The sequence below is a fragment of the Pseudomonas sp. NPDC087690 genome (assembly GCF_044743175.1).
In the GTDB taxonomy this organism is placed as follows: domain Bacteria; phylum Pseudomonadota; class Gammaproteobacteria; order Pseudomonadales; family Pseudomonadaceae; genus Aquipseudomonas.
In genome coordinates this window covers 57,466-170,988 of sequence record NZ_JBIUVX010000007.1, presented here as the reverse complement: position 1 = coordinate 170,988, position 113,523 = coordinate 57,466, and the positions used below count along the sequence as shown (strand labels likewise).

At 59.9% G+C, this 113,523-nt stretch carries 104 protein-coding genes (2 of these 104 cut by a window edge); 60 read left to right on the top strand and 44 right to left on the bottom strand.

Annotation, left to right across the window (positions count from 1 at the left end; translation table 11 throughout):
• Positions 1–592 carry the 3' portion of an SDR family oxidoreductase gene (locus ACIPIZ_RS11675; RefSeq protein ID WP_105705179.1) on the top strand. 137 nt of this gene lie to the left of the window's left edge, so 592 of the gene's 729 nt are visible here — the last part of the coding sequence; its start codon lies beyond the left edge, outside the window; the stop codon is at positions 590–592.
• Between the two features lie 36 nt (positions 593–628).
• Entirely contained in the window at positions 629–1,219 is a 591-nt protein-coding gene (locus ACIPIZ_RS11670) for a 2-hydroxychromene-2-carboxylate isomerase (RefSeq protein WP_064391317.1), read from the top strand.
• A 65-nt stretch (positions 1,220–1,284) separates the two neighbouring features.
• Here ACIPIZ_RS11670 and ACIPIZ_RS11665 read toward each other — a convergent pair whose 3' ends face one another.
• The 4 genes from ACIPIZ_RS11665 to ACIPIZ_RS11650 form a co-directional block, all read right to left on the bottom strand.
• Positions 1,285–3,093 carry an aminopeptidase P family protein gene (locus tag ACIPIZ_RS11665; RefSeq protein WP_401165399.1) on the bottom strand — a complete coding sequence of 603 codons (1,809 nt, stop codon included), beginning with the start codon at positions 3,091–3,093 and terminating at the stop codon, positions 1,285–1,287.
• Between the two features lie 56 nt (positions 3,094–3,149).
• Positions 3,150–4,316: an aminotransferase class V-fold PLP-dependent enzyme gene (locus ACIPIZ_RS11660; protein WP_064391319.1), complete on the bottom strand. Its 1,167-nt coding sequence runs from the start codon at positions 4,314–4,316 to the stop codon at positions 3,150–3,152.
• Between the two features lie 205 nt (positions 4,317–4,521).
• Positions 4,522–5,136: a LysE family translocator gene (locus tag ACIPIZ_RS11655; RefSeq protein ID WP_401165396.1), complete on the bottom strand. Its 615-nt coding sequence runs from the start codon at positions 5,134–5,136 to the stop codon at positions 4,522–4,524.
• A gap of 102 nt (positions 5,137–5,238) precedes the next feature.
• A complete protein-coding gene (locus tag ACIPIZ_RS11650; RefSeq protein WP_064391321.1) occupies positions 5,239–5,508 on the bottom strand; it encodes a hypothetical protein in 270 nt (89 codons plus the stop codon).
• A gap of 389 nt (positions 5,509–5,897) precedes the next feature.
• Here ACIPIZ_RS11650 and msuE point away from each other — a divergent pair, with 389 nt between their 5' ends.
• The 4 genes from msuE to ACIPIZ_RS11630 are packed head-to-tail and all read left to right on the top strand — an operon-like array spanning position 5,898 to position 9,970.
• On the top strand, positions 5,898–6,461 hold the full coding sequence (gene msuE / locus ACIPIZ_RS11645; protein ID WP_064391322.1) for an FMN reductase: 564 nt from the start codon (positions 5,898–5,900) through the stop codon (positions 6,459–6,461).
• Between the two features lie 10 nt (positions 6,462–6,471).
• The gene (ssuD, locus tag ACIPIZ_RS11640; protein WP_064391323.1) at positions 6,472–7,617 is read left to right on the top strand and encodes an FMNH2-dependent alkanesulfonate monooxygenase; all 1,146 of its coding nucleotides are present in this window, start codon (positions 6,472–6,474) and stop codon (positions 7,615–7,617) included.
• 41 nt (positions 7,618–7,658) lie between these two features.
• Positions 7,659–8,846, top strand: a complete 1,188-nt coding sequence (locus tag ACIPIZ_RS11635) for an acyl-CoA dehydrogenase family protein (protein ID WP_401165393.1) — start codon at positions 7,659–7,661, stop codon at positions 8,844–8,846.
• Between the two features lie 23 nt (positions 8,847–8,869).
• Complete coding sequence (locus ACIPIZ_RS11630) at positions 8,870–9,970, top strand: sigma-54-dependent Fis family transcriptional regulator (RefSeq protein WP_064391325.1); 1,101 nt, start codon at positions 8,870–8,872, stop codon at positions 9,968–9,970.
• Here the strand turns inward: ACIPIZ_RS11630 and ACIPIZ_RS11625 are convergent.
• A complete protein-coding gene (locus ACIPIZ_RS11625; RefSeq protein WP_401165390.1) occupies positions 9,967–10,320 on the bottom strand; it encodes an antibiotic biosynthesis monooxygenase in 354 nt (117 codons plus the stop codon). The two genes, ACIPIZ_RS11630 and ACIPIZ_RS11625, sit on opposite strands and share 4 nt — an antisense overlap.
• A 92-nt stretch (positions 10,321–10,412) precedes the next feature.
• Between ACIPIZ_RS11625 and soxR the strand changes: the two genes are divergently transcribed.
• The 4 genes from soxR (at position 10,413) to ACIPIZ_RS11605 (ending at position 13,527) form a co-directional block, all read left to right on the top strand.
• On the top strand, positions 10,413–10,865 hold the full coding sequence (gene soxR / locus ACIPIZ_RS11620; protein WP_064391327.1) for a redox-sensitive transcriptional activator SoxR: 453 nt from the start codon (positions 10,413–10,415) through the stop codon (positions 10,863–10,865).
• A 140-nt stretch (positions 10,866–11,005) separates the two neighbouring features.
• Positions 11,006–11,464 carry a VOC family protein gene (locus tag ACIPIZ_RS11615; RefSeq protein WP_064391328.1) on the top strand — a complete coding sequence of 153 codons (459 nt, stop codon included), beginning with the start codon at positions 11,006–11,008 and terminating at the stop codon, positions 11,462–11,464.
• A gap of 213 nt (positions 11,465–11,677) precedes the next feature.
• On the top strand, positions 11,678–12,553 hold the full coding sequence (locus tag ACIPIZ_RS11610; protein WP_105705184.1) for an alpha/beta fold hydrolase: 876 nt from the start codon (positions 11,678–11,680) through the stop codon (positions 12,551–12,553).
• A 23-nt stretch (positions 12,554–12,576) separates the two neighbouring features.
• A complete protein-coding gene (locus tag ACIPIZ_RS11605) occupies positions 12,577–13,527 on the top strand; it encodes a LysR substrate-binding domain-containing protein (RefSeq protein ID WP_401165388.1) in 951 nt (316 codons plus the stop codon).
• A gap of 125 nt (positions 13,528–13,652) precedes the next feature.
• On the opposite strand, the gene leuD is transcribed toward ACIPIZ_RS11605, so the two are convergent.
• A complete protein-coding gene (leuD, locus tag ACIPIZ_RS11600) occupies positions 13,653–14,267 on the bottom strand; it encodes a 3-isopropylmalate dehydratase small subunit (RefSeq protein WP_122661618.1) in 615 nt (204 codons plus the stop codon).
• On the bottom strand, positions 14,264–15,682 hold the full coding sequence (leuC, locus tag ACIPIZ_RS11595; protein WP_105705186.1) for a 3-isopropylmalate dehydratase large subunit: 1,419 nt from the start codon (positions 15,680–15,682) through the stop codon (positions 14,264–14,266). Before leuC ends, leuD begins: the two co-directional genes overlap by 4 nt.
• Positions 15,683–16,072: 390 nt before the next feature.
• Here leuC and ACIPIZ_RS11590 point away from each other — a divergent pair, with 390 nt between their 5' ends.
• The 8 genes from ACIPIZ_RS11590 to ACIPIZ_RS11555 are packed head-to-tail and all read left to right on the top strand — an operon-like array spanning position 16,073 to position 22,342.
• Positions 16,073–17,275: a PepSY domain-containing protein gene (locus tag ACIPIZ_RS11590; protein WP_064391333.1), complete on the top strand. Its 1,203-nt coding sequence runs from the start codon at positions 16,073–16,075 to the stop codon at positions 17,273–17,275.
• Positions 17,272–17,811 carry a thiamine pyrophosphate-binding protein gene (locus ACIPIZ_RS11585; RefSeq protein WP_401165385.1) on the top strand — a complete coding sequence of 180 codons (540 nt, stop codon included), beginning with the start codon at positions 17,272–17,274 and terminating at the stop codon, positions 17,809–17,811. Before ACIPIZ_RS11590 ends, ACIPIZ_RS11585 begins: the two co-directional genes overlap by 4 nt.
• Positions 17,808–18,149 carry a hypothetical protein gene (locus ACIPIZ_RS11580; protein ID WP_105705188.1) on the top strand — a complete coding sequence of 114 codons (342 nt, stop codon included), beginning with the start codon at positions 17,808–17,810 and terminating at the stop codon, positions 18,147–18,149. The genes ACIPIZ_RS11585 and ACIPIZ_RS11580 overlap by 4 nt, the downstream gene beginning before the upstream one ends.
• Entirely contained in the window at positions 18,146–18,721 is a 576-nt protein-coding gene (locus ACIPIZ_RS11575) for a DUF6162 family protein (protein ID WP_064391336.1), read from the top strand. Before ACIPIZ_RS11580 ends, ACIPIZ_RS11575 begins: the two co-directional genes overlap by 4 nt.
• Before the next feature lie 35 nt (positions 18,722–18,756).
• Complete coding sequence (locus tag ACIPIZ_RS11570) at positions 18,757–19,686, top strand: metal ABC transporter substrate-binding protein (protein ID WP_105705189.1); 930 nt, start codon at positions 18,757–18,759, stop codon at positions 19,684–19,686.
• The gene (locus tag ACIPIZ_RS11565; RefSeq protein ID WP_401165383.1) at positions 19,683–20,537 is read left to right on the top strand and encodes a metal ABC transporter ATP-binding protein; all 855 of its coding nucleotides are present in this window, start codon (positions 19,683–19,685) and stop codon (positions 20,535–20,537) included. The genes ACIPIZ_RS11570 and ACIPIZ_RS11565 overlap by 4 nt, the downstream gene beginning before the upstream one ends.
• Complete coding sequence (locus ACIPIZ_RS11560; protein ID WP_007917717.1) at positions 20,537–21,436, top strand: metal ABC transporter permease; 900 nt, start codon at positions 20,537–20,539, stop codon at positions 21,434–21,436. Before ACIPIZ_RS11565 ends, ACIPIZ_RS11560 begins: the two co-directional genes overlap by 1 nt.
• Positions 21,437–22,342, top strand: a complete 906-nt coding sequence (locus tag ACIPIZ_RS11555; protein WP_401165381.1) for a metal ABC transporter substrate-binding protein — start codon at positions 21,437–21,439, stop codon at positions 22,340–22,342. It begins immediately after the preceding gene.
• Between the two features lie 178 nt (positions 22,343–22,520).
• Here ACIPIZ_RS11555 and ACIPIZ_RS11550 read toward each other — a convergent pair whose 3' ends face one another.
• From ACIPIZ_RS11550 to ACIPIZ_RS11530, 5 genes are all read right to left on the bottom strand, one after another.
• Positions 22,521–22,745 carry an MbtH family protein gene (locus tag ACIPIZ_RS11550; RefSeq protein ID WP_064391340.1) on the bottom strand — a complete coding sequence of 75 codons (225 nt, stop codon included), beginning with the start codon at positions 22,743–22,745 and terminating at the stop codon, positions 22,521–22,523.
• Positions 22,746–22,828: 83 nt separating this feature from the next.
• On the bottom strand, positions 22,829–24,241 hold the full coding sequence (locus ACIPIZ_RS11545; protein WP_105705192.1) for an aspartate aminotransferase family protein: 1,413 nt from the start codon (positions 24,239–24,241) through the stop codon (positions 22,829–22,831).
• Positions 24,242–24,384: 143 nt separating this feature from the next.
• Positions 24,385–24,870, bottom strand: coding sequence for a GNAT family N-acetyltransferase (locus ACIPIZ_RS11540; protein ID WP_064391342.1), 486 nt, complete (start codon positions 24,868–24,870; stop codon positions 24,385–24,387).
• A gap of 114 nt (positions 24,871–24,984) precedes the next feature.
• Entirely contained in the window at positions 24,985–26,307 is a 1,323-nt protein-coding gene (locus ACIPIZ_RS11535; RefSeq protein WP_064391343.1) for an ATP-binding protein, read from the bottom strand.
• A complete protein-coding gene (locus ACIPIZ_RS11530; RefSeq protein ID WP_007908710.1) occupies positions 26,307–26,987 on the bottom strand; it encodes a response regulator in 681 nt (226 codons plus the stop codon). Before ACIPIZ_RS11530 ends, ACIPIZ_RS11535 begins: the two co-directional genes overlap by 1 nt.
• 153 nt (positions 26,988–27,140) lie before the next feature.
• On the opposite strand from ACIPIZ_RS11530, the gene dsbD reads away from it, so the two are divergent.
• From dsbD to dsbG, 3 genes are read left to right on the top strand one after another with little or no spacing between them, the layout of a single operon-like run.
• The gene (dsbD, locus tag ACIPIZ_RS11525; RefSeq protein ID WP_401165378.1) at positions 27,141–28,874 is read left to right on the top strand and encodes a protein-disulfide reductase DsbD; all 1,734 of its coding nucleotides are present in this window, start codon (positions 27,141–27,143) and stop codon (positions 28,872–28,874) included.
• A complete protein-coding gene (locus ACIPIZ_RS11520) occupies positions 28,874–29,755 on the top strand; it encodes a TlpA disulfide reductase family protein (protein ID WP_122661623.1) in 882 nt (293 codons plus the stop codon). Before dsbD ends, ACIPIZ_RS11520 begins: the two co-directional genes overlap by 1 nt.
• Positions 29,731–30,501 carry a thiol:disulfide interchange protein DsbG gene (gene dsbG, locus ACIPIZ_RS11515; protein WP_401165375.1) on the top strand — a complete coding sequence of 257 codons (771 nt, stop codon included), beginning with the start codon at positions 29,731–29,733 and terminating at the stop codon, positions 30,499–30,501. Before ACIPIZ_RS11520 ends, dsbG begins: the two co-directional genes overlap by 25 nt.
• 103 nt (positions 30,502–30,604) lie before the next feature.
• Here the strand turns inward: dsbG and ACIPIZ_RS11510 are convergent, their stop codons facing one another.
• Entirely contained in the window at positions 30,605–31,420 is an 816-nt protein-coding gene (locus tag ACIPIZ_RS11510; RefSeq protein WP_401165374.1) for an alpha/beta fold hydrolase, read from the bottom strand.
• 180 nt (positions 31,421–31,600) lie between these two features.
• Positions 31,601–44,599 carry a non-ribosomal peptide synthetase gene (locus ACIPIZ_RS11505; protein WP_401165372.1) on the bottom strand — a complete coding sequence of 4,333 codons (12,999 nt, stop codon included), beginning with the start codon at positions 44,597–44,599 and terminating at the stop codon, positions 31,601–31,603.
• 370 nt (positions 44,600–44,969) lie between these two features.
• Here ACIPIZ_RS11505 and ACIPIZ_RS11500 point away from each other — a divergent pair, with 370 nt between their 5' ends.
• The gene (locus ACIPIZ_RS11500; protein WP_008088195.1) at positions 44,970–45,524 is read left to right on the top strand and encodes an RNA polymerase factor sigma-70; all 555 of its coding nucleotides are present in this window, start codon (positions 44,970–44,972) and stop codon (positions 45,522–45,524) included.
• Positions 45,525–45,633: 109 nt separating this feature from the next.
• Here the strand turns inward: ACIPIZ_RS11500 and ACIPIZ_RS11495 are convergent, their stop codons facing one another.
• The 3 genes from ACIPIZ_RS11495 to ACIPIZ_RS11485 form a co-directional block, all read right to left on the bottom strand.
• The gene (locus tag ACIPIZ_RS11495; protein ID WP_401165370.1) at positions 45,634–46,647 is read right to left on the bottom strand and encodes a GNAT family N-acetyltransferase; all 1,014 of its coding nucleotides are present in this window, start codon (positions 46,645–46,647) and stop codon (positions 45,634–45,636) included.
• An 87-nt stretch (positions 46,648–46,734) separates the two neighbouring features.
• A complete protein-coding gene (locus ACIPIZ_RS11490) occupies positions 46,735–47,532 on the bottom strand; it encodes a substrate-binding periplasmic protein (protein WP_401165368.1) in 798 nt (265 codons plus the stop codon).
• 92 nt (positions 47,533–47,624) lie between these two features.
• Positions 47,625–48,248, bottom strand: coding sequence for a TetR/AcrR family transcriptional regulator (locus ACIPIZ_RS11485; RefSeq protein ID WP_064391351.1), 624 nt, complete (start codon positions 48,246–48,248; stop codon positions 47,625–47,627).
• 184 nt (positions 48,249–48,432) lie between these two features.
• Here ACIPIZ_RS11485 and ACIPIZ_RS11480 point away from each other — a divergent pair, with 184 nt between their 5' ends.
• The 8 genes from ACIPIZ_RS11480 to ACIPIZ_RS11445 all read left to right on the top strand — a co-directional run bounded on the left by ACIPIZ_RS11480 (position 48,433) and on the right by ACIPIZ_RS11445 (position 57,776).
• Positions 48,433–50,217, top strand: coding sequence for an acyclic terpene utilization AtuA family protein (locus ACIPIZ_RS11480; RefSeq protein ID WP_253482467.1), 1,785 nt, complete (start codon positions 48,433–48,435; stop codon positions 50,215–50,217).
• A gap of 12 nt (positions 50,218–50,229) precedes the next feature.
• A complete protein-coding gene (locus ACIPIZ_RS11475) occupies positions 50,230–51,099 on the top strand; it encodes an SDR family oxidoreductase (RefSeq protein WP_401165365.1) in 870 nt (289 codons plus the stop codon).
• 3 nt (positions 51,100–51,102) lie between these two features.
• The gene (gene atuC, locus ACIPIZ_RS11470; protein ID WP_253482464.1) at positions 51,103–52,719 is read left to right on the top strand and encodes a geranyl-CoA carboxylase subunit beta; all 1,617 of its coding nucleotides are present in this window, start codon (positions 51,103–51,105) and stop codon (positions 52,717–52,719) included.
• Positions 52,720–52,749: 30 nt separating this feature from the next.
• A complete protein-coding gene (atuD, locus tag ACIPIZ_RS11465) occupies positions 52,750–53,907 on the top strand; it encodes a citronellyl-CoA dehydrogenase (protein WP_401165363.1) in 1,158 nt (385 codons plus the stop codon).
• The gene (locus ACIPIZ_RS11460; RefSeq protein ID WP_122661630.1) at positions 53,904–54,701 is read left to right on the top strand and encodes an enoyl-CoA hydratase/isomerase family protein; all 798 of its coding nucleotides are present in this window, start codon (positions 53,904–53,906) and stop codon (positions 54,699–54,701) included. Before atuD ends, ACIPIZ_RS11460 begins: the two co-directional genes overlap by 4 nt.
• A gap of 110 nt (positions 54,702–54,811) precedes the next feature.
• Positions 54,812–56,773 carry an acetyl/propionyl/methylcrotonyl-CoA carboxylase subunit alpha gene (locus ACIPIZ_RS11455; RefSeq protein ID WP_401165362.1) on the top strand — a complete coding sequence of 654 codons (1,962 nt, stop codon included), beginning with the start codon at positions 54,812–54,814 and terminating at the stop codon, positions 56,771–56,773.
• Between the two features lie 70 nt (positions 56,774–56,843).
• The gene (locus tag ACIPIZ_RS11450; RefSeq protein ID WP_064391358.1) at positions 56,844–57,386 is read left to right on the top strand and encodes an exonuclease domain-containing protein; all 543 of its coding nucleotides are present in this window, start codon (positions 56,844–56,846) and stop codon (positions 57,384–57,386) included.
• 105 nt (positions 57,387–57,491) lie between these two features.
• Positions 57,492–57,776: a pyrimidine/purine nucleoside phosphorylase gene (locus tag ACIPIZ_RS11445; protein ID WP_064391359.1), complete on the top strand. Its 285-nt coding sequence runs from the start codon at positions 57,492–57,494 to the stop codon at positions 57,774–57,776.
• An 86-nt stretch (positions 57,777–57,862) separates the two neighbouring features.
• Here the strand turns inward: ACIPIZ_RS11445 and ACIPIZ_RS11440 are convergent, their stop codons facing one another.
• Together ACIPIZ_RS11440 and ACIPIZ_RS11435 are read right to left on the bottom strand one after the other, a co-directional pair.
• Positions 57,863–58,669: an MOSC domain-containing protein gene (locus ACIPIZ_RS11440; protein ID WP_064391360.1), complete on the bottom strand. Its 807-nt coding sequence runs from the start codon at positions 58,667–58,669 to the stop codon at positions 57,863–57,865.
• A 167-nt stretch (positions 58,670–58,836) separates the two neighbouring features.
• Positions 58,837–59,772, bottom strand: coding sequence for a chemotaxis protein CheV (locus tag ACIPIZ_RS11435; protein WP_064391361.1), 936 nt, complete (start codon positions 59,770–59,772; stop codon positions 58,837–58,839).
• Positions 59,773–60,225: 453 nt separating this feature from the next.
• Here ACIPIZ_RS11435 and ACIPIZ_RS11430 point away from each other — a divergent pair, with 453 nt between their 5' ends.
• From ACIPIZ_RS11430 to ACIPIZ_RS11420, 3 genes are all read left to right on the top strand, one after another.
• A complete protein-coding gene (locus ACIPIZ_RS11430; protein WP_064391362.1) occupies positions 60,226–60,696 on the top strand; it encodes a hypothetical protein in 471 nt (156 codons plus the stop codon).
• 454 nt (positions 60,697–61,150) lie between these two features.
• On the top strand, positions 61,151–62,044 hold the full coding sequence (locus ACIPIZ_RS11425; protein WP_064391363.1) for a sensor histidine kinase: 894 nt from the start codon (positions 61,151–61,153) through the stop codon (positions 62,042–62,044).
• A complete protein-coding gene (locus ACIPIZ_RS11420) occupies positions 62,041–62,700 on the top strand; it encodes a response regulator transcription factor (protein WP_064391364.1) in 660 nt (219 codons plus the stop codon). The genes ACIPIZ_RS11425 and ACIPIZ_RS11420 overlap by 4 nt, the downstream gene beginning before the upstream one ends.
• Here the strand turns inward: ACIPIZ_RS11420 and yegS are convergent.
• The gene (yegS, locus tag ACIPIZ_RS11415; RefSeq protein WP_064391365.1) at positions 62,684–63,601 is read right to left on the bottom strand and encodes a lipid kinase YegS; all 918 of its coding nucleotides are present in this window, start codon (positions 63,599–63,601) and stop codon (positions 62,684–62,686) included. The genes ACIPIZ_RS11420 and yegS overlap by 17 nt on opposite strands.
• Positions 63,602–63,920: 319 nt before the next feature.
• On the opposite strand from yegS, the gene ACIPIZ_RS11410 reads away from it, so the two are divergent.
• A complete protein-coding gene (locus ACIPIZ_RS11410; protein WP_401165358.1) occupies positions 63,921–64,226 on the top strand; it encodes a hypothetical protein in 306 nt (101 codons plus the stop codon).
• Positions 64,227–64,285: 59 nt separating this feature from the next.
• Here the strand turns inward: ACIPIZ_RS11410 and glp are convergent, their stop codons facing one another.
• Complete coding sequence (glp, locus tag ACIPIZ_RS11405; RefSeq protein ID WP_401165356.1) at positions 64,286–65,512, bottom strand: gephyrin-like molybdotransferase Glp; 1,227 nt, start codon at positions 65,510–65,512, stop codon at positions 64,286–64,288.
• Positions 65,496–66,035, bottom strand: a complete 540-nt coding sequence (moaB, locus tag ACIPIZ_RS11400; RefSeq protein ID WP_401165354.1) for a molybdenum cofactor biosynthesis protein B — start codon at positions 66,033–66,035, stop codon at positions 65,496–65,498. The genes glp and moaB overlap by 17 nt, the downstream gene beginning before the upstream one ends.
• 81 nt (positions 66,036–66,116) lie before the next feature.
• Between moaB and mobA the strand changes: the two genes are divergently transcribed.
• Together mobA and ACIPIZ_RS11390 are read left to right on the top strand one after the other, a co-directional pair.
• On the top strand, positions 66,117–66,719 hold the full coding sequence (mobA, locus tag ACIPIZ_RS11395; protein WP_401165353.1) for a molybdenum cofactor guanylyltransferase MobA: 603 nt from the start codon (positions 66,117–66,119) through the stop codon (positions 66,717–66,719).
• 78 nt (positions 66,720–66,797) lie between these two features.
• Complete coding sequence (locus ACIPIZ_RS11390; RefSeq protein ID WP_016770600.1) at positions 66,798–67,019, top strand: YgdI/YgdR family lipoprotein; 222 nt, start codon at positions 66,798–66,800, stop codon at positions 67,017–67,019.
• Positions 67,020–67,097: 78 nt separating this feature from the next.
• On the opposite strand, the gene ACIPIZ_RS11385 is transcribed toward ACIPIZ_RS11390, so the two are convergent.
• The 3 genes from ACIPIZ_RS11385 to ACIPIZ_RS11375 all read right to left on the bottom strand — a co-directional run bounded on the left by ACIPIZ_RS11385 (position 67,098) and on the right by ACIPIZ_RS11375 (position 68,726).
• Complete coding sequence (locus ACIPIZ_RS11385) at positions 67,098–67,988, bottom strand: pseudouridine synthase (protein ID WP_401165351.1); 891 nt, start codon at positions 67,986–67,988, stop codon at positions 67,098–67,100.
• A gap of 70 nt (positions 67,989–68,058) precedes the next feature.
• The gene (locus tag ACIPIZ_RS11380) at positions 68,059–68,376 is read right to left on the bottom strand and encodes a transcriptional regulator (RefSeq protein ID WP_095189592.1); all 318 of its coding nucleotides are present in this window, start codon (positions 68,374–68,376) and stop codon (positions 68,059–68,061) included.
• A 113-nt stretch (positions 68,377–68,489) separates the two neighbouring features.
• The gene (locus tag ACIPIZ_RS11375) at positions 68,490–68,726 is read right to left on the bottom strand and encodes a glutaredoxin family protein (protein ID WP_064391370.1); all 237 of its coding nucleotides are present in this window, start codon (positions 68,724–68,726) and stop codon (positions 68,490–68,492) included.
• A gap of 188 nt (positions 68,727–68,914) precedes the next feature.
• Between ACIPIZ_RS11375 and ACIPIZ_RS11370 the strand changes: the two genes are divergently transcribed.
• Entirely contained in the window at positions 68,915–70,627 is a 1,713-nt protein-coding gene (locus tag ACIPIZ_RS11370; RefSeq protein WP_401165349.1) for a cation:proton antiporter, read from the top strand.
• Here ACIPIZ_RS11370 and ACIPIZ_RS11365 read toward each other — a convergent pair.
• Positions 70,624–71,832, bottom strand: coding sequence for an ammonium transporter (locus ACIPIZ_RS11365; protein WP_253482449.1), 1,209 nt, complete (start codon positions 71,830–71,832; stop codon positions 70,624–70,626). The genes ACIPIZ_RS11370 and ACIPIZ_RS11365 overlap by 4 nt on opposite strands.
• Before the next feature lie 304 nt (positions 71,833–72,136).
• On the opposite strand from ACIPIZ_RS11365, the gene ACIPIZ_RS11360 reads away from it, so the two are divergent.
• From ACIPIZ_RS11360 to ACIPIZ_RS11325, 8 genes are all read left to right on the top strand, one after another.
• Complete coding sequence (locus ACIPIZ_RS11360; protein WP_064391373.1) at positions 72,137–72,451, top strand: YqjD family protein; 315 nt, start codon at positions 72,137–72,139, stop codon at positions 72,449–72,451.
• 3 nt (positions 72,452–72,454) lie between these two features.
• The gene (locus ACIPIZ_RS11355; RefSeq protein ID WP_008079909.1) at positions 72,455–72,841 is read left to right on the top strand and encodes a phage holin family protein; all 387 of its coding nucleotides are present in this window, start codon (positions 72,455–72,457) and stop codon (positions 72,839–72,841) included.
• Positions 72,838–73,176 (top strand): hypothetical protein, encoded by a 339-nt coding sequence (locus ACIPIZ_RS11350; RefSeq protein ID WP_064391374.1) that lies wholly within the window; start codon positions 72,838–72,840, stop codon positions 73,174–73,176. Before ACIPIZ_RS11355 ends, ACIPIZ_RS11350 begins: the two co-directional genes overlap by 4 nt.
• A 124-nt stretch (positions 73,177–73,300) precedes the next feature.
• A complete protein-coding gene (locus ACIPIZ_RS11345) occupies positions 73,301–74,464 on the top strand; it encodes an EAL domain-containing protein (RefSeq protein ID WP_105705209.1) in 1,164 nt (387 codons plus the stop codon).
• A gap of 69 nt (positions 74,465–74,533) precedes the next feature.
• Positions 74,534–75,862, top strand: coding sequence for a deoxyguanosinetriphosphate triphosphohydrolase (locus ACIPIZ_RS11340; RefSeq protein WP_064391376.1), 1,329 nt, complete (start codon positions 74,534–74,536; stop codon positions 75,860–75,862).
• A gap of 326 nt (positions 75,863–76,188) precedes the next feature.
• The gene (locus tag ACIPIZ_RS11335) at positions 76,189–76,815 is read left to right on the top strand and encodes a response regulator transcription factor (protein WP_064391377.1); all 627 of its coding nucleotides are present in this window, start codon (positions 76,189–76,191) and stop codon (positions 76,813–76,815) included.
• A gap of 8 nt (positions 76,816–76,823) precedes the next feature.
• Positions 76,824–80,465 carry a transporter substrate-binding domain-containing protein gene (locus ACIPIZ_RS11330; RefSeq protein WP_401165346.1) on the top strand — a complete coding sequence of 1,214 codons (3,642 nt, stop codon included), beginning with the start codon at positions 76,824–76,826 and terminating at the stop codon, positions 80,463–80,465.
• A gap of 49 nt (positions 80,466–80,514) precedes the next feature.
• Positions 80,515–83,460, top strand: coding sequence for an HD domain-containing phosphohydrolase (locus ACIPIZ_RS11325; protein ID WP_150648275.1), 2,946 nt, complete (start codon positions 80,515–80,517; stop codon positions 83,458–83,460).
• Here the strand turns inward: ACIPIZ_RS11325 and ACIPIZ_RS11320 are convergent, their stop codons facing one another.
• Together ACIPIZ_RS11320 and ACIPIZ_RS11315 are read right to left on the bottom strand one after the other, a co-directional pair.
• Positions 83,461–83,943, bottom strand: coding sequence for a GAF domain-containing protein (locus ACIPIZ_RS11320; RefSeq protein WP_064391380.1), 483 nt, complete (start codon positions 83,941–83,943; stop codon positions 83,461–83,463).
• Positions 83,940–84,830, bottom strand: a complete 891-nt coding sequence (locus ACIPIZ_RS11315; protein ID WP_401165344.1) for an ATP-binding protein — start codon at positions 84,828–84,830, stop codon at positions 83,940–83,942. Before ACIPIZ_RS11315 ends, ACIPIZ_RS11320 begins: the two co-directional genes overlap by 4 nt.
• Before the next feature lie 166 nt (positions 84,831–84,996).
• On the opposite strand from ACIPIZ_RS11315, the gene ACIPIZ_RS11310 reads away from it, so the two are divergent.
• Positions 84,997–87,318: a response regulator gene (locus ACIPIZ_RS11310; protein WP_401165343.1), complete on the top strand. Its 2,322-nt coding sequence runs from the start codon at positions 84,997–84,999 to the stop codon at positions 87,316–87,318.
• Here ACIPIZ_RS11310 and ACIPIZ_RS11305 read toward each other — a convergent pair.
• The 3 genes from ACIPIZ_RS11305 to msrB all read right to left on the bottom strand — a co-directional run bounded on the left by ACIPIZ_RS11305 (position 87,302) and on the right by msrB (position 88,826).
• Positions 87,302–87,763: a MarR family winged helix-turn-helix transcriptional regulator gene (locus ACIPIZ_RS11305; protein WP_401165341.1), complete on the bottom strand. Its 462-nt coding sequence runs from the start codon at positions 87,761–87,763 to the stop codon at positions 87,302–87,304. The two genes, ACIPIZ_RS11310 and ACIPIZ_RS11305, sit on opposite strands and share 17 nt — an antisense overlap.
• Positions 87,760–88,245: a glutathione peroxidase gene (locus tag ACIPIZ_RS11300; RefSeq protein ID WP_064391384.1), complete on the bottom strand. Its 486-nt coding sequence runs from the start codon at positions 88,243–88,245 to the stop codon at positions 87,760–87,762. Before ACIPIZ_RS11300 ends, ACIPIZ_RS11305 begins: the two co-directional genes overlap by 4 nt.
• 185 nt (positions 88,246–88,430) lie before the next feature.
• Positions 88,431–88,826 carry a peptide-methionine (R)-S-oxide reductase MsrB gene (gene msrB, locus ACIPIZ_RS11295; RefSeq protein ID WP_122853890.1) on the bottom strand — a complete coding sequence of 132 codons (396 nt, stop codon included), beginning with the start codon at positions 88,824–88,826 and terminating at the stop codon, positions 88,431–88,433.
• A gap of 227 nt (positions 88,827–89,053) precedes the next feature.
• Here msrB and ACIPIZ_RS11290 point away from each other — a divergent pair, with 227 nt between their 5' ends.
• Positions 89,054–90,265 carry a pyridoxal phosphate-dependent aminotransferase gene (locus ACIPIZ_RS11290; protein WP_003226761.1) on the top strand — a complete coding sequence of 404 codons (1,212 nt, stop codon included), beginning with the start codon at positions 89,054–89,056 and terminating at the stop codon, positions 90,263–90,265.
• A gap of 304 nt (positions 90,266–90,569) precedes the next feature.
• Complete coding sequence (gene htpX / locus ACIPIZ_RS11285) at positions 90,570–91,457, top strand: protease HtpX (RefSeq protein ID WP_007908619.1); 888 nt, start codon at positions 90,570–90,572, stop codon at positions 91,455–91,457.
• A gap of 196 nt (positions 91,458–91,653) precedes the next feature.
• Here the strand turns inward: htpX and ACIPIZ_RS11280 are convergent, their stop codons facing one another.
• On the bottom strand, positions 91,654–92,301 hold the full coding sequence (locus tag ACIPIZ_RS11280) for a thiopurine S-methyltransferase (RefSeq protein ID WP_401165339.1): 648 nt from the start codon (positions 92,299–92,301) through the stop codon (positions 91,654–91,656).
• 103 nt (positions 92,302–92,404) lie between these two features.
• Here ACIPIZ_RS11280 and ACIPIZ_RS11275 point away from each other — a divergent pair, with 103 nt between their 5' ends.
• A complete protein-coding gene (locus ACIPIZ_RS11275) occupies positions 92,405–93,172 on the top strand; it encodes a DODA-type extradiol aromatic ring-opening family dioxygenase (protein WP_401165338.1) in 768 nt (255 codons plus the stop codon).
• A gap of 166 nt (positions 93,173–93,338) precedes the next feature.
• Here ACIPIZ_RS11275 and ACIPIZ_RS11270 read toward each other — a convergent pair whose 3' ends face one another.
• Positions 93,339–95,012: a DEAD/DEAH box helicase gene (locus tag ACIPIZ_RS11270; protein WP_008088238.1), complete on the bottom strand. Its 1,674-nt coding sequence runs from the start codon at positions 95,010–95,012 to the stop codon at positions 93,339–93,341.
• Between the two features lie 423 nt (positions 95,013–95,435).
• Here ACIPIZ_RS11270 and ACIPIZ_RS11265 point away from each other — a divergent pair, with 423 nt between their 5' ends.
• Positions 95,436–96,227 carry a crotonase/enoyl-CoA hydratase family protein gene (locus ACIPIZ_RS11265; RefSeq protein WP_064391388.1) on the top strand — a complete coding sequence of 264 codons (792 nt, stop codon included), beginning with the start codon at positions 95,436–95,438 and terminating at the stop codon, positions 96,225–96,227.
• 110 nt (positions 96,228–96,337) lie between these two features.
• On the opposite strand, the gene ACIPIZ_RS11260 is transcribed toward ACIPIZ_RS11265, so the two are convergent.
• A complete protein-coding gene (locus ACIPIZ_RS11260) occupies positions 96,338–97,093 on the bottom strand; it encodes a spermidine synthase (protein WP_064391389.1) in 756 nt (251 codons plus the stop codon).
• Between the two features lie 150 nt (positions 97,094–97,243).
• On the opposite strand from ACIPIZ_RS11260, the gene ACIPIZ_RS11255 reads away from it, so the two are divergent.
• Positions 97,244–98,590, top strand: a complete 1,347-nt coding sequence (locus ACIPIZ_RS11255; RefSeq protein WP_401165336.1) for a class II 3-deoxy-7-phosphoheptulonate synthase — start codon at positions 97,244–97,246, stop codon at positions 98,588–98,590.
• 108 nt (positions 98,591–98,698) lie between these two features.
• Here the strand turns inward: ACIPIZ_RS11255 and ACIPIZ_RS11250 are convergent, their stop codons facing one another.
• Together ACIPIZ_RS11250 and ACIPIZ_RS11245 are read right to left on the bottom strand one after the other, a co-directional pair.
• A complete protein-coding gene (locus ACIPIZ_RS11250) occupies positions 98,699–99,919 on the bottom strand; it encodes a winged helix-turn-helix domain-containing protein (RefSeq protein WP_401165334.1) in 1,221 nt (406 codons plus the stop codon).
• An 80-nt stretch (positions 99,920–99,999) separates the two neighbouring features.
• The gene (locus tag ACIPIZ_RS11245) at positions 100,000–100,221 is read right to left on the bottom strand and encodes a DUF1127 domain-containing protein (protein WP_016985493.1); all 222 of its coding nucleotides are present in this window, start codon (positions 100,219–100,221) and stop codon (positions 100,000–100,002) included.
• Between the two features lie 96 nt (positions 100,222–100,317).
• Between ACIPIZ_RS11245 and ACIPIZ_RS11240 the strand changes: the two genes are divergently transcribed.
• Complete coding sequence (locus ACIPIZ_RS11240) at positions 100,318–101,172, top strand: LysR substrate-binding domain-containing protein (RefSeq protein WP_177330971.1); 855 nt, start codon at positions 100,318–100,320, stop codon at positions 101,170–101,172.
• On the opposite strand, the gene ACIPIZ_RS11235 is transcribed toward ACIPIZ_RS11240, so the two are convergent.
• A complete protein-coding gene (locus ACIPIZ_RS11235; RefSeq protein ID WP_177431006.1) occupies positions 101,162–101,911 on the bottom strand; it encodes a sulfite exporter TauE/SafE family protein in 750 nt (249 codons plus the stop codon). The two genes, ACIPIZ_RS11240 and ACIPIZ_RS11235, sit on opposite strands and share 11 nt — an antisense overlap.
• Before the next feature lie 110 nt (positions 101,912–102,021).
• On the opposite strand from ACIPIZ_RS11235, the gene ACIPIZ_RS11230 reads away from it, so the two are divergent.
• The 4 genes from ACIPIZ_RS11230 to ACIPIZ_RS11215 all read left to right on the top strand — a co-directional run bounded on the left by ACIPIZ_RS11230 (position 102,022) and on the right by ACIPIZ_RS11215 (position 105,306).
• The gene (locus tag ACIPIZ_RS11230; RefSeq protein WP_064391671.1) at positions 102,022–102,978 is read left to right on the top strand and encodes a LysR family transcriptional regulator; all 957 of its coding nucleotides are present in this window, start codon (positions 102,022–102,024) and stop codon (positions 102,976–102,978) included.
• 72 nt (positions 102,979–103,050) lie between these two features.
• The gene (locus ACIPIZ_RS11225; protein WP_401165407.1) at positions 103,051–103,515 is read left to right on the top strand and encodes a MarR family winged helix-turn-helix transcriptional regulator; all 465 of its coding nucleotides are present in this window, start codon (positions 103,051–103,053) and stop codon (positions 103,513–103,515) included.
• A 326-nt stretch (positions 103,516–103,841) separates the two neighbouring features.
• Positions 103,842–104,261: an organic hydroperoxide resistance protein gene (locus ACIPIZ_RS11220; RefSeq protein WP_064391394.1), complete on the top strand. Its 420-nt coding sequence runs from the start codon at positions 103,842–103,844 to the stop codon at positions 104,259–104,261.
• A 34-nt stretch (positions 104,262–104,295) separates the two neighbouring features.
• Positions 104,296–105,306 (top strand): alpha/beta hydrolase fold domain-containing protein, encoded by a 1,011-nt coding sequence (locus ACIPIZ_RS11215; RefSeq protein WP_401165331.1) that lies wholly within the window; start codon positions 104,296–104,298, stop codon positions 105,304–105,306.
• A gap of 184 nt (positions 105,307–105,490) precedes the next feature.
• On the opposite strand, the gene ACIPIZ_RS11210 is transcribed toward ACIPIZ_RS11215, so the two are convergent.
• Complete coding sequence (locus ACIPIZ_RS11210) at positions 105,491–106,060, bottom strand: elongation factor P (RefSeq protein WP_007908599.1); 570 nt, start codon at positions 106,058–106,060, stop codon at positions 105,491–105,493.
• Between the two features lie 48 nt (positions 106,061–106,108).
• Positions 106,109–107,251 (bottom strand): elongation factor P maturation arginine rhamnosyltransferase EarP, encoded by a 1,143-nt coding sequence (gene earP / locus ACIPIZ_RS11205; protein WP_064391396.1) that lies wholly within the window; start codon positions 107,249–107,251, stop codon positions 106,109–106,111.
• A 124-nt stretch (positions 107,252–107,375) separates the two neighbouring features.
• Here earP and ACIPIZ_RS11200 point away from each other — a divergent pair, with 124 nt between their 5' ends.
• Together ACIPIZ_RS11200 and ACIPIZ_RS11195 are read left to right on the top strand one after the other, a co-directional pair.
• Positions 107,376–107,786, top strand: a complete 411-nt coding sequence (locus ACIPIZ_RS11200) for a hypothetical protein (protein WP_105705220.1) — start codon at positions 107,376–107,378, stop codon at positions 107,784–107,786.
• Positions 107,787–107,788: 2 nt separating this feature from the next.
• On the top strand, positions 107,789–108,271 hold the full coding sequence (locus ACIPIZ_RS11195; protein WP_105705221.1) for a GreA/GreB family elongation factor: 483 nt from the start codon (positions 107,789–107,791) through the stop codon (positions 108,269–108,271).
• 9 nt (positions 108,272–108,280) lie between these two features.
• On the opposite strand, the gene cysB is transcribed toward ACIPIZ_RS11195, so the two are convergent.
• From cysB to ACIPIZ_RS11170, 5 genes are all read right to left on the bottom strand, one after another.
• Entirely contained in the window at positions 108,281–109,255 is a 975-nt protein-coding gene (gene cysB, locus ACIPIZ_RS11190; protein WP_007908591.1) for an HTH-type transcriptional regulator CysB, read from the bottom strand.
• 113 nt (positions 109,256–109,368) lie between these two features.
• Positions 109,369–109,872: a universal stress protein gene (locus tag ACIPIZ_RS11185; RefSeq protein ID WP_064391399.1), complete on the bottom strand. Its 504-nt coding sequence runs from the start codon at positions 109,870–109,872 to the stop codon at positions 109,369–109,371.
• Between the two features lie 97 nt (positions 109,873–109,969).
• Complete coding sequence (locus ACIPIZ_RS11180) at positions 109,970–110,875, bottom strand: 5'-nucleotidase (protein ID WP_064391400.1); 906 nt, start codon at positions 110,873–110,875, stop codon at positions 109,970–109,972.
• Between the two features lie 22 nt (positions 110,876–110,897).
• Positions 110,898–111,869 carry a putative 2-dehydropantoate 2-reductase gene (locus ACIPIZ_RS11175; protein ID WP_401165328.1) on the bottom strand — a complete coding sequence of 324 codons (972 nt, stop codon included), beginning with the start codon at positions 111,867–111,869 and terminating at the stop codon, positions 110,898–110,900.
• Complete coding sequence (locus tag ACIPIZ_RS11170; protein WP_105705223.1) at positions 111,866–112,252, bottom strand: co-chaperone YbbN; 387 nt, start codon at positions 112,250–112,252, stop codon at positions 111,866–111,868. Before ACIPIZ_RS11170 ends, ACIPIZ_RS11175 begins: the two co-directional genes overlap by 4 nt.
• On the opposite strand from ACIPIZ_RS11170, the gene ACIPIZ_RS11165 reads away from it, so the two are divergent.
• Together ACIPIZ_RS11165 and ACIPIZ_RS11160 are read left to right on the top strand one after the other, a co-directional pair.
• On the top strand, positions 112,251–112,694 hold the full coding sequence (locus ACIPIZ_RS11165) for a PilZ domain-containing protein (RefSeq protein WP_007908584.1): 444 nt from the start codon (positions 112,251–112,253) through the stop codon (positions 112,692–112,694). The two genes, ACIPIZ_RS11170 and ACIPIZ_RS11165, sit on opposite strands and share 2 nt — an antisense overlap.
• Positions 112,695–112,824: 130 nt before the next feature.
• Positions 112,825–113,523, top strand: partial view of a 3-deoxy-7-phosphoheptulonate synthase gene (locus tag ACIPIZ_RS11160; RefSeq protein WP_003226802.1) — the 5' portion only. 378 nt of this gene lie beyond the right edge of the window; 699 of the gene's 1,077 nt are visible here — the first part of the coding sequence; the start codon lies at positions 112,825–112,827; its stop codon lies off the right edge, out of view.

Genomic DNA, 113,523 nt, shown 5'->3' with positions numbered 1-113,523 from the left:
CGCGATCAAGGCCGAAGGCGGCGAGGCTTATGGCTTTGCCTGCGATGCGCGCAAGGAAGAGGACGTCATTGCCCTGATCGAGGATATCGAAACCCGCCTCGGCCCGATTGAGGCATTTGTTTTCAATATCGGCGCCAATGTGCCCTGCAGTATTCTCGAAGAGACCGCGCGCAAATACTTCAAGATTTGGGAGATGGCCTGCTTCTCCGGTTTTCTCAATGCCCGCGAAGTAGCCAAACGCATGGTCACTCGCCAGCGCGGCACGATATTGTTCACTGGCGCCACTGCCGGTCTACGCGGCGCGTCAGGATTTGCGGCATTCGCCGGGGCCAAACACGGTATCCGCGCGCTGGCGCAAAGCATGGCTCGGGAATTGGGGCCCATGAATATCCACGTCGTTCATGTGGTAGTCGATGGCGCAATCGACACTGACTTCATCCGTGACAGCTTTCCCGACAAATACGCCACCAAGGATCAGGACGGTATTCTCAACCCCGAGCATATCGCCGAAAACTACTGGTATCTGCACAGCCAGCCAAGGGACGCGTGGACATTTGAGCTGGATCTGCGCCCATGGAATGAACGCTGGTAAGCCCGTTCCCATAACAATAAACAGAGAGCCGCGAGCATGAGCAAAACCGTTGAGTTCTACTTTGATCTGGGCAGCCCCGCGACATATCTGGCTTATACCCAACTGCCAGGTATCTGCGCTGAAAACGACAGCGAGCTGATCTACATCCCGATGCTGCTCGGTGGTGTTTTCAAAGCCACGGGCAACGCTTCACCCGCGATGATTCCGGCCAAGGGCCGCTACATGTTTGAGGATCTGGACCGCTACGCCAAACGCTACGGCGTCCCGCTGAAATTCAACCCGCACTTCCCGATCAATACACTGATGCTGATGCGCGCCGTGACTGGCATGCAACTGCGCCATCCGCAACGTTTCCCGGCATTTATCGATTGCCTGTTCAAGGCACTTTGGGTCGACGGTCGCAGCCTCGATGAACCGGCAACCGTTGCGGCGGTGCTGACTGAACACGGTTTTGATCCAGATGCTGTGCTGGCATTGACCAACGACGATGCTGTCAAAGCCGCACTCAAGGACAACACCGAAGCCGCCATTAAACGCGGCGTTTTCGGCGCACCGAGCATGTTTGTTGCCGGGCAATTGTTCTTCGGTCAGGATCGGCTCGATTTTATCGAGGAAGCCTTGCGCTAAACCTCGAATCACTGGCTGCCAGGGTGACGCTCGAAAGAGTCGCCCTGGCATTGCACAACAACAGATCAGATTGCTGCAGTGCGGGTTTCGAGCCAGTCCAGCGCGGCGCCATCAAGCAGCGGGCTCAAGCGTTCGCGTACTTCGGCGTGATAGGCGTTGAACCACTGCTTCTCTTCCTGACTCAGCAGTGACGGCAGCAGACAACGCGTGTCGATCGGGCACAGCGTCAGGGTTTCGAACTTGAGGAACTCGCCAAATTCGCTGCTGCCTGCCTCGCGGTTCATCGCCAGGTTTTCGATACGTACGCCCCAACGGCCCGGACGGTAAGTGCCCGGTTCGATCGAGGTGATCATCCCCGGCTGCATTGCAGTCTGCGGCGCCGGCGCAGCCTGATAGGCAATCACCTGCGGGCCCTCGTGCACGTTAAGGAAATACCCGACGCCATGGCCGGTGCCGTGACCGTAATCAACGCTATCTGCCCAGATTGGCGCACGGGCAATAGAATCCAGCAGCGGCGACAGAATGCCTTTCGGGAAGTGCGCCCGGGACAGCGCAATCACACCCTTGAGCACGCGCGTGCAGTCGCGCTTCTGCTCTTCAGTCGGCGTCCCCACCGGGACCATCCGCGTGATGTCGGTTGTGCCGCCGAGGTATTGACCACCCGAGTCGATCAGCAACAAACCGTCGCCCTCGATCACCGCGTGTTCTTCTTCGGTAGCGTGATAGTGCGGCATCGCGCCATTGGCGTTGAACGCGGCAATGGTGTTGAAGCTCAGCGATACATAATCCGGGCGACGCTCACGGGCAGCTGTGAGTTTTTCATCGATGGTCAGTTCGGTGATGCGTTCGCGCCCCCAGGCCGATTCCAGCCAGGCGAAGAATTCGCACAACGCTGCGCCGTCCTGTTCCATCGCTTTGCGGATGTGTTGCGCATCAGCCGCGCTTTTTTGCGACTTGGCCAACGTGGTCGGGTTCAAGCCCTCGAGCAGTTTCACAGCACCATCGAGGTTATCCAGCAAACCGCTGGTGACCCGTGCTGGATCCACCAGCAAGCTCGCGCCACCCGGCACGGCACGCAGCGCCTCAGCCACTTCACTGTAATCGCGCAGCGTCACGCCATCCTGTTCGAGCACAGCACGCAAATCAGCATCAACCTTGCTCAGTGCGACGAACAGCGTGGCCTGCTGTTGATTGATCAAGGCAAACGAAACAAACACCGGGTTGAACGACACGTCACCGCCACGCAGGTTGAACAACCAGGCGATGTCGTCGAGGGTGGCGATGAAGTGCCAGTCGGCGCCGCGCTCCTGCAGGGTTTCGCGCAGTTTGGCGAGTTTCTCGCCACGGCTGACGGTCGCTTGCGGCGGCAGATGTTGATAGATCGCTGCGTTCGGCAGGCACGGGCGATCGCTCCAGACTTCCTGCAACAGATCGATGTCGGTCCGCAGACGTGCACCGCGCGCCTCAAGCTTGCTGCTTAACGTGCGTGCCGAAGCCACCGCCATCACCGCGCCATCGACGGCGACGACACCACCTTGCGGGGTCTGCTCGGCCAGCCAGTCGAGCGGATTCGGCTGACCCGGCTGCAATTTGACCAGCTCGATGCCGCTGCCCTTGAGTTCCTTGCTCGCCTGCTCCCAGTAACGACTGTCGGCCCAGACACCGGCGAAATCAGCGGTGACAATCAAAGTACCGACGGAGCCATGGAACCCCGACAGCCATTGCCGCCCCTGCCAGTAACCCGGCAGATATTCTGACAAATGCGGGTCGGCGGACGGCACCAGCAAGGCATGAATGCCTTCGCGGCGCATCAGTTCTCGGGTGTGCGCCAGGCGCTGGGGCACCGATCCTTCGGTCGAGGTCTGGGTACTCATCATGTCTCCTGCTAATCACTTCTTCGTTATTGTTCGTAGCCGTAGATTCGGCTCGTTTAAAGCCCGGTCGCCCAGAATGCCGGAGCACTGGCGCAGGCGGTCTTGATCAGTTCGACAGCCTTGTCGACGTCTTCGGCGGTGGTAAAGCGGCCGAGACTCAAACGGATGGTGCGGCTGGCCAGATGCGCATCGTGCCCGAGCGCCAACAGCACATGGGACGGCGTGTTGCTGGCGGAATTACAGGCCGACGTCGCGGAGAAGGCAATTGAATGACTGAGCGCGGTACTGTTGAATTCGCCCTCGCTGAACGTCAGGCTCAGGGTATGCGCAATGCGTTGCGCTGCGCTGCCATTCAGACGCACGCCCGGCAGGCTCAACAGTTGCTCAAGCAAGCGCTCGCGCAGGGCCGCGATGGACTTTTTCTCCTCCTCGAACGCGGCCGCCGCCAAGGCAAACGCCGCCCCCATGCCGGCAATCTGGTGAGTCGCCAATGTCCCCGAGCGCAAGCCACCTTCGTGACCGCCACCGTGAATCTGCGCCTGCAGACGCTGATGCGCGCGCGGACCGACGTACAACGCGCCGATGCCCTTGGGACCGTAGAGTTTGTGTGCCGAGAAAGACATCAGATCGACCGGCAACTGCGCAAGGTCGATCGCTACTTTGCCGGCGCCCTGAGCCGCATCGACATGGAACAGTGCTTCGCGCCCGCGCACCAGGGCGCCAATGGCCTGAATATCGTTGACCGTGCCCAACTCATTGTTGACCAGCATCAGCGACACCAGAAAGGTGTCGTCGCGCATTGCGGCGCTGACCGCTTGCGGGGTGATCAAGCCATCGGCGTCCGGAACCAGATAGGTCACGGCAATACCCGCGTCCTGCAATTGGCGAGCGGTATCGAGGATGGCTTTGTGTTCGATCTGACTGGTGATGATGTGGCCGCCAGAGACAGCGCGTGCCTGGGCGACGCCCTTGAGGGCGAGGTTGTTGGACTCGGTTGCACCGGAAGTCCAGACAATCTGTTCGGCCTGAGCACCCACCAGTTCGGCAACCTGTCGACGGGCCTGCTCGACCGTGTGCCGGGCCTGCTGGCCGAAGGCGTGGGAGCTGGAAGCCGGGTTACCGAAGTTACCGTGAAACCCCAGACATTCGATCATCACCTGGATGACCCGCTCGTCCACCGGGGTAGTGGCGGCGTAATCGAAATACAACGGACGTGTGTTCATAAAAGACTCGCAGAGCGTGTTCCGGGATCAGGAGGCTCGTGTCTGCAAACGGCTCGGCGCTGCCTCGTGAGCAGCGCGTCGGTTCGAGAGCGTCATCAATACCTGATCGGATGCCGTTAAAGAAGAACAACTTCATTTAAAAGTGCGTAGGAACGCTCCTGAAGTCGAGCTTAACAGGCATCGGGCCGGTGGTTGAAGCTATGCGTCAGCTAAAGCTTTCGAGAAGTAACGGGTACAGCGAAATCACCAGCAGCGCCGCCATGCCCCAGTTGAATACGCGCAACCAGCGGGGCGCCTTCAACACATTACGCAACAGCGTGCCGCAAGCGGCCCAGACGCCAACGCTCGGCAGGTTGATGATGGCGAACACCGCAGCGATCACCACGACGTTGGTGAAATAGCCCTGCATCGGCGTGTACGTGCTGATGGCACCGATGGCCATGATCCAGGCTTTCGGATTGACCCACTGAAACGCCGCCGCGCCGAGGTAACTGATCGGCTTGGCTTCGCCCTCAACGCTGTCACCGACAGGGCCCGAGTGAGCGATTTTCCACGCCAGGTACAGCAGATAAGCAGCGCCGACGTAGCGCAGGACCGTATACAGCAGCGGATACGTCTGGAACAACGCGCCCAGGCCGAAACCCACCGCCACCACAAGCACGAAGAAACCGCAGGTGATGCCGAGCATGTGCGGGATGGTGCGGTTAAAACCGAAGTTGACCCCCGAGGCCAACAGCATGGTGTTGTTCGGCCCCGGTGTAATGGAGGTGACAAGCGCAAACAGGGCAAAGCCCAGCAGCAGATCAAGCGATAGGTTCATGGTGCGGCAGTCCGTCAGGGTCATCCAGGTGTTGACCCTATCCCACGCAGCCCGGCAAACCCACGGACAGTTGAGCAAAACTTCAAGCGGTACAGTTGGTTTTCAGCTGGAGCGACCGTGCAGCTGTACGGCACGCTCGGCACTCATCTCACCCTGCTTGTCGAAACCGTAAGTCTGCTGTGGCTGACCGAGCAGTTGAGCTTTTTTCGAGTGGTATTCATCGAAGGACAAACCGCTGCGGTTCAGCGCTTCCATCGCCAGCTCGCGAGATTCCTCTGCGCTGTAAGGACGCAATTCCGGAGCAACGTGGCTGGCGCATCCGGCCAGTACAGAGACAGCGAGCAGCAGCGAAACAGTCAGTAGATGGTTCATGGGAGCGTCCTGGCGAGCAATGTGAGGGTCGATGGAGAAAGGCTACGCCCGGCCACGCTCATGCAGAAATCAACGCTCTCAATAGTGGCTATCAGGAATTCGACACGACAGCTTTATATCTCTTAAAGATCTATAAATATCAATTTACGTTCTTTTGCGGAATAACAAACAACCTATATAAATCCCTTCATGCACTCATCGCTGTGGCTCCAGCAACTGTTGCTCAGCCAACAGCGGTTCAGCAAACAGCGTCGATATTCACACAGCCGGTCGCCAGCGGAACGCTCAATGCCACGTAAAACGGGCTCTGCGGGAATTGGTACAGCACTTGCTCCAGTCCAGTGACTTACTCACTGCTCGCTGAGCAACTGTTGAAAAAGGAACTGATCATGTCGCGTCCCCTGAAAGTCGTCGCCCTCTCCGGTGGCACCTGGCGTCCCTCCCGCACCTTGGTGCTGACTCAAGCCTTGCTGGCTGAGCTGGCCGGGCATCTGCCGATCGAGAGTCACCTGATCGAACTCGGTGACATCGCCCGTCCGCTCGGCGGCGCGCTCTCGCGTCAGGAACTGAGCGCTGAAGTCGAAGCCGAGTTGCGAGCCATCGAACAGGCCGACCTGCTGATCGTTGCCGCGCCGGTCTATCGCGGCTCCTACCCGGGGTTGCTCAAGCATCTGTTCGACCTGATCGATCTCAACGCACTGATCGATACGCCGGTATTGCTGGCCGCCACCGGTGGCAGCGAACGCCATGCGTTGGTGCTCGATCATCAGTTGCGACCGCTGTTCAGCTTCTTTCAGGCCGTCACTTTACCGATCGGCGTATACGCCACCGAGGCTGATTTCGCCAACTACCAGATCACCAGCGAAACCCTGAAAGCACGTATCCGTCTGGCTGCAGAACGCGCTGCGCCGCTATTCGCCACGCAAATCAAACCGTTGCTGAAAATCGCCTGAGGAGCTGTTCATGGATGTTTTCTGGTTTCTGCCGACCCATGGCGACGGGCACTATCTGGGCACCACTCAAGGCGCGCGCCCGGTCACGCTCAACTATTTGAAACAAGTCGCGCAGGCGGCCGACAGCCTCGGTTACCACGGTGTGCTGATTCCCACCGGGCGATCTTGCGAGGACTCGTGGGTGATTGCTTCGGCGCTGGTGCCGTTGACCGAACGCCTGCGCTATCTGGTGGCGATCCGTCCGGGGATCATTTCACCGACAGTGTCGGCGCGCATGGCCGCGACACTCGACCGTCTGTCCAACGGCCGCCTGTTGATCAACGTTGTGACGGGCGGCGACCCGGACGAAAACCGGGGCGACGGCAGCTTCCTCAGCCATAGTGAACGCTACGAAGTCACTGATGAGTTTCTGAAAATCTGGCGCCGGGTGCTGCAAGGCGAGGCCGTGGACTTCGACGGCAAACACCTGAAGGTGCAGAACGCCAAAGCGCTTTACCCACCCGTACAGAAACCTTATCCACCGTTGTACTTCGGCGGCTCCTCCGACGCTGCGCATGATCTCGCCGCCGAGCAGGTCGACGTCTATCTGACCTGGGGCGAACCACCGGCCGCCGTCGCCGAGAAACTGGCCGATGTGCGCGAACGCGCGGCACGGCATGGGCGCAAGGTGAAGTTCGGTATTCGCCTGCATGTGATCGTGCGCGAGACCGCCGAAGAGGCGTGGAAAGCCGCAGACAAACTGATCGAACACATCAGCGACGAAACCATCGAAGCGGCGCAGAAATCCTTTTCCCGCTTCGACTCCGAAGGTCAGCGGCGCATGGCCGCGCTCCACGATGGCCGGCGCGACAACCTGCAAATCGCCCCCAATCTGTGGGCCGGCGTCGGCCTGGTGCGCGGCGGTGCCGGCACGGCATTGGTCGGCGATCCGCAGCAAGTGGCGGCGCGGATCAAGGAGTACGCCGATCTCGGGATCGAGAGTTTCATCTTCTCCGGCTACCCGCATCTGGAAGAGGCTTACCGCTTTGCCGAGCTGGTTTTTCCGCTGCTGCCCGAGCCTTACGCGAGCCTGGCCGGGCGCGGCTTGACCAACCTCACCGGACCGTTCGGCGAAATGATCGCCAACGACGTCCTGCCGACAAAAGCCACGGCATAACCCACCCCGCGCAGGGGCAGATTGAATTCAGGAGTGTTGGTGTGACTGCCAAACCGCAAAGTACCCTTTTATCGCCATTGCAGAGCGCCCGCCAACTGGCTGCCGAGTTTGCCCTGACCGCCATTGAGCGCGACGAACGCGGCGGCACGCCCAAGGCCGAACGCGATGCCCTGCGCGACAGCGGCTTGCTGGCCCTGAGCATCCCCAGCCGTTACGGCGGCCTCGGCGCGAGCTGGAGAGAAACCCTGCAAGTGGTGCGCGAGTTCGCCAAGGTCGACAGCTCGATCGCCCACGTTTTCGGTTTTCATCACCTGATGCTGGCCACCGTGCGCCTGTTCTCCCGCCCGGAACAATGGCAGCCGTGGTTCGAACAGACCGCACGGCAAAACTGGTTCTGGGGCAACGCGCTCAACCCGCTCGACACCCGCACGGTGGTCAAGGATCTCGGTGGCTGGCGCGAATTTTCCGGGAAGAAGAGTTTCTGCTCCGGCGCCAGCGACTCACAAATGCTGATCGCCTCGGCGGTCGATGAAAGCGCCGGCGGCAAGCTCTTGATCGCGGCGATCCCCAGTGGCCGCAGCGGTATTACCCTGCATAACGACTGGAACAACATCGGTCAGCGCCAGACCGACAGTGGCAGCGCCACGTTCGAGCGGGTGCGGGTTGAAGAATCGGAATTGCTCCTCGATCCGGGCCCACTGAGCACGCCATTCGCCTGCTTGCGCCCGCTGATCGCGCAACTGACGTTCACGCATATGTTCCTCGGGATTGCCGAAGGTGCATTCGAGGAAGCGCGGCAATACACCCTCAATGAAACCCGTCTCTGGCACAAATCCACAGCCCGTACTGTGCAGGAGGATCCGTATGTGCTCGCGCATTTCGGCGAATTCTGGGTCGCCCTTGAAGGCATTCGCCTACTGGTCGAACGTGCGGCGGCTTTGCTTGATGAAGCGTGGGCCAAAGGCCCGAACCTCAGCGCGGAAGAACGCGGTCATGTCGCCACGGCGATTGCCACGGCAAAAGTCGCGGCCAGCCGTCAGGGCCTGGACATTTGCAGCCGTTTGTTCGAAGTCACCGGGGCGCGCGCCACTCACGCCTCACTGCGCCTGGATCGCCACTGGCGCAACCTGCGCACGCAAACCTTGCACGACCCACTGGATTACAAACTCCACGAGCTGGGCGACTGGGCGCTGAATCAGGCTCTGCCGGTGCCGACGTTCTATTCCTGATTGCTCCTTGAAAGGACGAGCCCATGCAATTGCTGACCTTACCGCCCTCACCCGCGCTCGCGACGTCGATCCGCGCCACCGCGCAAGTGTTCGAAGACCCGAAATCTCAAGCGCTGCTCGCGCATTTGCAACAGGTCGCGCCGAGCGAAGCCAGTGTGCTGGTCATCGGCGAGACCGGCACTGGCAAGGAACTCGTCGCACGACATATTCACAACCTGAGCAATCGCCGCCACCGGCCGTTTATCGCGGTCAACTGCGGCGCGTTTTCCGAATCGCTGGTGGAGGCGGAATTGTTCGGCCATGAAAAAGGCGCGTTCACCGGTGCGCTGAGCGCCAAGGCTGGCTGGTTCGAGGAGGCAGATGGCGGCACGCTATTTCTCGATGAGATCGGTGATCTGCCGATCGCGATTCAGGTGAAGCTGTTGCGGGTCTTGCAGGAGCGTGAAGTGGTGCGGCTCGGTTCGCGCAAAAGCATCCCCATCGATGTGCGGGTGCTGGCGGCGACCAACGTACAACTGGAAAAAGCCATCAATGCCGGACATTTTCGCGAGGATCTGTATTACCGCCTGAACGTGGTCAATCTGGAACTGAGCCCGTTGCGTGAACGCCCCGGCGACATTCTGCCGCTGACCCGCCACTTCATCGAGGCTTACAGCCAGCGCCTGGGCTATGGCCGCGTCAGCATCAGTCCGGGCGCCGAGCAGAAACTGCGCGCCTACAGTTGGCCAGGCAATATTCGCGAGCTGGAAAACGTCATCCATCACACCCTGCTGATCTGCCGCAATGGCGTGATCGAGCGTGATGATCTGCGCCTGTCGAACATGCGCATCGAGCGCCCCGACGATCATGCCGGCGCCGATGATTCACCGGAAGCCTTGCTGGAACAGGCCTTTCAAAAACTGTTCGCGCAACAGGCCGGAGCACTACACGAAAAAGTTGAAGACGCCTTGCTGCGCGCCGCTTACCGCTTCTGCCATTACAACCAGGTGCACACCGCCGCGCTGCTTGGCCTGAGCCGCAATGTCACACGTACGCGGCTGATCAAGATCGGCGAACTGGCGGTGAACAAGCGGCGACTGAGCGAAAACCTGCACGGCGAGCGGCTTATCCAGCTATCGATCTAACCGATCAGATTGCAGTGCAAGGCATCGTCGTGACTGCGGGCGATGCTGCTCAGCACCTGGAAGGAATTGAAGGTGACGGTTTTCGCCCGATGAATGTGGATCAGTTGCCAGAAATCCTGTTCGCCACTTTCAAAACTGCGAAAAGCTGCCTCCCCCGCCTCGCGGGTTTGCCATTGCAGAAAACTCAACACCCGCCGACCATCATCGCTGGCCTGCACGCTGGCGCTGAGGAAACCGTCGTAGCGCTGGGCCAGACGTTCGCTTTGCACTGAAAGAGCAGTGACCAGGGCCGGTTGCTGACGCGGTTCGATTTCAAATTCGATCAATTGGGTGAAACTACGGTTGTTCATGGAACGCCCCCACTCATCGTAAGACGAGTCTTGCGACTCGAAGGCCTGCAGGGTAAAACCTCTAGTTAAGTCAAGGTCAAGAGTCTTTTCCAATGATCACCCGAGAAAACCTGCACAAGCAGCTTACGGTCGGTGAAGTCGCGGCGCGCAGCGGTGTGGCGGTGACGGCGCTGCATTTTTATGAAGCCAAAGGTTTGATCAAGAGCCAGCGCAATGCCGGCAATCAGCGCCGCTATGCGCGCGCAGTGCTGCGCCGGGTGGCGTTGATCAAAGTCGCGCAGCGCTTGGGGATTCCACTGGCGGAGATTGGCGAGGCGCTGAAAATTCTGCCGGATGATCGCGCACCGACAGCGGCGGACTGGAAGGTGCTATCCGAGCAATGGCGACGCGAACTGGATGAGCGGATCGAGCAATTGACGCTGTTGCGTGACCGACTCAATGGCTGTATCGGCTGTGGCTGTCTGTCGATGGAAGCGTGCCCGTTGCGCAATCAGGGCGACGTGCTCGGCGAACAGGGGCCGGGGCCACACTTCACCAAGGACTAATGAAGGCCCCGTGGCGAGGGCATTTATCCCCTTACCACAGGAGAGATGCGCCCCTGCTGCTCGTCGGGCAAAAATCTGCACTGCGTGGACAGTTCTATAGTGTTTCTTCACCTCGCAAAACAACAATCAGGGAGAACGTCATGAGCGTCAAACCCATTCCCGAGGGGTATCACAGCATTACCCCGTATCTCGGCATTCACAAGGCCGCCGAGGCCATCGACTTCTATAAGAAAGCGTTTGGTGCCACCGAAGTCATGCGCCTGGCGATGCCCGACGGCGGTATCGGCCACGCCGAACTGCGCATTGGTGATAGCGCAATCATGCTCGGCTCGCCGTGCGACCAAGGGCCGTTGAGCAATCCGGACAACGCGGTGTCGGTCGGTTTGCATCTGTACGTGACCGATGTCGACAAATCCTTTCAGCGGGCGCTGGATGCCGGGGCGACCACCGTGTCCGAGGTCAAGGATCAGTTTTACGGTGATCGCAGCGGCACGTTGAAAGATCCCTATGGACATCTGTGGTTTCTGGCCTCACGTAAAGAGGATCTGACCCAAGAGCAGATCAGGCAGCGGGCTATGGAGATGTTTCAGCAGGGTTAGGTTTTGTAATGTTTGTAAAGGCGCTATCGCGAGCAGGCTCACTCCTACGGGGGAATGCATTTCAATTGTAGGAGTGAGCCTGCTCGCGATAGCGCCTTTACAAACATACACATCACACTTCATGAAGCGGCCCATCACGCTTTGCGCCTTGCCCCGAACGCCAGACAATTTCAGGATGCATCCAACAAGAACCCTGAAAAAAGGATCAGTCTGATGTTTGCCGGATTCCTCAAAGACCAGCGTCACGTCAACGGCGTCGACATTGCCTATCGCCTCGGCGGCAGCGGCCCGGGCCTGCTGTTGCTGCATGGCCACCCGCAGACCCACGTGATCTGGCACAAGATTGCCGAACAACTGGCCGAGCACTTCACGGTGGTCGCCGCCGACTTGCGCGGCTACGGTGACAGCGGTCGCCCTGACGCCGATGACCAGCATCGCAATTATTCAAAACGTGAAATGGCTCGTGATGGCGTCGAGCTGATGCAGTCGCTGGGCTTCGCGCAGTTCTCGATCCTCGCCCACGATCGTGGCGCACGGGTGGCGCATCGCCTTGCGCTCGATCACCCGGCCGCCGTGCAGCGCATGATGTTGCTCGACATCGCGCCGACCCTGTCGATGTACACGCAAACCAACGAAGCCTTCGCCCGCGCCTACTGGCACTGGTTCTTCCTGATTCGTCCGGCGCCGCTGCCGGAAACCCTGATCGAGGCCAATCCCGATGCCTATCTGCGCAGCGTGATGGGCAGTCGAAGCGCCGGGCTCAAACCATTTACCGAGCAAGCCTTCGACGAATACCGGCGCTGCCTGCAACAGCCGGGCAGCGCGCGCGGTATCTGCGAAGACTACCGGGCCAGCGCCGGCATCGATCTGGAGCACGACCGCACCGACATCGCCGCCCAGCATCATCTGAATCTGCCGCTGCGGGTCTTGTGGGGCGCGGAAGGCACGGTTGGGCGCTGTTTCGATCCGCTGAAAGAATGGCAGCAGGTGGCGAAGAACGTCAGCGGGCAAGCCCTGCCCGCCGGCCACTATATTGCCGAAGAAGTCCCTGAATTGTTGCTTGCCGAAGCACTGGCCTTTCTGCGCTGACCAGGGCTGCGGGTCCCGATGCTATGCTGGCGGCTTCTGCCGCCAGTGCTCGTTTCGACATGCCCCAGAAGAAAGACACCTTGCCTCTGCCCGAAGACCTGCGGGTGCTGCTCACCGTGATCCGCAAGAACGGCTTTGCTGCCGCCGCGGATGAACTGGGCCTGTCCCCGGCGTACGTCAGCAAACGCATTCAGATTCTCGAAACCACCCTCGGCACACGCCTGCTGCACCGAACCAGCCGCCGCGTCTCGCTGACCGAGGATGGCGAGCGGGTACAGCGCTGGGCGTTGCGCATTCTCGATGATTTCCAGCAACTGCACGACGAACTCTCCGACGCCCACGACAGCCCGCGTGGGCGTTTGCACATCTGCAGCAGTTTCGGGTTTGGCCGCAATCACGTCGCCCCAGCCGTGTCGTTGCTGGCCGAACGTTATCCGCAACTGGAGATTCGCCTCGACCTGTTTGACCGCGTCGTGGACATCATCAACGAAGGCTTCGACCTGGAGATACGCGTTGGCGATGACATTCCCGGCCAGCACATCGGCCGGCGTCTGGTCAGCAATCGGCGCGTGCTGTGCGCGGCGCCAAGTTATCTGCAACGTCGCGGCACGCCGAAAACGCTGGACGACCTGCAGCAGCACGATTGCCTGGTGATCAAGGAGCGCGACAATGCCTTCGGCATCTGGAATCTGGATCGCGATGGCGGCCAAGAGAACGTGCGGGTCAGCGGGCCGTTGTCGTCCAACAACGGCGAGATTGTTTTGCAATGGGCGCTGGATGGTCGTGGGGTATTGCTGCGCTCATTGTGGGATGTGAAGCCGTTGCTCGAGCAAGGCCGTTTGGTGCAAGTGCTGGAAGATTACAGCCAGAGCGCGAATGTCTGGGCGGTGTACCCGACACGGCTGGCGCATTCGGGGAAGTTGCGCGCATGTGTGGAGTTTTTTCAGGCGCATTTCAAAAGCCTGTCGCTGTAACCAGAACACCGCAACCCCCTGTAGGAGTGAGCCTGCTCGCGATAGCGGTGTGTCAGACACAGCAACTCTGACTGATCCACCGCCATCGCGAGCAGGCTCACTCCTACAAGGAGGCCAGCGGTGGGTCAGGAGAGCCAGGGGTTGTTGACCAGGTGCTGGCGTTCGAAATCCTTGATTTGTTCGCGGCGTTGCAAGGTGCTGCCAATTGCATCAAGTCCCAGCAGCAGCGAAGTTTTGCGCAGACCATCAATCTGGAAATCGATCACGCTGCCATCCGCCAAACCAATCTGCTGCGTCTCCAGATCAATACTGATCCGCGCCGTTTCAGGCTGACCGACAAGCCGTCCGATGCGCTGCACCTGCGCCTCCTCCAGCGTGATCAACAACACCCCGTTGCGCTGGCAGTTGTCGAAAAAGATCCCGGCGAAGCTGCTACCGATCAGCGCGCGAATGCCCAACTGCTGCAACCCCCACACCGCGTGCTCGCGGCTGGAGCCGCAGCCGAAATTCGGCCCGACCACAAGAAAACCAGCCCTCTGCCACGCAGGCTGATTCAGCACAAACTGAGGATTCGGCGTGCCGTCCGGCAAAAATCGCAGATCGAAAAACAAACCGCGATCCAGGCCTTTCCTGTCGATGCCCTTGAGAAACTGCTTGGGCATGATCACGTCGGTATCGACGTTGGCGGCCAACAATGGCGCGGCCTGCCCGCTGACCTGAGTGAAGGGTTGCAGGCTCATGGGCGTACTCCAAAGTGGCGGATGTCGGTGAGGCGGCCGCTGATCGCAGCAGCGGCGACCATCGCCGGGCTCATCAGATGGGTGCGTGCGCCAGCGCCCTGACGCCCCTCGAAATTACGGTTGGTGCTGGACGCGCAGCGGTCGCCGGGGGCCAGCACGTCGTCGTTCATCGCCAGACACATCGAACAGCCGGACTGACGCCATTCAAAACCGGCCTCGATAAAAATCCGCGCCAATCCTTCCGCTTCGGCTTGGGCGCGCACTTCGCTGGAACCGGGGACGATCATCGCCCGCACATGCTCGGCGACTTGCTGCCCGCGCACGACACGGGCGGCATCGCGCAAGTCCTCGATCCGTGCGTTGGTGCAGGAACCGATAAAGGCATGGCTGATGACGATCTCGCTGAGCGGCATGCCGGCTTCGAGGCCCATGTAGTTGAGGGCGCGGCGCATGTCCTGACGCAGGATCGGGTCGTTGATCGCTTGCGGGTCGGGCACCCGAGCGCCAATCGGTGCAGCCTGATCCGGGCTGGTGCCCCAGGTGACCATCGGTTCCAGCAGATGGGCGTCGAGATGAATCTCGCGGTCGAACAAGGCGCCGGGATCGCTGCGCAGGTCGCACCATTGTTGCAGTCCGCGCTCCCACAAGTCACCGGTGGGCGCGCGGGGTTTGCCTTTGAGATAGGCGAACACCTTGTCGTCCGGCGCCATGAACGCGCCACGCGCACCGGCCTCGACCGCCATGTTGCAGATGGTCATGCGCGCCTCGACGCTCAGGGCATCAATGGTCGAACCGCAGAACTCGATGGCATAACCGGTGGCCCCGGACGCGCCAATCTGGCCGATCAGCGCCATGATCAGGTCTTTCGACGTCAGCCCCGCTGCCAACTCGCCGTCAACCGTCACGCGCATGCTTTTCAGACGTTTGTAGACCAGGGTCTGCGAGGCCAGCAGGTGTTCGATTTCCGAGGTGCCGATGCCGAAACCGAAAGCGCCGAGCGCGCCATACGTCGTGGTGTGGCTGTCGCCGGCAGCAATGACCATGCCCGGCAATATAAAACCCTGCTCCGGCGCGATCACATGTTCGATGCCTTGGCGTTTGTCGAGGATATCCAGCAACTCGATACCGAAGTCCCGGCAATTCTCTGCCAGATACGACACCTGTCGCGCGCCACCGGCATCCGGCATCGCGGCCACCCGCAGCGGTGTGGTTGGATTGACGTGGTCAACCACCGCCAACGCTGTTTCCGGACGCCAGACACCCCGCCCGGCCTCGCGCAAACCGCTGAATGCCTGGGGACTGGTGTATTCGTTGATCACCTGACGATCGATATAGAGCAGGACATGGCCCTGATCGTCGAGGCGGCACACCGTGTGCGAATCGATGTGTTTGTCGTAGAGGGTTCTGGCGGTCATCAAGGTGCTCACTCAGGCATTCATCGTGAGCTCCATGATAGGGAGCGCCGGCGGGCCATCAATTGCCTGACAGTGATGGCGTCATGCATGAATCGTGTTTGATCCTCAAAACACGACAAAACCCTGTGGGAGCGAGCTTGCTCGCGAAAGCGGTGTGTCAGTCACGTCCGCGTTAACTGATCGTCCGCGTTCTTGAGCAAGGGGACGTGTGGTGATCGGGGAATTGCGAAACATTTGCTTTCATATCCCCTTTCGGGATTTGCAGCGCTCATTCGTCTTATATAGATGCAGGCCGTTCGCGTAGGCAAAAGCCACGAGCGGCTTTTCGGGGATCCCGTGCTGCGAAGCCCGTAGCCACGCGCCCTTTCACCGAATACAAGACGCGCAATCATGTCGAAGAAATCCCGCTCCAAACTGTGGTTCCTCGTTCATAGCTGGCTGGCGTTACCGATCTGGTTTTTCGTGCTGATCGTCTGTGTCACCGGCACATTGGCGGTGGTCAGTCAGGAAATCGTCTGGCTGGCCAACCCGCAGATGCGCGCCAGCCAGCCGTCGGACGATGCACCCCGTCTCGGTTATGAACAGATCATCACAGCGATCAAGACCGCTGAACCGCAGGCACTGGTACAACGCATCAGCCGCCCCGACGAATCGCATTTCGCGCTGGATGTCACCCTCAGCTATCCCGACGGGCGCTCGCTGGTCACCTACGTCAACCCGTATACGGGCGTGATCCAGGGCACGGCGCCGGAATTCAATTTCCAGGCCTTTACCCGTGCCTTGCATGGCTGGTGGCTGGTGCCGTTCACCAATGGTTACAGCTGGGGCTGGTATCTGGTGTCAGCGCTGAGCTTGCCGCTGCTGGCGTCGTTGATCACCGGTCTGGTGGTGTACAAGCGTTTCTGGAAAGGTTTTTTCAGTCCGACCCTGCGCATTCGCCACGGTGCGCGAATTTTCTGGGGGGACTTCCATCGTCTGAGCGGCATCTGGTCAATCTGGTTCATTGCGGTCATCTCCGTCACCAGCACCTGGTTCCTGATTGAAGCGGTGCTGTCCGATAACCACATATCGATTTCCAGCGAGGCGATCATTCCGGCCATGTCGCGCGACAGCGTGCCGTTGACCGCCGATGGCCTGCCACCGGCCCGGCTCAGTCTTGATCGCGCGATCGAAATCGCCCAGCAAAAGATTCCCGGGCTCGAGGCCAGCGTCATCAACATGCCTTTCAATGCCTACAGTCACCTCGATATTCGTGGCCGAGGCTGGTATCCACTGATGTTCCAGAGCGCGACGCTCAACCCGTTCAACGGCGAGCTGGCATCCTCCCGCGTGCTGTCGGATCGCACGTCACTGGAGTTCGTCACCGAATCCATGCGCCCGCTACATACCGGTGACTTCGGTGGTCTGTGGATCAAGCTGATCTGGTTCTTCTTCGGCCTGTTGCTGAGCATGATGGTGCTCAGCGGTTTGTTGATCTGGACCAAGCGCACCGCGCTGGCGACCGCCAACGCCCTTAAACGCGAAAGCAAGAAAGCCCGCACCGCCGCCGTGCAGCCCGCGACCACCCGCGAGACTTCGGAGGCCAGCCTGTGAGCCAGACGACGAGCATTGCCCAACCTTCACGCCTGAGCCGCTTCTGGCATAAATGGCGCTTCCATATCAATGTACTGCTGCTGCTGATTCCGCTGGGTTTCATGCCGAAATACTTTGCCGATGTGGCGTTGTTCCGTGGCGACAGCGGCCTTGGCGAGCGCGAGATCGGTGACGTCCAGGTCGGCCCTTGGAGCCTGCGCCTTGCCGAGTTGCGCAACGAAGCGCCGCTCAATGGTCCCGCCGGTTACTCGAAGGACTTCAACGCTGCGTTGTGTGACGCCTGTATCGAACAGGTCAAGGCCACTTACCTGCGCATCGGCAAACCCCGCAGCCTGCGCGCCGCCGGGGTTATCTTCTTCGGCACACCGTACCGCATGGGCACACAATTGCTGATCCCGGAAAAAACCAAACCCGACGCCGAACTGTGGATCACCATGGAAGGCTGGGACGGCAGCATGCACCAAGCCTCTATTCCCCTGAGCCAGGCCTCTCCCGCCACGATTGCATGGCTGAACAAACAAGGAGCCAAACCATGAGCCACGCTCGCCGCCCTTCCCGTCTGCGCCTGAGCGCCGCGCTGCTGGTGCTGAGCGCCGGCTTCAGTGCCAGCGCCCTCGCCCACAACCCGATGTGCGAATGCAAGGCCATCGATGCCGAACAGATCAAATGCACCGGCGGTTTCTCCGACGGCAGCGGCGCACCGGGGGTGACCCTCGATGTGATCGGCTACGACGAAACCATTCTGGTGCCGGGCAAGCTCGGTGCCGACTCGACACTGACATTCAAGAAGCCTGGCGCCGAGTTTTATGTGCTGTTCGACGCAGGTCCAGGCCATGTGGTCGAAATCGACCAAGCGGATATCGAGACCCCATGAGTACACCAACCAGCCAAGTTGTGCGCCCGGCGGGTGCCGGCCATGAAACCCTCAATGTGCTGCTGTTGTGTCTGTTGATTCTGGCGATTGCCGGTTCGGTCGTCGCATGGCGCGGGGTTTCCCATGAGCCGGAGCCGGTCGCGACAAATCAACTCGACGCACGCCGCGACCTCAGTGCTTCGGAGCAAGGCATCTACGCCGACCTGCGGGTGACCCTCGACGAAATCCGCTTGCTGCGCGAAGAGCAGCAAGCCCTGCCGACGCCGCAGAACCTCGCGGACGAAGGGTTTGCGCCGTTTGCTCAGGACGCCAGCTCGGTCAGCCGCGGCGGTCATGCCTGGCAGTTGTTGGCGGACGCCGCGTATTTCGGCCAAAGCCAGACCCCTGCCGTCGCGGGTTCGTTCGTGATGCTGCTCAGTGCCGACGACAAGGCGGCGCCGGACATCTGGCTCAACCGTGATGCAGCCGTTCAAGCCCCCGCACAACTCACCGCCGACGCTCTGTCCGCTGCCGGCTGGAAACAGATCGTCGCGCAATACGATGCCGGGGTTACCCGCGAACATCGCCATTGATTCCTCGCCCCTATCCGAGAGAAGACCGCTTGCCCATGTCTATTTCATCGCCGCGCCGCCCTTTGTTACGCCTGTTTCTGGTCGGCCTCTGCGCCTGCCTGCTGAGCCCGCTGGCCAGTGCCGATAGCGCCAAACGCCTGCGTATCGGCATTACCCTGCACCCCTATTACAGCTATGTGGCAAACATCGTCGGCGACAAGGCCGAGGTGGTGCCGCTGATTCCTGCCGGTTTCAACCCGCACGCCTACGAGCCGCGCGCCGAGGACATCAAACGCATCAGCGGGCTGGATGTGATCGTGCTCAACGGTGTCGGCCATGACGATTTCGCCGACCGCATGATTGCCGCCAGCGAAACACCGAACATCAAAACCATCGAAGCCAATGAAAACGTGCCGCTGCTGGCCGCCACCGGGGTTGCCGCACGCGGCGCCGGCAAAGTGGTCAACCCGCACACGTTCCTGTCGATCAGCGCCTCCATCGCGCAGGTCAACAACATTGCCCGCGAACTGGGCAAGCTTGATCCGGACAACGCCAAGACCTATACCCAGAACGCCCGCGCCTACGGCAAACGCCTGCGACAGATGCGTGCCGACGCCCTGGCCAAACTGACTCAGGCACCGAACGCCGAACTGCGCGTGGCTACGGTTCACGCGGCCTATGACTATCTGTTGCGCGAATTCGGTCTGGAAGTGACGGCGGTGGTCGAGCCGGCGCACGGTATCGAGCCAAGCCCGAGCCAGTTGAAAAAGACTATCGATCAACTGCGCGAACTGGATGTGAAAGTGATTTTCTCGGAGATGGACTTCCCGTCCACCTACGTCGAAACCATCCAGCGTGAGTCCGGCGTGAAGCTGTACCCGCTGTCACACATTTCCTATGGTGAATACACCGCCGACAAATACGAAAAGGAAATGACCGGCAACCTCAATACCGTGGTGCGGGCGATTCAGGAGTCGGGCGCATGACCTCCAAAGAAACGATTTCGAACGAACTCGAATCCCCTGTGGGAGCGAGCTTGCTCGCGAAGGCGCCAGATCAGCCAACATCTGTATTGAATGACACAGCGCATTCGCGAGCAGGTCGAATCGTCGCACCGTCGCTCCCACAAGGACCGACTTTGGATTTTGCGGAGATTTGTCTGACGCTCGGGCGCACAACCATTCTCGACAACGTCACCTTCCAGGTGCAGCCCGGCAGCGTGCATGCGCTGGTCGGCCCGAACGGTGGCGGCAAGAGCTCGCTGATCAAGACGCTGCTGGGGCAGATGCCGCATCAGGGCCAGCTCAGCCTGCAATGGCCCGGCGCCCCCGGCATCATCGGATATGTGCCGCAGGCGCTGGAGTTCGATCGTGGTTTACCGATGACCGTCGACGATTTCATGGCCGCGATGTGCCAGCGTCGCCCGGCGTTTCTCGGTTTGAGCAAACACTACGCCGGCGCCATTGGTGAAGCGCTGGAGCGGGTCGGCATGCAGGACAAACGCAAGCGGCGCATGGGCGCGTTGTCCGGGGGTGAACGTCAGCGGGTTCTGCTCGCACAGGGTCTGATCCCTGCACCGCAACTGCTGGTGCTTGACGAGCCGATGTCGGCGCTCGACGAGGCCGGCATTCAGGTCTTCGAGCGCCTGCTCAATGACTGGCGCGCCGCGGGCATCACCGTGCTGTGGATCGAACACGATCTGGAAGCGGTCGGGCGTCTGGCCAATCACGTCACCGGCCTCAACCGCCGCGTCCTGTTCGACGCGACGCCACAAGAGGCACTGACTCCGGAACGTCTGTTGAGCCTGTTTTCGACCCATCCACGGAGCGCTGCCTGATGAGTTACGAAGCCTTTCGTTTGATGGTGCAAGGCTGGGCCTCGTCCGGTTACCTGCCGGAAGCGCTGGCCTACGGTTTTGTGGTCAATGCACTGCTCGCCGGTTTGTTGATCGGCCCGGTGCTGGGTGGTCTCGGTACGCTGGTGGTGGTCAAGCGCTTCGCGTTTTTCTCCGAAGCGGTCGGTCACGCCGCGCTGACCGGCGTGGCCATCGGCATCCTGCTCGGCGAACCCTACACCGGACCGTACGGCAGCCTGTTCGGTTATTGCCTGCTGTTCGGCATCCTGCTCAATTACCTGCGCAACCGTACCGGTCTGGCGCCGGACACTTTGATCGGCGTATTCCTGTCGGTGTCGCTGGCACTCGGCGCGAGTCTGCTGCTGATCCTGGCGGGCAAGATCAATGTGCACATTCTCGAGAACGTGCTGTTCGGTTCGGTGCTGACGGTCAACGGCAACGATCTGGCGGTATTGGCCATCGTCGGTTCGCTGGTCATGGCCCTGGCCCTGCCGCTGTACAACCGCATCATGCTCGCCAGTTTCAATCCGCAACTGGCGGCCGTGCGCGGCGTGGCGGTGAAAACCCTGGATTATCTGTTCGTGATTCTGGTGACGCTGATCACCGTGGCGGCGGTAAAAGTGATTGGTGCGATTCTGGTCGGCGCGCTGCTGGTGATTCCGGCTGCCGCCGCACGCTTGCTCAGTCAATCGCTCAAGGGCTTTTTCTGGTGTTCGGTGCTGATCGCCACCGTCAGCACCTTGTGCGGCATTCTCGCGCCCATCGTGTTCGACCTGCCGATCCCGTCCGGCGCCGCGATCATTCTGGTTGCTGGTATCGCTTTCGCCCTCGCCGCCATTGCGCGCGGGGTTGTCCCGAGTCTGAAAGGGAATCTTGGATAAATGACTTTTTCACTGCGTAAGCTGACCTTGGCCATGGCCTTGTGCGGCGTGGTTTGTACCCCATTGATGGCCGCCGAAAACACTAAACAGTTGCGGGTGCTGGCCTCTTTGCCCATCACCTTTGGCTTGGCTGAGGCGCTGCTCAAAGGCACTGATGTCAATCTCGAACGAGCGGCGCCAGCGAACCTGCCGGGCAGTCGTCAGAGCGCCTATTTCACGGGGCGTGGCGCCCCGGCACTGAGCAAACTGGCAACCGCGGCCGATGCCGTGATTGGCGTGCGCTCGTTGTGGCCGGATGATCAGCTGTACCCGATCGCCCGTCGCAGCAATATCCGTATTGTCGAAGTCGATGCGGCACGCCCGATCGACGGCGCCCTGCCGGGCATTGCCGTGCAACCGGATTTGAAAGTCGATGGCCTGAACAGCCAGCCGTGGCTGGCGAGCAACAACATGGGGCGCATGGCCGATGTCATGGCAGCAGATCTGACGCGCCTGGCACCGAGTGCCAAGCCTGCGATCGAGGCGAATCTGGCAACGTTGAAGCAGCGTTTGTTGAAGCTCAGCGCCGACAGCGAGGCGCGATTAGCCAGCGCCGACAACCTCAGTGTGATGAGTCTCAGCGATCACTTCGGCTATCTGATCGGCAGCCTCAATCTGGAGCTGATCGGCGAGGATCCACGGCCTGATGCGGAGTGGACACCCGAAGACCTGAAAAAACTGACGGCGACGCTCAAGGACAATGAAGTGGCGGTGGTGCTGCATCATCGGCAGCCATCGGACGCAGTGAAAGCGGCGATTGCCGAGTCGGGCAGTCATCTGGTGGTGCTGAGTACCGATGCGGCGGATCCGGTGGCGGAGCTGGAAGGCAATGTGGATTTGCTGTTGAAGGGTTTGAGCGGGGCTTAATTTCAGCTGAAACCGCGTTATCGTTCATCGCGAGCAGGCTCACTCCTGCATTTGGAATGCGCTCCCCCTGTAGGAGTGAGCCTGCTCGCGAAGAGGCCCGCCCGGACTACACAAATCCAAGGCAAGAAAAAACCCGCTGACTGTCACCAGTCCAGCGGGTTTCTTTTTGCCCGGCCGCTTATTGCGCGGCAGCCTGGCCTTCCATCTTCTGGCGCAGGCTCAGTGGACGCATGTCAGTCCAGGTCTCTTCGATGTAAGCCAGGCATTCCTTTTTCAGGCCGCTCTTGCCCACGGTACGCCAGCCTTCCGGCACGGCTTTGTAGTCAGGCCAGATCGAGTATTGCTCTTCGTGGTTGACCACGACCTGAAAGAGGATGTCCTCGCGGTCGAATACTGACGTCATGCTGGTTCTCCATCGTTATATGGGTGAGCCGCACAACGGGTGCGGCCGGGTATGTAGAAAGAACGTTCGGCGCGGCGGAAAATTTACAGCGCGGCAGTCGCAGCAATCAGGGCGCGACCGAAGATCTCGGCAACGCGGTCGATCTCGGCGGCGGTGATCACCAGTGGCGGCAGGAAACGCACCACCGCACCATGGCGACCGCCCAGCTCCAGAATCAGTCCACGCTTGAGGCATTCGCGCTGCACCAGCGGTGCCAGACGCGCGAACGCTGGCGGATGACCCAGCGCATCCGGCGTACCGGCCGGATCGACCAGCTCGACACCGAGCATCAAGCCACGGCCACGAATATCGCCGAGTTGCGGGAAGTCGCGCTGCAGAATATGCAGGTGTTCGCTGAGGCGTGCCCCCATGGCGGCGGCGTGTTCGCAGACCTTGTGTTCGACCAGATAACGCATCACCGCCGACCCGGCAGCCATGGCCATCTGGTTGCCACGGAAGGTGCCGGCGTGCGCACCCGGTTGCCAGGTGTCGAGCCAGTCGCGATAGACCACCACCGCCAGCGGCAGGCTGCCGCCAATGGCTTTGGACAGCACCACCACATCCGGGATGATGTCGGCGTGCTCAAAGGCAAACATCTTGCCGGTGCGGGCGAAACCGCTCTGGATCTCATCGACGATCAGCGCGACTCCCGCCTTCTCGGTGATCCGGCGCAAACCGCGCAACCACTCGATATCGGCGGGAATCACCCCGCCCTCGCCCTGCACCGCTTCAACGATCACCGCCGCGGGCAGTTGCACGCCGGCCTCGGGATCGTTGAGCAGGTTTTCCAGGTAGCTCAAATTGGCTTTGACGCCGGCAGCGCCACCGAGGCCGAACGGGCAACGGTAGTCGTACGGGAACGGCATGAACTGCACGCCGCTGCTGAGCAGGGCACCCAACGGCTTTTTCGGCCCCAGGCTACCCATCAGGCTCAACGCGCCCTGGCTCATGCCGTGATAACCGCCGGAAAACGACAGCACGGTGCTGCGGCCAGTGGCGGTGCGCACCAGTTTCAGCGCAGCCTCCACGGCGTCGGTACCGGTAGGGCCGCAGAACTGGATTTTGGCTTGCGCCGCCAGCTCGCGTGGCAACAAGCCGAACAGATCCTGGACAAACTGATCCTTGACCGGCGTAGTCAGGTCCAGCGTGTGCAGCGGCAGTTCGTCGGCGAGCACCTGCTGGATCGCTTCGATCACCACTGGATGGTTATGCCCCAACGCCAGTGTGCCAGCACCGGCCAGGCAGTCGATGAAGGTACGCCCTTCGACGTCCTCGACATACAGCCCCTTGGCCCGCTTGAGTGCCAGCGGAATACGTCGCGGATAACTGCGAGCGTTGGATTCCTGCTGGCTCTGCCGAGCCAGTAACGGCGATTCAGTGAACTGATACAACGTTTCCGCTGGCGCCGAGCTGACCCGGGCCGACGACTCTTCGATAAGGCTGGTGGCGACTGACATCTCTCGACCCCTCAATTCGCTATGGATTGTGACCAAAACAGCACACCGCACAGGTGCGCATTCCGGTCGCGGAGCGCACTTGCAGGTTTTCCTGTTCTGGAAACGCTTAAGCGCGGCGAGGATTTAGACCCTTGATCGAGATGTCAGACAGGAACCGCCAACGACTTGTGCATGGGCGTGGCTTTTACGCCGTGATGGAGCAAGGCCGGTGCCGACGCGTGATAACCCAGATGCCGATAAAACGCTTCGCCGGTGCGTGTACTTTTCAAGGCCACGCTGGGCCTGCCACGGATTCGCAACCAGCCTTCGAGATCCGCCATCAGCGCCCGACCGGCCCCTCGGCGAAACCATTCCGGTTGCACATGGCAGAAGGTCACATCACCACTGGCGGCCGCCATGCCGACGCCGACCGGTTTGTCCGATAACAATGCGATGTTGAGATAGAAATGCGGATCGAGCAGCCACGCATTGATGCGCTCTGCCGATTGCTGACGTATCCAGGTATTGACGAGGCGCGGGTCGTTACGGTGATCAAGCGCGCAACCGACGCGAATCGAGCGTTCGATGATACGGCCGATGATGCCGGAGTCGGCGGGTGTGGCGGCGTAAATATAGACGGGAGCATCCATTGCGCTGTTCTCTCAATCCGTTGAGTCAAAGCAGGGGCCGACCTTAACCCCGCCCCGCCCGGATAGCGAACGCCAAGAAGTTACATTTGATGAGAATCCCCTGTACGAGTGAAATCAGAGCGTTTGCAGGGGCATGGTCAGTTCGACGCGTAAACCGTCAGGTCGGCTGTCGAAATGCAGCGCGCAGTCACAACGCTGGACGATCGCCTGGACAATCGCCAGGCCGAGGCCGCAGCCGGTGCTTTGGCCGTTGCGCCAGAAGCGCTGGGTCAGGTGCTGCAAATCATCCGGGGCAATGCCTGGACCATGGTCGCGTACGACAAACCGTACGCGATTGCCGATGGTCTCCAGGCTCACCTCGACCGCACAATCTTCCGGCGTATGGCGCAGCGCGTTGTCGAGCAAATTGCGCAGCGCGGCAATCGCCAACACCGCTGGCATTTGCAACGGAGCCTCAGAAAGTTGCGCAGGCAATTGCAGTTTGATCCGCAGTCGTTCCCCGCCAGTGGCGTCCTGAATCGCCAGTCGGGCGACCTGTTCGGCGCTGCATTGCGAACCGTCGTCGAACGACAGACTGCCTTCGACACGCGCCAGCAACAGCAATTGCTCCAGCGTGCGATGCAAGCGATCAGCACCCTCCTCCGCCCGCGCCAGCGATTGATCGCGAGCGCTGCCTTCGGTCATGCGTGCCACTTGCAGGTGGGTCTTGATCGCGGTCAGCGGGCTGCGCAGTTCATGGGCGGCATCACCGGTAAGGCGACGTTCGCGTTCGATGGTTTTACCGATGCGCTGGAACAACTGATTCTGCGTTTCCAGCAGTGGCTTCAGCTCACTGGGAAACGACTGCAGCTGCAACGGTTCGAGCGAATCGGCGTTACGCCGCATCAACGCCTCACGCAGACGATTGAGCGGCGCCAGGCCCTGTCCGATTCCCAACCACAACAGGCACAGGCAACCCAACAGCGCCACACCGACTGGCACCGACGCCGCCAGCAGGATCGACATGTTCAGCGCTTCGCGTTCGATCTGTCGATCCGCCGTGGTTATGCGTACGTCGCCGCGCGCGAGGGTAAAGCTGCGCCACGGCGCACCGTCGATCATCTGGTCGTGGAAGCCCATTTTCTCGGCTTCCAGTGCTTGCTCGGGATTGTTGTGGCTGCGCGCGAGAATTTCCCCGCGCAAGGAGCTGACCTGACAGGCCATGCCACCCGGAATGTTCAACTGTTCGGCACTGAAATGGGTGCCCTCGCCCTTGCTCGGCAATGTCGGCAACTGCTCCAGCAACCCGGCGACCATGCGCGCCGAAGCGACCAGGCGCTGGTCCAGCGAGAACATCATCTGATTGCGCAAGTCGCTGAGCATCCAGGCCGCCGCCAGTGCCCAGATCAGCGCGAAGGCTGCGCCGAGGGTCAGACTCAAACGCAATCGCAGACTCATCACTTGCCTTGATCCCCACCGTCGGCCGGGCCGAGGCGGTAGCCCAGACCGCGCACGGTTTCGACGATGCCTTTACCAAGCTTGCTGCGCAGGTGATGGATGTGCACGTTCAGCGCGTTGCTTTCCAGTTCGTCGTTGAAGCCATAGACGCTGTCTTTCAACTGCTCGGTGGACAGTACACGACCACGGTTGTGCAGTAGCGCTTGCAGCAGCGACTGCTCACGGCGCGACAAGTCCACCGGTTGCCCGGCGAGGGTGGTTTCGCGGCTGCTCGGGTCGTAGGTCAGCGCGCCATGTTCGATCAGATTGACGCTGCGCCCGGCCACCCGCCGCAACAGGGTTTGCAGCCGTGCGAACAGCTCCCGCAGATCGAAGGGTTTAAGCAGGTAATCGTCTGCCCCGGCCTGCAAACCGTCGACGCGGTCAGTGACCGAGTCACGTGCAGTCAGGATCAGTACCGGGATTTCGAGGCCGCTTTGCCGCAGTTGTTGGAGCAATTTGAGGCCATCTTCATCGGGCAGGCCGAGATCAAGCACCATCACGTCGAATTCGGCAACCTTGAGCATCGCCCGTGCCTTTGACGCCGTGTTGACGTGCTCGACGGTCAACCCCTGCGCCGTGAGACCGGCAACGATCCCGCTGGCGATCAACTCATCGTCTTCGCAAACCAGTACGTGCATGGTGAGTCCCGTAGAAAAAAGCCGATTAGGCAGTTGGCCGATTAAGCTGACATTATGCCCCGAACGTCACAGCGACAAGGGCATGGCGGTTAATCATCGGTTAATCGCTACCGCCCATTGTGCACCTCACTTGCACAGGGACAAGGCTCCTCCATGCGTCATTTTTTTCTTTTGTTTGCTCTGCTGATTTCGAGCCTGGCCCAGGCTGGAAACAACCCATTTGAGTCAAAACCGGAGTTTCTGCCGGTCGATAAAGCGTTCGTGCTCACGTCCGAGCGTCTGGAATCGGGTGAAACCCAGCTGTTCTGGCAAATCACCGACGGCTATTACCTGTATCAGAAACGCCTGAAATTCGACGGTCTGAGCGCCGAACAACAACCGGCATTGCCCGAAGGCGAATCGCACAGCGATGAGTTTTTCGGTGAGCAACCGGTTTACCGCCAAGGCCTGGAAGTCAAAATCCCCGCCTCGGCCAGCGGCCAGATCAAGGTCAGCTATCAGGGCTGTGCCGATGCCGGCCTGTGCTATCCGCCGCAAACCCGAGTGATTGACCTCGGCGGTAAAGCCGCCGTCGCGGCAGGCACCGAAGCACCGGATCAGGCCTTGGCCAGCAGCCTGCAACAGCGCGCGCTGGGCTGGAGTCTGCTGGTGTTCTTCGGCCTCGGCCTGCTGCTGGCGTTTACCCCTTGCACGCTGCCGATGCTGCCGATTCTCGCAGGTATGGTCGTCGGCAGTGGTGCCACACCGCGTCGCGGTTTTGCGCTGGCCGGCAGTTATGTGATTTGCATGGCGCTGGTGTATGCGGCGATGGGCGTGATTGCCGCGCTGCTCGGCGCGAACCTGCAAGCGTGGTTGCAGAACCCTTGGCTGCTTGGCACGTTCGCCGCGATCTTCGTGGTGCTGGCGTTGCCGATGTTCGGTTTCTTCGAGCTGCAATTGCCGGTGGCGCTGCGTGATCGTCTGGAACACGCTTCGCGCAGTCGCAGTGGTGGCAGCCTGGTCGGCGCCGGCGTGCTCGGCGCGCTGTCGGGCTTGCTGGTCGGCCCGTGCATGACCGCGCCGCTGGCCGGCGCGCTGTTGTACATCGCGCAGAGTGGCAATGCCCTGCACGGTGGCTTGATTCTGTTCTCGTTGGGCATCGGTATTGGTGTGCCGCTGTTGTTGCTGGTGACCGTCGGCAATCGCTTCCTGCCCAAACCCGGCGAGTGGATGAACCTGCTCAAGGGCGTGTTTGGTTTCCTGTTCCTCGCCACGGCATTGCTGATGCTGCGGCCGGTGCTGGACCCGTCGTTGTGGCTGGGCTTGTGCGGCGCGCTGTTGTTGATTGCCGCTTACAGTGCCTGGAAACAATCCGAAGGCTTTGGCCGTGTTGCACAGATGTTCGGCGCAATGGCGCTGCTGCTGGGTTTGTGGGGCAGTTTGCTGGTGATCGGCGCGGCGGGTGGCAGTGATGATCCGTACCAGCCGTTGCAGGTTTATAGCGCCGGCCGCACGACCAGCGCTGCACCCAATGGCCATGAAGCGTTCACCACAATCAACAATCCCGACGCCCTGCAACGCGAACTGGATACAGCGAAAACCAAAGGCCAATGGGTCTTGCTCGACTATTACGCCGACTGGTGCGTGTCGTGCAAAGTCATGGAAAAACAGGTGTTCGGCAAGGACAAGGTCATGCAGGCATTGAGCGATGTGCGCCTGCTCAGGCTTGATGTCACCGCCGACAATGCCGCCAGCCGCGAGCTGCTCAGCCGTTACAAAGTGCCGGGACCGCCGACGTTCATCTGGATCGGCACCGACGGCGAAGAGCGTCGCAGCCAGCGCATCACCGGCGAAGTCGATGCCGACACGTTCCTGCAACGCTGGGCCACCACCCGAGACGCCAATTAATGCTGACGTTCACCCTCGGCACCTTTGCCATCGCGCTCAACCACCTGCTGCTGATCAGTGCATTGGCGCTGGCGACCTTTGTCGGCTGGCGGGTGGCCAAGCGCGGCGGCGATAACCCCGAGTCGGCGTTATTCAGCCTGTTTCTGCTCGGCATGCTGGCGGCGCGCATCGCCTTTGTCGTGCTGTACTGGAGCCATTACCGCAACGATCCGTGGCAGATCATCGATCTGCGCGACGGCGGTTTTCTCGCCTGGCCTGGGGTGATCGTTCTGCTGCTGGCGGCGTTCTATCGCGGCTGGCGTCGGCCCGGTCTGCGCCGTCCGCTGGGCTTTGGCGTGGCCAGTGGCGTGGTGTTCTGGTTATTGGCGACCTTGTCATTGAATATCTACGAACAGGGCACACGCCTGCCGGATATTTCCCTGCGCAACGCCGCCGGCGAAACCATTCAGCTCAGCGATTATCAGGGCGGCCCGCTGGTGATCAACCTGTGGGCGACCTGGTGCCCACCGTGCCGACGCGAAATGCCAGTGCTGGAAAGCGCCCAGCAACAACGCCCGGACCTGACCTTCCTGTTCGTCAATCAGGCCGAAAGCATGCAAAGCGTGGCGACCTTTCTCGAAACCCAGGGCCTGAGTTTGAACAACGTGCTGTTCGATCGTCGCGGCCAGCTCGGTCAGGCCGTAGGTTCAATGGCATTGCCGACTACGCTGTTCTACAGCCCCGACGGGCGTCTGCTGGCCAGTCATCTTGGCGAGTTGTCGAACGCCAGTCTGGCGCGTGCCCTGGAAAACTTCGGCGAACCGACTCCACATTCGACCCCGGCCACTGCTCCGGCCACCTCTGCAAGGAAACTGCCATGCCCCGCCTCCGCCACCTGCTGACGCTGACTCTGGGCACCGCCCTGCTGCACTTGACGTCGGTGCAGGCTGCTGAAGAGTTGCCTGCGGCGATCAAGCAGATCGAAGCCAAAGGCGCGAAAATCGTCGGCCAGTTCGACGCCCCCGATGGCCTGCGCGGTTACGCAGCGCAATATCAGAACCGTGGCATGGCGCTGTACCTGACCCCGGATGGCAAACACGTTCTGCTCGGTAATCTATACGACGCCGACGGCAAGGACCTGAGCAGCGAACCGCTGCAAAAACTGGTGTATGCGCCGATGGCCAAGGAAGTCTGGGCCAAGTTCGAGGCGAGCAACTGGATTCAGGACGGCAACAAGGATGCACCGCGCACCGTGTACCTGTTCAGCGATCCGAACTGCCCTTACTGCAACATGTTCTGGGAACAGGCGCGGCCGTGGGTGAAATCCGGCAAGGTGCAGCTGCGGCACATCATGGTCGGAATCATCCGCGAGGACAGCCCGGGCAAGTCAGCGGCGTTGCTGGCGGCGAAAGATCCGGCCAAGGCCCTGGAAGATCACGAAAAGGCTGGCAAGGGCAGCACGCTCAAGGCCTTGAAAGATATTCCGGTGGCGGTGCAGAGCAAACTGGCGGCGAACATGCAGTTGATGGAAGACCTCGATTTGCAGGCGACACCGGCGATCTTCTATATGGATGACAAGGGCGAGCTGCAACAGCAGCAAGGTGCGCCTTCGCCGGACAAGTTGGTGAAGATTCTCGGGCCTAAATAATTTACGGTGCTTGGACTGGCCCCATCGCGAGCAGGCTCACTCCTACAGGGGAATGCATTCCAAATGTAGGAGTGAGCCTGCTCGCGATTGAAGATCACTCTGTTTAACGGTTGCACTCGCTGAGGAAGGTAAGCAACGCCTCCGTCACAAACTCGGGATTCTCCAGATTGGAGATATGCCCCGCCTGCGGCACCAGCACCCATGGACAACCGATCAGCTCGGCCATTTCCTGAGTTTCCGACGGTGGTCGCGGCTTGTCCTGATCGCCACACAGCACCAGCGTGGACGCTGCATTCAATTCGCCCAGCCTTGATAACAACTCATCGCGACCAAAGGTGATGCGCCCCATCGGCACGATGCTGTCGCGCAGTCGATCAGACGAATACGCCGCCAGTTTTGCACGGAAATCCTGATACAGCGCCGACTGTGGATCAATGCCCGGACGGAAGAAGATCGGCACGACGATGTCCAGCAATTGCTCGGAGATTTCGCCGGTGTCTTCGATCTGCTTGAACAGCGAGAAGTAGTACTGGCGGGTGGGCTCAGGTTCGACACCAACATAAGTGTCCATCAGCACCAGACCGTTGATGCGCTGCGGTGCCGCCAGTGCCAGGCGCACGCCCCACATGCCGCCGACCGATAGTCCGACAAGAGTGACCTGATCGATGTCCAGATGATCGAGCAGGGCTTGCGCCTGACGGGCGATATCATTCAGGGACGCCGTGCCTTCAGGCAACCGGCCCGACTCGCCATGGCCCCACAGATCCAGGGCAATCACCCGATAGTGCGGTGACAACGCGGCAATCTGCGGCGCCCACATGGCCTGGTCCCACAGATAGCTGCCAGCCAGCAACACCGCCGGGCCTGAGCCTTGATCAATGTAATGCAGCGCTTGTCCGTCAACCGTGAAAAAAGGCATCGACCACCTCCGCGACAAAAAAGAGAACCGGCAGACTGAGCTGCCGGTTCTTTATCGTCAACCTTGGAAATGTACATGAATGTACCGGCCACATCGCGAGCAGGCTCGCTCCTACAAGGGAACGCATTCCAATGTAGGAGTGAGCCTGCTCGCGATGAGGCCAGTACAAACGCTAGAGAATTACAGCCCCTCCAGCTCCGCCATCAGATCATTCAAGCGGTCGACCTTCTCCTCGGTGATATCACTCGCCGCCAGCCCATCAATGTACTCGGCCAACTCCTCCACTGTGCTGCACTCGAACATCGCCCGCAGCGGCACATCACGTTGCAGGGATTTCTGCACCCGCGAAGCGATTTGCGTGGCCAGCAACGAATGCCCGCCCAACTCGAAAAAGTTGTCGCGCACCCCGACCTGCTCGACCTTCAGCACCTCAGCCCAAATATCAGCCAGCGTCTGCTCAAGATCATTGCGCGGCGCCAGATAATCCTGGCTCTGCAACTGGCCGATTTCCAGTGCCGGCAAGGCTTTGCGGTCGAGTTTGCCGTTGGCATTCAGCGGCAGTTGGTCGAGCCACAACCAGTGCAGCGGCACCATGTATTCCGGCAATTCGGCGCGCAGGCGCTGTTTGATCCGCTCCAGGCGTTCGCTCGGATTGAGTGCCGAATCGGCGGCGACCAGATAGCCGACCAGGTGCTTACCGTTGACACCCTCCTGCACACCGACCGCACCATCGCGCACTTCCGGCTGTTCATGCAGGCGCGCTTCGATCTCACCCAGTTCGATGCGGTAACCACGAATTTTCACCTGATGGTCAACCCGGCCAACATATTCCAGCACACCGTCACTGCGGCGCCGCGCCAGGTCACCGGTGCGATACAGACGCTCGCCCGGCGCACCGAACGGGTTCGGCACAAACACCGGCGCGGTGCGCAACGGATCGCTGACATAACCGCGACCAACGCCGGTGCCCGCGACACACAACTCACCCACCGCACCCAACGGCACCAGCTCCAGCGCGCCATCGACCAGATAGAGCAAGTTGTTGTCGGTCGGCGTACCGATCGGCAAATAGCTGCCGCGCGTCGAGGCCATGTCGACACGGAAAAACGCCACGTCATCCGAGCATTCCGCCGGGCCGTATGCATTGACCAGACCGATGTCCGGGTAACGCAGCAGCCACTGGTGCGCCAGTTCTGGCGGCATGGCTTCACCGGTCGGCAACATCCAGCGCAGACCATCGAGGCTCAGTCGCTCCGAGGCGAGCATGCCCTGAATCAGCGACGGCACGCTTTCCAGCACGGTGATGCCCTGCGCTTGCACGTGCACCAGCAAACCTTGCGGATCGTGGGCGATGGTGTTCGGCACGATGTCCACCCGCGCGCCGAACAACGGTGCAGCAAGGAACTGCCAAACCGAAATATCAAAGCTTTGCGAAGCAGTCTGTGCGATGACGTCGGCGTCGCTCAGGTTCAGGTACGGCACCTTGCTCAACTGGTTATTGAGCATGCCGCGCTGCTCGACCATCACGCCTTTCGGCAAGCCAGTGGAGCCCGAGGTGTAGATCACGTAAGCGAGGTTGTCCGGGCCGCTATAGATGCCCAAGTCCTGTGCCGATGTCGCCGCCGTTTGAATCTCTTCCCACACCAGCAAGCGTGGGCGATTGGCGCAGCTGAATTCATCCAGCAAGGTCTGCGCCTGTTCAACGCACGCTTCAGTGCAGACCAGCACCGGCGTGCGGCTCAGTTCGATGATGCGTTGCAGACGCTGGCTCGGCAGGCCCGGATCCAGCGGCAGATAACCCGCGCCCGCCTTGAAGCTGCCGATGATCATGCCGAGCAGATCGAGATTACGCTCGGCGAGCAGTGCCACCGGTTGATCCATCTGCACACCCGCGGCGACCAGTGCATGGCCGAGACGGTTGGCGTTGTGGTTCAGCTCGGCGTAGCTCTGTTGCTGATCAAGGCACGTCGCGGCGATACGCTGCGGATGCGCAGCGACCTGCGCTTCGAACAGCGCCACGTAGCTCTGCTCCAGCGGATAGTCGTGGGCACTCTGGTTGCAACCGTGCAACAGGAAATCCTCTTCCTCGGTACCCAGCAGCGGCAGATCGGCCATGTCGCCATGGAAGCCATCGACCAGCGCCAGCAGCAGACGCTTGAACTCGCCGAGCATGCGCTCGATGGTCGTTTCATCGAAGTAACGCTGATCATAAGACAGGTGCAGGCCAAGGTCGTCGCCCGGGTAGCACACTGCCGTCAACGGGAAGTTGGTGTGGGTACGGCCCGAATCCGACGTCGCGTTGAGACTCTGCGCACGGTCCAGTACCGAGACTTCCACCGGGGCGTTTTCAAAGACGAACAGACTGTCGAACAGTGGCTGGCCTTTGGGCAATTCGCTTTGTTCCTGGATGTTCACCAGCGGCAGGTATTCGTACTCGCGCAGCTGCATGTTGCTGTCGAGCAAACCGCTCAGCCACTGACGCACACTGCTGCGCTGATCGTCTGCAGGCATCTGCACCCGCAGCGCAATACTGTTGATGAACAGGCCAACGGTGCGTTGCATCTCCGGCATTTCCACCGGGCGCCCGGCCACGGTGACGCCGAAGAGCACATCACGATCGCCGCTCATGCGCCGCAGTACCAAGGCCCACGCCGCTTGGGCGAAGGTGTTGATGGTCAGCTGATGGGCCTGCGCCAGCTCACGCAGACGTGCACCGTCCTCGACATTAAGACGGGTGTAGCGGTCGCCAACGATCATGCCGCCGCTTTCGCCAGCATGTTCGCGCAGGAATGGCCGGTCACTCGGGATCGGCGTGGTGCGCTCGAAGCCTCGCAGGTTCTGCTGCCACCAGTTCCGCGCTTCGGCGAGGCTCTGGCGTTGCAGCCAGCCGATGTAATCGCGATAACGCGGCGGCACGGCGAGTTGCGCTTCACGACCCTCGCCCATGGCGGTGTAGATCTCGAAGAAGTCGTTCATCAGCAGCGAGCGGCACCAGGCATCGATAAGGATGTGGTGGTTGCTCATCATGAACCAGTAACGCGCCGCACCGACCTTGATCAGACGCAGGTGGAACGGTGCCTGATTGAGCAGATCGAAACCGGCCTCGCGCTCGTTTTTCAGCAGCGTTTGCAGCTGCGGTTCCTGCTCGGCTTCGGCGATGGAGCTCCAGTCCAGATACTCGATCGGCGTGCGACCCGGCGTGTGAATCACTTGCAGCATGTCTTCGCCAACGTTCCAGCAGAACGAGGCGCGCAGCGCTTCGTGACGGGCGATCACCGCTTGCCACGCCTGAGCGAAACGCTCGGCGTCGAGTTCGCTGTTGATGCGGTAGCGATCCTGCATGTAGTACAGACCGGTGCCCGGTTCGAGCAGGGTGTGCAGCAACATGCCTTCCTGCATCGGCGTCAGAGGATAGACGTCTTCGATGTGCGCGGCCGGTACCGGCAAGGCATCCAGTTGCGCCTGAGTCAGTTTCGCCAGCGGGAAGTCCGACGGCGTCAGCCCACCGGCGTCGTCTTGCAGACAATGGCCGATCAGGCTTTGCAGCTCGCCGAGGTAGGCATCGGCCAGATCGTTGATGGTCTGCGCGTCATAACGCTCGGCGCTGAAGGTCCAGCGCAGGAGCAATTCACCGCCGTAGACCTGACTGTCGATGCTCAGTTCGTTCGGCAATGGCGCCTGCGGATCGTGGGCGGCACCGACCGGCTCGTCCAGCGGACGGAACAGCGCATCACTGCCGAAACTCTGGTCGAACTGACCGAGGTAGTTGAAGGTGACCGGCGCATGCGGCAGCGCCTCCATGCTGCGCTGAGTGAAATCATCAGCCAAATATCGCAGCACGCCATAGCCCAGACCTTTGTGCGGTACCGCGCGCAGTTGCTCTTTAATTGCCTTGATCGAAGCGCCCTGCCCTGCGGCCTCTTCGATGTTGTGCGGGGTCAGACGCAGCGGGTAGGCGCTGGTGAACCAGCCGACGGTTCGAGTCAGATCGATCTCGTCGAACAGCGTTTCGCGGCCGTGGCCTTCCAGTTGAATCAGCGCCGACGGCTGACCGCTCCAGCGGCAAAGTACGCGGGCCAATGCGGTCAGCAACAGATCGTTAACCTGAGTGCGATAAGCGCTCGGCGCTTGTTGCAGCAACTGCCGGGTGTGCTCGGCATCGAGGCGCACGCTGACGGTTTGCGCATGACGATTGTGCTGGCCGCCCTGTGGGTTTTCGCACGGCAAATCGGCGTTCTGACCGGCCAGTTGGGTCTGCCACCAATTGAGTTCTTCACGCAGGGATTCGCTGCCGGCGTAGGCCTGCAGACGCGCTGCCCAATCCTTGAAGGCACTGGTTTTCGCCGGCAGTTTCACCGCTTGTTCGGCGTCGAGTTGGCGGTAAACGGTTTGCACATCGTCGAGCAATACGCGCCACGAGACGCCGTCGACCACCAAGTGATGGATGGCGATGAACAGGCGTTGCTGACCTTCAGGGCCATCGACCAGCACGGCACGCACCAGCGGACCATTTTGAAGATCGAGGCTGCGTTGAGCATCGGCGAACAGCGCTTCGCACTTGTCCATCGAGGTCACGCGCACTTGCCACAAGACAGCGGCATCGGACACCGCTTGGTGCGTGGCTTGCCACTCGCCGTTGGCCTCGGTAAAGCGCAGACGCAGGGCGTCGTGCTGCTCGATCACCGCCAACAACGCCTGCTCCAGACGGTGCGGTTCGAGGGTCACGGTCGGCTCCAGCAACAGCGCCTGGTTCCAGTGCTGACGCTCAGGGATTTCCGTGTCGAAGAACCAATGCTGAATCGGCGTCAGACGCGATTCACCAACCACCAAGCCTTGCTCCGCCGTCACCTGTTCGGTGCGGCTGGCCACAGCGGCGAGGGTCTGCACGGTCTGATGCTGGAACAGATCACGCGGGCTGAAATGAATACCCTGCTGGCGCGCACGGCTGACTACTTGAATCGACAGAATCGAGTCGCCGCCCAGTTCGAAGAAGTTATCGTTGAGGCCAACCTGTTCAACGTTGAGCACCGCGCACCAGATCTGCGCCAGGGTCTGCTCAAGTTCATTGCTCGGCGCAACGTAGTCCTGACGATTCAGCTCCGGATCCGGCGCTGGCAACGCGCGGCGGTCGAGTTTACCGTTGGCGGTCAGCGGCATGCTCGCCAGCAGAATCAGGTGCGTCGGCACCATGTAATCCGGCAGTTGCGCCTTGAGGTGCGATTTCAGCGCCTCACGCAGCTCTGCCTGTTTCGTTTCGCTTTGCTCGGCGATTTCGCTGACCAGATAGCCCACCAGTTGTTTGCCGCTCGGCGCATCCAGTGCCAGCACCACGGCTTCGCGGATCGAATCGTGATCGAGCAGGCGCGTTTCGATTTCGCCCAGTTCGATACGGAAACCCCGGATTTTCACCTGATGGTCGATTCGCCCCAGATACTCCACCAAACCATCGGCACGCTGCCGCACCAGGTCGCCAGTGCGGTACATGCGCCCGCCATCGGTGGCGAACGGGTCAGCGACAAAACGCTCGGCGGTAATGCCCGGACGGTCGTGATACGCCTGCGCCAGACCGGCCCCACCGACGAACAACTCACCGGTCGCGCCTTGCGGCACCAGCGCCAGATCGGCGTCGAGAATGTACGCCATACGCGCGCCAATCACGCTGCCGATCGGCACACTGCCGGCGCCCTCTTCCAGCACCTCCGGCGCCAGACTGGCCAGCGGCATGACCACGGTTTCCGTCGGGCCGTAGGCGTTGAAGAACATCGCCGGTTTGAACGCTGCACGAATGCGTTGCAGATGTTCACCGGTCAACGCTTCGCCGCCGGTGATGATCATCCGCACCGGCAGAATTTCATTTTGCGTCGAGAGGAACTGCGCCAACTGGCTGCCGTAGCTCGGGGTGAAACCGAGCACGTTGATTTTATGCGTGCGGATCAAACCGCAGATTTCTTCCGCGTCCCACTGACCCTGCGCACGCAACACCACCTGCGCGCCACTGAGCAACGGCACCAACAGACGCTCGGTCGCCGCGTCGAAGTTGATCGAATAGAAGTGCAGTTCGCAATCGTCCGCACGCATGCCGAAACGCTCGATCACCGCCTGACAGTGCATGGCGATTTCGCCGTGGGAGACCACCACGCCTTTCGGCTTGCCGGTCGAGCCCGAGGTGTAAATCAGGTACGCCTGATGTTGCGGCAGGCTGATAAACGCCAGTTCAGTGGCCGGGTAATCAGCCAGCGCCACGCTGTCGTCTTCCAAACACCAACGCGCCACGCTCGCCGGCAGATCGCCGAGGGCTTTGAACATCGCGCGATCGCTGAGCAGCAGGCCAATGCGACTGTCTTCGATCATGTAATGCAGACGGTCGAGCGGGTATTCCGGGTCCAGCGGCACATACGCACCGCCAGCCTTGAGAATCGCCAGCAGGCCGATGACCATTTCCAGCGAACGTTCCAGCGCCAGACCAACGCGCACTTGCGGGCCAACGCCACGCTCACGCAGGGCCCAGGCCAGACGATTGGCGCGGGCGTCGAGTTCGGCGTAGCTCAGGGTCTGCCCGGCGAAGGTCAGGGCCGGTGCGTCTTTGCGCGCCAGCGCTTGTTCGGCGAACAGATGATGGATGCACTGGTCAAGACGATGCTCGCCCGGCTCGATGCCGAGGCTGTCGAGCAACTGCTGTTGCTCGGGCTGCTCGAGCAGCGGCAATTCACTGAGGCGCTGTTGCGGATCGGCGATCAGCGCTTCGAGCAGATTGCGCCAATGTTTGGCCATGCGCGCGATGGTCGGCTCGTCGAACAGATCGGTGCTGTACGTCAGGCAGCAACCGAGGCGATGATCGAGGTCGGTGACTTCCAGATTGAGGTCGAACTTGGTCGCCCGCGCATCGTTGGCCAGGTACTCGACGGTCATCCCGGCGAGCATGCGGCTCTGCTGGAATTCCCAGCGCTGCACGTTGCACATCACCTGGAACAGCGGGTTGTACGCGGCACTGCGCGGCGGCTGCAACGCTTCGACCAGATGATCGAACGGCAGATCCTGATGCGACTGGCCTTCGATCACGGTGTGGCGCACCTGCTCGAACAGTTCGCCGACCGACATCATGCCGTCGAGCTGGCAACGCAGTACTTGAGTGTTGAGGAACGCACCGATCAGCCCTTCGCTTTCCGGGCGGATGCGGTTAGCCACCGGCGCGCCGATGCGCAGATCGGTCTGGCCGCTGTAGCGGTAAAGCAGCGTGGCAAGCGCGGCAGTCATGGTCATGAACAGGGTCAGACCGTTTTGCGCATTGAACGCACGAACCCGCGCAGCCAGGTCGTCGCTGAGGTCAAAACGGAACAGCTCGCCTTGGTGGCTTTGCACCGGCGGACGCGGACGGTCACCCGGCAACTCCAGCAGCGGATGTTCACGGCCGAGTTGCGCGGTCCAGTAGTCGAGCTGACGCTGACGCTCGCCGGATTCCAGCCAGTGGCGCTGCCAGACGCTGTAGTCGAGGTACTGCACTGGCAGCGGCTCCAGCGGCGAATCGCGATCATCGACAAACGCTTCGTACAACGCGCTGAGTTCGCGGGCGAAAATGTCCATCGCCCAGCCTTCGGTGACGATGTGGTGCAGGGTCAGCACGAAGTAATGCTCCTGCTCGGCGGTCTTCACCAGACAGGCGCGCAGCAGCGGGCCAGTTTCCAGATCGAACGGCAGATGCGCTTCTTCGTCGGCGAATTGCTGAACCTGTTGCTCGCGCAGATCGGCGGCAATCTTCGAGAAATCCTTCCAGCCCATACGCACGCCGGTTTCGGCATGCACCTGCTGACGGGCGACGCCGTCGACACTCGGGAACGTGGTGCGCAGGGTTTCGTGGCGCAGGATCAGCGCTTGCAACGCGGCCTCGAAACGCTCGACGTGCAACACGCCACGCAGGCGCGCCATGCCACCGACGTTGTACGCCGGGCTGTCAGGTTCCATCTGCCAGAGGAACCACATGCGCTGTTGCGAGTACGACAGCGGCACTGGTTTGCTGCGGTCGACTTTGGCGATTGGTGGCTGTTTGTTGGTGCGGCCGCTGGCCTGGATCAGGCGGATCTGTTCGGAGAAATCACCGAGTTCGCTGTGCTCGAACAAGGCGCGCAACGGCAGCTCGACGTCGCAGGCCTGACGGGTGCGCGAGATGATTTGCGTGGCCAGCAGCGAATGACCGCCGAGGGCGAAGAAGTCGTCGCGCAGGCCGACTTGGGTAAGGCCAAGGACTTCGCGCCAGATCGCGGCGATCTGCTGTTCCAGCTCAGTCACCGGTTCGACGTGTTCACGTACTTGCCATTGCGGCTCGGGCAGCGCGCGGCGGTCGAGTTTGCCGCTTGGGCTGAGGGGCATTGCGTCAAGACGCATCAATTGCGCCGGGACCATGTATTCCGGCAGCTCGGCGGCCAGTGCGGTTTTCAGCCGGGTGATTTGCTCGTCATGATTTTCGCTGGCATCGGTGGCGGTGAAGTAGCCGATCAGCTGCGCGCCGGCAGCGGTTTCACGCACCAGCACCACGGCTTGGGCGACGCCGTCCTGCGCTAGCAAACGTGCTTCGATTTCTTCCGGTTCGACGCGGAAGCCACGCAGTTTGACCTGTTGATCGAGACGGCCGAGGTATTCGATCACGCCGTCAGACGTCCAGCGCGCACGGTCGCCGGTACGGTACAAACGTGCGCCCTGCTCGCCCAGCGGATCGACGACAAAACGCTCTGCGGTCAACGATGGACGGCCGAGGTAACCACGGGCCAGACCGATGCCGCTGATGCACAGTTCACCCGGCACACCGGCCGGCACTGGATTGAGATCGGCATCGAGCACGCGGCAAATCACGTTGCCCAACGGACGACCGATCGGCGAGCGTTCGCCATCGGCCGTGGTGCAATGCCAGTGGGTGACGTTGATCGCGGTTTCGGTCGGGCCGTAACGGTTGTGCAATTGCACCGCCGGCAGTTGCGCCAGCACGCGGTTACGCAGTTCGGCCGGCAGCGCTTCACCGCCGGAGAATACCCGGCGCAGGCTGGTGCATTCGGCGCTCAGCGGTTCATCGATGAACAGCGAGAGCAGCGGCGGCACGAAGTGCAGCGTGGTCACGCCATATTCCTGAACCAGTTGCGCGATGCGGTGCGGATCGCGGTGTTCACCCGGGCTGGCAATCAACAGACGCGCACCGGTGATCAACGGCCAGAAGCATTCCCACACCGAGACGTCGAAACTGATCGGTGCCTTTTGCATCAGCACATCCGTTTCATTCAGCGCGTAAGTGTTCTGCATCCATTGCAGACGTTCGGCCAGTGCCGCGTGGGTGTTGCCGACACCTTTCGGTTGGCCGGTGGAACCCGAGGTGTAGATCACGTAGGCGAGGTTGTCGCCGTGCAGGTGCAGGCCCGGCGCCTGGCTCGGCCAGTTCTCCAGGTGCAGCGCGTCCATGGCGATAACACTGACGCCGTCGCTGGCCGGCAAGCGGTCGAGCAATTCGGTCTGGGTCAGCAGCAGTTCGACGCCGCTGTCGCTGAGCATGTAGGCCAGACGATCCGCCGGGTAGTCCGGGTCCAGAGGAACGTAAGCGCCGCCGGCCTTGATGATTGCCAGCAGACCGATCAGCAGTTGCGGCGAACGCTCGGCGGCGATGGCCACGCAAACGTCCGGGCCGACGCCTTTGTCGCGCAGGTAATGCGCGAGGCGGTTGGCCTGGGTGTGCAGTTCGGCGAAGTCGAAGCTGCCGCCGTCCCACACCAGCGCGGTGCGTTCCGGCGTGAGGCGCGCCTGTTCATTGAGCAACTCTGGGAGCCACTGTTGCGCCGGGGTGCACGGGGCGACGCTCCAGTCTTTTTGCTGATTGTATTCGCCGACGGTGAGCAGTTGCAGATCGCCAAGCGCTTGTTCCGGACGTTCGCAAACTTCGTGCAGCAGGTTGCTGAAGTGTCCGGCCAGACGCACGATGGTCGGGGCGTCGAACAGTTCGCTGGCGTAGTCGAACGACAGGGTCAGGCGACCGTTACGGTCTTCTTCGCTATGCAATTGCAGGTCGAACTTGGCTTCGCGGCTGTGCCACGGCAGTTCTTCGGCAAGCAGACCCGGCAGACGCTTGAGTGCACTCAAATCGCGCTGCTGGTGGTTGAACATGACCTGGAACAGACCTTGTTCGCGAGCCTGCGGGTACGCTTCGAGCAGCTGTTCGAACGGCAGATCCTGATTCGCCTGGGCACCGAGCGCGGCTTGGCGGGTCTGGGCCAGCAGTTCGACGAATGACAGGCGCGAATCGATCTCGGCGCGCAGCACCTGAGTGTTGATGAAAAAGCCGATCAGGCCTTGGGTTTCCAGGCGCGCACGGTTGGCGTTGGGCACGCCGATGCGAATGTCGCGCTGACCGCTGTAGCGGTGCAGCAGGCTCTGGAATGCCGAGAGCAGCAGCATGAACGGCGTCGATTGATGCGCCTGCGCGGTGGTGCGGATCGCATCGCTGAGGCTCACACCCAGACGCACGGTGTGGCGGGCGGCACTGTGAACGTGTTGAGCCGAACGCGGGTGATCCGTGGCCAATTCCAGCGCCGGATGTTCGTCACCCAACTGCGCTTTCCAATACGCCAGTTGCCGTTCGCCCTCGCCTTGCGCCAGCCATTGGCGCTGCCAACTGCCGTAGTCGGCATATTGAGTTGGCAGCGGCGCGAGGCTGGCAATCGCGCCTTGCGAAGCGGCGGCGTACAGGCGCGAGAACTCGTCGATCAATACATTCAGCGACCAGCCGTCGGCGATGATGTGGTGCAGGGTCACCAGCAGTTGGTGATCTTCGTCATCGAGACGCACCAGCGTCACCCACAGCAGCGGGCCTTGTTCCAGGTCGAACTGGCTGCGTGCTTCGTCTTCGCGGATTTGCTGCGCGCGCGCTTCGCGCTCATGGGCCGGCAGGTCGCTGATGTCGATCAGTTGCAGGTTGAATTCAGCGGCGGCATCGACGTGTTGCAGGGCGACGCCGTCGCGCTCGAAGAAGCGTGTGCGCAGCGATTCGTGGCGTTCGATCAGTTGCTGGAAGCTGGCGCGCAAGGCGTCTTCATCGAGCTCGCCGCGCAAGCGCAGGCCGCCGGGAATGTTGTAGGCGCTGCTCTGCGGGTCGAGTTGCCAGGTGATCCACAAACGGTTTTGCGCCAGCGATTGCGGCATCGGCTCGTTGCGCGACAACGCGCCGATCGCGCCTTGGGCGTTGCCGCCGTCCTGCTGCTGTTGCGCCACCGCAGCGGCAAATGCCGACAGCGTCGGCGCTTCGAACAACAGACGCAGGTTCAGCTCAAGGCCAAGTTCTTCACGGACCCGGGCGATCACTTGCGTGGCAGCAATCGAGTTGCCGCCAAGCAGGAAGAAGTGGTCGTCGGCGTTGACCTGTTTGACGTTGAGTTGTTCGGCCCAGAGCTTGCCGATCAGCGCTTCGAGTTCGGAGGCGCTGGCGGTCGACTCTTGGTCTTCGGTTACTGTCGACGGGAATACGGCGTAGCTGTCGAGGCTGCCATCGGCCAAGCGATTGCGGCACGCCGAACGCTGCAATTTGCCGCTGGAGGTTTTCGGCAGCGCCCCCGGATTGAGCAGCACCACCACGCTTGGTGCCTCTTGATACGCCTCGGCCACCGCTTGGCGAATGGCTTTGATCAACGCCTCCGGCGGGAGGATTTTCTGCACGCTGCGGCTGATTTCCGCCGCGATGCCGATGCCCTCTTCACCATCCTGACTGACCGCAAATGCGGCGACGCGGCCCTTGCGCACCACTTCCACTTCGTTCTCGACGGTCTTCTCAATGTCCTGCGGATACAGGTTGTGGCCGCGCACGATCAGCATGTCTTTCAGGCGACCGGTGATGAACAGCTCACCGTTGCGCATGAAGCCCAGGTCACCGGTGCGCAGCCAGGCGCGGCCGGCATGCTGGACGAAGGTCTTGGCGCTGGCTTCGGGGTTGCGCCAGTAACCGTGGGCGATGCTCGGACCGGCCGCCCAGACTTCACCGACGGCGTTATCGGCGAGTTCTACGAGCGTGCTCGGCTCGACGATCAACACCGCGTGTTCCGGCTGACTGATGCCGCAGCTCATGATCGGGCTGCCCTCGCCCGGCTCGGCGCGGTTTTGCGCCAATGCTTGATCATCCACCCGCAATGCCGGGATGCCGGTGCCGCGCGGGGTGCCGGCGACGAACAACGTCGCCTCGGCCAGACCGTACGAGGCCATGAAGTTATCAGCACTGAAACCGCACGCAGTGAACTTCTCGGCGAAGCGTTCGAGGGTGTCGAGACGAATCGGCTCAGACCCGGAATAGGCTACGCGCCAGCGACTCAGGTCGAGACGTTCAAGGGCCGATTCACTGACCCGTTCGCTGCACAAGCGGTAGGCAAAATCCGGCCCGCCACTGATGGTGCCGCCGTATTGGCTGATCGCTTCGAGCCAGCGCAATGGACGACCAAGGAAGTACGCCGGCGACATCAGAATGCACGGCACGCCGCTGAAGATCGGTTGCAGCAGACCGCCGATCAAACCCATGTCGTGATACAGCGGCAACCAACTGACGATCACATCATCCGGGTTCACGTCGATGCCGAAACCGTGACGGATCAGCAGTTCATTGGCGACCAGATTGCCGTGGCTGACCTGCACGCCTTTGGGCAGCGCGGTGGAGCCGGAGGTGTATTGCAGGAAGGCGATGTGGTCTTGCGGCAGGTTCGGTTCGACCCAGTTTTCGGCTTGTGCGCTGTCGAGCGTATCGACGCACAGCAACGGGGGCGCGCCTTCGATCTGCTGCAAAGCGTCACGCAGGTCGGCGCTGGTCAGCAGCAGACGTGGTTCAGCGTCGGCGATGATCGACAGCAGGCGCTCCTGGTGATGACGACGCGCGGACTCCGGCGGATAAGCCGGCACGGCGATCACGCCCGCGTACAGGCAACCGAAGAACGCCGCGACATAGTCCGGGCCGCTGGGAAACAGCAGCACTGCGCGATCGCCGAACTCAGCCTGGGCCTGCAGTGCTGCCGCTATGGTGCGCGCGCGTTCATCCAGTTCGCGGTAACTGAGCACCACGCCCTGCTCCTCGGTTTCAGCGAGAAAACGCAAGGCCAGTTGATCCGGCGTCAGGGCCGCGCGGCGCTGGAGGGCTTGGACCAGGGTGCTGGGGAGTTCGAACGCGTCGGTCATGAGGTTTCCTGCCTGAATTCGGCTTGCGAGTGGAATCGGGTTGCTGTGTCACGCCCTTCGAGGGCATGCAGGACGCGGTCTACGCCGACCGCGCAAGGCACTGGAATGCTGTCTGGCCGGGACTCTGTACCCGGAACCATTCACCAATGAGAACGGATGACGTCTTGAAATAATTAGTCGGCAGGCTGGATCGCCAACGGGGACGGGGTGTGGCGGCGTGTCGCAGTTCTCACAACGCACCGATTTGGATCATTAATTCTTTTTCTCATTTGACAATCATTATCATTCAACATAATTTGTCGCTCGATGTGTAGGACGGCCCCGTCCCCCCAGGCGTCCCACTAACCTATTTGGCAGCAAGGTGATTTCCATGACGGAACAAGTATCCACAAGCAGGTGCGATTCACCGCTACTTCAGGCATTCGTCGACAATCGACTGATTCTGGTCAAAATTGCAGCCCGCATTACCGGCTGCCGCTCACGTGCCGAAGACGTGGTGCAGGACGCATTTTTCCGACTGCAGTCGGCACCGCCGATCACCTCGTCGATCAAGGCCCAACTGAGTTATCTGTTCCAGATCGTGCGCAACCTCGCCATCGATCACTACCGCAAACAGGCGCTGGAACAGAAATACTCCGGCCCTGAAGAGGAAGGGCTGAACGTGGTCATTCAGGGTGCTTCGCCGGAAACCTCACACATCAATTTTTCGACCCTGGAACACATCGCCGACGCGCTGACCGAACTGCCCAGCCGCACTCGCTATGCGTTCGAAATGTACCGCCTGCACGGCGTGCCGCAAAAGGACATCGCCAAGGAACTCGGCGTATCGCCGACCCTGGTCAACTTCATGATTCGTGATGCACTGGTGCACTGCCGCAAGGTCTCGGGCAGTCGGCGGGATGCGGTGATTGCGGGTCGTCGTTAAGACCACATGGCCAGATAGAAAAAGATCGCAGCCTCCGGCAGCTCCTACCAGGAAATACATTCCTCTGCAGGAGCTGCCGAAGGCTGCGATCTTTTGCTTTTAAATCACCTCAGGCCAATTTGCACCGATCAAAAAACCGCTCACGCCCCAGCATCATCAGCGCCGCGCGCTTGTGCGGGAAATCGAATTCCTTCTCGCAGTGGAAGCACTGATTCTGCATATGGCCAATCATCTTCGCGTTGTCGGCGCGGGGCTCGGCGACCACACGCTGGGTGCGCGGATCATCGAGAAACAGGTAATGCACCAGCGCCGATAACCAGCTCGCCACTTTGTGCGGACCGCGGTGATCTTCTTCGCCCACCAGCATGTGAATGCCGCGATCGTAATTGTCGGCATCGTAGAACGGCGCAATCCGATCTTCCTTCGCCCAATAGGCTTCGAAATAAGCGAACGGCTGATCATCGAAACAGCCGATCAGTGTCAGCGTGTGCGGATCGGCATCGAGCTTGCTCAGGTACTCGCGGTGTTTTTCGAGGCTGCCCTCCTCCTGCCAGAAACTGGCTACCCGCGGACTGTTCTGCCAGCGATTGAAACGTGACAGATCTTCTTCGATCTCCACCGTTCGCAGGGAAATCCACGCACCAAGGCACGCGTCGAAACGCCGATACACTTCACCCCGCGGCTTCACCGGTCGCAGCGGATGGCGCTTGCCCTGGCTGATGACCATTTGCTGCGGGTAGCTGCCGCTCAGCGAGGTTCCGAGCCACGGTTGCGGCAGTTGCCAGAACAGCGTGCGCTCGCAGCGATATTCGCCGGCCACTTCAGTGCTTGCCAGCAAACCGCTGAGCAGCGCTTCAGTCGGCGGCTGATCCAGTTGCCAGGTCAATTGCTGGCAGTCAGGATCGCGGGCGAACAACCAATAACAGGCGGCCCACAGCGCTTGCCCTGGCGGCAAGGCAAAACGCTCATCGATCTGGATCGGCCCTTTGACCTCACGATCAAGGCGCAGACGAATCAGCGGTTGTCCGTCCAGGCTCAGGCTCAGACGGCTTTCGGTGGCATCAGCGATCAGATGACTGCCCGAAGGCAACGCAAGGGCAGTCAGGTCATTCAGATTGGACATGGGTCGGGCTCACGATAATCGTCGACAGTTCAACGATGGGACGTGATCCGGAATGAGAAATTTAGGCTTTGCAGGGAAATCAGTGCCTCAGTGGTGAGGCACCGGTACCACGGCAATCTTGTATGGCTCGAAAATCTTCAGCATTTCACCGTTATCGCGCAACCCCTGGAGCAGTCTGGCAAATGCCTCACCGCTGATCGGCGCGGTCGGCCGCAGAATCGCGTAGTGGTGATAGACCTGATCGACGCGCTGCGAGACCAGCAGCTCATCACGGACTTTTTCATTACGCAGCAGGTAATCGCTCAGATACGAGCGGGTGACCAGGGCGATATCGGCGCGTCCGCGCAGCACCATCAGCAGGTTGCTGTCGTGGGAATAGGTCAACGTGGCATTGAAGTTCTGTGCGAGGAACTTGGGGTCCGCGTTGAAGTTGGCGAATTCGTAGTGATACCCGCTGAACAGCGCCAGACGCTTGCCGGTGAGGCTCGCAAAGTAACTTTGCTGACGACCGTCTTCGCGTTGCGCGACGAAAATTTCGGCGTCTTCAAGGCCCATATCGACGTCGGTGTGGGGAATATCCTTCCAGCCCCATTCCGGGTTCTCGAAGATCGCCATGTCGATCCGGCCCTGCTTGAAATCACCAAAACGTCGCGGAATCGATGTCGGTACGAGGACGAACTGATAGTCGCTTTGCAGCCCGTTCAAGGCCTCGACCAGTTGTGGCAGCAGACCGGTGTCGGCACCATTTTCCGGGCGAATGGTGTAGGGCGGGAAGTGTGCCGCGCCAACCCGAACCAGTTGCGCTGCCTGGACAGGCAACAAGCATGATGCCGTCAGAGCGGCGAGCAAAAAACCCGCGGCCGTCCGATTTGGCGAAGACTTCAAAACACCCCACTCCCCGAAAAAATACCGATCATTGCATTCAAGCTAGGCGGTTTCGCCCAGTTAGCCAGTTTCCCGGCCGGATAGAAAGTCGTTCAACGCTCTTCGAGAACCAGAATCAACGCCTCCTCCGCCAGTTGCTCAAGGCTCAAGCCACCGCCGGCACGGAACCAGGTGGTGGTCCAGGACAGCGCGCCAGTGAGGAAACGTCGGGTAATAAATACGTCGCCGCGGATCAAACCGTGCGCCTTGGCTTCGCCGAGCACTTGCAGCCAGAGGTCTTCATAAACATCGCGCAATGCCAGGACTTTGGCCTGACCGTCCTCGGACAACGAGCGCCATTCGTAAACCAGTACGGCCATCGCTTCGCCGCTGCCGCCCATGATCGACTGCAGTTCGCAGCGAATCAGCGCCAGCACGCGCTCGCGCACATTGCCGGCTTCGGCGAGTGCCGCACGCATCAACGCGGTGTTGTAGCGGATGGTTTCCTCCATCACCGCGCGGAGAATTTCATCCTTGCTTTTGAAGTGATGAAAAATGCTCCCCGACTGAATACCGACTGCGCCGGCCAGATCACGCACCGTGGTGCGTTCATAACCTTTGTTACGGAACAGGTGAGCCGCCACTTGCAGCAATTTGCCGCGAGCGCTGTCCGGGTCGGTCAACTGACCTTCGTCGACCAATTCGCGCATGACCCTCAGGGCTTTTTGCTCGTCCACCCGTTCTCTCCTACAGTCGATCAGTCTGTTGCCCCCTGAAACCGCAGGGTTGCGCGCAATTTAAGCCGCCAGCGACGACCAAGCAAGCGCTTGGGCAGAAGATAATCTTAGCCATTTACAAACCAAGCGCTTGCTTGGTAGCCTCAAGACACTTCTGCCGCAGGTTTCTGAGTCGGAGATAAAAATGCCAACCACCGTCCGTATCGGATGCGCCAGTGCATTCTGGGGTGACACGTCTACCGCCGCTGCTCAGCTTGTGGCCGGGGGGCGCCTGGATTATCTGGTGTTCGATTACCTGGCCGAGATCACCCTGTCGATCATGGCCGGCGCACGCATGAAAGATCCGCAAGCGGGTTTCGCCGGCGACTTCATCGAAGTCCTGACGCCGCTGCTGCCACAGCTGGCGGAACAGAATATCCGCGTCATCAGCAACGCCGGTGGCGTCAATCCACTTGCCTGCGCCGCCGCATTGCAAGCGGCCTGCGACAAGGCCGGAGTAACACTGAAAATCGCCGTACTGCTCGGCGATGACCTGCAACCGCAACTCAAACAACTCAGTGGCATCCGCGAGATGTTCAGCGGTGCACCGCTGCCGCCGATGTGCGTGTCGTCCAACGCCTACCTCGGCGCACCGGGGATCGTCGAAGCCCTGCGCCTGGACGCCGACATTGTCATTACCGGGCGGGTGGTCGACAGCGCGGTGGTCAGCGCGGCACTGGTGCACGAGTTCGGCTGGTCGTGGCACGACTACGACAAACTCGCTCAGGCCGCGCTGGCCGGGCACATCATCGAATGCGGCGCGCAATGCACCGGTGGCAATTTCACCGATTGGCGCGACGTTCCGGATTACGAACACATCGGTTTTCCGATCGTTGAAGTCAGTGCCGACGGCCAGTTCATCGTCAGCAAACCCGAAAATTCCGGTGGACTGGTCACGCCGCTGACGGTCGGCGAACAGTTGCTCTATGAAATAGGCGACCCACAGGCGTATCTGTTACCCGATGTAGTCTGCGATTTCACTGAAGTCAGGCTTCAGCAGCGAGGCAAAAACGCCGTCCATGTGCATGGCGCCAAAGGGCTTCCGCCAGGCGACAGATACAAAGTCAGCGCGACCTGGCCGGATGGCTTTCGCTGCACTGCCAGTTGCCTGATCGCCGGCATCGATGCGGTGGAAAAAGCGCAGCGTGTCAGCCAGGCAATCATCGACAAAACCGCAGAGATGTTCAGCCAGCGCGGCTGGCCAGCCTACAGCGAAACCAGCATCGAACTGCTCGGCAGCGAAGCCACCTACGGCCCCCATGGCCAGCGTCGCGACAGCCGCGAAGTGGTGATCAAAATCGCTGTGCGCCACCCGAACAAACAGGCGCTGGTGCTGTTCTCCCGCGAAATTGCCCAAGCCGCGACCGGCATGGCCCCGGGGCTGACCGGCATCGTCGGGGGACGGCCAACGGTGTACCCGCTCATCCGCCTGTTCTCATTCCTGATCGAGAAAACCACCTGCACCTTGCAAGTCGACATTGCCGGCGAACGCCATCCTTGCACCCTGCCCTCGCAGGAGGCACTCGACAGCGGAGATTTGCCGATTGCCCAGCAACCGCCGAAACCCCAGGGCCGCGCCGATGCCAGCGTGCCTTTGGTAAAACTCGCCGTGGCGCGCTCCGGAGACAAGGGCAATCACAGCAACATCGGCGTGCTGCCACGTAAACCCGAATACTTGCCGTGGATCGCCGAAGCACTGACCCCGGCGGTGATCGTCGACTGGATGCGCCATGTACTCGACCCGATCCATGGCCGGGTCGAGCGCTGGTATCTGCCCGGCACCCACAGCCTCAACTTTCTCCTGGAAAACGCACTCGGCGGCGGTGGCGTGGCCAGCCTGCGCATCGATCCGCAAGGCAAAGCCTTCGCCCAACAACTATTGGAAATCCAGATCCCGGTGCCGCAGGGCATCGCCGAACAGCTCGACTAGAGGAGGGTGTGCATGGCTTACGCGTCGATTTTCAATGCCGATCTGTTCAGCGGCCAGACCATCATCGTCACCGGCGGTGGCAGCGGCATTGGTCGCTGCGCCGCCCATGAACTGGCGGCGCTTGGTGCCAATGTGCTGCTGGTCGGGCGCAAACCGGAAAAGCTGCAAAAGGTCGCCGCTGAAATCGCCGAAGACGGGGGTCGCGCGCACTGGAAGGCCTGCGATATCCGCGATGAAGAAGCGGTGAAGCAATTAGTGAAAGAACTGATTGCCGAGCACGGGCCGATCCACGGTCTGGTCAACAATGCTGGCGGCCAATACCCGTCGCCACTGGCTTCGATCAATCAGAAAGGTTTCGAAACCGTGCTGCGCACCAACCTCGTTGGCGGTTTCCTGATGGCGCGGGAAGTGTTCAACCAGTCGATGAGCAAACACGGCGGCAACATCGTCAACATGCTCGCCGACATGTGGGGCGGCATGCCCGGCATGGGCCACTCGGGTGCGGCGCGGTCGGGCATGGACAACTTCACCAAGACCGCCGCGTTCGAATGGGGTTACGCCGGGGTGCGGGTCAACGCGGTGGCGCCGGGCTGGATCGCCTCCAGCGGTATGGACACTTACGAAGGCGCGTTCAAAGCGGTGATTCCAACCCTGCGCGAGCATGTGCCACTCAAGCGCATCGGCACCGAATCGGAAGTCAGCGCGGCGATTGTGTTTCTGCTCAGCCCGGCGGCGGCGTTCATCAGTGGCAGCACCTTGAAAATCGATGGTGCAGCCAGCCTCGGCAGCCGTGCATGGCCGCTGCACAAGGCGACTCACAGCGAATCGTTCAATGGTTTCCACCGCGCCTACCTTCCAGACGTGCTGAAGGACAAGGAGTAAGCCATGCCGCAGATCCAGTCCCAACTCGACCCGCACAGCGAGGCTTTTGCGCGCAACCGTGCGGCGATGCTCACGGCCATCGAACACGTCCAGCAACTCGAACAGAACCTGCTGAACAAGGCCGCCGAAGCCAAAGGGAAATTCGACAAACGCGGGCAATTGCTGCCCCGCGAACGCTTGAACCTGTTGCTCGATCCCGGTGCACCCTTCCTCGAACTGGCCAGCCTCGCCGGCTACAAATTGCATGACGACAAGGACGGCAGCTCGGCCGGCGGCGGGCTGATTGCCGGCATCGGTTACGTCTGCGGCATCCGCGCGATGGTCGTGGCCAACAACAGCGCGATCAAGGGCGGCACCATTTCGCCAAGCGGCTTGAAAAAATCCCTGCGCCTGCAACAGATCGCCCAGGAAAACAAACTGCCGGTGATCACCCTCGCCGAAAGCGGCGGTGCCAACCTCAATTACGCAGCGGACATTTTCGTCGAAGGCGCACGCAGTTTTGCCAATCAGGCGCGCATGTCAGCGATGGGCTTGCCGCAGATCACCGTTGTGCACGGCTCGGCCACGGCGGGCGGCGCCTATCAGCCGGGGCTGTCGGATTACGTGGTGGTGGTGCGCGGCAAGGCCAAGCTGTTTCTGGCCGGCCCGCCACTGTTGAAAGCAGCCACCGGCGAAGTCGCCACCGATGAAGAACTTGGTGGCGCGGAGATGCACGCACAGGTTGCCGGCACGGCTGAATACCTGGCGGAAAACGATGCCGACGGCGTGCGTCAGGTGCGTGAAATTCTCCGTATGTTGCCGTGGAACGAACAATTGCCGTGGCTGCCGGAGCCACAATACAAAGAGCCGCTCTACCCGATCGAAGAACTGCTCGGGTTGATCCCCGACGATCCGAAAAAGCCTTATGACGTGCGCGAAATCATCGCGCGCATTGCCGACGAATCCTGCTTCGTCGAATTCAAGGGCGAGTTCGACCAACAGACAATTTGTGGTCAATTGAAGATTCAGGGCCGCGCTTGCGGTTTCATCGGCAACAACGGCCCGATCACCCCGAACGGCGCGAGCAAGGCAGCGCAGTTCATTCAGTTGTGCGACCAGAGCCAGACCCCGCTGCTGTTTTTCCACAACACCACCGGCTTCATGGTCGGCACCGAATCGGAACAGCAAGGCGTGATCAAGCACGGCTCGAAACTGATTCAAGCGGTGGCCAACGCGCGGGTGCCTAAACTGACGATAGTCGTCGGCGGCTCTTACGGTGCCGGCAACTATGCGATGTGCGGACGCGGACTCGATCCACGCTTTATCTTCGCCTGGCCGAATAGCCGCACGGCAGTGATGGGCGGCGCGCAGGCCGGCAAAGTCTTGCGCATCGTCACCGAAGCCAAGCAGCTCAAAGATGGTTTGACGCCAGACCCGAAGATGCTCGACATGCTCGAACAGGTCACCGCACAAAAACTCGACAGCCAATCCACCGCCCTTTACGGCAGCGCCAACCTGTGGGATGACGGGCTGATCGATCCACGCGACACGCGCACCCTGCTCGGCTACTTGCTGGACATCTGCCACGAAGCCGACATTCGCACGTTGCAACCCAACAGCTTCGGCGTCAGCCGGTTCTGACCGTCACGGATTTTACGGAGAACAATAACAATGATCTTCACCCCGGAACACGAAGCCCTGCGCCGTACCGTCCGCCAGTTCGTCGAGCACGAGATCAATCCACACGTCGATGAATGGGAAAAGGCCGGACGCTTTCCGATCCACGAGATTTTCCGCAAGGCTGGCGACCTCGGTCTGCTCGGCATTTCCAAACCGGAAAAATTCGGCGGCATGGGCCTCGACTACAGCTATTCGATTGTCGCCGCCGAGGAGTTCGGCACTATTCATTGCGGCGGCATTCCGATGTCGATCGGTGTGCAGACCGACATGTGCACGCCGGCCCTCGCCCGCTTCGGTTCCGATGAGTTGCGCGAAGAATTTCTGCGCCCGGCGATCACTGGTGAGCAGGTTGGCTGCATCGGCGTTTCCGAAGTCGGCGCCGGATCTGATGTGGCCGGGCTGAAAACCACCGCGCGCAAGGACGGTGACGACTACGTGATCAACGGCAGCAAGATGTGGATCACCAACTCGCCGAGCGCCGATTTCATCTGCCTGCTCGCGAACACTTCGGACGACAAACCGCACATCAACAAGTCGCTGATCATGGTGCCGATGAACACGCCGGGGATCAGCCTCAGTTCGCACCTGGACAAACTGGGCATGCGCAGTTCGGAAACCGCTCAGGTATTTTTCGACGACGTGCGCGTGCCGCAACGCAATCGCGTCGGCCACGAAGGCGCCGGGTTCATGATGCAGATGCTGCAGTTCCAGGAGGAACGTCTGTTCGGCGCAGCGAACATGATCAAGGGTCTCGAGTATTGCGTCGACAGCACCATCGAGTACTGCAAGGAGCGCAAAACCTTCGGCAATGCGCTGATCGACAATCAGGTGATCCACTTCCGCCTCGCCGAATTGCAGACCGAAATCGAATGCCTGCGCGCGCTGGTCTATCAGGCCACCGAGCAGTATGTGAAAGGCCAGGACGTGACGCGACTGGCGTCGATGGCCAAGCTCAAGGCCGGGCGTCTGGGTCGCGAAGTCAGCGACAGTTGCCTGCAATATTGGGGCGGCATGGGTTTCATGTGGGAAAACCCGGTGGCCCGCGCCTATCGCGATGTTCGACTGGTGTCGATTGGCGGCGGCGCCGACGAAATCATGCTGGGGATCATCTGCAAACTGATGGGCATTCTGCCGGGGAAAAAGAAATGAGCAGCCTGCCCGATTGCCAGACGCTGTTACTGGAACTGCATGGCGGCGTGCTGCACATCACCCTCAATCGCCCGGACAGCCGCAATGCGATGAGCTTGCAGATGGTCAGCGAATTGCGCGCGGTGCTGGCCTGCGTACGCGATGACCGCAGCGTTCGCGCATTGGTGCTCAGCGGTGCCGGCGGGCATTTCTGTGCCGGTGGCGACATCAAGGACATGGCCAGTGCTCGTGCTCAGGGTGTGGATGCTTACTGTGATTTGAATCGCGCTTTTGGTGCTTTGCTGGAAGAGGCGCAGCACGCGCCGCAAGTGCTGATCACCGTGCTGCAAGGCGCAGTGCTCGGTGGTGGTTTCGGTCTGGCCTGTGTCAGCGATATCGCCATTGCCGATCACCAGGCGCAATTCGGTCTGCCGGAAACCAGTCTGGGTTTGCTGCCGGCGCAGATCGCACCGTTTGTGGTCCAGCGCATCGGCCTGACCGAAACCCGTCGGTTGGCGCTAACGGCAGCGCGTTTTGACGGGCATCAGGCAAGACGTCTGGGGCTGGTGCATTTTGTCGAGCAGGATCCGCAGGCACTGGCCGAACGTTTGGATGAGGTGCTGCAACATGTGCTGTGTTGTGCGCCGCAGGCGAATGCGATGACCAAGAAACTGTTGTTGGCCAGTGCCGGGCAGCCTTCGAGTGAACTGCTTGATGAGGCGGCGCTGTGGTTTGCCGAGGCGGTGACGGGGGAAGAAGGGATCGAGGGCACCATGGCTTTTGTGCAGAAGCGTAAACCGCGGTGGGCTACCTGAAAGCATCGCAAGCAGGCTCACTCCTACATTTGAAATGCGTTCCCCTGTAGGAGTGAGCCTGCTCGCGATGAGGCCTCCACATCCACCGCCAAAACCTCAGGAAACCCACCATGCCAACCCTCCATAAAATCCTGATCGCCAACCGCGGTGAAATCGCCTGCCGCATCCAGCGCACCGCCCAGGCGTTGGGTTACCGCACCGTCGCCGTCTACAGCGACGCCGACGCCGATGCCCTGCACGTACAAATGGCCGATCAAGCCGTACACATTGGCCCGTCCCCGGTGCAGCAGTCGTATCTGAATATTCCGGCGATCCTTGACGCCGCTCGTCGCAGCGGCGCCGACGCCATCCATCCCGGCTACGGCTTCCTCTCGGAAAACGCCGAGTTCGCCCGCGCCTGCGAACAAGCCGGTTTGACCTTCATCGGCCCCAGCGTCGCAGCCATCGAATTGATGGGCAGCAAACGTCAGTCGAAAATCGCCATGCTCGCCGCCGGCGTGCCCTGCATCGCCGGTTATCAAGGCGCCGAACAGGACGACACGACCCTGCTGCGCGAAGCCGAACGCATCGGCTACCCGTTGATGATCAAGGCCAGTGCCGGTGGCGGCGGTCGCGGCATGCGTCTGGTCCACGATGGCGCTGATTTACCGGCACAACTGCGCACCGCACGTTCAGAAGCATTGAACGGTTTTGGCTGCGACGAACTGATCCTCGAACAGGCGTTGATCGAGCCGCGTCACGTCGAAGTGCAATTGTTCGGCGATCATCAGGGCAACCTGATTTACCTTGGCGAACGCGATTGCTCGGTACAGCGGCGTCACCAGAAAGTCATCGAAGAAGCGCCCTGCCCGGTGATGACCGCCGAGTTGCGTCAGGCCATGGGCCAGGCGGCACTGAAAGCCGGACGCGCGGTGAATTATGTCGGCGCTGGCACCGTGGAGTTTCTGCTCGATGCGCGTGGGCAGTTCTATTTTCTGGAGATGAATACTCGCTTGCAGGTCGAACATCCGGTGACCGAACTGATCACCGGGTTGGACCTGGTAGCGTGGCAACTGTTGGTTGCCGAGGGGCAGCCGTTGCCGCTGACTCAGGATCAAGTCCAACTCAGCGGCCATGCAATGGAAGTGCGACTCTATGCCGAAGACCCAACACAGGGTTTTCTGCCACAAACCGGCCGCATCACGGCGTGGGAGCCGGCGCAGCAACACGGCACACGCATTGATCATGGCCTGCGCGAAGGGCAACTGATCAGCCCGTTCTACGACCCGATGCTCGGCAAACTGGTCGCCCACGGCGCCACTCGCGAGGAGGCACGACGCAAACTCCTGCGCGCGGTGCAGGACACGGTGCTGCTCGGTGTGCAAAGCAATCAGCGCTTGCTGGTCAGCGTGCTGCAACACCCACAGTTCATCAGTGGCAACTTCAGCACAGCCTTCATCGGGCAGCATTTCAGCGATCACCCCTGCCTGCATCCATACGCGCCGAGTGAAGAAGATCTGGCCATCGCCGCGGTGCTGTTTTATCAAACCAGCGCCCTCATCCACCGCAAACCGCTTTCCGGTTGGCGCAATAACGCCAGCGTGCCGCTGCTTTACCACCTCGGTCTCAACGCTCAGAACTGGAACCTGCAACTGCTTGCTGAACCGCAAGGCGTGTTCAAGGTGAAGGTCGCCGAACGCACTCTCGAATTGAAACTGATCAACCACGATACCCAGTCGGTGACGCTGGAAATCGACGGCTTGCGCCAGCGTCACGCCTATCGACTCGATGCCGGTCAACTCTGGCTGTTCACCCATCCCGGCGCCCTGCGGCTGGAGGATCGAACTCACGCGGTGATCGACAGTCAGACCAGCGTCAGTTCCGGCACCTTGAAAGCACCGATGGACGGTGCCATCGTCGACGTACTGGTCAGCGAAGGCAGCCCGGTCAGCAAAGGTCAATTGCTGGTGGTGCTGGAGGCAATGAAAATGGAGCACCCGCTCAAGGCCGGCATCGACGGCGTGCTCAAGCGGGTGCAGGTCAAGGTCGGCGATCAGGTAAAAAATCGTCAGGTTCTGTTGCAGGTCGAGTAGTCAGCCGAGCGCAAATGCAGGGTTTGGCTACGCTCTGAATTATCAGAACGCGGAAATCAGGAACCCTGCGATGCCCCACTGGCTGGTCATAGATCTGGAAGCCACTACCGACGAGGGTGGCTGGCCAGTCACCGAGATGGAAATTATCGAGATCGGCGCCACGCTGGTCGATCGTGCCGGGCGCGAGCAGGATCACTTCCAGCGCTTCGTCAAACCGACACGACGGCCCCTGCTCACGCCGTTTTGTCGCGAGCTGACGCACATCACTCAAGCCAATATCGATGCGGCGCAGCCACTCAACGAAGTCTGGCCGGCGTTCGAACGTTGGCTTGCGCAGCATCAGTCACGCCTCGAAGGCTGGGCCAGTTGGGGCGATTACGACCGCAAGCAATTGCTTCAGGAGTGGCAGCGCCTGCAGATCGACAGCGGCTTGAGCCGCGTGCCGCACATGAACCTCAAGCAACGTTTCGCCAAGGCCCGACGCCTCGAGCGCCCGCTGGGCCTCAACGGTGCACTGCAACTGGCGGGTATGCAGTTCAGCGGTCAGCAACACCGGGCGCTGGAAGATGCGCGCAACACCGCGCGGTTATTGCCACTGGTGTTGCCACTCTAGGGTCAATTCGAGAACTCACCGGACAGACGCCGGGCAGGTGACGGCGTTGAAAGCCTTGTGCATACTGGCCGCCTCAATTTTTTAGCCCTTTTCGAGGAATCGCCCATGTTTAAAGTCAACGAGTACTTCGACGGCACCGTCAAGTCGATCGCCTTTGGCACCGCTGAAGGTCCGGCGACCATCGGCGTCATGGCCCCGGGCGAATACGAATTCGGCACCGCCCAGCGTGAAATCATGCACGTGGTATCCGGCGCACTGACGGTCAAACTGCCAGACAGCGGCGACTGGGAAACCTTCGCCGCCGGTAGCCAGTTCAACGTCCCGGCCAACAGCAAGTTCCAGCTGAAAGTCGCTGTCGATACCGCTTACCTGTGCGAATACCGCGGCTAAGCCCGCGGCCCGCAGCGAAAAAAGAAGTACTGCGCAAAAAAATGCCCGTGTCCAAGGACACGGGCATTTTTCGTTTCGGTGACGGGTTATTCGAGGATTTCCACCGACATCCCGACCTCCAGCAGACCATTGCTGTCGTTCACCAGGTTCTGGCCGAACATCGCCCCGTCGGCCTCGGCTCGGTATTTCTGCAAGGTCGCCAGCGGCTCACGATCAGCGCTGCGCTCACCGGTTTGCGGATCGATGGTGGTCAGGATGCAGCGTGAGCACGGCTTGACCACGCGGAACTCGACATCACCGATACGAATGCGTTTCCAGCTGTCCTCGGCATACGCTTCGCTGCCTTCGATCACCAGATTCGGTCGAAAGCGCAGCATCTCCAGCGGCCGCCCAACCTTTTGCGAAAGGTCCTGCAGCGACGCCTCGCCAATCAACAGCAGCGGAAAACCGTCGGCGAACGCGACTTGATCATCTTCGTTGCCATAGCCGGCTTGCGTGGTGCGGGCGCGATCCAGTGGCACCTGCACCAGACGCGTCGGTTTGCCAATGAAATCGCTGACCCAACGGGCCGCTTCTTCACCGGCATCCGGCACGCGCAAGGTGTCACGCCAGATCGTCACGCCGCGCAACTCGGCATCGTTTCCCGGCAGGGCGATGTCGATGGCAGCCTGCTGCGGCGCACTCAACGTCAGACCGCCCTGTTCATTCCACAGGGCCGACAACTGGCTCATCTTCGCTTCGGCACGCTGTGTCAGAAAACGGCCACTGGCTTCGTCCACGAGCATCCAGCGTCGGTCGCCATCAAGCCCCAGCTTGTCGAGGTCGACACTTTGCAGCACATCGACCTTGCCGGATTTCAACGGGTAACGATAAAGCGCGCTCAGACGCAGCATGGCCAGCTCCCTGGAGGATAAAAACGCCACCCTATACGAGCTGGAGCAGGAATCAAAGAGCAAAAACCGTAGGAGTGAGCCTGCTCGCGATAGCGTTGGGTCAGCAATGATTTGGGGCTGCCCCCCCCTCTATCGCGAGCAGGCTCACTCCTACAAGGGGTGCGTGATCAGGCCGGCACTTCGTCAAGCATCAGGCGCTGACGCACCACGTCGACCAGTTTGTCCGGCTGAAACTTGGAGAGGAAATTGTCGCAGCCGACCTTCTTCACCATCGAGTCGTTGAAGCTACCGGACAGCGACGTATGCAACACCACATACAGGCCTCGCAGACGCGGATCGTTGCGAATTTCGGTGGTCAGACGGTAACCGTCCATTTCCGGCATTTCCGCGTCGGTGAATATCATCAGCAGCTTATCGGTCATGTTCACGCCGGTATCGGCCCAGGCCTTGAGCATGTTCAGCGCTTTCAGGCCGTCGCTGGCAATGTGCATTTTCACCCCGAGCTGGCCAAGGGTGTCGCGCAATTGCGAAAGCGCGACGTTGGAATCGTCCACCAGCAATACTTCACGGCCACGGGCACGCTCCAGCACCGGATCATCGAGCTTTTCACGCGAGACTTTGGCGTTGTACGGGACGATCTCGGCGAGGACTTTTTCAACGTCAATGATTTCCACCAGTTGATCGTCAACCTTGCTGATCGCGGTCAGGTAGTGCTGACGGCCAGCGCTGGTTGGCGGCGGCAGAATGGCTTCCCAGTTCATGTTGACGATACGGTCAACGCCACCGACCAGGAAAGCCTGTACCGAGCGGTTGTACTCGGTGACGATGATCGTGCTGTTCGGCCCCGGCACCAGTGGTCGCATGCCAATTGCCTGAGACAGGTCGATTACCGGCAGCGTCTGCCCGCGCAAATTGACCACACCACAAACAAACGGGTGACGCTGAGGCATCAGGGTCAGTTTAGGCAACTGCAGCACCTCCTGAACCTTGAACACGTTGATCGCGAACAATTGGCGCCCGGCCAGTCGAAACATGAGAATTTCGAGGCGATTCTCACCCACCAGTTGTGTGCGTTGGTCTACCGTGTCGAGAATGCCGGCCATCAATGACTCCTGGGCTTGTTCTGAAGAATTCACTAAGAGGGTTTATCGGCTGCGTGCGGCAAATCTTGATCACTGCCAAATTCGCCATCAAAATGCCACAACCGGTCATTGATGTCACATTAACATCATGCTTTACTGGCCCCCGTGATTTCATCTGTTACAACCCTTGTGGCGCGACCTCGGTTTGCGCTCCAGGTTCCCGCGCCTAAGGGATTCCCCTACCGACAATCAGGCCCAACCTGATATTCGCAATATCCAATAGCCATTAATGTGACGCCATTCTCATTGCATGAACGGAGTCAGGCTATTGTGTGCGATCGCAGTTCAGTGGAAACACATCCTCTTGAAACCCCGAATTTGTGCACCTGCGCACCGGGGCGCGATCTCGCGACGGTTCATGATCGTCGACACACACGGCATTCCCTCATCAGACATGACGTGGTGGAGATAAGCATGCCAATCGACCATAAAGAGTGGGCCCAGCGGTTCCCCGAATTTCTTGTCGAGGCCGAAACGCTGCTGGCGAAGTCCGAGGAGTGCCTCAGCCACCTGCAATTGATCAGCAACGACAAAGACGCCATCGACTGCATGCTCAATACCCTCCTCAAGCTCGCGGGCAGAGCCCAGGCATTGGCACTGGAGGCAGTTTCCGAGTTTTCCCTGCACATCTACGGCTTGCTCAACCTGGCACAGGATCATGTCGACCTGCACGAACAGGCGCTCGCGGCCTTGAAAGACTGCTTCACGCTGATGGCCTGGCAACTCGAACTGGTTGATCAGAACACGGGGCAACTAGGCCTGGATGACAGTGAACAGACCTCGTTGATCGAGGCCTTCGCCTTTCAGGTCGGCCAAAGCCGGTTCAAGCCCCTCCTCGCGCCGCAGCCTTTGTCACTGATGTCCTATTCAGAGCGACAGGCCTGATGAGCGCGCATGTCGTAATTGAATAGTTCATACCTGCCAGCGACAAAACCAATTAAATAACCAACCTGACCAGAGCGGATACATTCCAGCAGGCCTCAGGGTTTTCCTGTGTCCAGGTAACTCAACTTCGGGCACGCAGCAATATCTATCAAACTCAATTAACCGACATTTTCCATTATGGAACTTACGTCCAACATACCGTGTTTTCTGACTCATTGGACATATATGGCGAACGCGACCAACGGTATCTTAAGTGGTATTATGCCGCCCGTTAGTTGCTTTCGAATTAATGGCACAGTGACTTCAGAGATCGACATCGCTCGAAGTTGACGGTCAAACACCGCTCACTGAAGCCTGTTGAAATCAATAATATATTTATCAGCATTTCCAGACAGAGACCCGTCAAACCTCCGGCAGGTCTACCCGCAGCGAACATCCATTGGCTCCATCCGTTATGTACGCCAGCCTCAAGTCAATCTCTACATGGCCACCCTCCCGGGAAAATGCCCGTCGGTTCACCCTCATATTGTGTGTGCTCGCGGCAGTGGGCAGTCTGCTGACCTATGCTTTTTCCCTGCCACTTTGCCTGGGGTTGCTGCTGCTCAACATTGCGGCCACGGCTTGCGTATGGGTGCAATATCGGCTGTCACGCAAATCGATCAAGTTCCAGCCGCAGGAACTCGCTGATCGTTTGCTGGAGGTTCAGGAAAACGAACGTCATCGCCTCAGCCGCGAATTGCACGACGACATTGGCCAGTTGCTGACCGCCGCCAAACTGCAAAGCGAGTGGCTCAGGCGGCGCCTGCCGGAGGACTTGCAGGAGCACTGTACGACGCTCTGCGACACACTCGAAGAAACCCTCAATAAAGTGCGCGACGTCTCGGCGATCCTGAACCCGCGTCAACTGACCAGCCTTGGCCTGGAGGCCAGCCTGCGCGCGCACTTGCTCAAGGCACTGGCCAACACTTCGGTGCACTGGAGCCTCGATTGCCAGCAGCGCCTCAACGGTATCCCTGAAGAAATGGCGGTTGCCGCGTTTCGTATCGCTCAGGAGGCCGTCACCAATATTCTGCGTCACGCCCAGGCGAAAAACCTGCTGATACGCGTGCAGCGACTGCCCCAAGGACTGACGCTGATGATTACTGATGATGGTCAGGGATTTGCCCCTGCCGCCAACCCGGGGCGGGAAGGACAACGGGGCATGGCCGGGATGGCCGAACGTATCGAGCAATTGGGTGGCACTCTGAGCGTCACCAGTGAGCCGGGCAATGGCACTCGGATCGAAGCACTTTTCCCCTGGGCGCCCCGGGCACTCGAGCGGGCCAGTACGAATAAGGTTATGCGTTGACTTGTAACTTACTTCTGGTGGATGACCACTCGCTGATCAGGGCCGGCGTGCGCGCTCTGGTACTGGATATTCCCGGTTACGCAGTAATCGGCGAAGCCAATGACGGCTCGCAACTGCTCGAAATGGTTGAGCAATTGAGTCCCGACATCGTGCTTCTGGATATTTCCATGAAGGAAACCGGCGGCCTCCAAGCCCTGCAACGGCTCAAACGCGTGCGCCCACAAAGCAAAGTGCTGATCCTGTCGATGCACACCGATCCTTCATTGATCATGCAGGCGCTGGAATCCGGTGCCCACGGCTATCTGCTCAAAGACACCACAGCCACCGAGCTCGAACACGCGCTGGAAGCCTTGCGCAACGGCGAGCGTTATTTGAGTCCGGCGATCGCCCACACGGTGATTACCCAGGCGTTGACCCGTAATCAGAAGCAACAACCGGAAGTCGCCGACTCGCATAATCTGACGGCGCGTCAGCTGGAAATTCTCCGTCTGATCGTGCGCGGCAAATCCACCCGGGAAATTGCCAACGGCCTCGGCCTGAGCATCAAGACTGTCGAGACCCACCGCTCGCAAATCATGAAACGCCTGCAAATCTACGATGTGGCAGGCCTGGTGCTGTTCGCCGTGCGCGAGCAGATCATCAGCCTTGATGATTGACCGAAGGTTTGCCGCTCAACAGTGGTGAACCCTCGGGCAAATGCACCTGCAACGCCGCCGGACGCGCTTCAAAGCGCATGTTGTCGCCCTCCAGCGGTTCGCCATCAAGATTGATATAAAGCCCCTCGGCCACCTTGATCTCGACCCACGGCAAACGGGTACGGACGAACATGTTGTCGATACCGAACCCGTCGCTCAGCAGATTTTTCAATGTACCGACCAACTCCTGTGGCGCCGGCAGGATACTGATATCCAGCATCCCGTCATCGACCAGAGCCTGCGGACACAGCACGTGCCCGCCGCCGGCCTGACGGCCGTTACCGATACCCAATGCCAGCAGTTCGCCACGCCAATGGAAATCCGGCCCCTGCAGCTCACCATAGGCGGCATGCAGCTCACTGAAGCGCGACAATCCGGTGAACAGGTAGGCAGCGCCACCCAGAACCTTCTTCAGGTCTTCGGAGGTGTTAGCGGTGACCTGACTGCCAAAACCACCCGTGGCCATGTTGAGGAAAATCTGCCCGCCTACTTCGCCCAGATCGATATCCGATGGCGGTGTATCGAGCAGTTCAAGCGCATCGGCCGGCTCGAGCGGGATACCCGCCGCGCGAGAAAAATCGTTGGCCGTACCCAGCGGCAGCAGCACCAGACTGGCCTTTTTGGGTTGCTGCGCAAGGGCTTCGGCGATGTCGCGCAAAGTGCCATCACCGCCGCCGGCAATGATTCGCGTGTACCCCGCCTCCAGCGCCTCCCCCACCAGACGCTGTGCATCGCCGGCTTCCCAGGTCAGTCGGACCGCCAGCTCCCAGCCTTTCTCACGCTTGGCCTCGACGGCCGCGCGTACGGACTCGTTGAGTGCCTGCTTGCCATGCAGAATCAATAGCGCCCTTTGCTCACTCATATCACTCACTCCGAAAATGGTTTGGGGTATGAGACATCTTGACCCTTCAAGCGCACAAAAAAGTCGCCGCAATCGCAATTAATTCAAACGTATGGCCACCGCGTCCTACAGGGCGGTATTTATTCTTACAAAAAATGCAGAAACGGCTTAATTGACCAGATTTCATGTGTAGTCCACCGTGTGTCGGCGCTATCAATCTGCAACCCAACAATACACAAGGATGTGCATGTAATGAGTGGATACACCCTGACGACTATCGACTATCAATCGGGTGACATCAGTTGCCAACGCCGACCCGCAGCAGAAGGCGGATGCTTTCATGCAGAGCATTGATGCCAAAAAACCTGTGAGCCCGGCCATACCCGCCAGTGACTGTCACATATTGCATAAAACCGATACGAAAGGCCGCGCCAAAGCCACTGGAGACATTGATATGGAACCTCGATTTGCCGAGCTTGAAACCCACCTCAAGTACATTCGACGCGACATGGACGAAGTCAGAGGTGACGTCAAATCGATCAAGCATCGCCTTGCCTATGCGGCAGGGGCTACCGCTGTGGTATTGGGTTTACTGGGTTGGGTGGCCAACAGCCGATTTGACCAGCTCGTGACGCTCATAGGCTGAATGCCCGGAGTGCCGGCGCCGGCTGTTTTCCACCGGCGTGGCACTCACGGCGCCGATCTTCAACCGAGAAGATCACTTAACGGGATGAAACCGACCTCATCACCGGCCACCAGTGTTCTTCCCTCCAGTACCTCGACAAGACCATCGGCCCAGGCAGCACTGCGCAGGACACCGGAACTTTGATTGCGGTAAATGATTGCCTGCCCTTGCTCAAGACGGCCACGCAAATATTCCCGCCGATTGCCGGGCTGCGGCCAGTCGAACCCCGCAGGCACCTTGAACTTCAGCGGCTCGAGATCCTTCACACCTTGTCGGCGCAACAGATAAGGGCGAGTCAGCAAGGCGAAAGTCACCAGCGTCGAAGCCGGGTTTCCCGGCAAACCAATCACGGGCACATTGCGAAAATGGCCGACGGTCAATGGTTTGCCTGGCTTGATCGCCAGCTTCCACAACGCCAGCTCTCCTTCCTCCCGCAACGCGATGCCGAGGAAGTCGGCCTCTCCGACCGAAACGCCGCCAGTGGAGAGAATAAGGTCAACGTCCTGCAGTTCACCCAGGCGAGCTCGGGTCGTGGCCAGATCATCCGGAAGAATACCGGCATCGATCACCTCGCATCCAAGCCGCTGCAACCAGCTGCACAGCACCACGCGATTGCTGTTGTAGATCTGCCCCGGGCCCAGCGCCTGCCCCGGCTCGACCAGCTCATCACCAGTTGACAGCACCGCCACACGGACCTTGCGTATGACATCAAGCCCGGCATACCCCAACGACGCAGACAAACCCTGCTCGATCGGCCCCAGCCGGGTTCCAGCCTCGAGAATCAATTCACCGACCGTGGTCTCCTGACCTTGCGGGCGGATATTCTGCCCCGCCGCCATCGTCTCGATGAAACGTACGCGGCCATCGGCCTGGACCTCAGCGTTTTCCTGCATCTCGACGCAGTCCGCACCCGCTGGCACCGGCGCACCGGTAAAAATCCGCGCGCAGGTTCCCCGCTGCAAAGGCTCGGGCGCCTGACCGGCAAAAACCTTCTGGCTGACCGGCAACGGTGCGCCGGTCCAGTCGCCCAGATTCAAGGCATAGCCATCCATGGCGCTGTTCGGCCAGGGTGGCAGATCCAGGGTCGAAATCAGATCCTCGGCCAACACCCGCCCCTGAACCTCGGCCAGAGGCAAATACTCACGCTCGCTGACGGGCGAGGCTGCGGCCAGTTCCAGCAAGCGCGCCAACGCCGCCTCGACGGGCATCAGGCTAGCGGTCTTGCCCGGCTTACCGACGGGATTCACAAGGCGCCGCCTGTTTCAGATGCGTGACGAAATTGCACGGGCGGTGCCGGGCATCGAGCTGTTCGCCAAGAATGCCGTCCCAACCCGTACGTACTGCGTTGGTCGAGCCCGGCAAACAGCAAACCAGCGTACCGTTGGCTAGCCCGGCGAGGGCGCGCGATTGCACGGTCGAGGTGCCGATGTCGGCTACCGAAATCTGCCGGAACAGTTCGCCGAAACCATCCACTTGCTTGTCGAGCAGGCACGCTACCGCTTCTGGCGTGCTGTCGCGACCGGTAAAACCCGTGCCGCCAGTGATCAGCACCACCTGTACGACATCGTCGGCAATCCAGTTGGCGACTTGCGCACGAATTTTGTAGAGATCATCTTTGAGCAAAACCCGCTCCGCCAGATGGTGACCGGCCGCCGTCAAGCGGTCGACGAAGACCTGGCCTGAGGTATCGGTTTCCAGGGTGCGGGTATCACTGACAGTCAGTACCGCTATATTGAGCGGCACGAAAGGTACATCAGCCTTGGCTTTCATAGGCTCGTCCAGTTGTAGGAGAAACAGCCCGGTGTTATATCACAGCGCCCCATTTTTTCGCCGCCCCCGTGGAGAGCCGCCATGCCCCTGAATACGCAACTGCCACCCTGCTCCATTCTGCTTTTGGCAGGCGGACGCGGCCAACGCATGGGCGGGCAGGACAAAGGACTGGTGGAGTGGCTGGGCGAGCCGTTGATTGCACATTTGCAACGCAAGGTGCGAGCGCTGACTGACGACCTGATCATCTCGTGCAACCGCAATCGTGAACGCTATGCGCCGTTCGCCGATCAATTGGTCGTAGATGACCAAGGCGATTTCCCCGGACCACTGGCCGGTATCCGTGCGGGTCTGAAAGCCGCGCGCCACTCGCACCTGCTGGTCTTGCCGTGCGATGTTCCGCGGATTGACGCAACATTGCTGCAAGACATGCGCGAGACTGCCCGCCAGAATCCTGAAAAACCTTTAATGTTGCGCCATGATCAGCATTGGGAACCGCTATTGTGTGTGATTCCTGTCGCCCTTTTGCCGGCATTCGAAGAGGCCTGGAACGCCGGTGAGCGCAGCCCTGGCCGGGTAATGCGCAGGCTCGATGCCAGTGCACTGGAATGTCCTGACAATGACCCGCGGCTGGCGAACCTCAACACCCCCGAACTGTTAAATTCGCACAACACTGTGTCAGACTGACAGCACTCAAGGAACTCTCACGCCTTGTATACGTCTCAAGCTCAGTAACCAAAAGAATTCCCATTCGGAGACACACCCATGACTCAACGGACCCTCGCCACTTTCATGCTCGCACTGGGCCTGGCTACCCTCGCAGGTTGCTCGTCGCCTACAGTGATCACCTTGAATGACGGTCGCGAAATCCAGGCCGTCGACACCCCGAAATACGATGACGATTCGGGTTTCTACGAGTTCCAACAACTGGACGGCAAAGAAACTCGCATCAACAAGGATCAGGTTCGTACCGTTAAAGAGCTGTAAGCTCTGCGTCGACACCGGATACAGAAAAGCCCGCATTATTGCGGGCTTTTTCATGGGCGCTGGAAAGTGGACTGGCGCTTACCACTGCAGAGTGATGCGGCTCTCGAATTTACGCTCTTCACCCGTCACCGGATCGATAAATCGCAACCCCTGTGCAAGAAGCTTGAGCGGGTTGGCGTAATCATCCTCGACGTCTTTCAACACCTCAGGATAAAACGGATCGTTGCAGATGCTCGCGCCCAGTGCGGTCATATGCACGCGCAACTGATGCTTCTTGCCGGTCACCGGGAACAGACCGTAACGCCAGAGCTCGCCATTCTTTTCGCGAACTTCCACCGCCGTTTCGGTATTGCTGACACCCGGCCCTTCCTGCATGCGAAAGAACGGCTGACCATCGACCAATCGGCTTTTGTGGATCAGTGGAAAGTTCAGGTCGGGCAAGGCCTTGGCAATTGCCTCGTAGCGCTTGTCGATCTGCCGGGTCGGGAAGAGCGACTGGTAGGCGGAACGGGTTTGCGGATTGGCCGAAAAAATCACCAGCCCCGCAGTGTGCCGATCGATCCGGTGCAGCGGCACCAGATTTGGGTTGTCCAGCCGTCGAATCAAGCGGCGCAGCAAGGTTTGCTCGACATATTCACCGGCGGGTGTCACCGGCAGAAAATGCGGCTTGTCGGCTACCACCAGATGTTCATCGGCATAGAGGATCGACTCGACCACCGGAATCGGCTTTTCGTCCGGCACTTCGCGGAAATAGTGAATCCGCAAACCTTCCCTGTACGGCAGATCCAGCGAGATCGGCTGGCCCTGAGCATCCAGAACCCGACCGCGGGCAATGCGGTCCAGCCATTGCTCGCGACCAATGGCACTGAAATGCTCGCACAGGCAATCGAATACGGTCAGCCAGGCACCGGCCGGCAGATAAAGTGTGCTGGCCTGATTCTGAGCAGCATGGAAAGTAGATGTGGACATACGGGAATTCGAATCCTCAAGGCAGACCGGCATTATCCAACACCGGCGGAAACGAACCTAGCGCGAATCCTCAGGCGGGAATCGATTTGAGCGCCGCGGCCTCGGTGAACTCCTTGAGCCAGCGCAGCACATCGACGGCTTCCCAGCGGCCCGGGTCATACAAGGCGTAAAGCAAACCCTGGTAGCCGACCACATCGAGTTGCCGATGGTAACCGGCACGCTGGAAAAGCGCCTCGATCTCGGCGAAACAAGTGTTGAAATGCAGCTTGTTGAATGGCGTCTTGCCTTCCGTGACCAGCCCGTCCAGGCGCAATTCGAGGACGGCCTCGCGCACCACGTCAACCGACATCCGGTTCACGCTGTTTTTCAACTGTTCGACATTCACCACGGTTCATCCCTCTGACGCAATTACTGTATGAACATACAGTAACCGAATAAACCGGGAAGTGCCAAGGGAAGGATGTGCAATGACGACCAGCGGGGCAACGTTGCGAAAGCCGCTCAGCGCAGGAACGCCACGACCTGATCGGCACTGAACGGCCAATCCAGTTCCGCTCCGGTATCAACCCGACGCAGCACCGGGATGCGCAGGCTGTAAGCCTCGAACCAGCTCTCGTCGTCAGCGATGTCGAGCAGTTCGACCAGCAGACCATGCTCGACAAAAGGCATTAGTTCGGCTTCAGCAACCTCACAGAGATGACACCCCAGGGTGCCGAACAGCTGACATTCAGGAAGCATGTGCGCTCAACCGACAATTTATCCGCCTATTCTAGGCCCGCCCTCGAAAACCGTCGACCCGCTACCGCCCAAAGGTTTCACACGCAAAACGCTGACGCAAATCAGTTGGCACAAATGGCAAATACGCAATCCTCCCGGACTTTTTGCCTCTACGCTTGAGAAGCCTGAGCCTGACATCGGAGTGTCCAGTGTTTGCCAATCTGTTGATCATCCTTGCCTCGTCCCTCGTGGTGATTGCCCTGTTCCGGCGCCTGCGCCTGCCACCGGTTCTGGGTTACCTGTGCGTCGGACTGCTGGTCGGGCCGAGCGCCTTTGACTGGGTCAACGAAAGTGAACATCTGCCCGATGTGGCAGAGCTGGGCGTGGTGTTCCTGCTGTTTTCGCTTGGGTTGGAGTTCTCCCTGTCGAAGATGATTGCGTTGCGTCATGTGGTATTTCGCCTGGGCAGTCAGCAGGTATTGATCAGCACGGCGCTGCTGGGCTCGGTGCTGATGTTGCTGGGCATGCCGCTGACGCCTGCGCTGTTGCTCGGCGCGGGGCTGTCGTTGTCATCCACAGCCATCGTTACCAAAGAGTTGGGCAGCCTTGGCGAGGTGTTCAGCAGTCACGGCCAGAATGCGGTCGGCGTTTTACTGTTTCAGGACGTCGTCGCCGTATTGCTGCTGACGCTGGTCCCGGTGTTTGCCGGCAGCAGCGATCAGGCCTGGTATTGGGCCCTGCCGCTGACCCTGGCAAAAACCGTGGTGTTGTTTGTCGGTCTGCTACTGGCCAGTCGCTGGTTGTTGCCACGGCTGTTCCATGAAGTCGCTGCGTCGCGCTCGGCGGAATTGTTCGTGCTGCTGGCGCTGGTGATCGTGCTGCTGACAGCATGGCTCACGCATTTGCTGGGCTTGTCGCCTGCTCTGGGGGCTTTCCTTGCCGGCATGTTGCTCGGTGAAAGCCATTATCGGCATCAGATCGAGGCTGACATTCGGCCGTTCCGCGACATTCTGCTTGGCGTGTTTTTTGTCAGCATCGGCATGCTGATCGATCTGCAATTGTTCGTCAGCCACAGCCTGCTGATCCTCGGCCTCACGTTGGGACTGATGATCATCAAGGGCATCGTCGTCACGCTGCTGGTGAAGTGGCGCGGCAATGACAGTGAAACGGCATGGCGCAGCGGCCTGGCCTTGGCGCAGGGTGGCGAATTCTGTTTTGCATTGATGGCGCAGATGCAGCAAAACCGCTTGATGCCTGACCAACTGGGCGCTCTGCTGCTCGCAGCAACCTTCTGTTCGATGCTGCTGACCCCGTTGTTATTGCGCGCCGCGCCACGCATCGCCGCAGCCCTGCACCGCAAGCCCAATCAAGAGGCGCAGATCGAACAGATCAGCGCACTCAACGCTGGCCTCGATAAGCATGTGGTGATTTGCGGATACGGCCGGGTCGGCCAGTCCATCGGCCGTTTCATGCGCAACGCCAGGCAACCTTTCATTGCGCTGGACAATGACCCGGTGCGTGTACAGGAAGCCGCCTCGAGCGAAAGCGACGTACATTACGGCGACTCGTCACGCGGCGATCTGCTGACTGCGGTCGGCCTGTTGCGCGCAAAGTTACTGGTGATCGCCGTCGACCAGAGTGATGTGGCCCTGCGCATTCTCAAGGAGGCGCGTCATCTCCATGCGCACGTGCCGATTCTGGTGCGCACTCGCGACGACAGCCAATGGGCCGAGCTGAAAGCCGCCGGCGCCACCGAAGTGGTGCCGGAACTGTTGGAGTCGAGCCTGATGCTCGCCTCTCACGCCCTGATCATGCTCGGGCTGCCAGCGCATCAGGTGCAGGAAAAAGTCGATCAGGTGCGTATCGATCGCTATCGCCTGCTGCACGGCTTTTACCCGGGCGCAGTCGATGAAGAGACCTAATCCTGGCTCACCGCGCCGATCTTGTGCAGCGACAGATCGGCGCCGTAATACTCTTGTTCCTGACTCAGGCGCAGCCCGTGCAGCGCCTTGATTGTGCCGTACACAACGAACCCGCCGAGCAGCGCCACCGCAACGCCCAGCGCGGTGCCGATAAACTGGCTGATCAGGCTGACGCCGCCGATTCCACCCAGCGCACTCTGGCCGAAAATACCGCAGGCAACCCCACCCCATACGCCGCACAAACCGTGCAACGGCCAGACACCCAGCACATCGTCGATGCGCCATTTGACCTGCGCAGCGGTAAAGCACCAGACGAACAATGCGCCGGCAATCGCCCCGGTCACCAATGCGCCGACCGGGTGCATCAAATCAGAACCGGCGCAGACCGCCACCAGGCCAGCCAACGGGCCGTTGTGCAGAAAGCCCGGGTCATTGCGCCCGACGAGCAAAGCCGCCATGGTGCCGCCGACCATCGCCATCAACGAGTTAACCGCGACGAGACCACTGACGCCTTGCAGCGTCTGTGCACTCATCACGTTGAAGCCGAACCAGCCGACAATCAGAATCCACGAACCGAGCGCCAGAAACGGAATGCTCGATGGCGCGAATGCAACCAGTCGCCCATCGCGATAACGGCCGTTGCGCGGGCCCAGCAAAAGCACGGCGGCCAGCGCCAGCCAGCCGCCCATGGCATGCACCACGACGGATCCGGCGAAATCATGAAACGCGGCACCAAATTGCGACGCCAGCCAGGCCTGCAAGCCATAGTTGCCATTCCAGATCATGCCCTCAAAAAACGGGTAGATGAACGCCACGATCAGCGCCGTGGCGCACAACTGCGGAACGAAGCGCGCACGTTCGGCAATGCCGCCGGAAATGATCGCTGGAATAGCCGCAGCAAAGGTCAACAGGAAGAAAAACTTCACCAACCCGTAACCATGATCGGCACTCAGCACAGCAGCAGGCTGCATGAACGTCACGCCGTAGGAGATCCAATAGCCTATAAAGAAATAGGCCAGTGTCGAGACGGCGAAATCACTGAGGATTTTCGACAATGCGTTGACCTGGTTCTTTTGCCGGACCGTTCCGACCTCCAGAAAGGCGAAGCCCGCGTGCATTGCCAGGACCATTACCGCGCCGATCAGAATGAACAACGTATTGGAGCTGTGAACCAGCGTGTCCACAGCGCTTTGCAGATTTTCCATGAATAGGCAGACCTGGAGGCTAAAAAGGCACCAAAGCGGTTCGTGCGCACATTTCATGCACCAAGTTGCGACCGCGCAGTCACCGATCGGGGTCTCGGCTGAACCGCTTTGGCGCACAAGGTCGATGTGCTGACACCCACCGCAATATTTGAGTTAAGGTTTTCCTGCATACGCGCCCGGCAACAGCGCACGGCGTGCGGGCGACGCACCACGACACAGCAAAAGTTGTACCAGTCATTTGTACTGAACCTTCGCGCAAGGCTCATACTCGAACGCTTCAGACGCCAATTACGGAGATCCACCCATGGCCAGCATCAAGGCAAAGACTGCTCAAGAAATCCTCATGAACGACTTCCAGACCCTGGTCGCCGACACCGAGCGTTTGCTCGAGCACACCGCCACCCTGGCCGGCGATCAGGCAGATGAGCTGCGCGGCCAGATTCACGACAGTCTGCTGCGCGCCCGGGAAACCTTGAAGTTGACTGAAGACACCTTGCGCGAGCGCGGTCAGGCTGCCGTCAGCGCCACTGAAGATTATGTGTCGGCCAACCCATGGCAATCGGTCGGCATTGCAGCGGGCGTTGGCTTTCTGATTGGCCTGCTGGCCACTCGGCGCTGAATCATGTCGATCGGTGAATCCGGCCCGACTGCGGGCACCGCCTCCTCCACCCGGCGCCTGGGCGCAGCCGTTCTCGGTCTGCTGCACAGCCATGTCGAATTGTTCGGCATCGAATTGCAGGAGCAAAAATCACGAACCGTCAGCCTGTTGCTGTTCGCAGGCTTGGCTCTGGTGTTTGCTCTGTTGTTGCTGGTGGGTTTATCGACACTGGTCATGATCATCTTCTGGGACACTTATCGCCTTGCCGCGATCATCGGCTTGTGCGTCTTTTATACCCTGGCTTCGATCTTCTGCGGGCTGCGCCTCAAAGCCGCGATTTTCGATGAGTCCTCGCCCTTCCACGGCACGCTCGAAGAGCTCGCCAACGACCGGGAGCGCCTGCTGCCATGAGCCTGCCCGAACTTCCACACAACAGCTCGCGGCGGGAAATGCGCAAGGCGTTGATCCGCTTGCGCATGGAAATGCATCGCCAGGAAATCCGTCATGAAGCCGGACAAGTGCTGCAACCCTTGCAGCGCGTGCGTGGCATGACGCAAAACCTGCACGACGGTTTTGGCATCAAACACGCGCCGTTGTGGGGCGTGGCAGCAGTCACGCTATTGGGTTTTCTGACCGGCAAAGGCGCAAAAAGCGGCGGCGTCGGCGGTCTGACCCGGTTGATTCGCCTGGGCACCAGCCTCGGCCCATTGATCAAACTGGTGATGCAGAACTCAAGCAAGCGCTAAGCCGATATATCTGGCTACATTCTTGCACTGTCGCAGGGATGAACCTCTTTACCCGGAGGTTCAATCCCGCGCGCCTACCCGGTCGGCGGGGTTCAATCAGAACAAGAACGACTAAGGAGGCTCCGTGATCGACGGGCAACCGCTCGCCTGCTTTCAGCCTTTCATCGATACCGCCACCGGACGTATTGCAGGCGTCGAAGCATTGGGCCGCCTGCGCCAGAATGACGGTCAACTGACGTCAGTCGGGCCGCTGTTCGCCGACCCGCGCCTGCCAGCCATTGCCTTGCGCCGCCTCGACCGGCAGATCCGTGACAATGCCCTGAGCCGTCTGCATGAAGCGCCGGCAGACTGGTTTCTCAGCCTGAACATGTCGCCGCGCTGGATCAGCCGTTTGCGCCCGGACCAGGCATTGCCCAGCCTTAAACAATTGGCGCGACACCATGTCGATCCGCAACGCATTGTGTTTGAAATCACTGAACTGGGCGGGAACGGCCAACGTCTGGCCGAAGTGGTTGCGCGTTATCGCGACGCTGGCGCGAGAATCGCCATTGACGATTTCGGCGCGGGCTATTCACAACTCGATCGCGTACTGGCGCTGCAACCGGACATCCTCAAACTCGACATGCGCCTGTTCCAGGCAGCCGCCCTTGGCGGGCCGAGCAGTGAGGTGGTCAAGGCACTCGCGCAGATGGCCGAGAAAACCGGCTGCTGGATCATTGCCGAAGGGGTCGAGACCGATGCCCAGCTGAATTTCGCCCTCGAGTGCGGATCGCGTTACGTGCAGGGTTTTCTCTTCGCCCGCGCGCAGGAAGCGTTCTTTGCCACCGATACTTTCGTGCCGCGCTTCGCCGAACTGCGCCAGCGCTACGTGCAACAAAAACTCGCCGAGCGCGGGCGCTTGATGCAGATGCGCCAGCAACTCGGCGAATTGATGGCCATCCTGCAAGGCTGGGCCGGGGCACACGCACCGCTCAGCGCACTGCCGCAACTGGAAGCCTTTCCCTGGCTGCTGCGCTTTTATCAGTGCGACCGGCATGGCACGCAGCTAACCCCCAACCTCGAATGGCGGCACAACGGCTGGGTCGCCGATAACCGCTACCTGGGCCACAACTGGTCGTGGCGTCCGTACTTCTATCACCTGCTCGCCGAAGGCTGGGAGGAACGGCGCCTGACTTTGTCCAACACCTACCGTGACGCCACCAGCAATCAGTATTGCCTGACGGCCGGGCAGTTTTTCGACAACGGCGAGCGGCTATTGTTGATCGACATTGATGCGGCGGGGTTGTAGTTCCGCTTGCAGGCATGCGCACGAACCGGGAAGCTAGGGCAACAGTCATCCTGACGGAGAGAATCAGCCTTGGATTGGCAAACCCTGCTCAACCGCGAACGCCTCGGCAAGCCGCTGCACAGCCCGCAAGAACTCGGCCGCAGCCCTTTCCACAAAGACCACGACCGCATCATCTTCTCCGGCGCCTTCCGCCGCTTGGGGCGCAAGACCCAAGTGCACCCGGTGTCGAGCAACGACCATATTCACACGCGTCTGACCCACTCGCTGGAAGTCAGTTGCGTGGGCCGCTCGCTGGGCATGCGTGTCGGCGAAACCCTGCGCAGCGCCCTGCCCGACTGGTGCGACCCGAGTGATCTGGGCATGGTGGTGCAATCGGCATGTCTGGCCCACGACATCGGCAACCCGCCCTTCGGACATTCCGGTGAAGATGCCATTCGTCACTGGTTCCAACAGGCTGCCGGGCGTGGCTGGCTGGATGCAATGAGCGAAGCCGAGCGCGGTGACTTCCTCAATTTCGAAGGCAATGCCCAAGGCTTTCGGGTACTGACGCAGCTGGAATATCACCAGTTCGACGGCGGCACTCGCCTGACCTACGCGACCCTCGGCACCTACCTGAAGTATCCATGGACGGCCCGTCACGCTGACTCGCTCGGTTACAAGAAGCACAAGTTCGGCTGCTATCAGAGCGAACTGCCGCTGCTCGAGCAAATCGCCCACAAGCTGGGTCTGCCACAGCTGGAAGACCAGCGCTGGGCGCGCCATCCGCTGGTTTATCTGATGGAAGCCGCCGACGACATCTGCTACGCGCTGATCGATCTGGAAGACGGTCTGGAGATGGAGTTGCTCGAATACGCCGAAGTAGAGTCGCTACTGCTCGGTCTGGTCGGCGATGACCTCCCGGAGACTTACCGCCAGCTCGGTCCGCAGGACTCACGCCGGCGCAAACTGGCGATTCTGCGCGGCAAAGCCATCGAGCATTTGACCAATGCGGCAGCGCGAGCATTCGTCGAGCAGCAGGAGGCATTGCTCGCCGGCACCCTGCAAGGCGATCTGGTGGAGCACATGCACGGTCCGGCCAAACGCTGCGTGTTGAACGCCAAGGACATTGCCCGCAAGAAAATCTTTCAGGATAAACGCAAGACTCTGCATGAAATCGGTGCCTACACCACGCTGGAGATCCTCCTCAACGCGTTTTGCGGTGCGGCACTCGAGCAGCACAATGGCCGCACGCCGTCGTTCAAGAGCCGACGAATCCTCGACCTGCTGGGAAACAACGCACCTGACCCGCATGGGCCTCTGCACGCGTCCTTTCTGCGCATGATCGATTTCATCGCCGGCATGACCGACAGTTACGCCAGCGACATGGCGCTGGAAATGACCGGTCGCTCCAGTCACTGACGTGTTCGTCTCAACCGGTCAGCCTGCGTGGCCGGTTGAGTGCGGGCATGGTGAGCAGCCATCGGCCCCTTATGAGGCTAATAAATCTTTAAAATATTTGCCGAAACATTAATAAACATTAATCCGGTATTGTTGAAACAACTTAAACGCTCCGACAAACATACATCCCTCACTTCCTAACACCGCACCTAGTTCAACCGTAGTCGAATTCCCTTTAGTGTGTAGGAATAATCCTATATTGCCGCTGGAGCCCCCTCAGCTCATGCGAGCGCTCATCCATCTGAGCTAAGGTGCGCGCTTTATTCGCGTACGTATGGGATTTGATTATGAACTCCGTTTTTATTGTCGATGATCACCCCGTCATCCGACTTGCCGTTCGAATGCTGCTGGAGCACGAAGGCTACAAGGTCGTCGGCGAAACCGATAATGGGGTCGATGCCATGCAAATGGTCCGCGAATGCATGCCCGATCTGGTCATCCTTGATATCAGCATCCCCAAGCTCGATGGCCTGGAGGTTCTCGCCCGTTTCAACGCCATGAGCACCCCGCTCAAGACTCTCGTACTGACCGCACAATGCCCGACACTCTTCGGTATTCGCTGCATGCAATCCGGTGCATCCGGTTACGTGTGCAAGGAAGAAGACCTCAGCGAACTGGTGAGCGCCATCAAGGCCGTTCTCTCCGGTTATAACTATTTCCCCAGCCAGGCACTCAATCCTGTCCGCAGCGACGATATCCGTTATGCCGAACTTGAGCTGTTCAAATCCGTCAATGACCGCGAACTAATGGTCTTGCAGTTATTTGCCCAAGGACGCACTAACAAGGAAATCGCCAAAGGCATGTTCCTCAGTAACAAGACCGTCAGTACTTACAAAAAACGCCTGATGCAAAAACTCAAAGCCAAGTCCCTGGTGGAACTTATCGAGATGGCCAAACGTAACGCGTTAGTGTGAGAGCCCGCATGCCCATTCGCTTTGTCCATGTTGCCGGGTTTATTGCCGGCCTGTTCCTGAGCACCCAGGTTCTGGCCTCCCTTCTCGCCCCGCAAAGCTATGTCCTGCGTAGCCGGTCGACGTTCGAATTGATGGCCTTGCCTCTGGATGCCTCACAACGGCAATGGTTGCAGGGACGACATGAACTGGTATTGGGCACCTCCGCCCCGGACTATCCGCCGTTCGACATGACGGCCAGCGGACGCGACTACGAGGGTTTTACGGCGGACTACGCTGGTTTTCTCGGCCAGGCCACGGGCCTGCAAGTGCGCATCGAGCGCTTCGCCTCCCGGGACGCGGCCCTGAAGGCGCTGCTGGCGGGTCAGGTCGATATGCTCGGCAGCGCCAACGGATTCGAAGCAAGCAACCCCGACATCGTGCTTTCCACGCCCTACGCCATTGATCAACCAGTGCTGGTGACCCGAGAGGATGAGACTCGCTCGCTGACCGAAGGGCTGGCCGGATTGCGTCTGAGCATGGTCTATCACTATTTGCCAAAGGAAGAAGTCAAGGCTCTTTACCCCAAGGCCATCCTCACCTCCTACCCGTCCTATCAGAATGCAATCAACGCGGTCGCGTTCGACCAGGCCGATGTGTTTCTCGGTGACACCATTTCCACTCACTACATGATCAACAAGGGTTACCTGAACAACATTCGCATGGCCAACTTCGGCAAACAGGAAGCCCATGGCTTCAGCTTTGCCGTACACACCGGCAACGCACAACTGCTGAGCATCATCAACACCGTGCTCAATGCTGTTCCGCGCAGTGAACGCGACAGTATCGCCAAACGCTGGAGTGCCGGCAGCGACATTCTGTTGACCGACCAGAAGTTGCAATTGACCCGTCATGAGGAAGAATGGCTCAAACAGCACCCGGTTATTCGAGTGGTGGTGAACGACGCCCTCGCTCCGCTGACATTCTTCGACAGCGACGGCAATTTCCGTGGCATCACCGCCGATCTGCTGGAACTGCTGCGCTTGCGCACCGGATTACGCTTCGAAATTCGCCGCAGCCGCAGCGATGACGCAATGATCGAACAGATCAGCCAGCATCAGGCCGATCTGATCGCCGCCCTGCTACCGAGTCCGCAACGTGAGAAAGACCTGCAATTCAGCCGCCCATACCTGGAAAACTCCTATGTTCTGCTGACGCGCAAAGCCGCTGACAGCCCTTCTCATCTGAGCCAGCTCAAAGATAAATACCTGGCGATCGCCCAGGGCAGTCCCTTGACCGATTATCTGCGCCGCGAGTTTCCGCACATCGACGTCATTGAAACATCCGATACCTTCAGTGCCGCGACCTTGCTCGCCGAGGGCAAGGTTGACGGTGCCGTCAGCTCGCTGGTGATTGCCAACTATCTGATTTCATCGCGCATCTTCGAACACCCATTGCAGATCACCACCACCCTGGGCACACGTCAGGCGGCTTTTTCACTGGCCATTGCGCGAGGCAACACCGAGCTGGGATCAATCCTCGACAAGGCGCTGCTGAGCATCACGCCCGAAGAACTGGGCGTGATCAATAGTCGCTGGCGGGGTTTCTCGACAGCGGCGCAAAGTAACTGGCGTCATTACCAGCGCCTGTTCTATCAGTTGATTGGCGTTGCCTGCCTGCTCCTGTTGCTGTCACTGCTCTGGAACGCCTACATGCGTCGGCAGATCAAACAACGCAAGATGGCCGAACGGGCCTTGAATGATCAGTTCGAATTCATGAGTTCGCTGGTCAACGGCACGCCCCATCCCATCTATGTGCGTGATTGTCAGGGTTTGCTGCAGAGCTGTAACGACAGCTACCTTGATGCGTTCAATGCCAAACGCGAAGACGTCATCGGCAAAAGTGTCATGCAGGGCACACTGAGCAACGCTTTCGAAGCCCAGACATACCAGGCGGATTACCAACGGGTGGTGGCTGAAGGCAGGCCGTTGGTGCTTGATCGTCCGTTGCATATCGGTAACCGACGCTTGACGATCTATCACTGGATATTGCCCTACCGTGATTCCAGCGGCGAAGTCAAAGGCATCATCGGTGGCTGGATCGACATCAGCGAGCGCCGCCAACTGTTCGATGAGCTGCGCTTGGCCAAGGAACAGGCCGATGATGCCAACCGTGCCAAAAGTACCTTTCTGGCGACCATGAGCCACGAGATCCGCACGCCGATGAATGCGGTAATCGGCATGCTCGAACTGACTCTCAAGCGCATGAACCCGCAGCATCCGGACCGCTCGTCCATCGACACCGCTTACCACTCGGCAAAGGATCTGCTGGGACTGATCGGCGACATCCTCGATATCGCCAGAATCGAGTCCGGCCGCCTGAGCCTGAGCCCGGAACGGGTCAACCTTGTTGAAACGGTGGCGTCGGTGGTGAGAATCTTCGATGGCCTGGCCCGACAGAAAAACCTGCCCCTGACACTGAGCATCAATCCACCGGAACTGGACGTCGATGTACAGCTGGATCCGTTGCGCTTCAAGCAGGTGCTGTCGAACCTGATAAGCAACGCCATCAAGTTCACCGAACACGGGCGCATTCGTATCAACCTCGACATACTGCCCGGTGGCACGCCCGAGCACTCACTGGTCCAGTTGACGATTCAGGATACCGGTGTCGGCATCAGCGCCGAAGACCAGCAACGACTGTTCGAACCATTTTCCCAGGCCGACAACGCTCAACAGCAAACCCGTGGCGGCGCAGGCCTGGGTTTGTTCATCAGTCGCAGCCTCTGCGAAATGATGGGTGGCCGGTTGCAATTGTGCAGTCAGCCCGGCATCGGCACCCAGGTCTGCCTGTCCATGCCACTACAGACGCTACCCAGTGAAGTGAGCACCGCTCGGCGCGAGCCGCCGATCCGGATGGCTTTTGCGCCGTTGAACATATTGGTGGTCGATGACCATCCGGCCAATCGTCTATTGATGTGCCAGCAACTGGAGTTCCTTGGACACCGTTTCAGTCTGGCCGAAGAGGGTCAAAGCGGACTGGAGAAATGGCAGACCGGCGAATTCGATCTGGTCATCGCCGACTGCAATATGCCGGTCATGAATGGCTATGAACTGACCCGGGCGATTCGCCAGCAGGAGCGTCTGACAGGGAAGCCACCGTGTACCGTACTGGGCTTCACGGCCAACGCCCAACCCGAGGAGATCCAGCGCTGCAAACAGGCTGGCATGAACGACTGCCTGTTCAAACCACTGAGCCTCAGCGCGCTGAGCCAATGGGTCAACGAACTGAAACCGGCCTTCCCGGCGCCGACCTTCAACCTTCAAGGTCTCAGTCAGCTAACGGGTGAGAGTCCGGTGCAGATCCAGCGTTTGCTCCACGAACTGCTCAACAGCAGCCGGCTGGATCGCCAGGAACTGCTGGCCTTGTCGCCGCACACCGACCGCGAAGCGTTGATCGTGACGGCACACAAGATCAAGGGCGCCGCGCGGATCGCTCAGGCGTCGCGCCTGATTACCTGTTGCGAAGCACTGGAGCAGGCCTGTGTACAAATGCAGACCGCACCGATCATCGCTCAGCGCTGCGAAGCCACCGACGCGGCCATGGTTGAACTGGAGCAGGCACTGCAGCAACAGCTGGAACAGAACCGTAAAAGCAGAATGACCGAGCCTTAACTATGCTTGGGCGCTGAGCAGTGTGTTTATTCCCCATGGAGAGTCAGCAATGCCGAGCCCACTGCGCACGGATCCACGCCGGTTCCCTCTGCACGTGCATATCAGCGTGATGTTCACCTTCCTGATGTTGCTGACTGCTGTGGTGCTGGGGCTGTTCAATTACAGCCAGACGACCCGCATCATTCTTTCGAGCAGTGAGCATCTGTTCAATCGCATCGAACAGGACGTGCGCCTGGATCTGCACGCCACCTACCAGCCGATACGCCACTTGCTGAGCCTGCTGGCAGACAACCCCGCCGCCCAGGCACCTGATCTGCAACAGCGCCTGGCTCTACTCAAACCTTTCAGCCAGTCACTCAAGGACAACCCTGACCTCGCCTCGCTTTACCTCGGCTTCGGCAATGGCGATTTTTTCATGGTGCGGGCCTTGCGCAGCGAAGCCCTGAAGACCCAACTCAAGGCGCCGCCGGCAGCGGCTTATCAAATCTGGAGCATTGAGCGCGACGGCGGTGCAGGCTCGCGTTCACAGTCATTGTTTTTCGATCAGGGTCTGTCGCTCCTTGCCCGCCAGGACAACCCCGATGACCGTTACGATCCGCGTAACCGGGCGTGGTACAGCAATGCACGAGAAAGTGGCGACCAGATCACCACCGAACCTTATGTATTTTTCTCCACTCACAATGTCGGTACCACTCTGGCCCGGCGCAGCGGTGACACGACAGTCATCGGCGCTGACCTGACTCTCGCCGCACTCTCGGCGACGCTGATCAAGCATGTAGTGACGCCGGCCACCGAGATCGTCCTGTTTGATGCCGAGGGCAACGCCGTGGCCTGGCCGGACAGCCGTCGACTGATCGTCGACGACCGCACCGCGCGCCTGGCCAAGGCTGCGGACTTGAGCCCGCGCCTGCACGCCTTGTTGTCCGGCGAGCATCAAGGCAATCGCATAAAAGTCGATGGCCGCCAATGGATCGTTGCCCGCAGCAGCATGCAGGAAGGCGGACCGCAAGGCCTGCAAATGGCCTTGCTGGTGCCAGAGGATGAATTGCTCGTCGACGCTTACCGCATGCGCTGGCAAGGTGCGCTGATAACGCTGGCAACCTTGCTGTTGTGCCTTCCATTGGGCTGGCTGATTTCGCGCACGCTGGTCAAACCCTTGCACGCCTTGGTCAAGGAAGCCGATGCGATCCGCAGTTTCGATTTCAATTTCCCGGTGACCCGGCGCTCGCCCGTGCTGGAAGTTGACCAACTGAGCCTGTCTATGGCGCGCATGAAGGACACCTTGGCGAGCTTCTTTCGCATCACCGACAGTCTGTGCGCCGAAACCCGGTTCGCGCCGTTACTGCAACGGGTACTGTTCGAGACGGTGCAGATCGCTCAGGCGCAGGCAGGTCTTATTTACCTGCGCGAGAGCGATGGCAGCCGCATGGAGCCTTACGGTTTGGTGATCGATGGCGCCTCGCAAACCCTGGAAACATTCGATATTCAGGGGCACGACCTGCAAACGAATCAGGGGCCGGCATGGTTCGAGCAATTGGTGCACGCCGACAATGTGGTGAGCAATTTCGGCTTTGAACAGGCCAGGGATCTGCAAAAGGTATTGCTGGCGATGACTTCACCGCGCGTGCATCTGATCGGTATACGCCTGCGCAACCGCCACAACGAAACCATTGGCTTGCTGATTCTGCTGGTCAATGACAGCGGCACTCCTGCCGATCTGGATAAACTGCGCCCCGATCGCATCGCCTTCCTGCAAGCGGTATCCGGCGCTGCAGCAGTGAGTATTGAAAGCCAGCGCCTGCAGGCGAAACAGAAACAGCTGCTGGACGCTTTCATTCAATTGCTCGCCGGGGCAATCGATGCCAAAAGTCCGTACACCGGCGGCCACTGTCAGCGCGTGCCGGAGCTGACCCTGATGCTCGCCCAAGCCGCAGCAGCCAGCCAGGCACCGGCGTTCAGTGCCTACCAGCCCACCGAGGATGACTGGGAGGCGCTACACATCGCGGCGTGGCTGCACGATTGCGGCAAGGTCACGACACCGGAGTACGTGGTCGACAAAGCCACCAAACTGGAAACACTCAACGACCGTATACACGAGATTCGCACCCGCTTCGAGGTGCTCAAGCGCGATGCCTGGGTCGATTATTGGCAAGCGCTGGCAAAGGGCGGTGACGAAGCAGCATTGGGCGACCTGCGTGATGCCACTCTGGCTGCGCTGGACGCAGACTTCGCCTTCGTCGCACGTTGCAATCTGGGCGGTGAGGCCATGGCCGAAGCAGATCTGCAACGCCTTGATGAGCTCGCCCGACGAACCTGGACGCGCACACTGGATGATCGATTAGGCGTTTCCTGGGACGAAAACCGCCGTCAGGCACGCACGCCTGCGCCGACGCTGCCGATCAGCGAGCCCCTGCTGGCGGACAAACCGGAACATTTATTTGAACGAGACAGGAACGAACTGATACCCGAAGACAATCCATGGGGTTTCAAGCTGGATGTGCCACGCTATAAATACAATCGCGGCGAGTTGTACAACCTGAGCATCACCCGCGGTACGCTGACCCGCGAGGAGCGCTACATCATCAATCACCACATGGTGCAAACGATCATGATGCTCAGTCACCTGCCCTTCCCCGGGCACCTCGACAGCATCGCCGAAATCGCTGGCGGTCATCATGAAAAAATGGACGGTTCCGGTTACCCGAAACGCTTGAAACGCGAAGAAATGAGCCTGCCGGCACGGATGATGGCGATTGCCGATATTTTCGAGGCGCTGACGGCAGCCGACCGCCCCTACAAGAAGGCCAAATCGCTGAGCGAGGCATTGGGAATCATGGCGACGATGTGCCGCGAGGCGCACATCGATGCACAGCTGTTTGGATTATTCGTCAACGAAGGCGTGTACCTGCAATACGCCGCACGTTTTCTCGACCCACAGCAAATCGACACCGTGGATCCGGCCAGCCTGTTGCACAAGGCTGGCCTCACCACATGATCAGCAGTCGGTCAGACGCAGGAAGATCGACGCCAATTGCTCGATGCCAGCCTGATCATCGGCGCCGAAACGCGCAAGTTTCGGGCTGTCCAGATCGAGAACACCGATCAGGCGCCCGTCCTTGACCAAAGGCACCACCAACTCACTGTTCGACGCGCTGTCGCAGGCGATATGCCCGGGAAACGCATGCACATCTTCGACTCGCTGAGTTTGCAGAGTGGCTGCCGCCGCGCCGCACACACCACGACCGAATGGAATACGCACACAGGCGATTTGCCCCTGGAACGGGCCGAGCACCAGTTCTTCGTTGCGATTGAGATAGAAACCGGCCCAGTTCAGATCATCGAGCTGGTTGAACAGGAACGCCGAAAACTGCGCGGCGTTGGCGATGAAATCGCGCTCGTCAGCCAGCAGCGACTCCAGTTGAGCGACCAACATGCCATAGCCTTCGAGGCCTTGGCCGCTTTGTTGCAAATCAATCATGCCTTGTGCTCCAACAATTTCAGTCCCACCCAGTATCGGGCGAATTGATACGCGCAACGTCCGTTGCGATTACCGCGGCCGGTGGCCCAGCGCACGGCAAGGATGTCCAGTTCTTCGTCGCGCTGCCAGCTCAGGCCGGCCCTGGCGGCCAGTTGGCCGATCCAGTGTTCGACGACGTCGAGGAAGTGTTCCTGGGTAAAAGGGTAGAACGACAGCCACAAGCCAAATCGGTCCGACAGTGCGATCTTGTCTTCGACCGCTTCGCTTGGGTGCAGCTCGCCATCGACGCGTTTCCAGTTCTCGTTGTCGCTTTCCTTTTCAGGCACCAGGTGACGACGGTTGGAGGTCGCGTAGAGCAAGACGTTATCCGGTGCCTGCTCCAGAGAACCGTCGAGCACGCTTTTAAGGACCCGGTAATCGCCTTCACCGGACTCGAACGACAAATCATCACAAAACAGCACGAAGCGTTGTGGCAGTTTACCGATCTGATCGACCACGCGGGGCAGGTCAGCCAGATGGTCGCGCTCGATTTCGATAAGACGCAAGCCGGCATTGGCGTGTTCCGCGAGCAGCGCCCGTACCAGCGAGGATTTGCCGGTGCCGCGCGAGCCCCAGAGCAACGCATGGTTAGCCGGCATGCCGTCGAGGAATTGCTGGGTATTGCGCCCCAGTTGCTCGAGTTGACGGTCGACGCCAATCAGGTCGGACAGGCGCATGTCGAGGCTGACCTCCAGCGGCAACAGGTACCCATTGCGCCCGTCACGCTGCCAGCGCGCCGCCAGACAGGTGCTCCAGTCAATGATGGGGCGTGGTGCCGGCAGGAGCGGTTCGATCCGCGCCAGAACCGACTCGGCGCGTTCAAGAAAAGCATTCAATCGGGAATCCACGTCTTCTCCTCAGGCAGTTTCAAAGTGATGATGGTAACCCTGCGACGACACACAGATTTAAACCCCCGCACCGCGCCTTGTTACAAGGCGATTCGAGAACCTCGGTATCCATACATGATCGACTATGCTTGAGCAGCGAAGGGAAACGGAAGTGGTTCAACACCCCATGGATATCAAATTCACCCACCGGCTGTCGTACAAGCAAGCCAGGCTTACTGTGCTGGTCGGGTTCATTCTGGGCACGCTGCTCAGCCTGCTGCAAATCGGCATCGATTATGCCAGCGAAGACGCCTCCATCAATCGTGAAATCCTGTCTTTGCTGGAAATCAGCCATAACCCGGCATCGCGCATCGCCTACAACATCGACGCGGAACTGGCCCAGGAACTCACACTGGGATTGCTGCGTTCGCCGGCGATCATCTCGGCGCAACTGACCGACAACGACGGTACGGTGCTGGCCAGTGTCAAACGCCCCGAGCTGCAGAACAGCTATCGGGTGATCAGCGACTTCCTGTTCGGCGCCAAGCGGCAATTCGAAGACCGCCTCTATCTGGATCACCTGCCCAACGAATCTCTTGGTGTCTTGAGCCTTGAAGTCGATACCTATGCCTTCGGCAGCCGCTTTCTGCGCCGCGCGGAAATCACCCTGCTCAATGGTTTCGCCCGCAGCCTGATTCTGACCGGGATCCTGCTGGCGCTGTTTTACGTCATGCTGACCAAACCACTGGTGCGGGTAATCCGCGAACTCAGCGGGCGTGACCCCCGTGCAGCCGAGCCGACGACCCTGGAATGTCCGGCCGGACACGGCAATGACGAAATTGGCGTACTGGTCAAAGTCGCCAACCAACAGTTCGAAAACATTGCCACCGAGATCCAGCAACGACGTAACGCCGAAAACCGCCTGACCGACTATCTCGGTCAGCTGGAAAACATCGTCTCGGCGCGCACTGCCGAACTCAAGGCAATCAACGCCCGGCTCAGCCAGTCCAACCAGGAACTTGAAGTAGCGCGAAGTACTGCGCTGGAAATGGCCGAAGCGCGCTCGGCCTTCCTCGCCAACATGAGCCATGAAATCCGCACGCCGCTCAATGGTTTACTGGGAATGATCGCGCTGTCACTCGACGGTCCGCTGAATGCCGAACAGCAGCAACAGCTGTCGATTGCCCATGACTCCGGCAAGGTGCTGGTGGAGTTGCTCAACGACATTCTTGACCTGTCCAAATTCGATGCCGGGCAATTGGAACTGGAAAATATCCCTTTCGATCTCGGCTCGCTGATCGAAGACACCGCCAACCTGCTGTCGCAGAATGCCGCGCCGAGCGTCGAGCTGACTTGCCTCATCGATCCACACTTCCCCGCACTGGTACTGGGCGATCCGACCCGGGTTCGGCAAATTGTCAGCAATCTGCTGTCCAACGCGCTGAAATTCACCCGTTTCGGCCGCGTCGATGTACGCCTGTCGGCCTATAAGGATGGCGTGCGCATCGAGGTCTGCGACACCGGAATCGGCATCGCCCAGGACGCCCAGGTGAAAATATTCCAGCCGTTCACCCAGGCCGGCGCAGGGATTACCCGTCAGTACGGCGGCACCGGGCTAGGACTGGCGCTGACCTACAATCTCTGCGAGGCCATGCAGGGACGCCTGACCATCAGTTCCGAGACCGGTTTCGGCAGTCAGTTCTGCGCCGAGTTGCCGTTGCCCTGCCATACCCGGGCGCTGTCCCCGGCGCCACTGCACGGCAAAGTACTTGCTATCACTGCGGGCAGCAGCGGCCTGGCCGAGTTGCTGCAAAGCATGTTGCCGGTCTGGGGTCTCGAGTATGAACAGCGCACCATCGACGATTCGCTCCTGGGCCTGGCGCCCGATGTGTTGATCACCGATTGTCCGGAATGCCTGTTCGGTTTGCGCCCGACACTCGTCGCGCCGATTCTGCTGGTGACTGCCTACGGCAGTTTTCTGCCCAGCGAAGAGGCCGCCGCGCTCGCGCCCTTGCAGCAACAGGCACGACCGCTGGCGCGCAATGCGCTCTATCAGAATCTGCGTCGCACGCTGCAACCGGACACCGTCACGATCAACGATGCTCGCCTCGAATCCTCACCCGGCGTGCGACGCGGGCGGGTGCTGCTGGTCGAGGACAACCCGGTCAACCAATTGGTGGCCAAGGGCATGCTCGGCAAGCTCGGCTGCGAGGTTGTGGTGGCCGCGCATGGCGCCGAAGCACTGGATCAGTTGGAGTATCACGAGTTCGACATGGTCCTGATGGACTGCAACATGCCGGTCATGGACGGCTACGAAGCCAGCCGGCAGATTCGCCAGAGCGGGCGCTGGCCGAATCTGCCGATTGTCGCCCTGACCGCCAACGCCATGTCCGAGGAGCGCGAGCGCTGCCGGGCGGCGGGCATGAGCGACTATCTGGCGAAACCGTTCCGCCGGGAGGAACTGGCGGCACTGCTGGATCAATGGATGCCGACTACGACAACGCTTTGATCTGACCCAAGAGGTGATCGAGGCCGGCGCGCAAACCATTGAGCCGGTCCAGATCCACACCACTGTCGCACAGCAGGCGCGCCTTCAGCGGCCCGACCTGCTCGCGCAACGCCTGGCCGGCAGACGTCAGACTCAAGTGCACTTCCCGCTCATCGCGCACCGAGCGCTGCCGCTGCACCAGTTGCAATTGCTCAAGACGCTTGAGCAATGGCGTCAGCGTGCCGGAGTCGAGCGCCAGGCGTTCGCCCAACGCCTTGACCGTCGGTTGTTCCGGTGCGGCGTCCTGCCATTCCCACAACACCAGCATCGCCAGATATTGCGGATAGGTCAGGCCGAGTTGATCGAGCATCGGCTTGTAGGCACGAATCACTGCCCGGGATGCGGCATACAGTTTGAAGCACAACTGATTGTCGAGCTTCAGCGAATCGACCGACAGATTGCTCATTTGAGCAGGGCTTCGATCTCGCGGCTCAAATCCTGCGGCTTGGTGGCCGGGGCAAAGCGCTTGACCAACTGGCCGTCCTTGCCGATCAGAAACTTGGTGAAATTCCACTTGATGCCTTGGGAGCCGAGCACGCCGGGAGCGCGCTTCTTCAACTGCACGAACAGCGGATGGGCACCGGCACCGTTGACGTCGATCTTCTTGAACAGGGGGAAGCTGACACCGAAGTTCAGCTCGCAGAATTCGCTGATTGCGCCTTCGTTGCCCGGCTCCTGCTTGCCGAACTGATTGCACGGAAAGCCCAGCACGACCAGGCCTTGATCCTTGTAGGTCTGCCACAGCTCTTCGAGGCCTTTGTACTGCGGGGTGAAACCGCATTTGCTGGCGGTGTTGACCACCAATACCGCTTTGCCGGCGAAATCGGCCAAGGTCTTTTGCTCGCCTTTGATAGTGGTGCACGGAATATTCAGCAGGTTGTCGCTCATGGCAGGGGGCTCCGCAGACTGTCGGGAAAGGCCAAACATAGCGAGCAATTAAATTGTGTGCAATTTAATATTTGAAATCGATCCGTGTAGGAGCTGCCGAAGGCTGCGATCTTTTGATCTTGATCTTGAAAAAAAAAATCAAAATCAAAAGATCGCAGCCTTCGGCAGCTCCTACGGGGCTCGCATTACTCGCGGGGTACCAGATCCAGGCACACCGAGTTGATGCAATAACGCAGACCGGTTGGCGGTGGGCCGTCGGGGAACACATGACCCAAGTGCGCATCGCAGCGGGCGCACTTCACTTCAGTGCGGATCATGCCGTGCGTGGTATCACGGATTTCGGTCATGGCGCTTTCGCCGATCGGCTCATAAAAGCTCGGCCAGCCACAGCCGGAATCGAATTTGGCTTTGGCGTCGAACAATGCTTCGTTGCAGCAGACGCAGTGGTAAACACCGTCGGTCTTGGTGTCGTTGTATTTGCCGGAGAACGGTCGCTCGGTCGCACTGAGGCGGCAAACCTCGTACTGCTGCGGATCGAGCATGGCCTTCCATTCTTCCAGGGTTTTTTCCAACTTTTCCATCATCACACCTCAGCAGCTGAAAAAGCCCGATCTGTACCTTTTCCACGGATCGGGTGGCACGTATGATTGCGCCTTGTTTTGACGCCAGTCTGGCAGCCACGTTACACGCACTCAAACGGATTTTTTGCAGCGTTGAGTGCCGGCCACCGATTGGCGTGCACATGCAGGATTCCCAGTACGGTAGTTCATACAGCGTCTGGATCGTTCATTTTCGGGATCACATCGCCATGCAGTTCAGCAAATCGAACAAGCTCGCCAACGTCTGCTACGACATTCGCGGCCCGGTGCTCAAGCACGCCAAACGACTGGAAGAGGAAGGCCAGCGCATCCTCAAGCTGAACATCGGCAACCCGGCGCCGTTTGGTTTCGAGGCGCCGGACGAAATTCTTCAGGATGTGATTCGCAACCTGCCGACCGCGCAAGGCTACAGCGACTCCAAAGGCCTGTTCAGCGCGCGCAAAGCGGTGATGCAGTACTACCAGCAGAAGAATGTCGAAGGTGTCGGCATCGAAGACATCTACCTGGGTAACGGCGTCTCCGAACTGATCGTGATGTCGTTGCAGGCGCTGCTCAACAACGGCGACGAAGTGCTGGTGCCGGCCCCCGACTATCCGCTGTGGACCGCCGCCGTCAGCCTCGCCGGTGGCAACGCCGTGCACTACCTGTGCGACGAAGGCGCCGACTGGTTCCCGGACCTGGCCGACATCAAGGCCAAGATCACCCCGAACACCAAAGCCATGGTGATCATCAACCCGAACAACCCGACCGGCGCGGTGTATTCGAAGGAAGTGTTGCTGGGCATGCTGGAAATCGCCCGTGCGCACAACCTGGTGGTGTTCTCTGACGAGATCTACGACAAGATCCTGTACGACGATGCCGTGCACATTTGCACCGCTTCGCTGGCGCCGGACCTGCTGTGCCTGACCTTCAACGGCCTGTCGAAGTCCTACCGCGTGGCCGGTTTCCGCTCCGGCTGGATCGCCATTTCCGGGCCGAAGCACAACGCCCAGAGCTACATCGAAGGCATCGACATGCTGGCCAACATGCGTTTGTGCGCCAACGTGCCGAGCCAGCATGCCATCCAGACCGCCCTCGGTGGCTATCAGAGCATCAACGATCTGGTGCTGCCGCAAGGGCGTCTGCTCGAGCAGCGCAACCGCACCTGGGAGCTGCTCAACGATATTCCGGGGGTGAGTTGCGTCAAGCCGATGGGCGCGCTCTACGCCTTCCCGCGGATTGACCCGAAAGTCTGCCCGATCCACAACGACGAGAAATTCGTCCTTGATCTGCTGCTCTCCGAGAAGCTACTGGTGGTACAGGGCACAGCGTTCAACTGGCCGTGGCCGGATCACTTCCGCGTCGTCACGCTGCCCCGCGTCGACGATCTGGAAATGGCCATCGGTCGTATCGGCAACTTCCTCAAGTCCTACCGCCAGTAACTGGCCAGCAGTGCGCAACGGCTCGAACGTTGCGCACTGTCTGATTCAGCAACACTTCTGCATCGCACCTCCGTGCACGCCTTCTACACTTGCGATTCGTACCGCTCACTTGCGTCTGACGTAATGGCGACGGGACGCGGCTGGTCGTCGCCCATGTCGGTATTGGCTGTGGGAAACGGACTGCACACCGAGGAATCCGCTGTAGGACACAGTTTGAAATAGTCACTCAGTTGAATAGCCCGGTGCGGCACCTTATATACCCCGCAGTACGCTACATCTTTAGCTTGAGGAGATTTCTACAACCATGATGCGCATCCTGCTGTTTTTGGCCACTAACCTGGCGGTCGTGCTGATAGCCAGCATCACCCTGAGCCTTTTCGGCTTCAACGGGTTCATGGCGGCCAACGGGGTTGATCTCGACCTTAGTCAGCTGCTGGTTTTCTGTGCGGTCTTTGGTTTCGCCGGCTCGCTGTTCTCGCTGTTCATCTCCAAGTGGATGGCAAAGATGAGCACCGGCACCCAGATCATCAGCCAGCCACGTACCCGTCATGAGCAATGGCTGCTGCAAACCGTCGAGCAATTGTCCCGCGAAGCAGGGATCAAGATGCCCGAGGTCGGCATTTTCCCGGCCTACGAGGCGAACGCGTTCGCTACTGGCTGGAACAAGAACGACGCGCTGGTCGCGGTCAGTCAGGGCCTGCTGGAGCGTTTTTCGCCCGATGAAGTGAAAGCCGTACTGGCCCACGAAATCGGTCACGTAGCCAATGGCGACATGGTGACGCTCGCGCTGATCCAGGGCGTGGTGAACACCTTCGTGATGTTCTTCGCGCGGATCATCGGCAACTTCGTCGACAAGGTGATCTTCAAGAACGAAGAAGGCCAGGGCATCGCCTACTACGTGGCGACCATCTTCGCCGAACTGGTGCTGGGTATTCTCGCCAGTGCGATCGTCATGTGGTTCTCGCGCAAGCGCGAATTCCGTGCCGACGAAGCCGGTGCACGTCTGGCCGGCACCAGCGCGATGATCGGTGCACTGCAGCGCCTGCGCGCCGAACAGGGTCTGCCGGTGCACATGCCGGACACCCTGAATGCCTTTGGCATCAACGGTGGCATCAAACAGGGTTTTGCCCGCATGTTCATGAGCCACCCGCCACTGGAAGAGCGTATCGACGCGCTGCGTCGTCGCGGTTGATCAGATTGGCGTAAAAACAAGAGGCCCGCAGTGATGCGGGCCTTTTTTTGCCTTGATTAATTGGCTGTTCTCACTGGCCTCATCGCGAGCAGGCTCACTCCTACAGGGTTCTGTGCCGGCCACACAACCTGCGATTCAGCACAAATCACTGTAGGAGTGAGCCTGCTCGCGATGAGGCCAGAAAATCCCACGCTATTTATCGGGAAGACACGCGGTATACCCGCTCCTCCAGCCGCGTCACACCCGCCTGCAGGAACTTCCCGCTCTCTCCCAGCACATCCTGCTCTTCCAGCGCCTGCACCTGCCAAGCACCACTCAGCAACCGCTTGACCTCATCATCCCCCACCGCAAACGGCGGCCCCGGCATCTGCGTCTGATCGTAATCCAGCGTAATCAACAGCCCTTGCACACCCAACGGCAGAATCCGCTGAAGGTGCGCCGCATAACGCTCACGCATCGGCGCTGGCAAGGCGATCAGCGCGGCGCGGTCGTACAACGCGGTGCAATCGGCCACATCGCTCGCCGTCAGCGCAAAGAAGTCACCGCACCAAAGCTCGATGGCGCCACCACGATAGGCCTTGAACGCGCCCTTCTGGCTGATCTGCGGCTGCACCTGATGCTCATTGAAAAAGCCCTCGATAGCCTTTTGCGACAGTTCAATCCCGAGCACCTGATGACCGCGCCCGGCCAGCCACGACAAATCCAGACTTTTCCCACACAAAGGCACGAGCACTCGCGCCGTTTCCGCTACTGCCCAGTGTCGCTGCAAATACGGATTCACCTCCGGCTGGTGAAAACCGATCTGCCCCGAATCCCACTTCTTGTGCCAAAACTCAGGCTGCATGCATCACTCCCAATAATTCGATAAAAAAGCGTTAAAACTTATATTAGATTTAGATCAATGATCTGACTGAAGATGAGGGCATCTTAACGCTCAGGAACCCATCATGTTTCCCAGCCTGTTTATTTCCCATGGTTCACCCATGCTGGCGCTGGAGCCCGGTGCCAGTGGCCCGGCGCTGGCGCGGCTGGCAGCCGAATTACCCAAACCCACAGCCATCGTGATCGTTTCTGCGCATTGGGAAAGCCATGAGTTGCTGGTCGGCAGCCATGCGCAACCAGAAACCTGGCACGACTTCGGCGGCTTCCCCCGCGCACTGTTTGAAGTGCAATACCCGGCACCGGGTGATCCGCAACTGGCTGCCAAAGTGGCTGATTTGCTGACAGCCAACAACCTGCCCGCACGCCTCGATCCGCAGCGTCCATACGATCACGGCGTCTGGGTACCTTTGTCACTGATGTATCCGCAGGCGGATATTCCAGTGGTGCAGGTTTCGCTACCAAGTCGCGCAGGCCCGGCGCTGCAAACCCGTGTCGGCCGGGCACTGGCGAGCCTGCGCGATCAAGGTATTTTGCTTATCGGCTCCGGCAGCATCACGCACAACCTGCGCGAACTGGATTGGCACGCCGGCCCGGAAAGTGTCGAGCCGTGGGCACGTGATTTCCGTGACTGGGTGATCGAGAAGTTGGCGGCCGCCGATGAGGCGGCGCTGCATGATTATCGCCAGCAGGCGCCGCATGCAGTGCGCAGCCACCCGAGTGATGAGCATTTGTTGCCGCTGTATTTCGCGCGAGGCGCGGGCGGTGAGTTCAGCGTGGCACATCAGGGCTTCACGATGGGCGCGCTGGGCATGGATATTTACCGCTTCGGTTAAAAGCAAAATCAAAAGATCGCAGCCTTCGGCAGCTCCTGCATTTGGAATGCGTTCCCCCTGTAGGAGCTGCCGAAGGCTGCGATCCTTTGATCTCGAAAAGCAGGCAAAAAAAATCCCCGAACCAGTCGGGGATTTTTCATGCTTGATCAATCAGCCCAGAGGCGGATCAATCTTCGCGATAGCGACGCAGCTTCAACTGCTTACCGGCAACGCGAGTGTCCTTCAGTTTGGTCAGGAGTTTGTCCAGACCATCTTCCGGCAGCTCAACGAGGCTGAAGCTGTCACGCACCTGGATGCGACCGATCGCTTCACGGGCCAGACCGCCTTCGTTAAGGATGGCGCCCAGCAGGTTTTTCGCAGCGATACCATCACGCGCACCCAGCGCGGTACGGCAACGAGCACGGCCTTCGCCCAAAGGCATTGGCGCGCGACGCTCGCGGTCACCACGATCAGGACGGTCGCCAGTGCGCTCAGGACGGTCGCCACGCGGTGCGTTGTTCGGCACCAGTGGACGTTCCTTCTCGATGGCAGCCAGGTTCAGCGCTTGACCGTTGGTGGCTTTGCGCAGCAGGGCTGCAGCCAGAGCACGCGGAGTGCAGCCGATGTCTGCAGTCAGACGATCGAGCAGCTCACCGTGAGTCGATTCGGCATCAGCGACCAGCGGCGACAGGCTGTTGGTCAGTTTCTTGATGCGCGCATCGAGAACGGCTTGAGCGTCCGGCAGGCGTACTTCGGCAACTTTCTGACCGGTTACACGCTCGATCACTTGCAGCATGCGGCGCTCACGTGGAGTCACCAGCAGCAGTGCACGACCTTCGCGACCGGCACGGCCAGTACGGCCGATACGGTGAACGTAGGACTCTGGATCGTACGGCATGTCAACGTTGAACACGTGAGTGATGCGCGGAACGTCCAGACCACGAGCAGCTACGTCGGTCGCAACAACGATGTCCAGACGGCCATCTTTCAGCGAGTCGATGACGCGCTCACGCTGGTTCTGGGCGATGTCGCCGTTCAGCGCCGCAGCTTTGTAGCCTTTGGCGTCGAGGGCACTGGCCAGATCCAGGGTCGCCTGCTTGGTACGTACGAACATGATCAGAGCGTCGAAATCTTCCACTTCCAGCAAGCTGAGAACGGCCGAAGTCTTCTGGTCAGCGTGAACCAACAGGTGAGCCTGTTCGATCGCGGTAACAGTCTGAGTCTTGGTCTGGATCTTCACGTGTTGCGGATCGCGCAGATGGCGTTCGGCAATGGCGCGGATCGACTGCGGCAGGGTAGCCGAGAACAAAACGGTCTGACGGGTCGCTGGCAGAGCCTTGAAGATGACTTCCAGGTCATCCATGAAGCCCAGTTTCAACATTTCGTCAGCTTCGTCGAGAACCAGGTGGTTAACGGTCGACAGAACTTTTTCGTCGCGACGAAGGTGGTCGCACAGACGACCCGGAGTGGCGACAACGATCTGTGCGCCATTACGGATTGCTTTCAGTTGTGGGCCCATCGGCGCGCCGCCGTAAACGGCCACAACGGTAACGCCCGGCATTTGCTTGGCGTAGGTTTCAAAAGCGGTTGCTACTTGCAGCGCCAACTCACGAGTTGGCGCCAGGATCAGGGCTTGCGGTTCGCGCTTGGCAGGATCGATGCGGTGCAGAATAGGCAGTGCGAACGCGGCGGTTTTACCGGTACCGGTTTGCGCCTGACCAATCATGTCCTGGCCGGCCATGATGATCGGGATCGATTGCTGCTGAATCGCCGAAGGCTCTTCGTAGCCGGTCGCTGCGACGGCTGCAAGAATATTCGGGTTAAGATTAAAAGCGGCGAATCCGCCGGTTTCCTGGGTCATGGGTCTGCCTCTAAGTGCATCCGCAAAGACCCATGCTCCAAAGCTGCGCATGCCGTGTTGAGACTCAAGAGTCGCCCTGGCAGCTTTGTCGGCGGGGATTTGCGAAAACGAATGAATGAAAAAAAAGAATCGTCCGGGAAGAGCCCGCAATGCGGACGTGCAGCCGAAGCTGACTTCGGGGAATTGCGCTACCTAAACGCGGCCCGGTTAAAGGCCGGCGCGCACTATACCGGATTTCGCCCGAAAAGGGAGCTTTTTTTATCGGCTGAATGCGTGTGTCACCGCTATGTAACGGGGTTTTGCGGATAATCGCGCTAAGGTCTATTTTTCAAAGGCCCGGCCCTGCGGGTGATGACGCTTAAACGATTCACTGCGCTGCGGCATACCGTCGCTGCCCCGCCCTTCCCGCCCGAGGATTTCGCCATGAATCAGCCCTGTGCCGGCCGCGTCAGCCGAGAACGCCGAGGTCACGTCCACCTGATTGGCCTGGATCGAGCGGCCAAACGCAATGCTTTCGATCTCGACCTGCTCAATGACCTGAGCCTGGCTTATGGCGAGTTCGAGGCCGACAGTGAGGCGCGGGTAGCGGTGGTGTTTGGCCACGGCGAGCACTTTACCGCCGGTCTGGATCTGGTCAACGCCAGCTCGGCTTTGGCCCAAGGCTGGCAGGTTCCGACCGGCGGTTGCGATCCGTGGGGTGTTTTCGTCGGACCTCGGGTGAGCAAACCTGTGATTGTCGCCGCGCAAGGGTACTGCCTGACCATCGGCATCGAGTTGATGCTGGCGGCAGATATCAATCTCTGTGCGAGCAATACCCGCTTCGCACAAATGGAAGTGCAGCGTGGGATTTTTCCTTTTGGTGGCGCTACTTTGCGTTTTCAGCAGATTGCCGGTTGGGGTAATGCCATGCGCTGGTTGCTGACCGGCGATGAATTTGATGCGCACGAAGCCTTGCACTTGGGACTGGTGCAGGAAGTGATGGCCAGTGAAGATCTGCTGCCGCGGGCGATTGAATTGGCCGAACGGATTGCCCGGCAGGCGCCGTTGGGGGTGCAGGCGACGTTGATGTCGGCGCGGCAGGCCCGATATGAAGGTGAGACGGCGGCGGCGCAAGGGTTGCCGGCACTGGTGAAGAAGTTGCTGGCGAGTGAGGATGCCAGGGAGGGAGTGCGGTCGTTGGTGGAGCGGCGACCCGGGATCTTCAAAGGGATCTGAAAATTTGGCGCCTGTCATGACGCCATCGCGAGCAGGGTCACTCCTACAAGGGAACGCATTTCAATGCAGGAGTGAGCCTGCTCGCGATAGGGCCAGCAAGGCCAACAGCCTCAGGTGGCCGGGCGAATACTGTTGATCAACGACTGCAACGAATACCCCAACCGCGGCGCCAGCGCCTCGGCCCGCGCAGTCAGTGCCTGCATGTCCAACATCTGATCAAGGTCCGCGGGCACAATCAGAATCACATTGCCCTCCTTCACCGGCAGCTCCCAGTAATGCCGGTGATACAGCCCGCGCAACAACGCCGCGCCCAGCGGCTTGCCGTCATCGGTGGCCCACTGGTTGATCACCAGCCAGCCGCCCGGATTCAGGCGTTTCTGGCAGTCACCGAGAAAACTCCAGGCCAGATGCCCGACACCCGGGCCGACATCGGTGTACAGGTCGACAAAAATCAGATCCGCAGGCTCTGCCGTCGGCAGCAGTTCAATGGCGTCACCGACGCGAATGTACAAACGCGGATCATCATCCAGGCCCAGGTATTCGATGGCCAGACGCGGCACGTCAGGGCGCAACTCGATGGCTTCGACATCTTCCAGCGGCAAAAACCTGAGGCAGGCCTGAGTCAGCGTTCCGGCACCGAGCCCGAGAAACAGCGCACTCTCCGGTTGCTCATGGCACAACGCGCCAATCAGCATCGCCCGGGTGTAGTCGTATTCCAGCCAGCTCGGATCAGCGGTGAACACACAGCTCTGCTCGATGGCATCGCCGAACTCGAGAAAGCGGTAATCGGCCACTTCCAGCACGCGAATCACGCCGAACTCATCCTGTACTTCGGCGAGCAGATGCTCGACGCGCTCCTCAGTCATTTCGTCTCCTGATGGTCACCGGGCGCGGTGACGCGATGGCACCGCTGTGGCGCCGTGGCAAAGCGGCGATTGTCGGTGATGGGGCGGGAGCAGGTCACGCACTAATTGCTGCTAACATGGCCTTCCGTGCGTAGAACCTTAGAGACCGTGATGAGCCAACCGTGGAGCCCTGACAGCTGGCGCGCCCTGCCGATCCAGCAGCAACCCCAATACCCCGACGCCGCGCACCTGCGCCAGGTCGAACAAACCCTGGCCAGCTATCCGCCGCTGGTGTTTGCCGGCGAGGCGCGCGAACTGCGCCGTCAGTTTGCCGAAGTCACCCAGGGTCGGGCCTTCCTGCTGCAGGGCGGCGATTGCGCGGAAAGCTTCGCTGAATTCTCCGCGGCAAAAATTCGCGACACGTTTAAAGTGTTGCTGCAAATGGCAATCGTCATGACCTTTGCCGCCGGTTGCCCGGTGGTCAAGGTCGGGCGCATGGCCGGTCAGTTCGCCAAGCCGCGCTCGGCCAACGAAGAGACCATCGACGGCGTGACGCTGCCGGCTTATCGCGGCGACATCGTCAACGGCATCGGTTTCGACGAAAAGAGCCGTGTACCCGATCCGGAACGCCTGCTGCAGTCCTACCACCAGTCCACCGCGACGCTGAACCTGTTGCGCGCGTTTGCTCAGGGCGGTTTTGCCGACCTGCATCAGGTGCACAAGTGGAACCTCGATTTCATCGCCAACTCGGCGCTGGCCGAGAAGTACAGCCACCTCGCCGACCGCATCGATGAAACCCTGGCGTTCATGCGTGCCTGCGGCATGGACAGCTCGCCGCAACTGCGCGAAACCAGTTTCTTCACCGCTCACGAAGCGTTGCTGTTGAACTACGAAGAAGCCTTCGTGCGTCGCGACAGCCTGACCAACGATTACTACGATTGCTCGGCGCACATGCTGTGGATCGGCGACCGTACTCGTCAACTCGATGGCGCGCACGTTGAATTTCTGCGTGGCGTGAACAACCCGATCGGCGTCAAGGTCGGCCCGAGCATGAACCCGGATGACCTGATCCGCCTGATCGACGTGCTCAACCCGGACAACGATCCGGGGCGCCTGAATTTGATCGCGCGGATGGGTGCGAACAAGGTCGGCGATCACCTGCCGGCGCTGATTCAAGCGGTACAGCGTGAAGGCAAGCAAGTGCTGTGGAGCTCCGACCCGATGCACGGCAACACCATCAAGGCCAGCAGCGGTTACAAGACCCGCGACTTTGCGCAGATCCTTGGTGAGGTGAAGCAGTTCTTCCAGGTGCACGAAGCGGAAGGCAGTTATGCCGGCGGGATTCACATCGAGATGACCGGGCAGAATGTCACCGAGTGCATTGGTGGCGCACGGCCGATTACTGAAGACGGCTTGTCGGATCGCTATCACACCCATTGTGATCCGCGGATGAATGCCGATCAGTCGCTGGAGTTGGCGTTTTTGATTGCTGAAACCCTCAAGCAGGTTCGCCGCTAGACCGCGTCGCGCAAACTTGTAGGAGCTGCCGAAGACTGCGATCTTTTGATCTTGTTTTTTATAAGATCAACATCAAAAGATCGCAGCCTTCGGCAGTTCCTACAGGGATCAGTCCAGTTCTGCCAATGCCACCCGCAACCGCGCCGCACTCTCGCGCTGACAATTCAATTGCAGCCGCGCAAGCCCCAGCCAATCTGCCATCTGCCGCAAATTCACGGCCAGCGCCAACATCCCTTCCTCATCCAGCCCCGGCTCTTCCTCGTGCACCGCATGCACCGCCAACTGCCCGGCCGCCCGTTCGGCACGCAAATCCACCCGCGCAGCAATCCGCTCGTTGTGCAAAAACGGCAACACGTAATAGCCGTAGACTCGCTTGTCCTGCGGCGTATAAATCTCCAGCCGATAGCGAAAGTCGAACAAGCGCTCAGTCCGGCTGCGTTCCCAGATCAACGAATCGAAGGGCGACAACAACGCACTGGCCGCCACTTTGCGCGGGACTTTTGGCTCCGGCAGGCAATAGGCGATTTGCCGCCAACCGGCGACTTCGCACATTTGCAACTGCCCTGCTTCGACCAGTTCTGCAAGACGCGGACGCGCATCCGCCGGGTTCAGGCGAAAGTAATCACGCAGGTCTTTCTCTGTACCAACGCCCGATGCCTGCGCTGCATGCAGCAACAAGCCACGCTGCGCTTCGGCCTCACCGGGCAATGTCTGTTGCAGAATCGATGGAGGAATCACCCGCTCCGGCAAATCATACAAACGCTCAAAACCGCGACGCCCCGCCACCGTGACTTCACCGACGGCGAACAACCACTCCAGCGCATGCTTTTCAACACTCCAGTCCCACCATGGCCCGGCCTTGTCTTCACGGGTTGAAAGGCTGCCGGCGCCCAACGCGCCCTGCTCTTCCACCGAATTCAAGACCCGACGAACCACGTCCTGCTGCTCACGACCGAATTTGGCCAATTGCTGGTAGATATCCTCGCCACGCCTGGCGCGCTGCATCCGCCAAGCCATCAACGGATACATCGACAGCGGCAACAACGACGCTTCATGCCCCCAGTATTCGAACAACGTGCGACGTCGCCCCGAACTCCAGGCAGCCTGGTCGAGCAAATCAGAAGAGTAGGCACCGAGACGGGAAAACAGCGGCAGGTAGTGCGAGCGCACCACGGCGTTGACGGAGTCGATTTGCAGCAGACCCAGCCGTTCGATCAGCCGGTTGACGTGAGCGGCTTTGACAGTCGGCGGCTGGCGCCCGTTGAACCCTTGGGCCGCCAGCGCCAGTCGTCGCGCCTGTTTGAGGGAAAAGGATACTGTTGCGGGCATGAGCATCTCCTTGTCTGCTCGCAACCTACCTCACTGGAAGTTGGTTTGTGTAGCGCTTTGCTCATCATTTATGCAGTGGGTCATTTATGCATCGGGTCATCCCAGAACGGCCGCACGGCTTCGTGTTCAACGTCGGCACGACTGACGCCGATGTCCTTCAACGCTTCATCACTCAGACTGGCGAGCAACTCGCGTTCACGGTGCAGTTCGTACCAGCGGCTAAACTTGTGCAGCAAATCGGAAACGATATGGCCGTGGCCGGAAAATTTTGCTTCGTCTACATACTCTCTTTGACCTTTCATCGTGTTGCCCTCCTTGTGGATGGATCAAGTCTCTGCCTGGCGCTAAGATCAATCCAACGAATGTTTCTGATGGCATGCATCACGGAGATTCATCAATTGTCGGCCTACCCCAGTATCGATACCGATGTCCTGCGCACCTTTGTCGCCATCGCTGATCAGGGCGGTTTCACCCGCGCTGGCGAAATGGTCAACCGCACGCAATCGGCGGTGAGCATGCAGATGAAGCGCCTGGAAGAAGACGTGTTGCAGCGTCAGTTGTTCGAGCGCGACGGACGCCAGGTGCGCCTGACCGCCGAAGGTCAGGTGTTGCTCGGTTACGCGCGGCGCATCCTCAAGCTGCACAGTGAAGTGTTCAACACCTTGCGCGAGCCGCACATGGTCGGCACCGTGCGCATCGGCACGCCGGATGATTACGTGATGCGTTTTCTGCCGGGGATCCTGTCGCGGTTTGCGCAGTTCTATCCGCTGATCCAGATCGAAGTGCATTGCGAGTCGACTAAACAATTGCTGCAGCGTACCGATCTCGACTTGTCGATCGTCACCCGCGAACCGGGTAACGAGATCGGCCAGTTGTTGCGCAAGGAGCGTTTTGTCTGGGCCGAGGCGCAGAATTTCAGCGCCCACGAACAAACACCGCTGCCGCTGGCGATGTTCAACAGTGATTGCTTCTGCCGCTTGTGGGCGTGCAATGCGCTGGATGCGATGGGCCGCGATTACCGCATCGCTTACAACAGCACCAGCCTATCGGCGCTGATGGCCGTGGTCAGCGCGGGTCTGGCGATCACCGCGCAACTGGAGAGTCTGATTACCCCGGACATGCGCATTCTCGGAGCCGAGGAAGAACTGCCGCTGTTGCCGGAAGCCAGCATCATGCTGATCCGCAACCTTAACAACCCTTCGCCGATCACCGAGTGCCTGGCCGAGCACATCGTCGAAGGCTTCAAACTTTAAACGCGAGCATCACCGCGCACAGCACCAGAAAACCGCAGAACAGCCCGCGCAGGTATTTTTCCGGCATGGCGTGGGCGACTTTCACCCCCCAACTGATGCTCGCCAGACCACCTAGGGCCAGCGGCAGGCCGATTATCCAGTCCACTTCCTGATGCACCGCGTAAGTCACCAAGGTCACGCCGGTACTTGGCAGCGCCAGCGCCAGCGACAAGCCTTGCGCGACCACCTGCGTGGTGCCGAACAGGCTGGTCAGCACGGGCGTCGCCACCACTGCCCCGCCGACACCGAACAGACCGCCCATGGTTCCTGATGCAGCCCCGAGAACACCCAGCCACGGCCATGAATAACGCATCTCTGACGTTGCTGCGGGTTGGCGACCGAACATCTTCAACAGGTTGTAAGCCGACAAAACGACAAGGAACGCGACAAAACCGACGCGCATGGTTTGCGCGTCAATGCCGACCGCCCAGATCGAACCGATCCAGGCAAAGCAGAACCCCATCACCGCCAGCGGCAGTGCGTGACGCAACTCGATGCGATTGCGCTGGTGATACCGCCACAGCGCCAGCATCACGTTAGGCACGACCATGACCAGCGCCGTGCCTTGGGCGATCTGTTGATCCAGGCCGAACCACACGCCCAGCAACGGAATGGCGATCAAGCCGCCGCCGATGCCGAAGATGCCACCCAGTGTGCCAAGCGCCGCGCCGAACAGCAGGTACAACAAAAACTCCATCACAGCCGAATTCCTCTCACGTCAGGCGAATCATCCTACGCAGTCGCGGCTGGCGTGGAAACGCATAGCAACGCACAATGGCTATGCCGATTTCGCACAGGCGTTCGCTGACCATGAATCCCAATCAATTGACCGAGCAACTTGGGCTATTTCTCGATGTATTGGAAAGTGGCAGTTTTTCCGCCGCTTCGCGTCGTCATCCGCTGACACCTTCGGCGGTCGCGCGGCGTATCGACAGCCTGGAAAGCGCGGTCGGCAGCCAGTTGTTCATTCGCAGCACTCACGCCGTACTCGCCACGCCGGCCGGTCTCGCGTTTGCCGAACGGGCCCGGCGGATCGTCGCCGAATTGCAACTGGCCCGAGCTGAAGCGGTGTCGCTAAGCAGTGCGCCAGAGGGCCTGATTCGCATCGATGCCCCGGCAGCCTTCGGGCGACGGCATCTGGCACCCGTAATCGCTGACTTTCTCGTTCTGTATCCGGGCCTGGACGTGCAATTGCACTTGATCGACAGCTTCGTTGATATGGCCGGTTCCAATCTTGGCAAAGTCGATCTGGTCCTGCGCGCAGGGCAAATGGCTGATACCCGATTGGTGGCCACACCATTGGCGAGCATGGTGCGTATTGCCTGCGCCAGCCCTGACTACCTCAAACGCCGTGGTGTGCCCGGCAGGCCGGCGCAACTGAGCGAGCATGACGGCCTCGACTGGGACGGCCTCGCACCGCCCTTCGCCTGGCGCTTTGAACAGGACGGCCAGATGCAACTGCACCGCCCGGGGCGAATCCGCATGAGCGCCAACAACGCCGAAGCATTGGTCTGTGGCGCCTTGGCCGGATTGGGCATTGCCCATCTACCGACCTGGCTGGCCAGTGAATACCTGTTACGCGGCGAATTGCTGCCTTTGTTTTGCGAAAGTGGGTTACCCAATCCGGAGTCCACCGGCATTTACGCGTTGCGCATGGAACAGCAGACGAATTCGCGTAGTCGCTTGTTGCTGGAGTATCTGAAAAGCCGCTTCAGCCCGGTGCCGCCCTGGGATCTGGCGCTACAGCGAGATTTGGGCCGCCACTGAGGCTGGAGAATTATCTAGCGCATTAAACATTCGGGCGCTAGATTCATGACCATCACCGATCAAGGCTTTGTTATGAAATCCGAGCGCAATACCCCCGACCTTTGCGAAGAACTGCTACTGGATAACCAGGCCTGCTTCGCCCTGCATTCCACTTCACTGATGATGACCAAGGTCTACAAGCCACTGCTGCAAGCGTTGAATCTGACCTATCCGCAGTACCTGGCAATGATGGTGTTGTGGGAAAAGGATGGTTTGACGGTCGGAGAGATCAGCACACGGTTGCTGACCGACCCCGGTTCGCTGACTCCACTGCTCAAACGCCTGGAAGGCGAAGGGTTACTCAGCCGCACGCGCAGTCGAGATGATGAGCGGGTGGTGATTGTCGAGTTGACCGAGCAAGGCCGCGCGCTGCGTGACAAGGCGCAGACCATTCCGCAATGCATCCTCGGCGCCAGCGGCTTCACCCTGGAACGCCTGCAGAAGCTGCAAGCGGAATTGCAGGCACTGCGCGGTCACTTGCAAGAAAGCCTGATCTGACTTCCACACAGTCCCTGTGGGAGCGAGCCTGCTCGCGAATGCGTAGTGTCAGTCGATATGAATGGTGACTGATACACCGCATTCGCGAGCAGGCTCGCTCCCACATTGATTTCATCGACAAGAAAATATTTTCACCACCTGATCTACCGCGCAATCCGCTCTAACTCGAGCCTTACAGCCACCCTCTCATACCCGCCGCTTCGTCGAAGTGCAGCTTTTTTCAAAATTTATCTTGCGCGCAAAATATTAGCGAGATACATTTATCTCGCACTTACTTAGCGCGCAAACAATTAGCGCACACAACCACACCCAATGAGGCTCACACCATGCAAACTCTCTACACCGCAATCGCAACCTCCACTGGCGGCCGTGATGGTCGTGCGATCTCCAGCGACAATATTCTCGACGTCAAACTTGCCACCCCGAAAGAGCTCGGCGGTGCCGGCGGCGCGGCGACCAACCCAGAGCAACTGTTCGCTGCCGGCTACTCGGCCTGCTTCATCGGCGCACTGAAATTCGTCGCCAGCCAGAGCAAACGCAAAATCCCTGACGATGCCTCGATCACCGCCCACGTCGGTATCGGCCAGATCCCCGGTGGCTTCGGTCTGGACATCGACCTGCACATCAGCCTGCCTGGCCTGGAACAAGCCGACGCACAAGCGCTGGTCGACGCTGCTCACCAGGTCTGCCCGTACTCCAACGCCACCCGCGGCAACGTCGATGTGCGTCTGCACGTCACCGTTTAACTGCTGATAGCCCAGGCCCGAACAGGAAATGAACATGCACACTTTCAGCAAAGTCTTGACCGGTACCCTTCTCGCCCTGTCCATCCACAGTGCATTTGCCGGTGATGTCGAACACAACACTCAGGCATTCCTCGATGTGCTGAATGCCGGCACCGGCAAACCGATGGAACAGCTGACGCCCAAAGATGCCCGCGCCGTGCTGGTCGGCGCGCAGTCCGGGGTCAAGTTGACGCTGCCCAAAGCGGACGTCAGCGAGAAAACCATCCAGGTCGATGGCCAACCGTTGAGCCTGACCATCGTCCGGCCGGCCGGGGTCAAGGGCGAGCTGCCAGTGTTCATGTTCTTCCATGGCGGCGGCTGGGTGCTGGGCGACTTCCCGACGCACGAGCGGCTGGTGCGGGATCTGGTGGTCGGTTCTGGAGCGGTGGCGGTGTTCGTCAATTACACGCCATCGCCGGAAGCGCATTACCCGGTGGCGATCAACCAGGCCTACGCCGCAACGAAGTGGGTCGCAGAGCACGGTAAAGAGATCAATGTCGACGGCAAGCGTCTGGCCGTGGCGGGCAACAGCGTCGGCGGCAACATGGCGGCCGTGGTTGCACTGATGGCCAAAGACAAGGGCACGCCGGCGATTAAATTCCAGGTGCTGCTATGGCCGGTGACGGATGCCAATTTCGATACCGGTTCCTACAACCAGTACGCCGAAGGACACTTCCTCACGCGCAACATGATGAAGTGGTTCTGGGACAACTACACCACCGACGCCAAACAGCGCAGCGAGATCTACGCCTCGCCACTGCGGGCCACCACCGCACAACTGAAGGGCCTGCCGCCCGCGCTGGTGCAGACCGCCGGCGCCGATGTCTTGCGTGATGAAGGCGAAGCCTACGCACGCAAACTGGACGAGGCCGGAGTGCCGGTGACGTCAGTGCGGTACAACGGCATGATTCACGATTACGGTTTGCTCAACGTGGTCAGTCAGGTGCCAGCAGTGCGTTCGGCGATGTTGCAGGCATCTGAAGAACTCAAGGAACACCTGAAGTAACCACAATCCCATTGTGGGAGCGAGCCTGCTCGCGAAAGCGGAGTGTCATCCGGTGATGTGCTGGCTGACAGAACGCATTCGCGAGCAGGCTCGCTCCCACAGGGAATAGGTGTGGAGCACAAAACCCAGGCACAAAAAAGCCCGACTCGATGGTCGGGCTTTTTCTTTCCGCGAAAAGCAGTGCTTATTTGGCACGGCCTTTGTAGGAACCGCCTTCGCGGGTGTCGATTTCGATCTTGTCACCGATTTCGATGAAGTCAGCAACCTGCAGCTCGGTACCGTTGGCCAGCTTGGCTGGCTTCATGACTTTGCCGGAAGTATCGCCGCGGGCCGAACCTTCGGTGTAGTCAACTACACGTACGATGGTGGTCGGCAGCTCTACGGAAACCAGACGCTCTTCGAAGAAGATCGCTTCGCAAACATCGGTCATGCCTTCTTCAACGAAAGGCAGAACAGCTTCGATGTCTTCAGCGTTCAGCTCGTACATGGTGTAGTCAGTGGTGTCCATGAACGTGTAGGTGTCGCCGCTGATGAAGGACAGGGTCGCTTCTTTGCGGTCGAGGATTACGTCGTCCAGTTTGTCGTCAGCGCTGTAAACGATCTCGGTCTTGTAACCGGTCAGCAGGTTTTTCAGCTTGGTCTTCATGATCGCGCTGTTACGGCCCGACTTGGTGAATTCAGCTTTCTGAACCAGCCAAGGATCGTTCTCGAGACGGATCACGGTACCGGGTTTCAGTTCTTTACCAGTTTTCATTGCGAATATCCGAATTTGGATGGGATTTACAAAAATCTAGGCCGCGTATCATATCCAATTTAGGTAAAACTGTACCAGCGCTGCGGCAAGATCGGCCTGCAAGCCTTGTTCCAGACACCATTTTTCGGCATTTTCCTGCAGTTCGGGCCAGTGTTTGCGGCTCGCCAGCCAGTGATCACCGATCGGCTGCCCGGCACTCCAGGCTCGCCAAAGACCGTTCATCGCCTCAGTAGCGGCCGGCGACAGACCTTTCGTGTACAGCGCAAGAAACGCGTCGAGTTTGTCCAGGTGGATGTCTTCGTCCTGCTGATAGATGTGCCAGAGCATCGGCCGCCCCGCCCATTGCGCGCGAACGAACGAATCCTCGCCGCGCACGGCGTTGAAATCGCAGCACCACAGCAGGTGATCATATTGATCCTGTCGGACGAACGGCAGGACCTGCACGGTCAATGACTGCCGCACATGGATCGCACCGACCGTCAGGGTTTCAACCCCGAGCCAGCGCGCAACATCGCCAAGAATTCGCCCTTCCGGCACCAGTAGATGGGTTGGCGTGGCGTCCGCTGCCAATACGTCCAGCCAACTGGCCAGCCCGGCATTCTCGTAGGCAAATAACGAAATCAGCTGCGCCTCAGGCGCGCGATCAATGCCCAGGCCCTGCAGGAATTGTCGCTGCGCCTCGGGATCCTGCTGAAACTGCTGACGCTGCTCAAGCAATCCACGCTCACGCAGCAAGCCGCCAGTACCGGGCTGGAAGCCGGGGAAAAAGAAGATTTTCTGCACCGATTTGTATTTCACCGATGGCAGACCATGACAGCCAAAGACCCAGTCCTCGGCGCTGAGGTAGTCGAGGTTCATCCACAACGGCGGCTTTTCGCGTTCGGCCATCGCGTCCATGTAATCACTGGGCAACTGACAGGCGAACGCGGCGATGACCACATCCGCCGCGTCAGTCTGTGCCCACTCACTCGGCCAAAGGCGCACCTCGACGCCCTGCTGCCATTGCTGCGCGGCGTTGACGTCAATGTCCGGGCAGATCCGTTCGAACGCACGCAGGTCATCGACCCACAGGCGCACCGCCAAAGAGTGCTCGGCGACCAATTGCCGGGCCAGACGCCAGGTCACGCCGATATCGCCATAGTTGTCGACTACGGTGCAAAAAATATCCCAGCGGGTGTTCACTTCCGGCATTCAAGACTCCCGTTGGCAAAAGCAGCGATTGTCCGCATAAATGACCTCGTGCAGAAGAGCCGACGAGTATTAATCTTCGTGCGACAATCGCCACTTGCCCGTAATCATCCGCCAGGAGGCAGCCATGCCCTATCGTCCCAATCCGCGCCGCCCATTGCCTGTACAGCTTAGCGCGCTGCATCTGACCGGCAGCATTGCCTTGGGCATGTGGCTGGGTTTTCTCGCCATCGCGCTGACCTGCTGGCTGCTGTCGCGTTTTCTGTTCAGCGAACAATTGGCACCGGTCGCGCAGGCGGTGCAGGAACTGGCCAAGCCACCGGCGGCCGTGCAGGTGCAGCCGGATATTCCAGCGCAGAGCCCATTGTTCGACCAGTACGAAGAAAACCTGCGCAAGAACGAACAGCAGGCTCGACTCGATCAAGCGCGCAGCAGCTCGCGAAATCAGTCCAACCCAAAATGCCAGTTCTGGTTGCAACAGGACCAGACCGCCCCGAGCGAAAAAAGCCGCGCCAACGTTTTGCAATTCTGCGATTGATCATGAACAAGCACATCGTCCACCAACTGATTCTCGACAAACTGCGCATCGACCTCGACGTTGCCGAACGCGCTGCGCAAACCGCTTACGAAACCGCGACCCACGAAGAAAACATCGCCGAAAACAAGTACGACACACTGGGGCTTGAGGCGTCGTATCTGGCGGCGGGTCAGGCGAAACGGGTTGAGGAAATTCGTCAGTCACTGGCGCTGTGTCAGAACCTGACGCTACGCGCCTACGATGAAAATCGCGGTATCGAAATCGGCGCCCTGCTTGGTCTGGAGGACGAAAAGGGTCGCGAACAATGGCTGTTTCTGGCGCCGGACGCGGCGGGTCTGAAAGTCGACGTGGTCGGTCAGCCGATTACCGTCATCACCCCGCGCTCGCCGCTGGGCAAAAGCCTGCTGGGCAAGTTCGAAGGCGATGAGGTGGAGATTCTGGTGGCGGGCACCCGGCAACAGTTCGCTGTCACCGAGGTGCTCTGAAACAACTGATCAGTGAACCGGCAGTTCGACGCCGTCGAACAGTTCTTCCAGCTCTTGCTTGTTGTGGCACTGAATCGCTTTGGCCATGACTTCGCGGGTCAGGTGCGGGGCGAACTTCTCGATGAAGTCGCACATGAAACCCCGCAGGAAGGTGCCGCGACGGAAACCGATCTTGGTGATGCTCGACTCGAACAGTTCGCTGGCATCCAGCACCACCAGATCGTTGTCGAGTTTGGTGTCGACCGCCATTTTAGCGACGATGCCCACACCCAGACCCAGACGCACATAGGTTTTGATCACGTCGGCGTCGGCGGCGGTGAACACCACTTTCGGCGTCAGGCCGCGATGGCTGAAAGCTTCGTCGAGTTTCGAACGGCCGGTGAAACCGAACACGTAAGTCACGATCGGGTATTCGGCCAGAGCTTCAAGGGTCAGCTTCGGCAGCTTGGTCAGCGGGTGGCCCTGCGGCACGACTACGCAACGGTTCCAGCGGTAGCACGGCATCATCACCAGATCGCCGAACAGCTCCAGCGCTTCGGTAGCGATGGCGAAATCGACGGTGCCGTCAGCGGCCATTTCGGCGATCTGCATCGGCGAACCCTGGTGCATGTGCAGCGCCACGTCCGGGTATTGCTTGATGAAATTGCTGATCACCGGCGGCAGGGCATAACGCGCCTGGGTGTGCGTGGTGGCGATCGACAGGGTGCCTTTTTTCTCGTTGGAGAATTCCTGGGCGATCTGCTTGATGCTTTCTACCTTGCGCAGGATCTCACCGGCTGTGGTGATGATGCGCTCGCCGGCCGGGGTGACGCGGGTCAGGTGCTTGCCACTGCGGGCAAAGACTTCAACGCCGAGTTCGTCTTCGAGCAGACGGATTTGTTTACTGATGCCCGGTTGCGAGGTGTAAAGGCTTTGGGCTGTAGCGGAAACGTTGAGGTCGTGGTGCGCCACTTCCCAGATGTAGCGCAATTGTTGAAGCTTCATATGAATCCCTCAAAGCAGGTATACGCCACGGGCATCAGCGACGGTATATAACTATATTAATGGTTTGAAGAATAAATCTAGAACTTTTTTATCATAGTGCCATTATTCCTGCCTCAGCGATCCTCCCGGCGCCGACGCTCCACCAGCGGCACCAGATAAACCGGCACCTTGGCCAATTGCAGGACCCGGGCCGCCGTGCGCCCCAATGGCGTTTCCGCACCCACCCCGTGGCTGTGACTTCCTACGATCAGCAAATCGACAGAGAGTTTCTGCACCTGGTCGAGAATCACCTGCGACGGATCGCCCTGCAGCACGCGCACTGCGCGAATGCGCTGCAGGTCTTGTTCGCCCTCTTCCCCCAGTTCTTCACGAAAGCTTTCCAGCACCCGCTGTTCGATATTGGCGATGACGGTTTTCAGACCCTGGCTGTGAAATTCGTTCAATGCCTGCTCGTCGAGATAGCTCTGCAACACCGACTCGGCAAACAGCCCCATCGGCTCTACCGCGTGCACCACGTATAAATCGGCATTGAATGTTCGCGCCAATGCCAAGGCATGCTGCATCACTAACGGTGCGTACAGACCGAGGTCAGTGGCATACAGCATCGAACGAATCATATGACCTCCTCGCGTGCCAACATGGCGGAGATTTGATTCAGCTTAGCAGTGCCTTGGCGAGTACGACGTGCGGCGCAACGTCTTGAACCACAGGGGTTTAGATCGACGGTTCGTTGCTGATGCCATGCGGCACGTGGCCAGTGGCAACGACTTCGCGAGCCAGCTCGCAATGGCCGGCCTGATCATCGAAGAAGACGTCGGCGGCGAACGCTTCGAGAAACGCCGATTTGGTCAGGCCACCGAGAAATAACGACTCGTCGAGACGAATGTCCCATTCGCGCAACGTGCGGATCACCCGTTCATGAGCCGGGGCCGAGCGCGCGGTGACCAGCGCCGTGCGGATCGGGCAATCGTCGTCGGGGAATTCGCGCTGCAACAGATTGAGCGCCGCCAGAAAGCCTTTGAAGGGGCCGCCACGCAAAGGCTCGCGGGCCGCTTCGCGCTCCTTGGCCTGGAACGCTTCGAGCCCGCCGGACTGATAGACGCGCTCCGACTCATCGGAAAAAATCACCGCGTCACCGTCGAAGGCGATGCGCAATTCATCACTCGCGGCACGGCTGGCACCACCGGACAAAATCGTTGCCGCCGCGAACCCGGCGTCCAGCGCCGCGCGCACATCTTCCGCATGGGTGGAAAGAAACAGGTCGCAACCAAACGCCTTCAAATAAGGATACGGACTGCGCCCGCCAACGAACGCCGCGCGGGAAATCGCCAGGCCGTAGTGGTGAATCGAGTTGAACACACGCAGCCCGGTGTCGGCGCTGTTGCGCGAGACCAGAATCACCTCGACCCGCGCCCGCCCGAGGCGACTGTTGAGGCTCAGGAGTTTTTCCACCAGCGGGAAGGCATCGCCGGGCGCAAGGATTTCGTCTTCGTGCTCGATCTGATATTGCCGGTAGGCTTCGACGCCGCTCGACAGATAGACCTTGTGGCTCTCGCTCAGGTCGAACAGCGCGCGCGACGAAATCGCCAGCACCAGTTTGTCATCGATGTTTTTGGCCATGCTTTCCCCCCAAGCAACCGGCTTAAACGTTGCGCCGGTCGATAAAACTTAAATTGCGATACAACGCTTCGATGCGCGGCAACTCACAGCCTGCCGCTTTCGCCGCTGCCAACGGCCGAGCGTAGATCGCTTCCAGCTCCAGCGGGCGTTTATGTAAAAAGTCGTGGTACATGCTCGGCCAGTAGTCGGGCATTTTCTCGGTCATCATGAACAGATAGTCGGCGTATCCCGGCGGCACCTCATGGCCACAGGCCTTGGCACCCTGCACCACTTCAGCCATCAACGCCTGAATCAACGCGCGACTGTCGGCATCGGCCATCAGCGGTGTGGTGCTGGCGCCGAGCAGAACCGAAAGCCCGTTATAAGGAATATTCCACACCAGTTTCTGCCAGCGCGCCTGTTGCAGATTGGGCATCGCCTGGGAATCGATCCCGGCAGCGCGGAACATCCCGGAACCCTCCTCGACAATCGCCATACAGGCGGCGTCATTGCTGGATGGACCACTGTGATAACCGACGTTCACCGCGCCCAAGGCTTGATGGATGACTTGCCCTGGCCCTTCGCGATGCACGCAGATCAGGCACAGGCCGCCCAGCAGATGCAGGGAATCGGGAAGCAATTCACGCAAGCTGTCTTCGACGTCGAGGCCGTTTTGCAGCACCAGCACTTTCGCATCGGGTTTGGCCGCTTGAATGATAGAAGGCGCGAGACCGGCATTGCTGGTGGTTTTCGCCCCGACCAACAGCCAGTCGCACTTGGGCATATCCTCGGCCGCCGAATAGGCCTGCACCGGATTCAATGTCAGCGGGCCATGCACCGCGCTGTTCACCTGCAAACCGCGTTCAGCCACCGCCGAAAACTCGCTGCGCAACAGAAAGTGCACATCGAAGCCGGCACGCGCCAGCATCACACCGTAGAAACCACCAATCGCGCCGGTGCCAATGATCCCCACTTTCGGTTTATCAAAGCCCGGTTTATTCACTGCCCCCATCATGGCAACTCCTCTGCAATTCGACCCAGTGCCTGCGCCAATGCCTCGTTGAGTGCATCGGCCGTCAGGCGTGTATGCAATGCCCCAAAGAATTCGCCGTCGCGCACGACAAACAGCGCCGGCAAATGAAAGACCTGATAACGCTCGACCAACCCGCCGTTGTCGCCGGCATCGATCCAGCACAACTGATCGATGGCCAGATCGAGTCCCGGCAACACCTCGCGGGCATAACGGCAACTGGCGCAGCCGACACTGGTGAAAATCACCAGCGAAACGCCGCTCATCGCCAATAGCCGTTGATCGGCGTCGAAATCGGTCAGTTCGGATTCGACCACTATACTGGGGGAAACAATGTCAAATGACCGACACAGGGAGTCTGTGCTCATGGGACGTTTCATACCTCATCCGGACGAGGTGCCGGTTGAATTAACCTTGCTCAAGCCTGAGTGTATTTCCAGGCAACAGCTGCACACTATCAGCCTCGGCGGCATCGCTTGCAATTACCACCGTGCCTGGCGCCATGGCACGGCGCTGCAAGTGCGTATGCCGACACTGAATGCCGACATCTGTTATCCGGGCTATGTCGCGTGGTGCCTGCGCCGCAAAAAAGGCTATCTGGTGGGCATCGCGTTTACCGATGAGCAGACGCTGTTCAGCGCGCGAATGGGTGAGCAGGTGTGTCAGATCGAGCGCTACTGCCGCATGCACGACACCCATGATGACCTGCAAGAAATTCAGGCGGTGGCCCTGCAATGGGTCGAGCAACACGCCGACGAGTTCTCCCACGACAGCGTGCGCAAGGCTTTTGCGCAGCCAGCGCTGGACTAAAGCACCTTTTGCCCATTGTCGAGCAGGCGCTTTACGCGCTAAGGTTCCGCTCCCCGACGCGCTTAAATCTGCTGTGCTCCGCCGCGCGGGGATCGCTGGCGGCCGGCACCCGTGACCTGACGAGTAAACGATGGCTGATTTACCGATCAACGACCTAAACGTCGCCTCTAACGAGACCCTGATCACTCCCGATCAGCTCAAGCGTGATATCCCTCTGAGCGACGCTGCCCTGCGCACCGTCACCAAGGGCCGCGAAGTCATTCGCAACATTCTTGATGGCACCGACCACCGTCTGTTCGTAGTGATCGGCCCGTGCTCGATCCACGACATCAAGGCTGCCCACGAATACGCCGATCGCCTCAAGGTGCTGGCGGAGGAAGTCTCCGACACCCTGTATCTGGTCATGCGCGTGTATTTCGAGAAGCCACGGACCACCGTTGGCTGGAAAGGCCTGATCAACGATCCGTACCTGGACGACTCGTTCAAGATCCAGGACGGTCTGCACATCGGTCGTCAGTTGCTGCTGGATCTGGCCGAAAAAGGCCTGCCAACCGCCACCGAAGCCCTCGACCCGATCTCCCCGCAGTATCTGCAGGACCTGATCAGCTGGTCGGCCATCGGCGCGCGTACCACCGAATCGCAGACCCACCGTGAAATGGCTTCCGGCCTGTCCTCGGCCGTCGGCTTCAAGAACGGCACCGACGGCGGCCTGACCGTGGCGATCAACGCCTTGCAGTCAGTGTCCAGCCCACACCGCTTCCTCGGTATCAACCAGGAAGGTGGCGTGTCGATCGTCACCACCAAAGGCAACGCCTACGGTCACGTGGTG

What these genes read in the sequence shown, in the direction of transcription:
- ACIPIZ_RS11615 (WP_064391328.1), top strand. Translation starts at nt 11,006, where the DNA reads ATGAGCGTCAAACCCATTCCCGAGGGGTATCACAGCATTACCCCGTAT.
- ACIPIZ_RS11565 (WP_401165383.1), top strand. Translation starts at nt 19,683, where the DNA reads ATGACCTCCAAAGAAACGATTTCGAACGAACTCGAATCCCCTGTGGGA.
- ACIPIZ_RS11535 (WP_064391343.1), bottom strand. Translation starts at nt 26,307, where the DNA reads ATGAGTCTGCGATTGCGTTTGAGTCTGACCCTCGGCGCAGCCTTCGCG.
- ACIPIZ_RS11180 (WP_064391400.1), bottom strand. Translation starts at nt 110,875, where the DNA reads ATGGCCAAAAACATCGATGACAAACTGGTGCTGGCGATTTCGTCGCGC.
- ACIPIZ_RS11350 (WP_064391374.1), top strand. Translation starts at nt 72,838, where the DNA reads ATGAGCCTGCCCGAACTTCCACACAACAGCTCGCGGCGGGAAATGCGC.
- ACIPIZ_RS11530 (WP_007908710.1), bottom strand. Translation starts at nt 26,987, where the DNA reads ATGCACGTACTGGTTTGCGAAGACGATGAGTTGATCGCCAGCGGGATC.
- soxR (WP_064391327.1), top strand. Translation starts at nt 10,413, where the DNA reads ATGATCACCCGAGAAAACCTGCACAAGCAGCTTACGGTCGGTGAAGTC.
- ACIPIZ_RS11225 (WP_401165407.1), top strand. Translation starts at nt 103,051, where the DNA reads ATGAAATCCGAGCGCAATACCCCCGACCTTTGCGAAGAACTGCTACTG.
- earP (WP_064391396.1), bottom strand. Translation starts at nt 107,251, where the DNA reads ATGCCGGAAGTGAACACCCGCTGGGATATTTTTTGCACCGTAGTCGAC.
- ACIPIZ_RS11335 (WP_064391377.1), top strand. Translation starts at nt 76,189, where the DNA reads ATGAACTCCGTTTTTATTGTCGATGATCACCCCGTCATCCGACTTGCC.
- ACIPIZ_RS11650 (WP_064391321.1), bottom strand. Translation starts at nt 5,508, where the DNA reads ATGAACCATCTACTGACTGTTTCGCTGCTGCTCGCTGTCTCTGTACTG.
- ACIPIZ_RS11445 (WP_064391359.1), top strand. Translation starts at nt 57,492, where the DNA reads ATGTTTAAAGTCAACGAGTACTTCGACGGCACCGTCAAGTCGATCGCC.
- ACIPIZ_RS11170 (WP_105705223.1), bottom strand. Translation starts at nt 112,252, where the DNA reads ATGAGCACAGACTCCCTGTGTCGGTCATTTGACATTGTTTCCCCCAGT.
- ACIPIZ_RS11460 (WP_122661630.1), top strand. Translation starts at nt 53,904, where the DNA reads ATGAGCAGCCTGCCCGATTGCCAGACGCTGTTACTGGAACTGCATGGC.
- ACIPIZ_RS11475 (WP_401165365.1), top strand. Translation starts at nt 50,230, where the DNA reads ATGGCTTACGCGTCGATTTTCAATGCCGATCTGTTCAGCGGCCAGACC.
- ACIPIZ_RS11220 (WP_064391394.1), top strand. Translation starts at nt 103,842, where the DNA reads ATGCAAACTCTCTACACCGCAATCGCAACCTCCACTGGCGGCCGTGAT.
- ACIPIZ_RS11425 (WP_064391363.1), top strand. Translation starts at nt 61,151, where the DNA reads ATGTACGCCAGCCTCAAGTCAATCTCTACATGGCCACCCTCCCGGGAA.
- ACIPIZ_RS11300 (WP_064391384.1), bottom strand. Translation starts at nt 88,245, where the DNA reads ATGAGCGACAACCTGCTGAATATTCCGTGCACCACTATCAAAGGCGAG.
- ACIPIZ_RS11255 (WP_401165336.1), top strand. Translation starts at nt 97,244, where the DNA reads ATGAGCCAACCGTGGAGCCCTGACAGCTGGCGCGCCCTGCCGATCCAG.
- ACIPIZ_RS11560 (WP_007917717.1), top strand. Translation starts at nt 20,537, where the DNA reads ATGAGTTACGAAGCCTTTCGTTTGATGGTGCAAGGCTGGGCCTCGTCC.
- ACIPIZ_RS11435 (WP_064391361.1), bottom strand. Translation starts at nt 59,772, where the DNA reads ATGGCCGGCATTCTCGACACGGTAGACCAACGCACACAACTGGTGGGT.
- ACIPIZ_RS11310 (WP_401165343.1), top strand. Translation starts at nt 84,997, where the DNA reads ATGGATATCAAATTCACCCACCGGCTGTCGTACAAGCAAGCCAGGCTT.
- ACIPIZ_RS11555 (WP_401165381.1), top strand. Translation starts at nt 21,437, where the DNA reads ATGACTTTTTCACTGCGTAAGCTGACCTTGGCCATGGCCTTGTGCGGC.
- ACIPIZ_RS11230 (WP_064391671.1), top strand. Translation starts at nt 102,022, where the DNA reads ATGAATCCCAATCAATTGACCGAGCAACTTGGGCTATTTCTCGATGTA.
- ACIPIZ_RS11185 (WP_064391399.1), bottom strand. Translation starts at nt 109,872, where the DNA reads ATGATTCGTTCGATGCTGTATGCCACTGACCTCGGTCTGTACGCACCG.
- ACIPIZ_RS11495 (WP_401165370.1), bottom strand. Translation starts at nt 46,647, where the DNA reads ATGTCCAATCTGAATGACCTGACTGCCCTTGCGTTGCCTTCGGGCAGT.
- ACIPIZ_RS11200 (WP_105705220.1), top strand. Translation starts at nt 107,376, where the DNA reads ATGCCCTATCGTCCCAATCCGCGCCGCCCATTGCCTGTACAGCTTAGC.
- ACIPIZ_RS11245 (WP_016985493.1), bottom strand. Translation starts at nt 100,221, where the DNA reads ATGAAAGGTCAAAGAGAGTATGTAGACGAAGCAAAATTTTCCGGCCAC.
- ACIPIZ_RS11325 (WP_150648275.1), top strand. Translation starts at nt 80,515, where the DNA reads ATGCCGAGCCCACTGCGCACGGATCCACGCCGGTTCCCTCTGCACGTG.
- ACIPIZ_RS11625 (WP_401165390.1), bottom strand. Translation starts at nt 10,320, where the DNA reads ATGAACAACCGTAGTTTCACCCAATTGATCGAATTTGAAATCGAACCG.
- ACIPIZ_RS11165 (WP_007908584.1), top strand. Translation starts at nt 112,251, where the DNA reads ATGGGACGTTTCATACCTCATCCGGACGAGGTGCCGGTTGAATTAACC.
- ACIPIZ_RS11390 (WP_016770600.1), top strand. Translation starts at nt 66,798, where the DNA reads ATGACTCAACGGACCCTCGCCACTTTCATGCTCGCACTGGGCCTGGCT.
- ACIPIZ_RS11265 (WP_064391388.1), top strand. Translation starts at nt 95,436, where the DNA reads ATGAATCAGCCCTGTGCCGGCCGCGTCAGCCGAGAACGCCGAGGTCAC.
- ACIPIZ_RS11360 (WP_064391373.1), top strand. Translation starts at nt 72,137, where the DNA reads ATGGCCAGCATCAAGGCAAAGACTGCTCAAGAAATCCTCATGAACGAC.
- ACIPIZ_RS11630 (WP_064391325.1), top strand. Translation starts at nt 8,870, where the DNA reads ATGCAATTGCTGACCTTACCGCCCTCACCCGCGCTCGCGACGTCGATC.
- ACIPIZ_RS11290 (WP_003226761.1), top strand. Translation starts at nt 89,054, where the DNA reads ATGCAGTTCAGCAAATCGAACAAGCTCGCCAACGTCTGCTACGACATT.
- ACIPIZ_RS11450 (WP_064391358.1), top strand. Translation starts at nt 56,844, where the DNA reads ATGCCCCACTGGCTGGTCATAGATCTGGAAGCCACTACCGACGAGGGT.
- leuC (WP_105705186.1), bottom strand. Translation starts at nt 15,682, where the DNA reads ATGACCGCCAGAACCCTCTACGACAAACACATCGATTCGCACACGGTG.
- ACIPIZ_RS11365 (WP_253482449.1), bottom strand. Translation starts at nt 71,832, where the DNA reads ATGGAAAATCTGCAAAGCGCTGTGGACACGCTGGTTCACAGCTCCAAT.
- ACIPIZ_RS11330 (WP_401165346.1), top strand. Translation starts at nt 76,824, where the DNA reads ATGCCCATTCGCTTTGTCCATGTTGCCGGGTTTATTGCCGGCCTGTTC.
- ACIPIZ_RS11660 (WP_064391319.1), bottom strand. Translation starts at nt 4,316, where the DNA reads ATGAACACACGTCCGTTGTATTTCGATTACGCCGCCACTACCCCGGTG.
- ACIPIZ_RS11280 (WP_401165339.1), bottom strand. Translation starts at nt 92,301, where the DNA reads ATGCAGCCTGAGTTTTGGCACAAGAAGTGGGATTCGGGGCAGATCGGT.
- msuE (WP_064391322.1), top strand. Translation starts at nt 5,898, where the DNA reads ATGTCGCGTCCCCTGAAAGTCGTCGCCCTCTCCGGTGGCACCTGGCGT.
- ACIPIZ_RS11505 (WP_401165372.1), bottom strand. Translation starts at nt 44,599, where the DNA reads ATGACCGACGCGTTCGAACTCCCCAGCACCCTGGTCCAAGCCCTCCAG.
- dsbG (WP_401165375.1), top strand. Translation starts at nt 29,731, where the DNA reads ATGCCCCGCCTCCGCCACCTGCTGACGCTGACTCTGGGCACCGCCCTG.
- ACIPIZ_RS11665 (WP_401165399.1), bottom strand. Translation starts at nt 3,093, where the DNA reads ATGAGTACCCAGACCTCGACCGAAGGATCGGTGCCCCAGCGCCTGGCG.
- ACIPIZ_RS11270 (WP_008088238.1), bottom strand. Translation starts at nt 95,012, where the DNA reads ATGACCCAGGAAACCGGCGGATTCGCCGCTTTTAATCTTAACCCGAAT.
- ACIPIZ_RS11430 (WP_064391362.1), top strand. Translation starts at nt 60,226, where the DNA reads ATGCCAATCGACCATAAAGAGTGGGCCCAGCGGTTCCCCGAATTTCTT.
- ACIPIZ_RS11250 (WP_401165334.1), bottom strand. Translation starts at nt 99,919, where the DNA reads ATGCCCGCAACAGTATCCTTTTCCCTCAAACAGGCGCGACGACTGGCG.
- ACIPIZ_RS11520 (WP_122661623.1), top strand. Translation starts at nt 28,874, where the DNA reads ATGCTGACGTTCACCCTCGGCACCTTTGCCATCGCGCTCAACCACCTG.
- ACIPIZ_RS11655 (WP_401165396.1), bottom strand. Translation starts at nt 5,136, where the DNA reads ATGAACCTATCGCTTGATCTGCTGCTGGGCTTTGCCCTGTTTGCGCTT.
- leuD (WP_122661618.1), bottom strand. Translation starts at nt 14,267, where the DNA reads ATGAGCCTGCAACCCTTCACTCAGGTCAGCGGGCAGGCCGCGCCATTG.
- ACIPIZ_RS11455 (WP_401165362.1), top strand. Translation starts at nt 54,812, where the DNA reads ATGCCAACCCTCCATAAAATCCTGATCGCCAACCGCGGTGAAATCGCC.
- ACIPIZ_RS11175 (WP_401165328.1), bottom strand. Translation starts at nt 111,869, where the DNA reads ATGATGGGGGCAGTGAATAAACCGGGCTTTGATAAACCGAAAGTGGGG.
- htpX (WP_007908619.1), top strand. Translation starts at nt 90,570, where the DNA reads ATGATGCGCATCCTGCTGTTTTTGGCCACTAACCTGGCGGTCGTGCTG.
- ACIPIZ_RS11500 (WP_008088195.1), top strand. Translation starts at nt 44,970, where the DNA reads ATGACGGAACAAGTATCCACAAGCAGGTGCGATTCACCGCTACTTCAG.
- ACIPIZ_RS11550 (WP_064391340.1), bottom strand. Translation starts at nt 22,745, where the DNA reads ATGACGTCAGTATTCGACCGCGAGGACATCCTCTTTCAGGTCGTGGTC.
- ACIPIZ_RS11545 (WP_105705192.1), bottom strand. Translation starts at nt 24,241, where the DNA reads ATGTCAGTCGCCACCAGCCTTATCGAAGAGTCGTCGGCCCGGGTCAGC.
- atuD (WP_401165363.1), top strand. Translation starts at nt 52,750, where the DNA reads ATGATCTTCACCCCGGAACACGAAGCCCTGCGCCGTACCGTCCGCCAG.
- ACIPIZ_RS11610 (WP_105705184.1), top strand. Translation starts at nt 11,678, where the DNA reads ATGTTTGCCGGATTCCTCAAAGACCAGCGTCACGTCAACGGCGTCGAC.
- ACIPIZ_RS11480 (WP_253482467.1), top strand. Translation starts at nt 48,433, where the DNA reads ATGCCAACCACCGTCCGTATCGGATGCGCCAGTGCATTCTGGGGTGAC.
- ACIPIZ_RS11570 (WP_105705189.1), top strand. Translation starts at nt 18,757, where the DNA reads ATGTCTATTTCATCGCCGCGCCGCCCTTTGTTACGCCTGTTTCTGGTC.
- msrB (WP_122853890.1), bottom strand. Translation starts at nt 88,826, where the DNA reads ATGGAAAAGTTGGAAAAAACCCTGGAAGAATGGAAGGCCATGCTCGAT.
- ACIPIZ_RS11355 (WP_008079909.1), top strand. Translation starts at nt 72,455, where the DNA reads ATGTCGATCGGTGAATCCGGCCCGACTGCGGGCACCGCCTCCTCCACC.
- ACIPIZ_RS11305 (WP_401165341.1), bottom strand. Translation starts at nt 87,763, where the DNA reads ATGAGCAATCTGTCGGTCGATTCGCTGAAGCTCGACAATCAGTTGTGC.
- ACIPIZ_RS11320 (WP_064391380.1), bottom strand. Translation starts at nt 83,943, where the DNA reads ATGATTGATTTGCAACAAAGCGGCCAAGGCCTCGAAGGCTATGGCATG.
- cysB (WP_007908591.1), bottom strand. Translation starts at nt 109,255, where the DNA reads ATGAAGCTTCAACAATTGCGCTACATCTGGGAAGTGGCGCACCACGAC.
- ACIPIZ_RS11540 (WP_064391342.1), bottom strand. Translation starts at nt 24,870, where the DNA reads ATGGATGCTCCCGTCTATATTTACGCCGCCACACCCGCCGACTCCGGC.
- yegS (WP_064391365.1), bottom strand. Translation starts at nt 63,601, where the DNA reads ATGAGTGAGCAAAGGGCGCTATTGATTCTGCATGGCAAGCAGGCACTC.
- ACIPIZ_RS11385 (WP_401165351.1), bottom strand. Translation starts at nt 67,988, where the DNA reads ATGTCCACATCTACTTTCCATGCTGCTCAGAATCAGGCCAGCACACTT.
- ACIPIZ_RS11410 (WP_401165358.1), top strand. Translation starts at nt 63,921, where the DNA reads ATGCAGAGCATTGATGCCAAAAAACCTGTGAGCCCGGCCATACCCGCC.
- ACIPIZ_RS11575 (WP_064391336.1), top strand. Translation starts at nt 18,146, where the DNA reads ATGAGTACACCAACCAGCCAAGTTGTGCGCCCGGCGGGTGCCGGCCAT.
- ACIPIZ_RS11260 (WP_064391389.1), bottom strand. Translation starts at nt 97,093, where the DNA reads ATGACTGAGGAGCGCGTCGAGCATCTGCTCGCCGAAGTACAGGATGAG.
- ACIPIZ_RS11670 (WP_064391317.1), top strand. Translation starts at nt 629, where the DNA reads ATGAGCAAAACCGTTGAGTTCTACTTTGATCTGGGCAGCCCCGCGACA.
- ACIPIZ_RS11440 (WP_064391360.1), bottom strand. Translation starts at nt 58,669, where the DNA reads ATGCTGCGTCTGAGCGCGCTTTATCGTTACCCGTTGAAATCCGGCAAG.
- dsbD (WP_401165378.1), top strand. Translation starts at nt 27,141, where the DNA reads ATGCGTCATTTTTTTCTTTTGTTTGCTCTGCTGATTTCGAGCCTGGCC.
- moaB (WP_401165354.1), bottom strand. Translation starts at nt 66,035, where the DNA reads ATGAAAGCCAAGGCTGATGTACCTTTCGTGCCGCTCAATATAGCGGTA.
- ACIPIZ_RS11215 (WP_401165331.1), top strand. Translation starts at nt 104,296, where the DNA reads ATGCACACTTTCAGCAAAGTCTTGACCGGTACCCTTCTCGCCCTGTCC.
- atuC (WP_253482464.1), top strand. Translation starts at nt 51,103, where the DNA reads ATGCCGCAGATCCAGTCCCAACTCGACCCGCACAGCGAGGCTTTTGCG.
- mobA (WP_401165353.1), top strand. Translation starts at nt 66,117, where the DNA reads ATGCCCCTGAATACGCAACTGCCACCCTGCTCCATTCTGCTTTTGGCA.
- ACIPIZ_RS11605 (WP_401165388.1), top strand. Translation starts at nt 12,577, where the DNA reads ATGCTGGCGGCTTCTGCCGCCAGTGCTCGTTTCGACATGCCCCAGAAG.
- ACIPIZ_RS11590 (WP_064391333.1), top strand. Translation starts at nt 16,073, where the DNA reads ATGTCGAAGAAATCCCGCTCCAAACTGTGGTTCCTCGTTCATAGCTGG.
- ACIPIZ_RS11275 (WP_401165338.1), top strand. Translation starts at nt 92,405, where the DNA reads ATGTTTCCCAGCCTGTTTATTTCCCATGGTTCACCCATGCTGGCGCTG.
- ACIPIZ_RS11510 (WP_401165374.1), bottom strand. Translation starts at nt 31,420, where the DNA reads ATGCCTTTTTTCACGGTTGACGGACAAGCGCTGCATTACATTGATCAA.
- ssuD (WP_064391323.1), top strand. Translation starts at nt 6,472, where the DNA reads ATGGATGTTTTCTGGTTTCTGCCGACCCATGGCGACGGGCACTATCTG.
- ACIPIZ_RS11375 (WP_064391370.1), bottom strand. Translation starts at nt 68,726, where the DNA reads ATGCTTCCTGAATGTCAGCTGTTCGGCACCCTGGGGTGTCATCTCTGT.
- ACIPIZ_RS11580 (WP_105705188.1), top strand. Translation starts at nt 17,808, where the DNA reads ATGAGCCACGCTCGCCGCCCTTCCCGTCTGCGCCTGAGCGCCGCGCTG.
- ACIPIZ_RS11195 (WP_105705221.1), top strand. Translation starts at nt 107,789, where the DNA reads ATGAACAAGCACATCGTCCACCAACTGATTCTCGACAAACTGCGCATC.
- ACIPIZ_RS11210 (WP_007908599.1), bottom strand. Translation starts at nt 106,060, where the DNA reads ATGAAAACTGGTAAAGAACTGAAACCCGGTACCGTGATCCGTCTCGAG.